At 68.1% G+C, this 115343-nt stretch carries 105 protein-coding genes, 4 tRNA genes, 1 other RNA gene and 1 pseudogene (1 of these 111 cut by a window edge); 37 read left to right on the forward strand and 74 right to left on the reverse strand.

Translation table 11 applies throughout. The features are described from left to right. Positions 1-343 (forward strand): annotated as a pseudogene (locus F614_RS14980) (porin family protein); the annotation flags it as partial. Positions 344-446: 103 nt separating this feature from the next. On the opposite strand, the gene gorA reads toward F614_RS14980, so the two are convergent. Next, positions 447-1841, reverse strand: a complete 1395-nt coding sequence (gorA, locus tag F614_RS0107750; protein ID WP_019558666.1) for a glutathione-disulfide reductase — start codon at positions 1839-1841, stop codon at positions 447-449. Positions 1842-2021: 180 nt separating this feature from the next. Continuing rightward, a complete protein-coding gene (locus tag F614_RS0107755) occupies positions 2022-2771 on the reverse strand; it encodes a glutathione peroxidase (RefSeq protein WP_019558667.1) in 750 nt (249 codons plus the stop codon). A gap of 278 nt (positions 2772-3049) precedes the next feature. Here F614_RS0107755 and ffs point away from each other — a divergent pair. The 6 genes from ffs to F614_RS0107780 all read left to right on the forward strand — a co-directional run bounded on the left by ffs (position 3050) and on the right by F614_RS0107780 (position 7263). After that, an RNA gene (gene ffs / locus F614_RS14485) (signal recognition particle sRNA small type) lies at positions 3050-3146 on the forward strand. An 85-nt stretch (positions 3147-3231) separates the two neighbouring features. After that, on the forward strand, positions 3232-5061 hold the full coding sequence (gene dnaX, locus F614_RS0107760) for a DNA polymerase III subunit gamma/tau (RefSeq protein WP_018877982.1): 1830 nt from the start codon (positions 3232-3234) through the stop codon (positions 5059-5061). A gap of 43 nt (positions 5062-5104) precedes the next feature. After that, positions 5105-5431: a YbaB/EbfC family nucleoid-associated protein gene (locus F614_RS0107765; RefSeq protein ID WP_018866552.1), complete on the forward strand. Its 327-nt coding sequence runs from the start codon at positions 5105-5107 to the stop codon at positions 5429-5431. A gap of 22 nt (positions 5432-5453) precedes the next feature. Beyond that, on the forward strand, positions 5454-6044 hold the full coding sequence (gene recR / locus F614_RS0107770) for a recombination mediator RecR (protein WP_018866553.1): 591 nt from the start codon (positions 5454-5456) through the stop codon (positions 6042-6044). Positions 6045-6081: 37 nt separating this feature from the next. Further along, positions 6082-6426, forward strand: coding sequence for a histidine triad nucleotide-binding protein (locus tag F614_RS0107775; protein ID WP_018866554.1), 345 nt, complete (start codon positions 6082-6084; stop codon positions 6424-6426). Positions 6427-6456: 30 nt separating this feature from the next. Next, positions 6457-7263, forward strand: coding sequence for a hypothetical protein (locus F614_RS0107780; RefSeq protein WP_369771868.1), 807 nt, complete (start codon positions 6457-6459; stop codon positions 7261-7263). 232 nt (positions 7264-7495) lie between these two features. Here F614_RS0107780 and rsgA read toward each other — a convergent pair whose 3' ends face one another. From rsgA to F614_RS0107795, 3 genes are read right to left on the reverse strand one after another with little or no spacing between them, the layout of a single operon-like run. Then, positions 7496-8392, reverse strand: a complete 897-nt coding sequence (rsgA, locus tag F614_RS0107785; protein ID WP_019558668.1) for a ribosome small subunit-dependent GTPase A — start codon at positions 8390-8392, stop codon at positions 7496-7498. Between the two features lie 21 nt (positions 8393-8413). Next, positions 8414-8749: a 4a-hydroxytetrahydrobiopterin dehydratase gene (locus tag F614_RS0107790; RefSeq protein ID WP_018866557.1), complete on the reverse strand. Its 336-nt coding sequence runs from the start codon at positions 8747-8749 to the stop codon at positions 8414-8416. Beyond that, complete coding sequence (locus tag F614_RS0107795) at positions 8742-9062, reverse strand: cytochrome c (protein ID WP_018866558.1); 321 nt, start codon at positions 9060-9062, stop codon at positions 8742-8744. The genes F614_RS0107790 and F614_RS0107795 overlap by 8 nt, the downstream gene beginning before the upstream one ends. Before the next feature lie 127 nt (positions 9063-9189). On the opposite strand from F614_RS0107795, the gene orn reads away from it, so the two are divergent. After that, the gene (gene orn / locus F614_RS0107800) at positions 9190-9753 is read left to right on the forward strand and encodes an oligoribonuclease (RefSeq protein WP_018866559.1); all 564 of its coding nucleotides are present in this window, start codon (positions 9190-9192) and stop codon (positions 9751-9753) included. Positions 9754-10625: 872 nt separating this feature from the next. On the opposite strand, the gene F614_RS0107805 is transcribed toward orn, so the two are convergent. Together F614_RS0107805 and F614_RS0107810 are read right to left on the reverse strand one after the other, a co-directional pair. Beyond that, entirely contained in the window at positions 10626-10889 is a 264-nt protein-coding gene (locus F614_RS0107805; RefSeq protein ID WP_018879530.1) for a hypothetical protein, read from the reverse strand. Positions 10890-10948: 59 nt separating this feature from the next. Further along, positions 10949-12037: a metal-dependent hydrolase gene (locus F614_RS0107810; protein ID WP_019558669.1), complete on the reverse strand. Its 1089-nt coding sequence runs from the start codon at positions 12035-12037 to the stop codon at positions 10949-10951. A 95-nt stretch (positions 12038-12132) separates the two neighbouring features. On the opposite strand from F614_RS0107810, the gene F614_RS13970 reads away from it, so the two are divergent. Beyond that, positions 12133-15798 carry a hydantoinase B/oxoprolinase family protein gene (locus tag F614_RS13970; protein ID WP_231378040.1) on the forward strand — a complete coding sequence of 1222 codons (3666 nt, stop codon included), beginning with the start codon at positions 12133-12135 and terminating at the stop codon, positions 15796-15798. Between the two features lie 41 nt (positions 15799-15839). Here F614_RS13970 and ruvA read toward each other — a convergent pair whose 3' ends face one another. The 7 genes from ruvA to F614_RS0107850 all read right to left on the reverse strand — a co-directional run bounded on the left by ruvA (position 15840) and on the right by F614_RS0107850 (position 21518). Further along, positions 15840-16448, reverse strand: coding sequence for a Holliday junction branch migration protein RuvA (gene ruvA, locus F614_RS0107820; protein WP_019558671.1), 609 nt, complete (start codon positions 16446-16448; stop codon positions 15840-15842). Then, complete coding sequence (gene ruvC / locus F614_RS0107825; protein ID WP_026279293.1) at positions 16445-16960, reverse strand: crossover junction endodeoxyribonuclease RuvC; 516 nt, start codon at positions 16958-16960, stop codon at positions 16445-16447. Before ruvC ends, ruvA begins: the two co-directional genes overlap by 4 nt. 21 nt (positions 16961-16981) lie before the next feature. Continuing rightward, positions 16982-17722, reverse strand: coding sequence for a YebC/PmpR family DNA-binding transcriptional regulator (locus tag F614_RS0107830; RefSeq protein ID WP_018877156.1), 741 nt, complete (start codon positions 17720-17722; stop codon positions 16982-16984). Between the two features lie 323 nt (positions 17723-18045). After that, a complete protein-coding gene (locus tag F614_RS0107835) occupies positions 18046-18675 on the reverse strand; it encodes a triacylglycerol lipase (protein ID WP_018867439.1) in 630 nt (209 codons plus the stop codon). Positions 18676-18696: 21 nt separating this feature from the next. After that, the gene (gene aspS / locus F614_RS0107840; protein ID WP_019558673.1) at positions 18697-20481 is read right to left on the reverse strand and encodes an aspartate--tRNA ligase; all 1785 of its coding nucleotides are present in this window, start codon (positions 20479-20481) and stop codon (positions 18697-18699) included. 119 nt (positions 20482-20600) lie between these two features. Further along, positions 20601-21251 carry a DUF502 domain-containing protein gene (locus F614_RS0107845; RefSeq protein ID WP_018881799.1) on the reverse strand — a complete coding sequence of 217 codons (651 nt, stop codon included), beginning with the start codon at positions 21249-21251 and terminating at the stop codon, positions 20601-20603. Positions 21252-21254: 3 nt separating this feature from the next. Then, entirely contained in the window at positions 21255-21518 is a 264-nt protein-coding gene (locus F614_RS0107850) for an FmdB family zinc ribbon protein (protein ID WP_018881800.1), read from the reverse strand. 167 nt (positions 21519-21685) lie between these two features. Here F614_RS0107850 and F614_RS0107855 point away from each other — a divergent pair, with 167 nt between their 5' ends. From F614_RS0107855 to F614_RS0107865, 3 genes are read left to right on the forward strand one after another with little or no spacing between them, the layout of a single operon-like run. Then, entirely contained in the window at positions 21686-22063 is a 378-nt protein-coding gene (locus F614_RS0107855; RefSeq protein ID WP_018140668.1) for a DsrE family protein, read from the forward strand. 10 nt (positions 22064-22073) lie between these two features. Beyond that, a complete protein-coding gene (locus tag F614_RS0107860; RefSeq protein ID WP_018867444.1) occupies positions 22074-22928 on the forward strand; it encodes an SDR family oxidoreductase in 855 nt (284 codons plus the stop codon). A gap of 19 nt (positions 22929-22947) precedes the next feature. After that, the gene (locus F614_RS0107865) at positions 22948-24324 is read left to right on the forward strand and encodes a nucleoside recognition domain-containing protein (RefSeq protein WP_018881332.1); all 1377 of its coding nucleotides are present in this window, start codon (positions 22948-22950) and stop codon (positions 24322-24324) included. A gap of 23 nt (positions 24325-24347) precedes the next feature. On the opposite strand, the gene F614_RS0107870 is transcribed toward F614_RS0107865, so the two are convergent. From F614_RS0107870 to F614_RS0107890, 5 genes are all read right to left on the reverse strand, one after another. Further along, positions 24348-28103 (reverse strand): PAS domain-containing protein, encoded by a 3756-nt coding sequence (locus tag F614_RS0107870; RefSeq protein ID WP_019558674.1) that lies wholly within the window; start codon positions 28101-28103, stop codon positions 24348-24350. Positions 28104-28131: 28 nt separating this feature from the next. Continuing rightward, positions 28132-28338 (reverse strand): hypothetical protein, encoded by a 207-nt coding sequence (locus F614_RS0107875; RefSeq protein ID WP_017941374.1) that lies wholly within the window; start codon positions 28336-28338, stop codon positions 28132-28134. 42 nt (positions 28339-28380) lie between these two features. Then, entirely contained in the window at positions 28381-28599 is a 219-nt protein-coding gene (locus F614_RS0107880; RefSeq protein ID WP_018867447.1) for a hypothetical protein, read from the reverse strand. A 266-nt stretch (positions 28600-28865) separates the two neighbouring features. Continuing rightward, positions 28866-32171 (reverse strand): efflux RND transporter permease subunit, encoded by a 3306-nt coding sequence (locus tag F614_RS0107885; RefSeq protein WP_019558675.1) that lies wholly within the window; start codon positions 32169-32171, stop codon positions 28866-28868. Then, positions 32168-33193 (reverse strand): efflux RND transporter periplasmic adaptor subunit, encoded by a 1026-nt coding sequence (locus tag F614_RS0107890; protein ID WP_018867449.1) that lies wholly within the window; start codon positions 33191-33193, stop codon positions 32168-32170. The genes F614_RS0107885 and F614_RS0107890 overlap by 4 nt, the downstream gene beginning before the upstream one ends. Before the next feature lie 577 nt (positions 33194-33770). On the opposite strand from F614_RS0107890, the gene F614_RS0107895 reads away from it, so the two are divergent. The 6 genes from F614_RS0107895 to F614_RS0107920 all read left to right on the forward strand — a co-directional run bounded on the left by F614_RS0107895 (position 33771) and on the right by F614_RS0107920 (position 39220). Beyond that, positions 33771-34112 carry a phenylpyruvate tautomerase MIF-related protein gene (locus F614_RS0107895; RefSeq protein WP_026279294.1) on the forward strand — a complete coding sequence of 114 codons (342 nt, stop codon included), beginning with the start codon at positions 33771-33773 and terminating at the stop codon, positions 34110-34112. A 34-nt stretch (positions 34113-34146) separates the two neighbouring features. Continuing rightward, positions 34147-35856, forward strand: a complete 1710-nt coding sequence (locus F614_RS0107900) for a proline--tRNA ligase (protein ID WP_019558676.1) — start codon at positions 34147-34149, stop codon at positions 35854-35856. A gap of 136 nt (positions 35857-35992) precedes the next feature. Next, positions 35993-36274 (forward strand): type II toxin-antitoxin system RelE/ParE family toxin, encoded by a 282-nt coding sequence (locus F614_RS0107905; RefSeq protein ID WP_018867452.1) that lies wholly within the window; start codon positions 35993-35995, stop codon positions 36272-36274. Positions 36275-36299: 25 nt separating this feature from the next. Next, positions 36300-36599 (forward strand): HigA family addiction module antitoxin, encoded by a 300-nt coding sequence (locus F614_RS0107910; RefSeq protein WP_018867453.1) that lies wholly within the window; start codon positions 36300-36302, stop codon positions 36597-36599. A 63-nt stretch (positions 36600-36662) separates the two neighbouring features. After that, positions 36663-38525, forward strand: a complete 1863-nt coding sequence (locus F614_RS0107915; protein WP_019558677.1) for an SLC13 family permease — start codon at positions 36663-36665, stop codon at positions 38523-38525. Positions 38526-38611: 86 nt separating this feature from the next. Beyond that, positions 38612-39220 carry an Hsp20/alpha crystallin family protein gene (locus tag F614_RS0107920; RefSeq protein WP_018867455.1) on the forward strand — a complete coding sequence of 203 codons (609 nt, stop codon included), beginning with the start codon at positions 38612-38614 and terminating at the stop codon, positions 39218-39220. A 12-nt stretch (positions 39221-39232) separates the two neighbouring features. Here the strand turns inward: F614_RS0107920 and yccX are convergent, their stop codons facing one another. Then, a complete protein-coding gene (gene yccX, locus F614_RS0107925; protein WP_018867456.1) occupies positions 39233-39523 on the reverse strand; it encodes an acylphosphatase in 291 nt (96 codons plus the stop codon). 23 nt (positions 39524-39546) lie between these two features. Here yccX and arsC point away from each other — a divergent pair, with 23 nt between their 5' ends. Genes arsC through F614_RS0107940 form a run of 3 tightly spaced genes read left to right on the forward strand, consistent with a single transcriptional unit; the run spans position 39547 to position 40864 of the window. Beyond that, entirely contained in the window at positions 39547-39903 is a 357-nt protein-coding gene (gene arsC, locus F614_RS0107930) for an arsenate reductase (glutaredoxin) (protein WP_019558678.1), read from the forward strand. Beyond that, positions 39900-40511, forward strand: a complete 612-nt coding sequence (gene wrbA, locus F614_RS0107935; protein WP_019558679.1) for an NAD(P)H:quinone oxidoreductase — start codon at positions 39900-39902, stop codon at positions 40509-40511. Before arsC ends, wrbA begins: the two co-directional genes overlap by 4 nt. Then, positions 40508-40864, forward strand: coding sequence for a DUF2069 domain-containing protein (locus F614_RS0107940; protein WP_018867459.1), 357 nt, complete (start codon positions 40508-40510; stop codon positions 40862-40864). Before wrbA ends, F614_RS0107940 begins: the two co-directional genes overlap by 4 nt. 283 nt (positions 40865-41147) lie before the next feature. Here F614_RS0107940 and hda read toward each other — a convergent pair whose 3' ends face one another. Genes hda through F614_RS0107960 form a run of 4 tightly spaced genes read right to left on the reverse strand, consistent with a single transcriptional unit; the run spans position 41148 to position 44636 of the window. Beyond that, positions 41148-41882, reverse strand: a complete 735-nt coding sequence (gene hda / locus F614_RS0107945; protein ID WP_019558680.1) for a DnaA regulatory inactivator Hda — start codon at positions 41880-41882, stop codon at positions 41148-41150. Next, on the reverse strand, positions 41879-42997 hold the full coding sequence (locus tag F614_RS0107950; RefSeq protein WP_018876914.1) for an AI-2E family transporter: 1119 nt from the start codon (positions 42995-42997) through the stop codon (positions 41879-41881). Before F614_RS0107950 ends, hda begins: the two co-directional genes overlap by 4 nt. Beyond that, positions 42994-43584, reverse strand: a complete 591-nt coding sequence (locus F614_RS0107955) for a CDP-alcohol phosphatidyltransferase family protein (protein WP_018867462.1) — start codon at positions 43582-43584, stop codon at positions 42994-42996. The genes F614_RS0107950 and F614_RS0107955 overlap by 4 nt, the downstream gene beginning before the upstream one ends. Before the next feature lie 20 nt (positions 43585-43604). Beyond that, complete coding sequence (locus tag F614_RS0107960) at positions 43605-44636, reverse strand: DUF2066 domain-containing protein (RefSeq protein ID WP_019558681.1); 1032 nt, start codon at positions 44634-44636, stop codon at positions 43605-43607. 221 nt (positions 44637-44857) lie between these two features. Between F614_RS0107960 and purM the strand changes: the two genes are divergently transcribed. The 4 genes from purM to F614_RS0107980 are packed head-to-tail and all read left to right on the forward strand — an operon-like array spanning position 44858 to position 48798. Beyond that, positions 44858-45916, forward strand: a complete 1059-nt coding sequence (purM, locus tag F614_RS0107965; RefSeq protein ID WP_019558682.1) for a phosphoribosylformylglycinamidine cyclo-ligase — start codon at positions 44858-44860, stop codon at positions 45914-45916. Next, positions 45913-46620, forward strand: coding sequence for a phosphoribosylglycinamide formyltransferase (purN, locus tag F614_RS0107970; protein ID WP_018867465.1), 708 nt, complete (start codon positions 45913-45915; stop codon positions 46618-46620). Before purM ends, purN begins: the two co-directional genes overlap by 4 nt. A gap of 31 nt (positions 46621-46651) precedes the next feature. Next, entirely contained in the window at positions 46652-47386 is a 735-nt protein-coding gene (locus F614_RS0107975; RefSeq protein ID WP_018867466.1) for a DUF3108 domain-containing protein, read from the forward strand. 5 nt (positions 47387-47391) lie between these two features. Then, complete coding sequence (locus F614_RS0107980) at positions 47392-48798, forward strand: NAD(P)/FAD-dependent oxidoreductase (RefSeq protein ID WP_018879857.1); 1407 nt, start codon at positions 47392-47394, stop codon at positions 48796-48798. A gap of 65 nt (positions 48799-48863) precedes the next feature. Here the strand turns inward: F614_RS0107980 and F614_RS0107985 are convergent, their stop codons facing one another. The 16 genes from F614_RS0107985 to F614_RS0108060 form a co-directional block, all read right to left on the reverse strand. Further along, the gene (locus tag F614_RS0107985; protein ID WP_019558683.1) at positions 48864-49847 is read right to left on the reverse strand and encodes a GGDEF domain-containing protein; all 984 of its coding nucleotides are present in this window, start codon (positions 49845-49847) and stop codon (positions 48864-48866) included. Positions 49848-49894: 47 nt separating this feature from the next. Continuing rightward, on the reverse strand, positions 49895-50359 hold the full coding sequence (locus F614_RS0107990; protein ID WP_018867469.1) for a DsrE family protein: 465 nt from the start codon (positions 50357-50359) through the stop codon (positions 49895-49897). 44 nt (positions 50360-50403) lie between these two features. After that, positions 50404-52764, reverse strand: coding sequence for a bifunctional diguanylate cyclase/phosphodiesterase (locus F614_RS0107995; RefSeq protein ID WP_196799932.1), 2361 nt, complete (start codon positions 52762-52764; stop codon positions 50404-50406). Positions 52765-52831: 67 nt separating this feature from the next. Beyond that, on the reverse strand, positions 52832-53260 hold the full coding sequence (locus F614_RS0108000; RefSeq protein WP_019558684.1) for a rhodanese-like domain-containing protein: 429 nt from the start codon (positions 53258-53260) through the stop codon (positions 52832-52834). A 232-nt stretch (positions 53261-53492) separates the two neighbouring features. Continuing rightward, complete coding sequence (locus F614_RS0108005; protein ID WP_018140642.1) at positions 53493-53696, reverse strand: cold-shock protein; 204 nt, start codon at positions 53694-53696, stop codon at positions 53493-53495. Positions 53697-54063: 367 nt separating this feature from the next. After that, positions 54064-55980, reverse strand: coding sequence for a M48 family metalloprotease (locus F614_RS0108010; RefSeq protein WP_019558685.1), 1917 nt, complete (start codon positions 55978-55980; stop codon positions 54064-54066). 474 nt (positions 55981-56454) lie between these two features. After that, positions 56455-57843 (reverse strand): metalloprotease PmbA, encoded by a 1389-nt coding sequence (gene pmbA, locus F614_RS0108015; RefSeq protein ID WP_026280355.1) that lies wholly within the window; start codon positions 57841-57843, stop codon positions 56455-56457. 108 nt (positions 57844-57951) lie between these two features. After that, entirely contained in the window at positions 57952-58215 is a 264-nt protein-coding gene (locus tag F614_RS0108020) for a hypothetical protein (protein WP_018867474.1), read from the reverse strand. Between the two features lie 51 nt (positions 58216-58266). Then, positions 58267-59709, reverse strand: a complete 1443-nt coding sequence (gene tldD, locus F614_RS0108025; protein ID WP_018867475.1) for a metalloprotease TldD — start codon at positions 59707-59709, stop codon at positions 58267-58269. Between the two features lie 134 nt (positions 59710-59843). After that, positions 59844-60674, reverse strand: a complete 831-nt coding sequence (locus F614_RS0108030; RefSeq protein ID WP_018867476.1) for a carbon-nitrogen hydrolase family protein — start codon at positions 60672-60674, stop codon at positions 59844-59846. 55 nt (positions 60675-60729) lie between these two features. Beyond that, a complete protein-coding gene (locus tag F614_RS0108035) occupies positions 60730-64656 on the reverse strand; it encodes a YhdP family protein (protein WP_038037301.1) in 3927 nt (1308 codons plus the stop codon). 148 nt (positions 64657-64804) lie between these two features. Further along, positions 64805-66343 (reverse strand): ribonuclease G, encoded by a 1539-nt coding sequence (gene rng / locus F614_RS0108040; RefSeq protein WP_018867478.1) that lies wholly within the window; start codon positions 66341-66343, stop codon positions 64805-64807. A 79-nt stretch (positions 66344-66422) separates the two neighbouring features. Then, positions 66423-67532 (reverse strand): AI-2E family transporter, encoded by a 1110-nt coding sequence (locus tag F614_RS0108045; protein WP_018877135.1) that lies wholly within the window; start codon positions 67530-67532, stop codon positions 66423-66425. After that, on the reverse strand, positions 67529-68014 hold the full coding sequence (locus tag F614_RS0108050) for a hypothetical protein (RefSeq protein ID WP_019583982.1): 486 nt from the start codon (positions 68012-68014) through the stop codon (positions 67529-67531). Before F614_RS0108050 ends, F614_RS0108045 begins: the two co-directional genes overlap by 4 nt. Then, the gene (locus F614_RS0108055) at positions 68011-68757 is read right to left on the reverse strand and encodes a type 1 glutamine amidotransferase (RefSeq protein WP_018877133.1); all 747 of its coding nucleotides are present in this window, start codon (positions 68755-68757) and stop codon (positions 68011-68013) included. Before F614_RS0108055 ends, F614_RS0108050 begins: the two co-directional genes overlap by 4 nt. Before the next feature lie 131 nt (positions 68758-68888). After that, complete coding sequence (locus F614_RS0108060) at positions 68889-69797, reverse strand: LysR family transcriptional regulator (RefSeq protein ID WP_018867482.1); 909 nt, start codon at positions 69795-69797, stop codon at positions 68889-68891. A gap of 172 nt (positions 69798-69969) precedes the next feature. Between F614_RS0108060 and F614_RS0108065 the strand changes: the two genes are divergently transcribed. The 3 genes from F614_RS0108065 (at position 69970) to rpmG (ending at position 72210) form a co-directional block, all read left to right on the forward strand. After that, positions 69970-71694, forward strand: coding sequence for a bifunctional diguanylate cyclase/phosphodiesterase (locus F614_RS0108065; RefSeq protein ID WP_019558687.1), 1725 nt, complete (start codon positions 69970-69972; stop codon positions 71692-71694). A gap of 96 nt (positions 71695-71790) precedes the next feature. Next, positions 71791-72027: a 50S ribosomal protein L28 gene (rpmB, locus tag F614_RS0108070; protein WP_017941409.1), complete on the forward strand. Its 237-nt coding sequence runs from the start codon at positions 71791-71793 to the stop codon at positions 72025-72027. 12 nt (positions 72028-72039) lie between these two features. Continuing rightward, the gene (gene rpmG, locus F614_RS0108075; RefSeq protein WP_017941410.1) at positions 72040-72210 is read left to right on the forward strand and encodes a 50S ribosomal protein L33; all 171 of its coding nucleotides are present in this window, start codon (positions 72040-72042) and stop codon (positions 72208-72210) included. A gap of 145 nt (positions 72211-72355) precedes the next feature. Here the strand turns inward: rpmG and F614_RS0108080 are convergent, their stop codons facing one another. Next, on the reverse strand, positions 72356-72586 hold the full coding sequence (locus F614_RS0108080; RefSeq protein ID WP_018867485.1) for a hypothetical protein: 231 nt from the start codon (positions 72584-72586) through the stop codon (positions 72356-72358). 84 nt (positions 72587-72670) lie between these two features. Between F614_RS0108080 and F614_RS0108085 the strand changes: the two genes are divergently transcribed. The 3 genes from F614_RS0108085 to mutM are packed head-to-tail and all read left to right on the forward strand — an operon-like array spanning position 72671 to position 75644. Then, the gene (locus F614_RS0108085; protein ID WP_018867486.1) at positions 72671-73885 is read left to right on the forward strand and encodes an EAL and HDOD domain-containing protein; all 1215 of its coding nucleotides are present in this window, start codon (positions 72671-72673) and stop codon (positions 73883-73885) included. A 3-nt stretch (positions 73886-73888) separates the two neighbouring features. Beyond that, positions 73889-74836 (forward strand): hypothetical protein, encoded by a 948-nt coding sequence (locus F614_RS0108090; protein ID WP_018867487.1) that lies wholly within the window; start codon positions 73889-73891, stop codon positions 74834-74836. Beyond that, complete coding sequence (mutM, locus tag F614_RS0108095; protein WP_019558688.1) at positions 74829-75644, forward strand: bifunctional DNA-formamidopyrimidine glycosylase/DNA-(apurinic or apyrimidinic site) lyase; 816 nt, start codon at positions 74829-74831, stop codon at positions 75642-75644. The genes F614_RS0108090 and mutM overlap by 8 nt, the downstream gene beginning before the upstream one ends. Before the next feature lie 327 nt (positions 75645-75971). Here mutM and F614_RS0108100 read toward each other — a convergent pair whose 3' ends face one another. The 4 genes from F614_RS0108100 to F614_RS0108115 are packed head-to-tail and all read right to left on the reverse strand — an operon-like array spanning position 75972 to position 82138. Next, the gene (locus tag F614_RS0108100; RefSeq protein WP_018867489.1) at positions 75972-77588 is read right to left on the reverse strand and encodes an ABC transporter ATP-binding protein; all 1617 of its coding nucleotides are present in this window, start codon (positions 77586-77588) and stop codon (positions 75972-75974) included. 2 nt (positions 77589-77590) lie between these two features. Beyond that, positions 77591-78859: an ABC transporter permease gene (locus F614_RS0108105; protein ID WP_018867490.1), complete on the reverse strand. Its 1269-nt coding sequence runs from the start codon at positions 78857-78859 to the stop codon at positions 77591-77593. After that, positions 78852-80231: an ABC transporter permease gene (locus tag F614_RS0108110; RefSeq protein WP_018878515.1), complete on the reverse strand. Its 1380-nt coding sequence runs from the start codon at positions 80229-80231 to the stop codon at positions 78852-78854. Before F614_RS0108110 ends, F614_RS0108105 begins: the two co-directional genes overlap by 8 nt. 47 nt (positions 80232-80278) lie before the next feature. After that, positions 80279-82138 (reverse strand): peptide-binding protein, encoded by a 1860-nt coding sequence (locus F614_RS0108115; protein ID WP_018878516.1) that lies wholly within the window; start codon positions 82136-82138, stop codon positions 80279-80281. A 252-nt stretch (positions 82139-82390) separates the two neighbouring features. Between F614_RS0108115 and F614_RS0108120 the strand changes: the two genes are divergently transcribed. Then, positions 82391-83194, forward strand: coding sequence for an enoyl-ACP reductase (locus F614_RS0108120; protein ID WP_018867493.1), 804 nt, complete (start codon positions 82391-82393; stop codon positions 83192-83194). 126 nt (positions 83195-83320) lie between these two features. On the opposite strand, the gene F614_RS0108125 is transcribed toward F614_RS0108120, so the two are convergent. The 22 genes from F614_RS0108125 to prmB all read right to left on the reverse strand — a co-directional run bounded on the left by F614_RS0108125 (position 83321) and on the right by prmB (position 103000). Beyond that, complete coding sequence (locus tag F614_RS0108125; protein ID WP_019558689.1) at positions 83321-85210, reverse strand: SurA N-terminal domain-containing protein; 1890 nt, start codon at positions 85208-85210, stop codon at positions 83321-83323. 404 nt (positions 85211-85614) lie between these two features. Further along, positions 85615-85691, reverse strand: a tRNA-Asp gene (locus F614_RS0108130). Between the two features lie 36 nt (positions 85692-85727). Then, a tRNA-Val gene (locus F614_RS0108135) sits at positions 85728-85803 on the reverse strand. Between the two features lie 11 nt (positions 85804-85814). Next, positions 85815-86087 carry an HU family DNA-binding protein gene (locus tag F614_RS0108140; RefSeq protein WP_017940837.1) on the reverse strand — a complete coding sequence of 91 codons (273 nt, stop codon included), beginning with the start codon at positions 86085-86087 and terminating at the stop codon, positions 85815-85817. A 260-nt stretch (positions 86088-86347) separates the two neighbouring features. Beyond that, complete coding sequence (lon, locus tag F614_RS0108145; RefSeq protein ID WP_019558690.1) at positions 86348-88813, reverse strand: endopeptidase La; 2466 nt, start codon at positions 88811-88813, stop codon at positions 86348-86350. Between the two features lie 82 nt (positions 88814-88895). Further along, positions 88896-90176 carry an ATP-dependent Clp protease ATP-binding subunit ClpX gene (gene clpX, locus F614_RS0108150; protein ID WP_018867496.1) on the reverse strand — a complete coding sequence of 427 codons (1281 nt, stop codon included), beginning with the start codon at positions 90174-90176 and terminating at the stop codon, positions 88896-88898. Positions 90177-90324: 148 nt separating this feature from the next. Further along, positions 90325-90966 (reverse strand): ATP-dependent Clp endopeptidase proteolytic subunit ClpP, encoded by a 642-nt coding sequence (gene clpP / locus F614_RS0108155; protein ID WP_018867497.1) that lies wholly within the window; start codon positions 90964-90966, stop codon positions 90325-90327. Continuing rightward, a complete protein-coding gene (gene tig / locus F614_RS0108160; protein WP_026329835.1) occupies positions 90963-92270 on the reverse strand; it encodes a trigger factor in 1308 nt (435 codons plus the stop codon). The genes clpP and tig overlap by 4 nt, the downstream gene beginning before the upstream one ends. Before the next feature lie 82 nt (positions 92271-92352). Next, positions 92353-92439 (reverse strand) — tRNA-Leu (locus F614_RS0108165). Between the two features lie 130 nt (positions 92440-92569). Then, a tRNA-Lys gene (locus F614_RS0108170) sits at positions 92570-92645 on the reverse strand. A gap of 139 nt (positions 92646-92784) precedes the next feature. Then, positions 92785-94053 (reverse strand): YeeE/YedE family protein, encoded by a 1269-nt coding sequence (locus F614_RS0108175; protein ID WP_028484713.1) that lies wholly within the window; start codon positions 94051-94053, stop codon positions 92785-92787. Between the two features lie 138 nt (positions 94054-94191). Further along, on the reverse strand, positions 94192-94878 hold the full coding sequence (queC, locus tag F614_RS0108180; RefSeq protein ID WP_018867500.1) for a 7-cyano-7-deazaguanine synthase QueC: 687 nt from the start codon (positions 94876-94878) through the stop codon (positions 94192-94194). 1 nt (position 94879) lies between these two features. Next, positions 94880-95575: a 7-carboxy-7-deazaguanine synthase QueE gene (queE, locus tag F614_RS0108185; RefSeq protein WP_018878518.1), complete on the reverse strand. Its 696-nt coding sequence runs from the start codon at positions 95573-95575 to the stop codon at positions 94880-94882. Next, positions 95572-96321 carry a tol-pal system protein YbgF gene (gene ybgF, locus F614_RS0108190; protein ID WP_019558692.1) on the reverse strand — a complete coding sequence of 250 codons (750 nt, stop codon included), beginning with the start codon at positions 96319-96321 and terminating at the stop codon, positions 95572-95574. Before ybgF ends, queE begins: the two co-directional genes overlap by 4 nt. Positions 96322-96442: 121 nt before the next feature. Next, complete coding sequence (gene pal / locus F614_RS0108195) at positions 96443-96997, reverse strand: peptidoglycan-associated lipoprotein Pal (RefSeq protein ID WP_018867503.1); 555 nt, start codon at positions 96995-96997, stop codon at positions 96443-96445. A gap of 45 nt (positions 96998-97042) precedes the next feature. Next, positions 97043-98329, reverse strand: coding sequence for a Tol-Pal system beta propeller repeat protein TolB (tolB, locus tag F614_RS0108200; RefSeq protein ID WP_038037302.1), 1287 nt, complete (start codon positions 98327-98329; stop codon positions 97043-97045). Between the two features lie 34 nt (positions 98330-98363). After that, complete coding sequence (gene tolA / locus F614_RS0108205; protein ID WP_019558694.1) at positions 98364-99377, reverse strand: cell envelope integrity protein TolA; 1014 nt, start codon at positions 99375-99377, stop codon at positions 98364-98366. Between the two features lie 10 nt (positions 99378-99387). After that, positions 99388-99840 (reverse strand): protein TolR, encoded by a 453-nt coding sequence (gene tolR / locus F614_RS0108210; RefSeq protein ID WP_019558695.1) that lies wholly within the window; start codon positions 99838-99840, stop codon positions 99388-99390. A 3-nt stretch (positions 99841-99843) separates the two neighbouring features. After that, positions 99844-100518, reverse strand: coding sequence for a protein TolQ (gene tolQ, locus F614_RS0108215; protein ID WP_018867507.1), 675 nt, complete (start codon positions 100516-100518; stop codon positions 99844-99846). A 32-nt stretch (positions 100519-100550) separates the two neighbouring features. After that, complete coding sequence (gene ybgC, locus F614_RS0108220; RefSeq protein WP_018878520.1) at positions 100551-100970, reverse strand: tol-pal system-associated acyl-CoA thioesterase; 420 nt, start codon at positions 100968-100970, stop codon at positions 100551-100553. Continuing rightward, positions 100967-102010 (reverse strand): Holliday junction branch migration DNA helicase RuvB, encoded by a 1044-nt coding sequence (gene ruvB, locus F614_RS0108225; RefSeq protein WP_018867509.1) that lies wholly within the window; start codon positions 102008-102010, stop codon positions 100967-100969. Before ruvB ends, ybgC begins: the two co-directional genes overlap by 4 nt. Before the next feature lie 96 nt (positions 102011-102106). Next, complete coding sequence (gene prmB, locus F614_RS0108230; RefSeq protein WP_018867510.1) at positions 102107-103000, reverse strand: 50S ribosomal protein L3 N(5)-glutamine methyltransferase; 894 nt, start codon at positions 102998-103000, stop codon at positions 102107-102109. An 84-nt stretch (positions 103001-103084) separates the two neighbouring features. Between prmB and asd the strand changes: the two genes are divergently transcribed. Continuing rightward, positions 103085-103939 (forward strand): archaetidylserine decarboxylase, encoded by an 855-nt coding sequence (asd, locus tag F614_RS0108235; protein ID WP_018878523.1) that lies wholly within the window; start codon positions 103085-103087, stop codon positions 103937-103939. Positions 103940-104191: 252 nt separating this feature from the next. Here asd and F614_RS0108240 read toward each other — a convergent pair whose 3' ends face one another. Beyond that, positions 104192-104944, reverse strand: coding sequence for a DUF3581 family protein (locus F614_RS0108240; protein ID WP_018867512.1), 753 nt, complete (start codon positions 104942-104944; stop codon positions 104192-104194). 43 nt (positions 104945-104987) lie between these two features. Beyond that, on the reverse strand, positions 104988-106877 hold the full coding sequence (recQ, locus tag F614_RS0108245; RefSeq protein WP_018867513.1) for a DNA helicase RecQ: 1890 nt from the start codon (positions 106875-106877) through the stop codon (positions 104988-104990). Between the two features lie 176 nt (positions 106878-107053). On the opposite strand from recQ, the gene F614_RS0108250 reads away from it, so the two are divergent. The 4 genes from F614_RS0108250 (at position 107054) to F614_RS0108265 (ending at position 111269) form a co-directional block, all read left to right on the forward strand. Next, entirely contained in the window at positions 107054-107518 is a 465-nt protein-coding gene (locus F614_RS0108250; RefSeq protein ID WP_017940857.1) for a c-type cytochrome, read from the forward strand. Between the two features lie 13 nt (positions 107519-107531). Next, entirely contained in the window at positions 107532-108530 is a 999-nt protein-coding gene (locus F614_RS0108255) for a diguanylate cyclase (RefSeq protein WP_019558696.1), read from the forward strand. A gap of 78 nt (positions 108531-108608) precedes the next feature. Then, entirely contained in the window at positions 108609-109007 is a 399-nt protein-coding gene (locus F614_RS0108260) for a hypothetical protein (protein ID WP_018877039.1), read from the forward strand. Between the two features lie 441 nt (positions 109008-109448). Continuing rightward, on the forward strand, positions 109449-111269 hold the full coding sequence (locus F614_RS0108265) for an ABC transporter ATP-binding protein/permease (RefSeq protein ID WP_019558697.1): 1821 nt from the start codon (positions 109449-109451) through the stop codon (positions 111267-111269). Between the two features lie 261 nt (positions 111270-111530). Here the strand turns inward: F614_RS0108265 and arfB are convergent, their stop codons facing one another. The 5 genes from arfB to rimI form a co-directional block, all read right to left on the reverse strand. Beyond that, the gene (arfB, locus tag F614_RS0108270; protein ID WP_018867518.1) at positions 111531-111947 is read right to left on the reverse strand and encodes an alternative ribosome rescue aminoacyl-tRNA hydrolase ArfB; all 417 of its coding nucleotides are present in this window, start codon (positions 111945-111947) and stop codon (positions 111531-111533) included. 7 nt (positions 111948-111954) lie between these two features. Next, a complete protein-coding gene (locus F614_RS0108275) occupies positions 111955-112260 on the reverse strand; it encodes a hypothetical protein (protein ID WP_018879882.1) in 306 nt (101 codons plus the stop codon). Between the two features lie 166 nt (positions 112261-112426). Further along, the gene (locus F614_RS0108280; protein WP_018867520.1) at positions 112427-114019 is read right to left on the reverse strand and encodes a peptide chain release factor 3; all 1593 of its coding nucleotides are present in this window, start codon (positions 114017-114019) and stop codon (positions 112427-112429) included. 132 nt (positions 114020-114151) lie between these two features. Then, positions 114152-114958, reverse strand: coding sequence for a tetratricopeptide repeat protein (locus F614_RS0108285; RefSeq protein WP_018867521.1), 807 nt, complete (start codon positions 114956-114958; stop codon positions 114152-114154). A 169-nt stretch (positions 114959-115127) separates the two neighbouring features. Next, positions 115128-115343 carry the final stretch of a ribosomal protein S18-alanine N-acetyltransferase gene (gene rimI, locus F614_RS0108290; protein WP_018878531.1) on the reverse strand. 264 nt of this gene lie beyond the right edge of the window, so the window shows 216 of its 480 coding nt (coding positions 265-480); its start codon lies beyond the right edge, outside the window; the stop codon is at positions 115128-115130.

The raw sequence follows: 115343 nt of genomic DNA on the forward strand, positions 1-115343 counted from the left end.
TCGGCCGCTTTTGCGCGCGCACGGCGTTGCGGTTCCCTTGTGCAGAATGACTGCACGGCAGTCACCGCGCCTTGTTCGCACGCAAAAGCGACTCGAGCGCGAACGCGTACATTATCCAGTGTTTCCCTTGGCGGGTCTCGCCAAGTGGGATGCGGATGTGCGCGGCAACCTGGGGGATGAGAGCCTCACGCTGCGTAACAACGATGGCGTGGACCCGGTCTACGGAGTGGGTGCGCAGGTGAAGCTGGATCGCTTCCTGATTCGCGCCGAGTTTGAGCGCTACGACTTCGACAGCGACTACAAGATCGACGCCTTCACCGCGTCGTTGGGCTGGCGATTCTGACAACCGACCGCGCGGGCTTCGGCAGACCGCACGCGCAAGAAAAGACGCCGCCCCGGGATGTGTTTCGGGACGGCGTTTTGCGTGAGGGAGGGCGGGGCGGGTGTCAGGCGGCCTGGGCCAGGCCTTCCTGGCGCCCGGGGCGGCCTTCCTTCAGGGTGACCAGCTCCTCGGCACTGGTGGGGTGCAGCGGGATGGTCAGGTCCAGGTCGCGCTTGGTCGCGCCCATGCGCACCGCCACGGCGAAGCCCTGAAGCATCTCGTCGACATTCGCGCCGATCATGTGGATGCCGACGACCTTTTCATCCTCCCCGGCGCAGACCAGCTTCATGGCCACCGGCGGCACCTCGCCCTCGGCGAACGCGCGGTTCAGGCCGCCGAATTGGGTCTCGTAGACGCGTACCGAGTCGCCGTGCTTCTCCACCGCCTGCGGCTCGGTCAGACCCACCATGCCCGCGGTTGGGTGGGTGAAGGTGACCGTGGGGATCTGGTCGTAGTCCACCGGTACCGGCTTCGTCTCGGGGGCATACCAGTGGGCGGCCAGGCGCCGGCCGGCGGCGATCGCCACCGGCGTCAGCGGCCCTTTGCCGATGATGTCGCCCAGGGCGTAGATTCCGTCGACATTGGTGGCCTGCCATTCGTCCACCGGGATGATGCCGCCGCGGGCGATCTCGACTCCGGCCTCTTCCAGGCCCATGTCGCTGGTGGCCGGCTTGCGGCCGACAGCCCACAGGACCTTCTCATAGGGGCCCAGCTCCTGGCCGCCCTCGAGCTGGACGGTCACGGCGCCGGGCTTGCCGCCCAGGCCGGCGACCTTCACGCCCAGGTGGCGGTCGATGCTCTGGTGCTCCATGTGCTGGTCCAGCGCCTGCGAGACCATCGGGTCGAACATCTCCAGCACGCGGTCCTCCATCGCGACCACGTCGGTCTTCACGCCCATGGAGCGCAGCATCCCGGCCATCTCCAGGCCGATGTAGCCGGCGCCGATCACGGCGATGGATTCCGGCAGCTCGGTCCATTCGAAGAAGTCGTCGGAGGTCGCGCCCAGCTCGGCACCCTCCAGCGGCGGCACGATCGGGGCGCCGCCCATCGCCAGTACGATGCGCTCGGCGGTGTATTCGGTGCCGCTGTCGCTGACCACCTGGTTTTTGCCGGTCAGGCGGGCGCGTTCCGGAATGTGGGTCACGCCTAGCTTTTCCAGATGTCCGGACCAGAACTGGTTCAGGTCCTTCAGCATGGCCTGGCGCTTGTTGGCCAGGTCGGCGTAGCGGATGCCCTTGATCTCGACGTCCACGCCGAACTCGCCGGCTTCGCGGGCGTGCGACATATGCTCCGCGGCGTACCAGGTGAGCTTCTTGGGCACACAGCCCTCGTTCACGCAGGTGCCGCCCAGCGGCTTGGGATCGAACACGGCGACGCGCGCGCCGTGCGGGGCGGCGCGTTCCGCCACGGCCAGACCGCCGCTGCCGCCGCCAATCACGATGATGTCGTAGTGTTCCATGTCGATTCCTCGAAGGGTTCGGTGAAAGTGTTACATAACGACCGCGCTACGCGCGGGCGCCAGGATCTGCCATCCGTGTCCGGACGTCCGCCCGTGCGGGCATCCGGACACGGATGGCCACCCATGTTCCGGGTGACCACCCGGGGCGGGACAGCACCCGCCCCGAGGGGCAGAGACGACTTACGCCGCCTTCTGCTCGCGGGAGATCCATTCCTGCAGATCTTCCGAGCCGCCGATGCGGTGGCCGCCCACGAACACCTGCGGGACGGTCATCGCGCCGGTGGCGGCGCGCAGGCTGCGCAGGCTGGCGTCGCGGCCCAGGATGATCTCTTCGTAATCCAGGCCGGCGCTCTCCAGCATCTCCTTGGCGCTGGCGCAGTACGGGCAGCCCGGTTTGGTGAAGACGACCACGTCTTCGGGGCAGGCCGCATCCGGGGCGACGTGGGCGAGCATGGTGTCGGCGTCGGAGACGACGAAGGGGTCGCCCGGCTCGTCCGGCTCGATGAACTGCTTCTCGATCACGCCATCGCGCACCAGCATGGAGTAGCGCCAGGAGCGCCAGCCGAAGCCGAGGTCGCTCTTGTCGACCAGCATGCCCATCTGCTCGGTGAACTCGCCGTTGCCGTCGGCGATGAAGGTCACGCGGTCGGCCTGCTGGTCGGCCTGCCAGGCCTCCATCACGAAGCCATCGTTGACCGAGATGCAGACGATCTCGTCGATGCCGTGCTCCTTGAGCACCGGCGCCAGTTCGTTGTAACGCGGCACGTGGGCCGAGGAGCAGGTCGGGGTGAAGGCCCCCGGTAGGGCGAACACGACCACGTTGCGGCCATTGAACAGGTCGGCCGAGCGCACGTCGTGCCAGTCGTTGTCCTTGCGGCAGCGGAAGGTGACTTCCGGTACGCGCTGACCTTCGCGATTTTCGAGTTCCATGAGTTGTACTCCTTCAGTTGAGTGTTGATTGCCAGAGAGAAGATTTTGATTTCGGCCGGGCCGATGCCCGACTACGGGACTCAAGATAAGGCCTGGCTAATGATTGATCCAGTGTTACTTTTCTATTTGATCGTTAGTTTTAGGCTATCGGTGTGCCGGTCGCGGTGGTTACACCGATTCCATAGCATGGCCCCAAGGTTGACGCGTTCGCCGGAAATGCGGAAGCTTGCCGCCCCGATTCGGAAACGCCGAATCGCGGACCGCGTTATGGTGGTCCGTATCAGTCCCCTCGCGACGACAGGCTGTGAACCCCGCCAGGCCCGGAAGGGAGCAACGGTAGCAGCTGCGTCGGGCGCCGGGGTGTGGCGGGTGCGGGCCACCACCCTATTTCCCTGCGGCCCGGACCCCTGCGGTGATGCCCGCACCCGGGCGTGCACATGACTCGATCGACGGGGGAGGCATGAGTCACCAGGTTCTGGCCCGCAAGTGGCGTCCCTCGCGCTTCGAGGACCTGGTCGGGCAGCCGCATGTGGTGCGCGCCCTGGCCAATGCCCTCAGCGGCGATCGGCTGCATCATGCCTACCTGTTTGCCGGGACCCGCGGGGTGGGCAAGACCACCATCGCCCGCATCCTCGCGCGCTGCCTGAATTGCGAGACCGGCGTGACCGCCACGCCCTGCGGCGAGTGCCGCTCCTGCGTCGAGATTGCCGAGGGTCGCCATCTGGACCTGATCGAGGTGGATGCCGCGTCGCGCACCCGGGTGGACGACACCCGCGAGCTGCTGGACAACGTCTCCTATGCGCCGACCACCGGGCGTTTCAAGGTGTACCTGATCGACGAGGTACACATGCTCTCCGAGAAGAGCTTCAACGCCCTGTTGAAGACGCTGGAAGAGCCGCCGGACCATGTGAAGTTCCTGCTGGCGACGACCGATCCGCAGAAGCTTCCGGTCACCGTGCTGTCGCGCTGCCTGCAGTTCAATCTGAAGCCGATGCCGCCGGCGATGATCGCCGAGCACCTGACGCGCATCCTCGCCGCCGAGGGCGTGGAGGCGGAGCCGGGCGCGCTGCTGCGCCTGGGCGAGGCGGCCGAGGGCTCGATGCGCGATGCCCTGAGCCTGACCGACCAGGCGATTGCCTATGGCGGTGAACGCCTGAGCGAATCCGATGCCTGCGACATGCTCGGGCTGCTCCCGCGCACGCGCCTGGCCGGCTTGCTGGATGCCGTGTTTGCCGGGGACGGCCCCGGCCTGCTGGCGGGACTGGCGGAGCTGGATGCCCTGGGCCCCGACTGGTCGCGGCTGCTGGATGAACTGGCCGCGCTGGTGCATCAGGTGGCCGTCCAGCAGGTGGCCGGCACGGCTCCCGGGGCGGGCGAGGAGGCGCTCGTCTGGGCCCGGGAGGCCGCCGACCGGGTCGACCCGGAGACGATCCAGCTGGCCTATCAGATCCTGGTGCACGGTGTACGCGATCTGCCCTATGCCCCGGACGCGCGCATGGGCGTGGAGATGACCCTGTTGCGGCTGCTGGCCTTCCGGCCGGAGCCGGTTCCGGGGCCTGCGGGCGAGTCCGGTGATACCCCGCCGCGTCGGCCGGCCAGTACCGACGGGACCGCGTCGGCGCCGTCCACGCGCACCGCATCCCGGGCATCGGCGGCTTCCGCCAGTCCCCCGGCAACTGCCGCCGGCCCGACCGGGGGTGCCGGCGCCGCCAGCGCGCCGCCGTCACGCCCCCGTGAACAGGTGAACGAGCCGGCACCGCCGGTACCGCAGGCCGAAGCACCGGCCGGTCACACCGCGCCGCGTCAGGCGCGCGAGGCGTCGCCTTCCACGGCCGGCCCTTACGCGCCGGAGGCGGCTGCGCCGCCCGTCGCGGCGGATGGCGCTTTCGACTGGTACCGCTTCGCCGAGGGGCTGCCCATGGGCACGGTGCGCGAACTCGCCCGGCACGCCGAGCTGCGCGAGCATGACGCGGAACGCGTGGTGATCGCGGTGGCCCCGGGCACACTGTGTACCGATCGTGCCAAGGGCCGGCTGAAGGATGCGCTGGAGAACGCCCTGGGCCACAGCCTGCGCCTGGAGATCGTCAACCAGTCCGAGCCTTCCGGGGAGACCCCCGCGGCCCGGCTTGCGGCGGCCTCGGCGGAGCGTCAGGCTAGCGCCGAGACGGCCATGCGCGAGGACCCGGTGGTCCAGGCGCTGGGCGAGGAATTTGGCGCCGAACTGGGGGCCGTGCGGATTCGCGAACCCGGCGAGGCCCCCTCGACCGGCGGCGCCACGCCAGACAAGTAACTGAACCAGAAACCGCCGCGTTGCGGGGCAGGAGATCGAACCGATGATGAAAGGTGGTATGGGCGGCCTGATGAAGCAGGCCCAGAAGATGCAGGAAGACATGCAGAAGGTGCAGGCCGAGCTGGCCGAGATGGAGATCGAGGGCCAGGCCGGTGGCGGGCTGGTCAGCGTGGTCCTGACCGGCAAGTACGCGGCGCGCCGGGTCAAGATCGACCCCAGCCTGTTCGAGGATGACCGCGACATGATCGAGGATCTGGTGGCCGCGGCCATCAACGACGCGGTGCAGAAGGTCGAGTCGACCACGCAGGAGCGCATGGGCAGCCTGACCGAGGGCATGGGCCTGCCGGCGGGCATGAAGCTGCCGTTCTGACCGGCCGGGTCGGACGCGTCTGATGGATGCGGAACTGGACGAACTGGTCCAGGCGCTGCGCTGTCTCCCCGGGGTCGGGGCGAAATCGGCACGGCGCATGGCCCTGCACCTGCTGGAGCGCGACCGCGAGGGCGCGCGGCGCCTGTCGCGGGCGGTCGACGACGCGGTCCAGCGTATCGGGCACTGTTCCGTCTGCCGCACGCTCACCGCGGCCGAAACCTGCAGTCGGTGTGCCGATCCGGAACGCGATTCGCGGGTGATCTGCGTGGTGGAAAGCCCCGGGGACGTGCTGGCGATCGAGTCGGCGACCGATTTCGGCGGGCGCTTTCATGTGCTCCTCGGGCGACTGTCCCCGCTGGACGGCATCGGCCCGGAAGAGCTGGGGCTGAACCGGCTGGAGGCGCGCCTGCAGGCCGAGGGCGTGGAAGAACTGATCCTGGCGACAAACACGTCGGTGGAGGGCGAGGTGACCGCCCATTACCTCGCGGAGATGGCGGCGCGCCACGGGGTGCGCACCACCCGGATTGCCCAGGGTATTCCCAGTGGTGGCGAACTGGAGTACATCGATGCCGGGACCCTGGCGCATGCGCTGTCGGGTCGGCGTGAATATTGATACGTGGTAATATTTTGACCGATACTGGAGGGGCGGCATGACCGATTGTGTGTTCTGCAGGATCGTGGCGGGGGAGATCCCGGCGAAGGTGGTCTTCGAGGACGACGCGGTGCTGGCCTTCGAAGACCTGAATCCGCAGGCCCCCGAACATGTGCTGGTGATCCCGAAAAAGCACATCGCCACGCTCAATGATCTGGACGCGGCCGACGCCCCGATCATCGGGCAGATGACCCGGGTGGCCGCGCAGATTGCACGCGATCGCGGATTTGCGGAAAACGGTTATCGAACCGTGATGAATTGCAACGAACACGGGGGCCAGACGGTCTACCATATACACATGCATGTCCTGGCCGGGCGTGCGCTGAGCTGGCCCCCGGGCTAGGCAAGAAGAACAACAATACGGATCACTGGTGTGACGCGACACGGACTGAACGGTGCAGCCCCGACGAACCCGCCTCAGGTGCAAGGCCTGGGGCGGGTTCGTCTGCGTGGGCCCCGTTCTTCGCTGGTCGCTGGAGTGCTGCTGGTCAGCGGGTTCGCGGTCGCAGCGGCGCCGGCCAGCGCGGACGACCGCTATTCGCTGCTCGCGTCGCCTCAGACGCAGGGGTTCGCGGGTCCGGATGCGGCGATCACCACGCTGCGCGGCGAACCGGAGACCGGTCGCGACAGCGATTCGCGCTACCGGCTGTCGGTCCGCAGTACCGGGGATGCCTCGATCCTCGAGGATACCGACAATGCCTTCGCCAGCACGCGCCAGTTCGAGGCGGTGGGCGGTTACCACCAGGAGCTGGGCGGTGGTTTTGGCTACGGCCTGAATCTGGGGCTGGGCATGGAGACCCGGCCGGACTGGAACGACCTCGGCCCCGCCAGCGAGTCCACCGCGTATTTCACCGACTTCAGCTTCGGTCCGACCTTTGCCTCCGGTCGCTTCGACAGCCAGTTCCGGGTGGGGGTGCGCCAGCCCCTGTCCAGCGAGGCCCGTGACCTGGGCTTTGGCTATGGCACGCGCTATCGCGAGACGGGCCGTACTGCCGGCTACCTGAGCCTGGACGGCCGCCTGCGCCTGCAGAACCAGTCCGAGCTCTCCCTGAGCCTGTACTACGACGACTATTCGCTGAACTCGGCGGACAACTGGCTGGCCGATCGCCTCGAGTTCGAGGGTGCAAGCCGCGAGCCGACCTCCTCCGTCATCGGCGTCGAGATGGGCCTGACCTTCTGATCCCGGCCCCCGCCGCGACACCCTCCCACTGCTAGTCCGAAAAAACACTTCAAGAGCGTTAACAGGAAGTTGGGAAGGCTGGAAGAAATGCCCGTTTTAATGCGCTGAGCGGCGCCGGGGTCGTTCGCAGGGCTTACTCGAACAAGCGGTTTTTAATCCCTTTCCCTTCCAGTCTTCCCTTCTTCCTGTAAACCGATTTTTTGGTTTTCTTGTGCGCTACGTGGTGGAACCGTTACCCGCGGGCGCGGGTCTGGGCGGGGATTTCGGCGGCGAGTTCGTGCCAGGCCTGCAGGCGCTCCGCGGGGAGTTCGCCGGCGTCGATGGCGGCGCGAACCGCACAGCCCGGTTCGGTCTGGTGGCGACAGTCGCGAAAGCGGCAGGCCACCGCCCGTTCCGCGATGTCCGGGAAGCCGCGCTCCAGGGTATCCAGGGACGGGATCTCGGGCGTGAAGTCGCGCACGCCGGGCGAGTCGATCCAGGCACCCCCGTTGGCGAGCGGGTACCACTGCGCGGTGACCGTGGTATGGCGGCCCTCGCCGGAGGCGGCGAGATCGCCGGTGGCCGGCGCTATGGCGTCGGCGATCCCGTATTGATCGAGCAGGGCGGCCACCAGCGAGGACTTTCCGACGCCGGACTGACCAACCAGGATGTTGGTGTGCCCGGCGGCGGCCGCCGCCAGTTCGTCCAGCCCATACCCCGTCCTGGCGGAGACGTGCAGCGGATCGAGATCCAGTTCGCGATAGGCGGCCAGCCACTCGGGGGGCTCGGCGGGGCCGGTGTCCTGCTTGTTCACCAGCAGGCGCGGGCGCGCGGGGAGGTTCAGGATCGCGACCAGAAAGCGGTCAATCAGGTTACGCGACGGGGCGGGTTCCGGCGCGATCACGATCCATACGCAGTCGATGTTGGCGGCAATCACCTTGCGTCGCCCGAACCCGTCCCGCCGGACCAGGACGTTGTCGCGATCGAGCTGGCGCGCAACCTGTTCTCCCGCGGCGTCCAGCTCCACGCGGTCGCCACAGGCGAGGTCGCGGAAGCGCCGGTGCAGCCGCAGGCGTCGCGGCGGCTCGTGGTCCACCGCGATGTCGGCCATCTGGTTGTGGCGGGCGAAGACCCGGGCGACCCGGCTCAAGCCGGGACTCCCGGGCGGGGGTTACTCGAACAGGGCATCGATACGCGCGGCACAGATGAAGTCGTTCTCGCTCAGGCCGCCGATGGCATGGGTCGAGAATTCCACCGCGCAGCGGTTGAAGCCGACGGCCATGTCGGGATGGTGATCCTCGACATGGGCAATCCAGGCCACGGCGTTCACGAAGGCCATGGTCTCGTGGAAGTTCTTGAACTTGAAACTGCGCTGGATGCTCTTGCCGGCCTCGTCGATGCCCCAGCCGTCATGCAGTTGCTTAAGGGCGCGCTCCGCGTCCTCCCGCGGCATCGGGTCGGTGAAGCCCTCGCAGGACTGGCAGTGCTTGCTCTTGAGATCACTCATCGAACTGGTAGTACTCCGCGTTGAGATAGGCGACCACGGCGTTGACTTCGTCGTCGAACCAGTTGGTGCCAAGGTTGACGTTGCAGTTGTTGACCTGGGCGACCAGTTCGTCGTGCGAGCCGACCATGCGGTTGTCGCGGGTGTACAGCCCGGAGCCGTCGCCCCCGACCATGTCGGCATGGCAACTGATGCAGTTGTCGCTGTGCAGGTCCTGTCCCACGCGGATGTCGTCGGCCAGGGCCGTGCTCGCGCCGCCCAGGCTCAGCGCGAGCACGGTCGCGGCGGTGGCAATGCTGGTATGGGTATGTCGCATGCTTCCCTCCTTGTGGCGGGGGTTTGGGCCCGTGGTCACGAGCCTTGCAACCATGATGATAGACTCCTGCGACAGATGAAAGGGCAGCCAGCATGCAGGCGTGGGCTGTCCGCCAAGGAGGCACAAGATGGCCGTGAATGCCGAGAACCTGGTCTGGATCGACCTCGAAATGACGGGGCTGGAGCCGCAGACCGACCGCATCCTGGAGGTGGCCACCATTGTCACCGACAAGGAACTGAACATCCTCGCCGAGGGGCCGGTCATCGCGATCTACCAGCCGGCGGAGGTCCTGGAGGCGATGGACGAGTGGAACCAGCGCACCCACGGGACCTCGGGGCTGATCGAGCGTGTGCGCAACAGTTCGTCGGAGACCCGGGATGCGGAACAGGAGACCCTGGAGTTTCTGGCGCAGTACGTGCCGAAGGGGGCCTCGCCGATGTGTGGCAATTCGATTTGCCAGGATCGGCGCTTCATGGCGCGGTTGATGCCGGAGCTGGAGCAGTACTTCCACTACCGCAATCTGGATGTCTCGACGCTGAAGGAGCTCGCGCGGCGCTGGGCGCCGGATGTGATCGCGCAGTTGCGCAAGAATGCTTCGCATCAGGCGCTGCAGGATATCCGCGACTCGATCGACGAACTCCGCCTGTATCGCGAGCGCTTTATCCAGCTGCCGCCGGCCTCGCAGCACTGATCTGCGAAGTTTGCGGGGGCTTCGTTCGGCCGCCTGCCTTGTTGTTGCTGGCCCTGGTTCGTCCTCTGGTGTTTACGGTGCCTTCGGTCCACGTACTGCCTGGCGCTGACTCGCCAGCGCGCCGCGAGGTCCTTTCTTGCTTGCCCAAGAAAGTACCCAAAGAAGGGCACCCGGATTTCGCCCGGGAACCTTGCTCCAGGGCCCTCGGGCCGGCGGCGCTGAACTCGCTACGCTGCGCTTCGCTCAGACATCCAGCGCCCCGAATTTATAGAAAACGGGCCGGCCCGAGAACCCTTCCGCAAGGGGCTCCATACGGGAGGCGAAGGTCAAGACAGAAGGCATCCCGACCCCGCGACACCACAACGGCCCTGCCGCCTGAAAGCCCCCGGCGCCCGCTACGCGGGCGCGGCACGCTATGGCCGCAGGCCGAGCGTGCCCAAGATCCCGGAACAGCTAGCCTCCAGCCAATAGCGCGAATGTGTGGACCGCCGTTGTTTTCACCTGCCTCCCCGTTGTCGTCGCGCCGAGCGGAGAGGGTTTTCGCGGGGAAAAAGGCGCTGGATGTCTGAGCGGAGCCGAAGGCGCAGCGAGTTCAGCGCCGCCCGCGAAAAGCCTCGGAGCGAGGGAAACCCCGGCCCGCGCAGCGGGCCGGGGTCGCGGCAGTCGGGCGTGTTTCTTGGTTACTTCTTTGCACGAGCAAAGAAGTCACTCGGGGCGCGCTGGCGAGTCAGCGCACGGCAGTATGCAGAGCGAAGGCACCGTAAACGCCCGATGCCGAACCACGACCAGCCAACACTAGGCAGGCGGCCAGACGAAGCCTGACGGCGACGTTGGCCAGGCCGGGATCGCCGTGAGGTCCCGCGCTTGGCGGATTAGCCGCGCGGCTTGAAGCCGGGCGGATGGCGCGCGATCCAGGCGACAAAGTCGCGGATCACCGGCTCGCTCAGCAGCGCGTCGCGCGTGTTCAGGCGCTCGGCCAGGACCTGCTCGTCGAAGTGCTTGTGAATGTGATCGTGGCAGGGACGACAGACCCAGAGAATGCGACCCTCGCGCTCCGCGCGGCTGAAGCGCCGCCGGATGCGCTTGCGCCGGTGCTGCTTGCGCGGAATCAGATGGTGGCGTGTCAGCGTATCCATCCGGCGCCCGCACAGCTCGCATCCGTGCGGTGGGCTGCCGTCGGGAGGGCCGGATCCGTTCACGGCGTCTGCTGGCGGAGGCGACAGCGCGGCGGCGGCCGGGCGATAGCATAGTCGGGCTCGGCCAGGTCCATCAGACAGGGCGCCCCCTCCGGGTCGACAATGCGCGTGGCGATGGCGCGGATCGCATCGCCACGCAAGCCGGCCTCGCGGACCTGGCGGCTGGCGACGGGCTGCCATTCGCCGTCGCGTTCCTCGGCGATCTCGAAGCCGAAGGGGAAGTAGCCGGGGGCGCCCAGGCGCAGGTCGGTGACGACCAGCCGGTCGGGTTCGTCGTCACGCTCCGCACGATGGAAACGCAGGAAGTCGCCGGCGAACCACTGCAGGCGTTGCCCGTCCTCCAGGGCCAGCGCGGCATCCTCCAAATGGGCGCCGCGCTCGAAGACCTCGAAGTCCGGCCGGATGGGCTGATCGAGGATGCCGACCCAGGCCTCCAGGAAGTGGCCGTCGTCGATGACGGTGACGCGCCACAGGAGCAGGTTGAAGGGGGTGGGCTGGATCATGCGCGGCTGGTCCTGCAGGTCCATTGCGATCAGCGTGGGCTGGATGCGATGGTCGAGCCAGGCCTTCAGCGCGAGACCGGAACCGGCGTAGGCGGTGGACAGCACGAGTCCGGCGACCAGCAGGCGTGGCGCGAAACGGTAGAACAGGGCACCGATGGCCGCGACCAGCAGCGGCAGGGTGTATAGCGGGTCGATCACGAAGATCGAGCCCGTGGACAGGGGGCCGACCGGCAGCGGCCAGAACACCTGGGTGCCGTAGGTGGTCAGCAGGTCATTCATCGAGTGTGTGGCCCAGATCAGGAAGAAGAACAGCCACCAGCGGCCAAAGCCGATCTCCCGCGTCGCCGGGACCTTCGCCAGCAGCCCCGCGACACCGGTGGCCACCAGCAGCTGTACCAGCCAGGAGTGGGTAAAGCCCCGGTGGTGGATGAACTCGGATACCGCGTCCCCGTAAGCTATGAACGCATCCAGGTCGGGCAGCAGCGCAACGCCGGCCCCCAGCACTACGGCCTTGCGCCCCAGGCGGGAGCCGAGGACGAGGCCGCCGATCACGGCACCGAGACTGGCGTGGGTAACGGGATCCATGCGTGATCATTCCTTCATTCAGAGGCTCGACGATTACCGAGCCTGCGACCGGGCCGCGGGGCGCGAGTTCGGGCGATCAAACCAGAGCGGTGGACATGACTCAAGCCACAGGGGCGAAAGACTGGCGTTTCTGGGTGGACCGGGGCGGGACGTTCACCGACCTGGTCGCGCGTGATCCGACGGGGCGTCTGCATACCCGCAAGTTGCTGTCCGATAACCCGCAGGCGTATGCCGATGCGGCGGTACAGGGGATGCGCGACCTGCTCGGCGTCGATCCTGGCGCGCCGATCCCCGAGGGGGTGATCCACGAGGTGCGCATGGGGACCACAGTGGCCACCAACGCTTTGCTCGAGCGCAAGGGGGAGCGCACTCTGCTGGTGATCACCGAGGGTCTGGAGGACGCGCTGGCGATCGGGCACCAGGCGCGGCCGGAGCTGTTCGCGCGCGCCATTCGGCTGCCGTCGCCGGTGTACGCCCGCGTGGAACCGGTGCGCGAGCGGGTGAACGCGGCCGGGGAGATCCTCCAGCCGGTGGACCTGGAGGCCCTGCGCCCGCGCCTGCAGGCGGCCCTGGACGACGGGATTCGCGCGCTGGCGATTGTGTGCATGCACGGCTATCGCTATCCGGCGCATGAACAGGCTATCGCGGCACTCGCCCGCGAGATGGGGTTCGCCGAGGTGGCTGCCAGCCACGCGACCAGCCCGCTGATCAAGCTGGTACCCCGCGGCGAGACCACGGTGGTGGATGCCTATCTGTCGCCGGTGCTGGGCCGCTATGTGGAACAGGTCAGCACGGAACTGGGCGATGTGCCCCTGCGCTTCATGCAGTCGCATGGCGGGCTGGTGGATGCGGCGCGGTTTCGCGGGCGTGACGCGATCCTTTCGGGGCCGGCCGGCGGGATCGTCGGAGCGCTGAAGACCGCCGCGCCGCTCGGCTTCGAGCGCCTGATTACTTTCGATATGGGCGGGACTTCCACGGACGTCGCGCATCTGGCCGGCGAGCTCGAACGCCGCCAGGAGAGCGAGGTGGCCGGTGCCCGCCTGCGCGTGCCGATGCTGGACATCCACACCGTCGCGGCGGGCGGCGGCTCGGTTTGTCGCTTCGACGGCATCCGCCTGCGGGTCGGGCCGGAGTCGGCCGGGGCGCAGCCGGGGCCGGCCTGCTATGGCCAGGACGGGCCGCTGACGGTGACCGACTGCAACGTTCTGCTGGGGCGCCTGCGTCCCGAGTATTTTCCGGCGGTGTTCGGCCCCGGGCGCGACCGGCCGCTGGATCCGGAACCGGTCCGCCGACAGTTCGATGCGCTGGTGGAGGCCGTCCGTTCCGCGACCGGGGAGGCGGCGACGCCGGAAGGGCTGGCCGAGGGGCTGTTGCAGATTGCGGTGGAGCACATGGCCCAGGCCATCAAGACCATCTCGGTGCAGCGCGGCCACGATGTGTCGCGCTACGCCCTGGTGTGTTTCGGCGGCGCGGGCGGGCAGCATGCCTGCCGGGTGGCGGAGCAGCTGGGCATGGAACACATCCTGTTCCATCCGCTGGGCGGGGTGCTGTCGGCCTACGGCATGGGGCTGGGCGAGCTGCGCGCCCTGCGCGAGCGCAGCCTGGAATGGCCGCTGGACGAGGCGCATGCCGAGGCGATCGGTGCGGCGCTGGAGGATCAGGCCGGCGCGGCGATCGCGGCTCTGACGGAGCAGGGCGTGGCGGCGGACGCCATGCGCATCGAGCGGCGTCTGCATCTGCGGCTGGCGGGGTCGGATACCGCGCTGGAGGTGCCGGCCGGTTCGCCCGCGGCACTGATGGAGGCCTTCGCCACGGCCTGGCGCGGGCGGTACGGGTTCGCGCCGCCGGATCGTCCGCTGGTCGTGGCGGTTGCGGCGGCCGAGGCGATCGCGACCGGGGGTGAGGCGGCGGATACGTCGATCCCGCTACAGGGGGCGCGCGAGGCGCCCGCTCCGGAGACGGATACGATCACGATGGTGGTGGCGGGCGAGCGGCGCGACGTACCGCTGTACCGGCGCGAGGACTTGAGCCCGGGGATGACCCTGGCGGGTCCCGCGCTGGTGATCGAGACCACCGCGACTCTGGTGCTGGAGCCGGGCTGGCACGGCCGGGTCGAGCACGAAGGGACGCTGCGGCTCGTGCGCGAGGGCGGAGCCGAGCGGCGCGGGCAACCGGCCGTCGAGGACCCGGATACGATCCCGCGCGATCCCGTCCTGCTGGAGGTCTTCAACCACCGCTTCATGGCGATCGCCGATCAGATGGGCTTTACGCTGCGCAACACCGCGCACTCGGTGAACATCAAGGAGCGCCTGGATTTCTCCTGCGCGCTGTTCGACGCCCACGGCCAGCTGGTGGCCAATGCCCCGCACATGCCGGTGCATCTGGGGTCGATGGGGGCCAGCGTGCGCGCGGTGGTCGCGGCCGCGGGCGACGACCTCCGCCCCGGGGATGCCTGGGTGCTGAACGACCCCTACAACGGCGGGACCCATCTTCCGGACATCACGGTGGTCACGCCGGTGTTTGTCGGGCCGGGCGGCGCGGTGACCGAGGATTCGAAGGCCGAGGTGGCGGCCCCGGCATTTTTCGTGGCCTCGCGCGGGCACCATGCGGATGTCGGCGGCATCACCCCGGGGTCGATGCCGGCGTTCTCGCACCGGCTGGAGGAGGAGGGCGTGCTGATTGCCCCGACCCGCCTGGTCCGTGACGGGCGTTTTGCCACATCGCGTATCCGGACACTGCTGGGGTCGGGTGACTGGCCGGCCCGCAACCCGGATCAGAACCTGGCGGATCTGGAGGCCCAGGTGGCGGCCAATCGCAAGGGACTGGAGGAGCTGGGCCGGCTGCTGTACGAGTATGGCGTGCCGACCGTCACGGCCTACATGCAGCACGTGCAGGACAATGCCACCGAGGCGGTCGAGCGGCTGATCCCGAGTCTGGAGGGCGGTACGTTCCAATATGCGCTGGACAACGGCGCCGAGATTCGGGTGGCCGTCACGTGTGATCCGGGGGCGCGCCGCCTGCGGATCGACTTCGCGGGGACCTCGCCGGCCCGCGAGGACAATTTCAATGCCCCGGGCTCCATCGTGCGGGCGGCGGTGCTGTACGTGCTGCGCACGTTGCTGGAAGACGAGATCCCGCTGAATGATGGCTGCCTGGCGCCGGTAGACCTGGCGATCCCGGAGGGCTGCCTGCTTAATCCGGTGCCGCCCGCCGCCGTGGTCGCCGGGAACGTCGAGACCTCGCAGGTGGTGACCGATGCGCTTTTCGGGGCCCTGGGCGTGCAGGCCGCGGCTCAGGGCACGATGAACAACCTGACCTTTGGCGATGCCGGGCGGCAGTACTACGAGACGATCGCCGGCGGTGCCGGGGCCGGTCCCGGGTACGAAGGGGCCAGCGCCGTACAGACGCACATGACCAACTCCCGCCTGACCGACCCCGAGGTGCTGGAGAGTCGCTTCCCGGTGCGGGTGGAGCGATTCGGCTATCGCCGGGGCTCCGGTGGCGGCGGACGGTACCGCGGTGGCGATGGCGTGATCCGCCGACTGGGCTTCGATGCGCCGATGGAGGTGGTGCTGCTGGCCAACCGGCGCCGCGTGCCGAAACCCAGGGTTACTTCTTTGCACGAGCAAAGAAGTCACTCGGGGCGCGCTGGCGAGTCAGCGCACGGCAGTATGCAGACCGGAACCACCGTAAACACCCGAGGCCGAACCAGGACCAGCCACCACGAGGCAGGCGGCGGACCGAAAGCACATAAACGCTGACGACCACGCTGTCCCTGCCAGGATCACCGCGGATTCGCGCGCTAGCGCTTGACGGTAGAGCGCAGCGCGAGACGCACCAGCGTCTCCACCGAGTCGGCCTGGTCACGGACCGCCGCGACCATCTTCTCGGCGCTGGCCCGCGGATAGCCGAGAGACTCCAGCGCGGCCAGGGCCTCGCCCTCCATCGCGGCAGCCGGCGTGGGCTCGCTGCCCGCCGCCGCCCCGGCGGGCGCGGCGGCAAAGCCCATCTCGGCCAGGCGCTCGCCCAGCTCCAGCACCACCCGTTCGGCGGTGCGCTTGCCGATACCCGGCACCTTGGCCAGGCCTGTCACGTCCCCACCACTGATCAGGCCCGCCAGCTCGTCGCCAGCGTAGGTCGAAAGCATGGCCAGCGCCAGTTTGGCACCGATACCGTTGACGCGGATCAGACGGCGGAACAGGTCGCGGTCGCGCTTGTTCAGGAATCCGAAGAGCTGGTGGACATCCTCGCGCACCACCAGGTGGGTCGCCAGCACGACCGTCTCGCCGGGTTCCGGCAGGGCCGCCAGCGTGGACAGCGGGACATCCACCTCGTAACCAACCCCGCCGGCGTCGATCACCACGCCGTTCACCTCGCGACTGATCAGCCGCCCCTCCAGTCGGGCGATCATGGGCGCCCCCCGATCATCGCGGCGGCCGAGCCCTGCAGGCGCGCCTCGTTCTGCCGGGTGTGGGCGTGGCAGAGCGCGACGGCCAGGGCATCAGCGGCATCGCTGCTGGCCGGTTCGGCCAGGCGTAAAAGTTGCTGCATCATGTGCTGGACCTGCTCCTTGTCCGCGCCACCGACACCGACCACGGCCAGCTTGATCGCGCGCGGGGCGTATTCGTGTACCGGCAGACCGGCCTGGGTGGCGGCGCAGATGGCCGCGCCACGGGCGTGCCCCAGCTTGATCGCGGACTGGGCATTGCGGGCGACGAACACCGACTCGATGGCCAGTACGTCGGGCTTCAGCTCGTCGATCACCTCGACTACGCCGGCGAAGATCTCGCCCAGGCGCTCGGGGAAGGCCTTCGCCTTCGGCCGGATCACGCCGTGGCCGCAGGAACGGCCACGACTGCGATCAAACTCGATGACCGCAAAGCCGGTCACGCGGGAGCCGGGGTCGATCCCGAGGATGCGCACGCCGCTCACGCCGCGGCCGGATCAGTCACCGCTGACTTCTTCGGGGAAGTCGGCGTTGGTGTAGACGTTCTGCACGTCGTCCAGATCATCCAGCATGTCCAGCAACTTCAGGACCGACTCGGCGGTCTCCGCATCCAGCGGGGCAAGGGTCTCCGGCCGCCAGGTGACCTCGGCGTTTTCCGGCTCCAGGCCGCGCTCCGTCAGTGCGGCGCGCACGTCCTGATAGGTCTCCGGCTCGGTAATCACCTCGATCGCACCGTCGTCCTCGACCTGGACGTCCTCGGCCCCGCCCTCCAGCGCGGCCTCCATCACCACCTCGTCATCCAGGCCCGGGGCGAAACGGATCACGCCCTTGTTCTGGAACAGGTAGGCGACCGAGCCGTCGGTGCCGAGGTTGCCGCCCATCTTGGAGAAAGCATGCCGCACCTCGGCAACCGTGCGGTTGCGGTTGTCAGTCATGCAGTCGACCAGGATGGCCGCACCGCCAGGCCCATAGCCCTCGTAGCGGATCTCCTCGACGTTGTCGCCATCGGTCTCGCCGGCGCCACGCTTGGCGGCCCGCTCGATGGTGTCGCGGGTCATGTTGGAACCCAGCGCCTTGTCGATCGCCAGGCGCAGGCGCGGGTTGGTCTCCGGGTCCGAGCCGCCCTGGCGGGCGGCCACGGTGATCTCGCGGATCAGCTTGGTGAAGAGTTTGCCGCGCTTGGCGTCCTGGGCGTTCTTGCGATGCTGGATATTCGCCCACTTGCTGTGGCCTGCCATTCGGTCACGACTCCTTGAGTTGGGTTCGGTTATGCCGACCCGGCATGCCGCCGGGCACCGGAATGCGCACAGTCTAATCGCTGGGGCCGCGCTAATCACGAATGCGGGCGGCATGCCCCTGCCGTAGCCCCTTCGTCATTGCGAGGCCCCGCAGGGGCGGTGAACGGCCGCAGGCCGGCTCGAAGGGCGCGCGCAGCGAGTAACCTCCGGACCGAACCCCCGACGCCCGCCCGGGCCAGCGCCGGGGCCATCCACGGAGATCGCCACGGCGCTCCGCGCCTCGCGATGACCGCGGTGGTCGGGCTTGACGGGCCCGTCCGGCGTCAGGGCAGAAACTCGCCCGCCTCCAGGAAGTGCAGGGTCTCGCGCGCCACGACGGTGTCGAACAGCATGCCCATATGCGTCACCGGCAGGGTCAGGTGACGCGAGACGTCGGGGCCCCGCGTCTCGTCCACCGCGACCAGGCCGTCATGGGGATGCGGCAGGCGCGCAATCAGCGGGCCCGGCCCGAACGGCCGGCTGCCGGCCAGCATGCCGATGTCGCGCCCGCGCAGGATCGGGCTCCCACCGAGCAGGCCGCGTTCCAGGGGCGCGCCCAGCCACCAGCGCCCGGCCCGGTTGCGCGCCAGCCGGGCCGCCACGCGGCTGCCGGCCAGGGGCGAACCCAGCATCACGATGCGGCCGGGACGCTGCACGGGCGCGACCTCGAACAGGTGGCGCACCACCACGCCGCCCAGGCTGTGGGCGACCAGGTGCACGAGGTCGCCGGGGACGTCGTCGAGAAAGGCCGCCAGCGCGCGCCCCGCCTGCTCCGGCGTCTGGCGCCGCGAGGCGTAGCGGAAGGGGTGAACCGCGTGACCGGCCGCGCGCAGGCGCCGGGCGAGCAGGGCCATCTCCAGGCCGGACATATGCCAGCCATGGACCGTAACCACACTGGTACGCATGCCGGCCATGGTGAACGACCGGCCCGTTGCCTACCCGGCCTGTTGCGTAGCGCTGGCGCGCAGGCGGATGCCCAGCTCGCGCAGCTGCTTCTCGCCGACCGGCGCCGGGGCGTCGGTCAGCAGGCAGGCGGCCGTCTGGGTCTTGGGGAAGGCCATTACGTCGCGAATAGAGTGGGCGCCGCTCATCAGCATCACCAGGCGGTCCAGGCCGAAGGCCAGGCCGCCGTGCGGCGGGGCACCGAACTCCAGCGCATCCAGCAGGAAGCCGAATTTCTCGCGGGCCTCGTCCTCGCCGATACCCAGGGCCTCGAACGCAGCCTGCTGCATCTCGGGGTTGTGGATACGGATGGAGCCACCGCCCACTTCGGTGCCGTTGAGCACCATGTCGTAGGCACGGGACAGGGCCTCGCGCGGGTTATTGCGCAGCGCGTCCGGGCTGTCCACCGCCGGGGCAGTGAACGGGTGATGCAGGGCGTACAGGCGCTTGTCCTGGTCGTCGTACTCGAACATCGGGAAGTCGACGACCCACAGCGGCTGCCAGCCCGCCTCGACCAGGTCGAGGTCGTGGCCGAGCTTCACCCGCAGCGCGCCGATCGCCTCGTTGACCACAGAGGCCTTGTCCGCACCGAAGAAGATCAGGTCGCCGGCGGCGGCCGCGGTCTTTTCCAGGATCTGCCGGGTCACGTCCTCCGGCAGGAATTTCAGGATCGGCGACTGCAGCCCGCCCTCGATATCCGCCGGGTCGTTGACCTTGATGTAGGCCAGGCCCTTCGCGCCGTAGCGGCCGACGTACTCGGTGTAGACGTCGATCTCCTTGCGCGTGAGCTTGGCTCCGCCCGGCACGCGCAGCGCGGCCACGCGGCCCTCGGGGTCGTTCGCCGGGCCGTTGAAGACCTTGAACTCCACCGCCTGCATCAGCTCGGTCAGCTCGGTGAACTCCAGCGGGATGCGCAGATCGGGCTTGTCCGAGCCGAAACGGGCCATCGCCTCGGCGTAGGCCATGCGCGGGAACGGGTCGGGCAGCTCGACACCCTGTACCTCGTGGAACAGGTGCCGGATCAGGCCCTCGGTCACGTCCATCACGTCGGCCTCGTCGACGAAGGCCATCTCCATGTCCAGCTGGGTGAACTCCGGCTGGCGATCGGCGCGCAGGTCCTCGTCGCGGAAGCAGCGGGTGATCTGGTAGTAGCGGTCCATGCCGGACATCATCAGCAGCTGCTTGAACAGCTGCGGCGACTGCGGCAGGGCAAAGAAGCTGCCCGGATGCGTGCGGCTGGGCACCAGGTAGTCGCGCGCGCCCTCCGGCGTGGCCTTGGTCAGCATCGGGGTCTCGAGGTCGAGGAAATCGCGTTCCTCGAGGAAGCGGCGCATGGCCGCGGAGACCTTTGCGCGCAGACGCAGGCGCTCCTGCATCACCGGGCGGCGCAGGTCCACGTAGCGATAGCGCAGGCGGGTGTCCTCGCCGACGTCCTCGTCGTCCAGCGGGAACGGCGGGGTCTTCGCGGCGTTCAGGACCTCCAGTTCCAGACCCAGGATCTCCACCGCACCGGTGGACAGGTCCGGGTTTTCGGTCCCCTCGGGACGGCGGCGCACACGACCGGTCATGCGGATCACGTACTCGCTGCGCAGCTGCTCGGCGCGGGCGAAGACGTCCTCGCGGTCGGGGTCGAACACGACCTGCACCCGACCCGTGTGGTCGCGCAGATCGACGAAGATCACGCCCCCGTGGTCACGCCGGCGATTCACCCAGCCGCAAAGGGTCACCTCCGAGTCGAGTTCGTTCTCGGTGACACGTCCACACAGATGAGTTCGCATTGCGCTGTTCCAGCCGAAGGGCACGCCCGCCAGGGATCGGTGGTTCCTGAGAGGCCTGCACGGTTAGTCGGGAAAACGGGGCGCACGCGACGTCCGCACCCGCGAAAAGGCCGGAAATCTTACGATTTGCCCTGCCCTTGCGCAACCGGAGGCGGGGCCTCTTCAGGTCCTTTCAGGGGCGTGACGACCCCCATGGACATCACGAACTTGAGGCCGTCCTCCACCGTCATGTCGAGTTCAATCGCCTCTTCGCGCGGGACCATCAGCACGAAGCCCGAGGTCGGGTTGGGGGTCGTCGGGACGAATACGGTGATTACCTCGTGCTCGGTACGCTCCTGCACCTCGCCGGTGCCGACGCCGGTCATGAACCCGACCGACCACAGGCCGCGGCGTGGGTATTCGATCAGCATCACCTTGCGGAAGGCCTGGCCGCCATCCGCCAGTACCGTCTCGGTCACCTTCTTCACCGCCCCGTAGATCGAGTTAACCAGCGGGATGCGGTGCACGATGGACTCGCCCAGCGCGACCAGCTTGCGCCCGACGATGTTGGCCACGATCACCCCGGTGACGAACACCACGACGATCGCGACCACGATCCCCACGCCCGGGATGGAAAAGCCCAGCAGCGCCTCCGGCCGCCAGCCCGGCGGCAGGAGGAGGATGGTGAAGTCCAGCAGGTCGACCAGCAGCTTGATAATGAAGCCGGTGACGATCAGCGGCAGCCAGACCAGCAGCCCTGCAATCAGGTAGCGGCGCAGGGAGACCAGCATGGGTCAGGTGCTGGCCGCGGCCTTGCTCGTGGAGGTATCGGACTTGCCGGCGCCACCGCCCGAATCCTTCAGGTTGCGCTTGCCGTCCTTCTTGAAATCGGTCTCGTACCAGCCGCCCCCGGCCAGGCGGAAACCGGCGGCGGAGACCTGCTTGGTCAGGGCATCGGCACCGCACTCGGGGCAGGTGGTGGCGGGCGGATCGGAGATCTTCTGCAGGATCTCGGAGATCTCGCCGCAATCCTTGCACTGGTATTCATAGATGGGCATGGCTGGAATCCTCGGAACACATCCGCGAAAACACGGGTTGAGGCGTATTATGCGGCCGTTCGCCGGGAATAAAAGGCCTTCCGCACCGACAGGCGGTGTTTGCGCCGCGCGGCCGCAGCGCGGATGATTCGCCCCATACCCGAATGCACTGCCCGCAAGGACCTGCCATGGCCGAAAAGATCGTGATCATGCTGCTGAATCTGGACCTCGACCGCCCCGGCACCCTGGGCGCCCCGTTCTTCCAGGCCACCGTCGCCGCCGCGATGGATCTCGAGGTCGAGATCTACTTCGCCGCCGGCACCACCCGCCTGCTGCGACAGGGCGTGGCGGACCAGATCTACCCCGGCGAGGCGAAGGAGAAATCCGTCTACAGCTTCATGCAGGACGCCCACGAGGCCGGCTGCGCCTTCTACGCCTGCGCCGGTGCAATGGACGAGAACGGACTGACCCTGGACAACGCGGTCCCGGAACTGGACGGGATGCGCGGCGGCGGCGCCTTCATCGGCGAGGTCGTTGAGGACGGCGTCGCCACCCTCACCTACTGATCCGGCCGCCATGAGCGAACCCTCCCAGCGCGCGGTCCTGATCACCGGCTGTTCCAGCGGCATCGGGGCCTGCACCGCGGGCATGCTGCGCGAACGCGGCTACCGGGTCTTCGCCACCGCCCGGCGCAGCGAGGATGTCGCGCGGCTGAAGAAGGACGGCTTCGAGGCATTGCAGCTGGACCTGGATGACTCCGCCAGCATCCACAGCGCAGTCACCGAGATTCTGCACCGCACCGACGGCCACCTCTACGGCCTGTTCAATAACGGCGCCTATGGTCAGCCCGGCGCGGTGGAGGACCTCAATCGCGCCACCCTGCGCGCACAGCTGGAGACCAACGTGCTTGGCTGGCTGGAGCTGACGAATGCCGTGCTGCCCGCCATGCGCCGCGCCGGCGAGGGCCGCATCATCCAGAACAGCTCGGTCCTTGGGCTGGTCGCCCTGCGCCTGCGCGGCGCCTACGTGACCTCCAAGTTCGCGATCGAGGGCATGAGCGACACCCTGCGCCAGGAACTGCACGGCACGGGTATCCATGTCTCGCTGATCGAGCCGGGCCCGATCCGCAGCGAATTCCGCGCCAACGCCCTGAAGGCCTTCCGCTACCACATCCAGCGCGAGCACAGCCCTTGGCAGGAGACCTACCGTGCCGCCGAGGCCCGCATGGCGGACGCCGAGTCCGATGCGCCGTTCACACTGGGGCCCGAGGCGGTCGCGCGCTGTGTGGTGCACGCCCTGGAGGCCCGCCGGCCACGGGTGCGCTATCACGTGACCTTCCCCACCCGGTTGTTCGCCTTCCTCAAGTGGCTGCTCCCGGCGCGGGCGCTGGATGCTGTGCTGCGCGGTGTATCACGCGGAGAGAACCGCTGACCGTGGCAAACTGCGCCGCATGAACCTGATCTTTCTCGCCCTGATCGTGATCGCCGTGGCAACGGCCGCGATCCGCGAGATCCGCTCCACCGACCCGGACGAGCAGCCGATGCAGGCGCTGTCCGAGGGCGCAATCGACGCGGCCGGCTCCGCGGTGGAACTGGCGCTGGGCCTGGTCGGGGTGATGGCACTGTTCCTCGGCCTGATGAAGATCGCCGAGGCCGGCGGCTTGCTTACCGTGCTGGCCCGCCTGCTGCGGCCGCTGATGACCCGCCTGTTCCCGTCGGTCCCGCCGGAGCACCCGGCGATGGGCGCGATGATCCTGAACTTCTCCGCCAACATCCTGGGGTTGGGCAATGCCGCGACCCCGTTCGGCATCCGCGCGATGCAGGAGCTGGAGAAGCTGAACCCGCACCCGGGCACCGCCACCAATGCGATGGCCCTGTTCCTGGCGATCAACACCTCCAGCATTACATTGCTGCCCACCGGGGTCATCGCGCTGCGCGCCAGCCTTGGCTCCGAGGCCCCGGCGGCGATCCTGCCGACCACGCTGTTCGCCACGCTGTTCGCGACCATCGCCGGCATCACCAGCGCCCTGATCCTGCAGCGCTATTTCCGCAGCCCGGCGCCTACCCGATCGATCGACCCGGACGCCGCCGATCGCGACGGCGCCACGGACCTGGACGACACGGTTCGCGCGACCGAGTCCCGCAGCGCCCCGTCCGACGCCGAAGCGGGCGCGACCGAAGAACCCGCCCCGGAGCAGCAACCGATGAACATCGAGGTGCCCACCGAGGGCTACCCGGCCTGGGTCTCGCTGACGGTACTGGCCGGAGTGCTCGCGATCATCCCACTGACCATCCTCTACGGCCAGGCGATCGCCCCCTGGATCATCCCGGGGCTGGTGGTCGGCTTCCTGTCCTACGGGGTGATCCGCGGCGTGCCGGTCTACGAGGTCTTCGTCGAGGGGGCCAAAGAGGGCTTCAACGTGGCCCTGCGCATCATCCCCTACCTGGTGGCGATCCTGGTCGCGGTGGGGATGCTGCGCGAGAGCGGTGCGCTGGGCATGTTCGTCGGGCTGGTCGGGCCGCTGACCACGCCGTTCGGTCTGCCGGCCGAGGCCCTGCCGATGGCACTGCTGCGCCCGCTGTCCGGCTCCGGCGCCTACGGCATCATGGCCGGCATCATGCAGGACCCGGCCACCGGGCCGGACACCCACGTCGGCATCCTGGTCTCCACCCTGCAGGGCTCGACCGAGACCACCTTCTACGTGCTCGCGGTGTACTTCGGCGCCATCGGCATCAAGCGCGTGCGCCACACTCTGGCGGCCGCGCTGACCGCGGACGCCGTCGCCGTGGCCGCGGCGATCGCGATCGTCGCATTCCTCTTTCTTTGAGAATCGCCGACGCGCGCGGCGGCTCAGCCGCTCGCGCGACCCGCGGCACAGCGCTGCAGCGCGCCCAGCAGATCGCTCGCCCCGATCGGCTTGGTGAGCAGAGCATCAAAGCCGGCCGCCGCCACCCGCTCGCGCGTGGCCTCGGTGGCATCGGCCGTCACCGCGATCACCGGGATCGCCGCCAGCGCCGCCTCGGCGCGCAGCGCGCGCAGCACCTGAAAGCCGTCCATCACCGGCAGATTCAGATCGAGCAGGACAAGCCCCGGCGGGTCCCGCAGGGCCATGTCCAGGCCCGCCACGGCGGAGTCCGCCACCCGGCAGTCGCTCACCCCCTGCTGCCTCAGCATCTCGCGCAGCAGACGCTGATTGGCGGCATGATCCTCGATGCAGAGCACCCGGCAACCGTCCCGGATCGCAACGTCCGAGGCTGCGGCCGCGGGCGGGAGGTGCTCCTGCGCCGCGGGCAGACGGAACCAGAAGGTGCTGCCCGTACCCGGTATGCTGTCGACGCCGATCTCGCCGTCCATCAGCTCCACCAGGTTGCGGGTCACCGCAAGGCCCACCCCGCTCCCCTCGATTCCCTGCTCCTCGGCCACCAGGCGCTCGAAGGGCTGGAACAGCCGCTGGCACTGCTCCGGCGTCAGCCCCGGCCCGTCGTCTTGCACCGCGATCCGCACGCCGGAGCCCTCGTGTTCGCAGGTCACGCGCACGCGCCCGTCCGGCCGGTTGTACTTGACCGCGTTGGACAACAGGTTCAGGAGTACCTGCCTCAAACGCCGGGGGTCGGCCTGCACCATCACCGTCGGCAGGGGCTCCGCTGCGAGCACCACGCGGTGCTCGCGCGCCAGGGGCTCCAGCAGGGACAGGCATTCATCCAGTAGCGGGTCCACGGCGACTGGTTCCGGCTCCACCTGCATGCGCCCCGCCTCGATCCGCGCCAGGTCCAGGATCTCGTTGATCAGGTCCAGCAGATGGCGCCCGGCGCGCATGATTTCATCGAGATGGCCGCGCTGGTGTTCATCCAGAGCCGGATCGCGCTCCAGCAGCTGGGCAAACCCGAGAACCGCGTTCATCGGCGTGCGCAGCTCGTGGCTCATGTTGGACAGAAAATCCGACTTGGCCCGGTTGGCCGCCTCGGCCGCCTCGCGCGCACGGTGCAGCTCGGCGCGACGACGCAGCTCGTCGGTGAAGTCGCTGAAGATATTGAAGCCGTATTGCGGTTCGCCGCGATCGTCGAGGACGACCCCGATGTTGCTGACGGTGATAAACACCGCCCCATTGGCGCAGCGGTGGGGTAGCTTTCCGGCCCAGGAACCGCCTTCGGAAAGCACCCGGTCGATCTCCCGCGCCTCCTCTTCGGAGTCCTCGGGGATGATATTCATCTCGCGGAAGCTCCGGCCCAGCATCTCGCTCGACTCGTAGCCCACCATCTCGCGCGCGGCGGCATTCACGTAGACGAAGCGGCCCGCACGGTCCACTACCGCGATGCCCTGCCCGGAGGACTCGAAGATGCGCTGGAACAGGGCCAGATGTTCCTGGGCCTCGTGCAGTTCGGTGATGTCCTGCAGGCTCCCGGCGATGTGCGCGGGTCGGCCCTCTGCATCCAGGCTGACACTGGCGATGACGTGGACAAAGCGGGTCCGCCCGTCCCGGAATTGCACCCGGTGACCGAGTTCGTGGTGTCCGGCCGCATTCAGGCCCTGCAGAAAGGCCGTCACCGGCTCGCGATCCTCCGGGTGCACCAGCGCCAGGTATGCGTCGCGCCCGAAGGACGCATCCCCCGCATCCGCCTCGAAGATCTCGTGGATGACCCGCGACCATGTGATCGCCCCGCTTTGCGGGTCCATCTCCCAGTTGCCGATGCGCGCCAGGCGTTGCGATTCCAGCAGCCGGGTGGAGAGCTGTGACAACGCCAGTTCCGAGGTCTTGCGCTTGGTGATGTCCTGCATCACACCCAGCATGTACAGGACCTCGCCGTCCTGACCCCGGACCACGTCGCCGCGCTCCAGCAGCCAGTGCTCCGAGCCGTCGGGCCAGATAACGCGATGCTCCAGTTCCAGGTAGGACCCGCGACGCAGACTGCTGGCGATCGCATTGCGCACCCGGACGCGATCGTCGGGGTGCACCGCCTGCACGAAATTGGCGACCGTGGGTTCCAGCCCGCCCTCGGGATAGCCCAGAAGCGGCGGGATGCGCTCCGACCAGCCCAGCGCCTCGCGGTTCGGCGCCCATTCCCAGGTCCCCATGTTGGCGAAGATCTGGCTGGAGCGCAGGCGGTGCTCCTGATGCTTCACGTGGGTGATCTCGGTGCGGATCGACACGTACTGGTAGGGGCGCCCGTTGCTCCCGAGATACGGGACGATGGTGGTCTCCACCCAGTACAGCGAGCCGTCGCGCGAACGATTGCACATTTCGCCCTGCCAGACGCGCCCGGACGCGATGGTGGACCAGAGCTCGGCATAGAATTCCGGTGGATGCTGGCCGGACTTCAGGATGCGGTGATTGCGGCCTATCAGCTCGGACACCGCATAGCCGCTGATCCGGGAAAAGCGCTCGTTGGCGTAGACGATGTTGCCGGCCACGTCCGCGATACTGACCAGGGCATGTTCGTTGACGGCCACATGCTCGCGCTCGCGCTCGTACAGGGCATCGCGATAGGACTGGCTGACCCCGTCGATCTGGCGCATCTGGCGCGCCCGCGCGGCAATCGCGGCCTGGATACGGGCTGGCTCCACGGGCTTTAGAAACACCCCCGCCACACCGGGGTGCACCGTCATCAGGGCGTTGATCCGTCCGGGGTCCTCGGTCAGGAACAGCAGCGGGACCGCCCCCCCGTTGTCCCGAGTACGCAGCAGCGCGACAAACGATTCCGCCGGTTCGTCCAGCCCCTGCAGATCGAGGACCACCACATCGGCGCCGATCTCGCCCAGCCGGAGGCGCGCATCCTCCGGGTCGGACACCGTCGATACCTCCAGCCCGGAAGCGGCCAGGTGATGAGCGAGTTCGCTGTCCGCCTCCCCGGCGACTAGCAGCACGCGATAATCCGACTCCACGATTACGCCGCCGATCTGCATCAGCTGCTCGACCAGGGTGTCGGTTACCAGGGGGTGATCGAGGCAGCGCGTCACCCCCTGGCGCACGCATTCGAGGCGGGCGCCGGGACTCCAGGCCTGAGCGACGGCCAGCACCGGAAGCCCGCTGGCCAGCGCAGACGCCAGCCCCGGCAAGCCGCCCCCGTCCGCCGCGACCACGTCGGCACACAGCACCACTGCGGAAAGCGGCTCGTCGTCGGCCACGGCAACCTCGCCCCGGGTTACACGAAAACCCTGGTCGGCCAGCATGCGGGCCACCGCCTCGCCGACCGCGCCGCCGTCGTCGATCAGGCGGACTCGTGACTCCGCCGGACGCCCCCCCACAGGCTGCATGCGCGCCTGCGCCGCCGGCCGCGCCCGCTGCCGATAGGCCTCCACGGCCGTGGCCAGGCGGCGCACCCCCGCGACAATCAGGTCACGATCCGGTCCGGGCGGGGCCCGGCGTACGCCGGCCACGGCGGCCCGCAGGGATTCCGCCGCGCCGCGGATCAAGCCGACATCGAAGACCTGCCCCGACTGCGCCAGCGCCTGGGCCTCGCGGTACAGGGTGATCAGGCGTTCGCCATCCGCAAACGTGCCGTCGAGCTGACCGGACAGGGCCTCCAGCTCCGCGACCCGCTGCCCCAGTGACTCGAGGAATTCGCCCCGCAGGCGCGCCAGCCCCGGCGATGCCGGGGCTGGTGTCACGAGAGGCGTACGTGACGGATGCACCGAATCAGTTCGGCGGGCCGCCCGGATTGATGTCCTTGTCCTTGACGATAAAGTAGACCCCGATCGCCGCCAGGCCCATCCACATCAGCAGTGCAAACACCCCGAGGATCTCCCAGAGCGTCACGAAGAAGAACAGCATGATGGCGGCGGCGCCAAGGAAGATGTTGCCGATCACGAAATTGGACGGCCGGCGGGAATCATTGTCGGGCATGGAGCACTCCGGTACGGGTGCCAGGGACGGCACCGGGCAGGGCTATTGCTTCTTGTAGGGGGCGAAGTCGAACTGCCCGGCGGTCATGTCGTCCCACAGATCGCTCTGCAGCACGGCCAGCAGCTTGAACAGCTTGCGCAGTTCGGGGTCATCCATGAAGCGCTGGTCCTCGCTGGCCTTCAGCGTCTCGACCAGGGTGGCGCACTGTTCGCGGCTGATTCCGAGGACGTTCAGGCCCTCTTCTCCCATCTCGACATCCATCGAGCGTCTCCGGTTCGGTTAAGTGGCACCGATTGTAGCCGCATGCCGGCACACGGCGAAAACACCGGAACCCGGCCGCGTCATTGCGAGGCCCCGCCAGGGGCCGTGGCACAAAAGCGCGACGCGCGTTGAGCGGCCGCAGGCCGGCCCGAAGGGCGAGCGCAGCGGGAACCCCGCGACGAAATCCCGATGCTCGCCCCACCCAGCGTCGAGGCCGGCCACAGAGATCGCCACGGCGCTGCGCGCCTCGCGATGACGGGATCCGCTTACGCCGCCTGGGCGCGGATCAGCTCGACCCGGTTGCGCACGTACAGGTAGTACAGCACCGGGATGATCACCAGCGTCAGCAGCGTGGAGACAAACACGCCGAAGATCAGCGAGATCGCCAGGCCGGAGAAGATCGGGTCATCCAGAATAAACCCGGCGCCGACCATCGCCGCCAGCCCGGTCAGGATGATCGGCTTGGCGCGCACCGCACCCGCGTGCACCACTGCCTCGATCACCTCCACGCCACGGCGGATCTCCTCGTTGATGAAGTCCACCAGCAGGATCGAGTTGCGCACGATAATCCCGGCCAGCGCGATCATCCCGATCATCGAGGTCGCGGTGAACTTGGCGTCCATGAAGAAGGCATCCATGAAGGCATGCCCCGGCATCACCCCGATCACGGTCAGCGGGATCGGCGCCATGATGATCAGCGGCACCATGTACGAGCGGAACTGCGCGACCACCAGCAGGTAGATCAGGATCAGCCCCACCGAGTAGGCAATGCCCATGTCGCGGAAGGTCTCGTAGGTCACCTGCCACTCGCCGTCCCACTTCAGGGAGAAGTTGTACGGGTTGTCCGGCTGGCTGATGAACAGCTGCTCCAGCGGCTCGCCATAGGCCATGGGCTGATCGCGCAGGCCGAAGAACATGTCGAACATGCCGTATAGCGGGCTGTCCAGACCACCGGCCAGGTCGCCCATCACGTAGACGACCGGCAGCAGGTTCTTGTGATGGATCGAATGCTCCAGGGTCGAGTCCACCACATTGACCACCTCGGACAGCGGCACCAGCGTGCCGTCGCGCGAGCGCACCTTGAGCCCCAGCACCGGGTCCAGGCTGCCCTTCTCGGCCTGTTCGAACTCGAGCCGCACGGGCACCGCGTACTTCACGTTGGAGCCGTAGAGGTAGGTCACGTCCTCGCCGGACAGCGCGGTCTCGATCGCCTGCACCACCGCCTGCTGCGACACGCCCAGGCGCGCGGCCCGCTCGCGGTCGACCTGCAGGATCTTCTTCTGCCCCGGGTATTCCACCGAGTCGTCGATATCGGTAATGCCGTCGGTGTTCTCGAAGCGCTCGCGCACCTGGCGGGCGATCTCGATCTGACCGTCGTAGTCCGGCCCGTAGATCTCGGCCACGATCGGCGACATCACCGGCGGCCCCGGCGGCACCTCGACCACCTTCACCGCGGCACCGTGACGATCGGCGATCTCGTTGATTGCCTCGCGCACACCGAGCGCCACCGCATGGCTCTGGCGCGAGCGCTCGGAGGCATCCACCAGATTCACCTGGATGTCGCCGACGTGCGAGCCCTCACGCAGGTAGTACTGCCGCACCAGGCCGTTAAAGTTGATCGGCGCCGCGGTACCCGCGTAGGTCTGCACGTTGTGCACCTCGGGCACGGTCTTCAGATAGTCGCCCATCTCCGCCAGCACGCGGGAGGTACGTTCCAGGCTGGTGCCCTCCGGCATATCCAGCACCACCTGGAACTCCGACTTGTCGTCGAACGGCAGCATCTTCATGACCACCAGCTGGAAGTAGGCCAGCGACACCGAGCCCAGGATCAGCACCAGGGTCCCGACCCACAGCACCAGGCGGTTGGTCTTCTTGCGCCCGGAGGTCCCGAGAAACGGCAGCAGCAGGCGGTTGAAGATCTTCATCAGCCCGGCGGAGGCGCTCTCGCCTTCCGCGCCATGCCCGCCGCCGGTCGGGGCGGCATGCGCATGCTGCTCGGCCTGGCGGCGCAGCACCTTGTACGTCAGCCAGGGCGTGACCACGTAGGCCACCGCCAGCGAGATGATCATCCCCATCGAGGCGTTGATCGGGATCGGGCTCATGTAGGGCCCCATCAGCCCGGTCACGAAGGCCATCGGCAGCAGGGCCGCGATCACGGTGAAGGTCGCGAGGATGGTCGGTCCGCCGACCTCGTCCACCGCGAGCGGGATGGCCTCGAGGAATTTCCTGCCGCCCTTGGCCATGTGCCGGTGGATGTTCTCCACCACCACGATGGCATCGTCCACCAGGATCCCGATGGAGAAGATCAGCGCGAACAGCGACACGCGGTTGAGGGTGAAGCCATAGGCCCAGGAGGCGAACAGGGTGATCGCGAGCGTGATCACCACGGCCACACCGACGATGAAGGCCTCGCGCCAGCCGAGTGCGATCCAGACCAGGATCACCACCGACGCGGTCGCGAGGATCAGCTTCTGGATCAGGGTGTTCGCCTTGTCGTCCGCGGTTACGCCGTAGTTGCGGGTAATGGTCGTCTCGATACCGTCGGGGATATAGGTCCCGCGCAGTTGATCCAGGCGCTCGACCAGGGCGTCGGCGATATCCGGGGCATTGGTCCCCGGTTGCTTGGCAATCGCCACGGTGACCGCCGGGTGGCTCTCGCCCGCGCGCGCTCGATCGCCGGCGGCCGCGCCATGGGCAAAGCGCACGTGCTCGGTGGCATAGGCCGGGCCCTGCACCACCTCGGCAACGTCCTCGAGGTAGATCGGACGGCCGTCGTGCATGCCGACCACCAGACTGGCGAAAGCCTCGGGTTCGGTAATGAAGTCGCCGGCCTGGACGAGGATCTCTTCATCGTCCTGATAGAGCTGCCCGGCGTCGCGCGAGAAGTTGGAGGCCTGCAGGCTGGTGCGCAGGTCATCCACCGACAGGTTGTAGGCAGCGAGCGTCTCCGGCTTGAAGCGCACGTGCACCACGTGGTCCGGGCCGCCGACCGTGTAGATATCACGGGTACCCGGGACCCGCTTGAGCTCGGCCTCGATCCCGTGCGCCACGCGCAGCAGATCGTGCCCGCCGCGCTCGGGGTCCTCGGTCCACAGGGTCACGTTGACGATCGGCACGTCGTCGATGCCCATCGGCTTGATGATCGGCTCGCCGACCCCCAGCCCCGGCGGCAGCCAGTCCTGGTTGGAGAACACCTGGTTGTACAGGCGCACCAGCGCCGCGGTGCGGTCCTCGCCGACCTCGAACTGAATGGTGATCTGCGCCATGTTCGGGCGCGAGACGGAATAGATGTCATCGATGCCCTCGATCTCCGAGAGCACCTGCTCGGCCGGCGTGGCGACCAGTTGCGCCACCTCCTGCGCGCTCGCCCCGGGGAACGGGATGAACACATCGGCCATGGTCACGTTGATCTGCGGCTCTTCCTCGCGCGGGGTCACCAGAATCGCAAACAGCCCCAGCAGCAGCCCCAGCAGGGCCAGCAACGGGGTGATCTGGGTGGTCAGGAAGGCCTGCGCGATGCGCCCGGAGATCCCCATCCGCTCGGACGCCCCCTCCGTGGTGGCATCGCTCATGGGTTCACCTGCTGATGTTCCTTCAGCCAGATCTGCGCGTGCACCGGGTCCAGCGCCACGCGCTCGCCGGCCTCCAGACCGCCGTGGATCTCGATCAGGCCGTCATGCTGACGCCCGACCCGTACCTGACGGAACGCCACCCGGTCGTCCGCGTCCACCACATAGACGGCGATGACCTCGCTGCGATAGACCACGGCCTCGGTCGGCACCACCAGGCGCTCCACCGCGTCCACGACGAAGGCGGTCTTCACGAACATGCCGGGGAACAGGCCCAGATCCTGCTGCTCCGGCAGGTTCACGCGGATGCGAAAGGTCGAGCTGGCGGGATCGGCGTAGGGGAAGATGGTCAGGCTTTCGGCCGCCACCCGGTCTCCGTTCAGCAGGACCTCGGCACTGCGCCGCTCGCGCACGCTGTGAATCAGACGCTGCGGCACATCCACCGCCACCCGCAACTGGTCCAGGCTGATCCCGGACAGCAGCGGCGACCCCGGGCTGACCGACTCGCCGACCTCTACATGGCGCTCGGTCACGATCCCCGAATAGGGCGCATACACCTCGGTGTAGCCCAGTTGTTCACGGGCCTCCTCGACCCGGCCCTCGGCCGAGCGCAGGCGGGCACGCGCCGACTCCAGCGCGGCCTCGGCGCGATCGAACTCGGAGCGCGACACCACCCCGCGATCGAACACATCGCGAATGCGCTCGAACTCCGAACGGGCCTCGTTGAAGCGGGCGCGGGCCTCGGCCAGATCGCCCTCGGCCTGGCTTACACGGGCCTGCTGCTCGGTGTCGCTGACCCGGACCAGCAATTCATCGGCCTCGACGAAGTCGTCGACATCCACGTAGATCTCGCGGATCCGCCCGGAGGTCTGCGCCGAGATCGTGGACCGCTGCACTGCCTCGACGCGGCCATCCAGGATCCGTTCCTGGGTGATCGTCTGGCGTTCGGCGGTGGCCGTCTCGAACGGCAACTCCGCCTGGGCCGCAAACGGCAACAGCAGCAGGGCCCACAGGGTGTGGCGCATCCGGTTTCGTGTCATGAGGCGTCTGTCCTTGCTAGATGAGGTCGCCGGGGATGCGGCGCGCGCACCGGACCCGGAACCATATATTAGATTTTTCTAATTTATTATTTCCTGATGTTGAACGCAATCCGGCCGTCCGGCCCCACCGCGTTCGTCTCCCTCGCTCCGAGTATAGCCACCCTGACAAGGGTTTCACCCGCTAGGGAGACGCTGATTGAATCGCACGTCCGCGTTGGTGCCCCCTGTTTTCCGAGACAAGGCGCGTCGTGCAGCGGGTAGTGGTTCTACCCGCAAGCGGCGCAACGCAGGATCGGGGAACAGGGGGCACCAACCCCACAAGCCATTGAAAGCAGGGGCTCGGCCGCCCGTTGTTGATCAAAAACGGGCGCGAGAACGGCGTTGCGGCTCCCTTGTGCAGAGTGACTGCACGGCAGTCACCGCGCATTAAACGCACGCAAAAGCGACTCGAGCGCGGACGTGCGATTCAATCAGCGTCTCCCTAGGGCCGACGCGAGCGCTGCACCGACCCCGCGCTCCCCGTATCATGGCGACCTTTCGCCGCAACGCCCCGGAGGATGCCATGCCGCTGCTGCAAGTCGAGACCAATGCCGCCCTGCCCGACGACACCGCCACGTTGTGCCAGCGTCTGTCCGCCGCGGTCGCCGACTGGCTGGGCAAGCCCGAGGGCTACGTGATGGTCGCCTGCCGCCACAACCCGGCCATGTGCTTTGGCGGGCGCACCGATCCGCTCGCGTACTGCGAGCTGAAGAGCATCGGCCTGCCCGAGGGCCTGACCCGCGAGCTGTCGCGCAAGCTGTGCGACAGCCTGCAGGCGGAACTGGGCATCGAGCCGGCCCGCGTCTACATCGAATTCGCCGACGCCCCGCGCCACTTCTGGGGCACCAACGGCACCACGTTCTGAACCCTTTCCAGCCATCAACCACGGACTGCCCCCGATGCGCGTCTCGCAATTCCCGCTGAACACCCTGAAGGAAACCCCGGCCGACGCCGAGATCATCTCCCACCAGCTGATGCTGCGCGCCGGCTACATCCGCCGGCTGGCCTCCGGGCTGTACACCTGGCTGCCACTGGGCCTGCGGGTGCTGCGCCGGGTGGAAAACATCGTACGCGAGGAGATGAACCGCGCCGGCGCCCTGGAGGTGCTGATGCCGGCGGTGCAGCCGGCCGAGCTGTGGCAGGAGTCCGGGCGCTGGGACTTCTACGGCGCCGAACTGCTGCGCATCAAGGATCGCCATGACCGCGACTTCTGCTTCGGCCCGACGCACGAGGAGGTGATCACCGACCTGGTACGCCGCGAAGTCCGCAGCTACCGCCAGCTGCCGGTCAACTACTACCAGATCCAGACCAAATTCCGCGACGAGCGCCGCCCGCGCTTCGGCGTAATGCGCGCCCGCGAATTCCTGATGAAGGACGCCTACTCCTTCCATATCGACGCCGCCTCGCTGGGCGAGACCTACCACCAGATGCACGCGGCCTACACCCGCATCTTCGAGCGCTGCGGTCTGGACTTCCGCGCAGTGGAAGCCGACACCGGCGCCATCGGCGGCAATACCTCGCACGAGTTCCACGTGCTGGCCAGCTCCGGCGAGGACGCCATCGCGTTCTCCCCGGCCGGGTTCGCCGCCAACGTCGAACTGGCCCCCTGCCCGGCACCCGAGCCAGCCCCGGCCCCCGGCGCAGCGCTGGAGAAGATCGCCACGCCCGACGTGCACACCATCGACGATCTCGCGAAATTCCTGGACATCCCGACGGAGCGCACGGTGAAGACCCTGGTGGTCGCCGCCTCCGACGCGATCGACGCCGACCTGGTCGCCATCGTGCTGCGCGGCGACCACGAACTGAACGCGGTGAAGGCCGAGAAGCATCCCTGGGTCGCCGAGCCGCTGCGCATGGCCGAGGCCGCCGAGATCCGGGCCGCCTTCGGCGCCGACCCCGGTTCGCTGGGCCCGGTCGGCAGCCCGATCCCGGTACTCGCCGACCAGGCCATGCTGGGCATGGCCGACTTCGTGGTCGGCGCCAACGAGAACGGCCACCACCTGACCGGCGTGAACTGGGGCCGCGATCTGCCGCAGCCGGAGACCGCCGACCTGCGCAACATCCTCGAGGGCGAGCCGGCCCCGGACGGTTCCGGGGCAATCGAGATCCGCCGCGGCATCGAGGTCGGCCACATCTTCCAGCTCGGTGACAAGTACAGCCAGGCCCTGGGCGCCCGCGTGCTGGACGAGGACGGCCGCGAGCAGGTGGTGACCATGGGCTGCTACGGCATCGGTGTCTCCCGCGTGGTCGCCGCCGCGATCGAGCAGAACTCCGACGAGCGCGGCATCTGCTGGCCGACGGCGATCGCCCCCTTCGACATCGCCCTGTGCCCGATCGGCGCCAAGAAGTCCCAGCGCGTGCGCGAGGCCGCGGAGAAACTGCACGACGAGCTGGAGGCCGCCGGCTTCCAGGTCCTGCTGGACGACCGCGAACAGCGTCCCGGCGTGATGTTCGCCGACATGGAGCTGATCGGCATCCCGCACCGCCTGGTCATCGGCGAACGCGGCCTCGACGCCGGGGAACTCGAATACCAGGCGCGCATCGCCAGCGAGGCCGAACACCTCCCGATGGATGGCCTGCTCGACGCCCTGCGCCAACGCCTGCAATAAGGGCTCGGCGGTCACCGTGCCTCGCCCGCAGAAAACAGCGCCGAAGTGACGGGCGTATTCGGGACCGGTATTTCCCGGGAGAGTCCGGTTCGACAACCGTTTGCGCGCTAATAACGCAGCGCGTTAGCATTTATCCATGATCCAGAGCTACCGCGGCAAGGAAGCCGCGCGGCTGGCCCGGGGCGAGAGGGCACGCCGCCTGCCCGACGAGGTAACGCGCCGGGCACGAATGCGTCTGGCGCGCATCCACGCTGCCACCCGCCTCGAGGATCTGCGCCAGCCTCCCTCGCATCGACTGGAGGCACTGAAAGGCGACCGCGCGGGTCAATACAGCATCAGGATCAACGACCAGTGGCGCATCTGTTTCGAATGGCGAGACGGTCACGCCTACAACGTCGAGATCGTGGATTACCACTGATCCGACGACCACCAGGGAGGCAACGATGACAGCACAGGATATCGAGGCCCCGATCCATCCGGGCCAGCACCTGGCCGAATTCATCGAGGAGGCAGGCATCAGCCAGTACCGCCTGGCGCACGACATCAGCGTGCCCCCCCGCCGAATCAACGAGATCGTGCAGGGCAAGCGCGCGATCACGGCGGATACGGCGCTTCGCCTGGGCCGTTATTTCCGCACCTCGCCCGAGTTCTGGATGAACCTCCAGGATCACTTCGAGCTCGAGCAGGCCCGCCAGTCCCTGGGGCCTCGGCTTGAACAAGAAGTACATCCGCGCGTTGCCTGATTCACGCGGCCCCCTCATCGACTGCCCCGCCGCAACCGATCCCCGCAAACAGGGCCGCTTCTGATGGGGTCGGTCGCCTTTACCCTGGAGATGGGGATCGTGTTCGGCCTACTAGGGCTGACGATCCTGCTGTTCGTGACGGAGGTGATCCGGATCGACCTGGCGGCGCTGAGCGTGCTGTTCCTGCTCGGCATGGTCGCGCTGGTGCCGGGGGTGGCGCCGATCGTCGAGGGCGAGGCACTGTTTTCCGGCTTTGCCTCGAACGCGGTGATCGCGATCATCGCGGTGATGATCATCGGCAAGGGGCTGGACCGCTCCGGGGTCATGAACCGCCTCGCGGACCTGATCCTGCGCTTTGGCGGGCAGACCGAGCGCCGCGTGATGGCCACCACCTCGGGGGCCGTGGGCATCATCACCAGCTTCATGCAGAACATCGGGGCCGCCGCGTTGTTCATGCCGGTGATCAACCGCATCGGCGCGGCCGCACGTATCCCCCGCTCGCGCCTGCTGATGCCGATGGGCTTTGCCGCGATCGTCGGCGGCACCCTGACGCTGGTGGCCTCCAGCCCGCTGATCCTGCTCAACGACCTGTTGCCCGGCGAGGTCGAGGGCTTCGGGCTGTTCGACGTGACCCCGATCGGACTCGCCCTGCTGGGTACGCTCATCCTCTACTTCGCGCTGTTCGGACGCTGGGTCCTGCCGGCCCGCGATCCCCAGACCGAGGACCCGGACGAGAGCCGGGTGCAGACGACCTCGGCCTGGTTCCGCGATGTCTACGGCATGGATTTCGGGGTGCGCGAGGCACGCCTGGACGAGGACAGCTCCCTGGCCGGAATGCGCGTGGGCGACTTCGAGGCGGCCTTCGGGGTACACGTCGTGGGCGTCACCACGGGCGACGAGACCCGCATCGAACCCAACCGGGACGTGGAGCTGGAGCGCGGAGCACACCTCGCCATCCTCGGACCGGTCACCACCATCGAGACGACCTGCGACCACACCGGCACCGTGCTGAAGGACGAACTGGACGTGTTCGCCCGCGCCATGTCCGCCCGCCACGGAGGGATCGCGGAGGTGATCATCCCGCCCGGCTCCGAGCTGATCGGACAGACCGTGCGCGACAAGGGCATGCGCCGCAGCTACGGCATCTCGGTGCTGCGCATCCAGCGCGGCGATGACCTGATCGTCGACGAGGTCCCGGATACCCCGCTGAAGGCCGGCGACACCCTGGTCGTGCACACGCCCTGGGAGAACCTGCAGGCGCTGGAGGACGACCGCGACTTCGTCGTGGTCACCAGCCGCTATCCACGACGCAAGCAGGAGGCGTCAAAGACCCACCGGCCACTGGCCGCGCTCGGCTCCCTGGCGCTGGGGCTGGGGCTGGTGCTGTTCACCGACCTGCCGCTGGCACTGGCCCTGCTGGGCGGGGCCCTGGGGATGATCTTCACCGGCGTGATCACGATGGACGAGGCCTATCGCGGCATCAGCTGGAAGACCGTCTTCCTGCTCGCCTCGCTGATCCCGCTGGGGCTGGCGGTGGAGAACTCCTGCGCCGGCGAGTGGATCGCGACCAACGGCATGCAGCAACTGGAAGGGATGCCGGTCTGGGTGCTGCAGGTCGCGGTGTTCCTGCTGACCACCTTCTTCACGCTGGTGATGTCCAACGTCGGGGCGACGGTTCTGCTGGTCCCGCTGGCGGTCAGCTTCGCGAGCGTCGCCCAGGGCATGGGGATCGACGCCGACCCGCGCGTGTTCGCGCTGATCGTCGCGATCGCCGCATCCAACTCCTTCATCCTGCCCACCCACCAGGTCAATGCGCTGATCATGGATCCCGGCGGGTACCGCGTGGCCGACTACCTGCGCGCCGGCGCCGGTGTGACCCTGCTGTTCATGGTCGTCTCGCTGCTCGTCATCAACCTGCTGTTCTGAGGGAAACAGTGTTTCCCTCAGCCCGGTTCAGGGCCGGTACAGGCTACTCGGACAGACTCGGCTACAAACCCACACGGAAATCGCGCATGCCCGCAACGCTTCGTCTGTACCCGGTCCTGGCAGCCCTGGCGCTGCTGCTGGCCGCCTGCAGCCCGCGGATCTACGGGGTAAGCGAGGAACAATGGGACGCCATGGGCGAGGCCGAACGGGTCGAGGCCATCCGCGCCTGGGAATCGGTGCAGAAGGCCCGCGAGGCCCGGCTGCAGGCCGAAGCCGAGCAGGAGGCGGCACGGGCAGCCGAACGCGCCGAGCGGGTCGCGGCCATCCGCAGTGGCCAGGCCGGCCTGCCCGGAGACCTGATCCGCGTCAGTCTCAGCGGCGGCACGCTGCGGATCGGCGGTCGCGAACGCGCGCTGGAGCCAACGGCCTTTACCCTCGCCAGTGGCGAGAGCCGCAGTATCGAGGTACACGCCGAACGCTATCGCAGTGAACTCGAGGTCGCCTACGAAGACGGTCTCCTGCTGATCGACCTGCCGCGCCATTCGCGCACCGGGGCGGCCCGCCTCGCCTGGGACGGCGCCTGGATGCAGGGGGCCGAGACCCGCATCCGGTCGGAAGGTCCGCACCGGCTGCGCGACGTGCGTGCCTTCGTCCAGGTCATTCCGCCACCGGGTCGCCCGCTGCGGCGCTACTGAGGCACCGCCGAGTCAGCCCGTGGAGAACTCGCGCGGCGCCGGCTCCGGGGGTTCCAGCTCCTCGGCCTCCACCGCATCCACCCGCGCCATGCGCGGCCCGTCGGCCAGCCACTCCTCCAGCGTGTCCAGCGCCCTGCGCGGGCCCACGGCCAGCACCTCGACGCTGCCGTCCGGCTCATTACGGGCATAACCGGTCAACCCGAGCCGCCGGGCCTCGTCGCGGGTAGAGGCGCGGAAGAACACCCCCTGCACCTGACCGCTGACACGCCAGCGGCGGGCATGGTTATCATTGGCCTCCGTCATTTTTCGTCCTCCGGAGTGGATTCATGTCCGATGCCCCTACGCTGTACCACAACCCGCGCTGCAGCAAGTCGCGCGCGACCCTGGCACTGCTGCGCGAGCAGGGCGTGGAGCCGCAGATTGTCGAATATCTGAAGACGCCGCCGGATGCCGCCACCCTGCGCGCCATCGTCGACCGGCTGGGCATCGCCCCGCGCGATCTCCTGCGCACCGGCGAGGCGGAGTACCGCGAACTGGGCCTGAAGGATGCCGAGCTGGACGACGAGGCGCTGATCCAGACCATGGTGCAGCATCCGAAACTGATCGAACGCCCGATCCTGGTCATGGGTGAGCGCGCCCGCATCGGGCGTCCGCCCGAGCAGGTGCTGGAGATCCTGTCGTGAGCGCGGTCCCCGAGGTCCTGGTGCTGTACTACAGCCGCTACGGCGCGACCGCCGAGCTGGCCCGTCACGTCGCCAGCGGCGTGGAGCGGGCCGGCGCCGTCGCCCGCGTGCGCACCGTGCCGCCGGTGAGCACCAACATCACCGGCGAGGCGCCGGCGGTTCCCGCCGACGGCCCGCCCTACGCGGAGACCCGCGACCTGGAGGAATGCGCCGGGCTGGTCATGGGCTCGCCCACGCGCTTCGGCAACATGGCCGCGCCGCTGAAGCACTTCCTCGACGGCACCAGCGGCCTGTGGGCCAGCGGCGGCCTGGTCGATCGCCCGTTCGGGCTGTTCACCAGCACCGCCACCCAGCACGGCGGGCAGGAAACCACCCTGCTGACCATGGCCCTGCCCCTGATCCACCAGGGGATGCTCTGGGTCGGCGTGCCCTACACCGTACCGGAGCTGAGCACCACGACCTCCGGGGGCTCGCCCTACGGCGCCAGCCATGTCGCCGGCGGCCAGGGCGAGCACCCGGTCAGCCGCGAGGAGCAGCGCATCGCCACGGCCCTGGGCGAGAGGGTCGGGCGGATCACGCGCCGCCTGCAGAACGGGGAATCGGCATGATCCTCGCGGCGCGCGCGCTGGCGCTGGTCGCCTATCTGGCCCTGATCGGCCTGATCCTGGTCTGGACCACCTGGATCGACCGGCCGGAGATCGTGCCGGTCTCGTTGGCGCTGGTGATCCTGGTCCTGCCGCTGCTGTTCCCGCTGCGCGGGATGCTGCACGGGCGCCGCTACACCCACGCCTGGTCCAGCCTGCTGGCGCTGGCCTACGTGACCCTGGGGATCACGCTGGCCGCGGCGGCCGATGCGCGCCTGTACGGGCTGCTGATGACCGCCGCCAGCCTCGCCTGGTTCGCCGGCTGCCTGCTCTACGTCAAACTCGACGCCCGCCGCGCTCGCAAGCTTACTTCCTGATTTTCACCACGAAGCGCACGAAGACACGAAGAAGGTCAAAACCCGTTCACAGGAAGACGGGAAGGCTGGAAGAGGGCATTTTGTTTACAGGAGGTTGCGGGAAAGTCCTTTCCGGTGCGCAATGTACCCACGCTTCGGCCGGAGCGAGGCGCCCAGCCAGCATCCCCGGGCCGAGGACCGCCTCCCGGTACGCCCCATCCAGAATCTTCCGTCCTTCCCGTCTTCCTGTTAAACGCCCTTGACCTGGCCCTTCTTCGTGCCTTCGTGTGCTTCGTGATGAAGATCAGGAACGCGCGAGCTGGTCGCGGACGAAGGGGATGGTCAGTCTCCGCTGTTCGGCCAGGGCGGCCAGGTCCAGGCGGTCCAGCAGGGCCAGCAGGGCCACCAGATCACGGCGGTAGTGGCGCAGCAGGTAGTCGGCCACCGCCTCCGGCAGCTCCAGCCCGCGCAAAACGGCGCGCTGGGCGAGGATGCGCTTGAGGTCGTCTTCCTCCGGTGCCTGCATCCGGAACACCGGCCCCCAAGCCAGGCGCGAGGTCAGGTCCGGCAGGCGGCTGCCCAGCCCGTCCGGCGCATGGGTCGCCGCCAGCAGTACCCGGCAGCCGCTGTCGCGCAGGCGGTTGAGCAGCCCGAACAGGGCTTCGTCCCAGTCGCCCTTCCCGACCACCTCGTCGAGATCGTCCAGTGCCACCAGGCGGGCACGCTCCAGGCCGTCCAGCACCGCCAGCGGCGGGGCGGATGCGACCTCGCCCAGCGGCAGGTAGGCCACCGGATCGCCGCGTTCGTGGCTCTGATGGCAGGCCGCCTGCAGCAGGTGGGTCTTGCCGACGCCGGACGGCCCGTGCAGCAGGATCTGTGGCTCGCTCATGCCAACCCCGACGGCCAGCGCCTCGACGGCATCCCGGGCGAGCGGATTGCCGCCGGGATAGAAGCCGGCAAAGCGCGACGTATCCCGCAGGCGCAGGTCCAGCGGCAGCTGGCGCTGCGGGGCAGCCTCGCGACCCTGGCCGGCACTCATTCCCCGGGACCTCCCGGCTCCGAGGGCGCTTCCCCGGCATTCAGGCGCCGGTAGTGCACCAGCAGGTGGCGCACGCCGACAGCCAGCACCGCCGCCACCGGCAGCGCCAGCAGCACGCCGAAAAAGCCGAACAGCTGTCCGCCGGCCAGCACGGCAAAGATCACCGCGACCGGATGCAGCCCGGTGCGGTCGCCCACCAGCCAGGGCGTCAGCACCATGGACTCCAGCACCTGGGCCACGGCGAAGATCGCCAGCACGATCAGCAGCAGGGTCCAGCCGTCGCCCTGCACCAGCGCGGCGGCGCTGGCCAGCAGCACCCCGACGATCACGCCAACATAGGGGATAAAGCTGACCAGCCCGGCGATCAGGCCAATCGCCAGACCCATCTCGACCCCGGCCACGGTCAGGGTGACCGCATAGAACAGGCCCAGCGCCAGCATCACCAGCATCTGTCCGCGCAGAAAGGCCCCCAGCGTTTCGTCCGACTCCGCGGCGAAGGTCATCACCGCCGAACGCCAGGCCCGCGGCAGCAGGTCGCGCAATCCGTCCAGCAGGCGCGGCCAGTCGCGCAGCAGATAGAAACTCACCACCGGGATGAGCACCAGGTTCAATACCCCCAGCACCAGCGCGCCGGTGGAGCTGCCGATCCACTGCAGTACACCCCCGGCCAGCCCGCCGGCCTCGCGCCAGTGCTCGGTGACCAGCCCCTGCAGCGCACCGGCGTCCAGCGGCGGCAGGCCGTCCCCGGCCAGTTCCTCCAGCCACGGCCGCACCTGCGCATCGAACCAGCCGAGGATCTGCGGCAGCGCCAGCGTGAGTCGTTCGAACTGGGCGATGGCCAGCGGGATCAGGATCAGGATCAGCGCGGCCAGCCCGAGCATCACCAGCAGGAAGATGACCACCGTGGCCAGGGTGCGCGAACGCCCGGTGCGCACCGCCAGACGTGTCACCAGCGGATTGAACAGATAACCGATCAGCAGCGCCACGACGAAGGGGGTGAGGATTGGCGCGAGCAGGTACAGCGCCCCGCCCAGTACCAGCAATCCGACCAGGGCGGCCAGGGTCGCGGCCGAGACCGGCCCGACGCGCTCGCGCAACTCGACCCCCGTGCTCATGACGCCCTCCCGTTCGCCGCGTCCGACCCGCCCTGGCCGCGCAGGTAACGCCACGCATACAGGCCCCACTGCACGGTATAGGCCAGACCGCTGGCCAGGGTCGTGAAGGCCACGACAATAATCAGCAGCTGCACCCAGATCGGGTCCAGTGCCAGCAGACCGACCTTCACGATGGCCACCAGCACCAGCGCGATCTGCAGGAAGGTGTTCACCTTGCTGATCAGCAACGGCCGAATGGCCAGGGGCCCGACAAACACCCGGTACAACGCGGAGCCAAGGGTCAGCCAGACATCCCGCCCCACCACCAGCAACAGCAGCCAGAGGGGCAGCAGTCCGGACAGGGTCACGGCCACATAGATCCCCAGCATCAGCAGCTTGTCCGCCGCCGGATCCAGCCAGGCACCCAGCGGCGTATGCCAGCCGTAACGCCGGACCAGCCAGCCGTCCAGGGCGTCACTCAGTCCGGCGATTGCCAGCAGCACCACCGCCACCAGGTAGTGCTCCAGCGCCAGCAGCACGACAATCGGCGGGATCAGCAGGATCCGGCCGATCGTGACGGCATTGGGGATCTGGTGGCGGGGCAGCATCCGGTTCGCCGTGACAGCAATCAGCGCCGATCAAGCCAGGCATCGGCCTCGGGTGCCGCATCCGGCGCCTCGGCCCGGGCAAAGCCGGAGCCGCGCAGCAGGTCGACCAGGTCATCGCGATCAAGGCCGGTGCGCACCTGCAGCACCACGCTGTCGCCGGCCAGCGCATCCAGACGCGCCGCCTCCACCGCCTGCAGCCGCGCCAATTCCGCGCGCAGGCGCTCGAAGGCCGCAAAGCCCTGGATCCCGGCAAACCCCAGGCGCAGCCATTCCGGCTCGGCCGCGACCCGTGCCAGGGGCTCGGCCACCCGGTCCAGCGCCCGCGCCACCGCCTCGCGGGCCGCCACTGCGGGGCTGTCCCCACTGGCGGAACTGCGGTATTCACGGGTGTCGTGCACCGCGACCACCCGCGCCTCGGCCCCGCTCGCGGTCTCGCGCACGTGCAGCAGCAGAACCCCGTCGGCCTCGTATCGGCGCGCGGCCGCAACCAGCGGCTCGCTCACACCGCCCACGATATCGGAGGGCTGGGCGGACCGGCGATCCTCCAGATCGCCGAGCGGGAACAGCAACGGCATGTCCCGGGCCTCGGCCAGCTCGTCCAGCGCCGCGAGGATCCCCGGGCCGTCCACCGCATCCCCGAGCAGGTCACGCTGCCCGCCGGCATCATGTACGGCCCATACCAGCAGCGCCGGACGCTCGCCCAGCAAGGCCGGCACACCCGCGTCTCGCAGCGCGGTGCGCAGACGAAACGGGTCGAACTCCAGGCGGTAGCGGTCCTCTTCGAGCTGTTGCCGCCGCTCCAGCGCCGCGATCCAGCCCTCGTCGTCGCGGCCTTCGAGCAGTTCACCCGCCAGATCCAGCACCGGGCCCGAACGCAGCCCCGCCAGCCTTACCAGCGCCTGTTCCACCCCCTGCTCCAGGGCCCGGGCCTCGTCCTCGGCGGTGACCGTCACCACCAGCGCGTCATCGGCGGCCCCGGCCGGGGTCAGCACCAGGAAAAGGAGGCCCAGCAGGAAGGCCAGGCGGGAATGCGCTCGAGGATGCAGGGGCATGGTCATGATCGGTTGTTCGACAGGCGCCACAAAATACCACAGGCATGCGCCCCGGCATCGCCGGAGAAGGCTCGCCAGCGCCGCCCGTTCGCACCCGCCTTCTTCGCCGCGAAACGCTTCCCGGCTTTGCACCCCCGCACCCGGCTCGCTACCATGCCGGGTTCTGCGAGACCGCCGCAGCGCGCGGCCTCCACCCGCGCTCATTCAACATCGGGGAACCCATGTCCGAATCCCGTTCAGGCCTGACCTACCGCGAGGCCGGTGTCGACATCGAGGCCGGCGCCGAGCTGGTCGAACGTATCAAGCCGCATGCGGCGCGCACCCGACGCCCCGGCGTGATGGCCGGCCTGGGTGGCTTCGGGGCCCTGTTCGAACTGCCGATGGATCGCTACCGGCAGCCGGTCCTGGTATCCGGCACGGACGGCGTCGGTACCAAGCTGCGCCTGGCGCAGGAGACCGGCCGGCATGACCGCATCGGCATCGACCTGGTCGCGATGTGCGTCAACGACATCGTCGTCCAGGGGGCCGAACCGCTGTTCTTCCTTGATTACTACGCCACCGGCCACCTGGATGTGGACATCGCGGCGGACGTGGTGACCGGCATCGCCGAGGGCTGCGAACAGGCGGGCTGCGCCCTGATCGGTGGCGAGACTGCCGAGATGCCCGGGATGTACCAGGGCGAGGACTACGACGTGGCCGGCTTCGCTGTCGGCATCGCCGAGAAGGACGCCCTGATCGACGGCAGCCGAGTCGCCGCCGGGGATGTCGTCCTCGGCCTGGAGGCCAGCGGCCCCCATTCCAATGGCTACTCCCTGATCCGGCGCGTGCTGGAGCATGCCGGCACGCGCCTCGACGCACCGCTGCCAGGCGCCGACGGCATCACGCTGGGCGAGGCCCTGATGGCCCCCACCCGGATCTACGTGCGCCCGTTGCTGGAACTGCTGGAGCAGTTCCCGGTGCACGCCATGGCCCACATCACCGGCGGCGGCCTGACCGAGAACCTCCCGCGCGTGCTGCCCGACACCCTGGGCGCACGCATCGACCCCGACAGCTGGGCGCGGCCGCCGGTGTTCCACTGGCTGCAGCAGGCTGGCGACATCGCCGACGAGGAGATGCTGCGCACCTTCAACTGCGGCATCGGCATGACCGTCATCCTCCCCGAGGACCGGGTTGAGGCCGCCAGCACACAGCTCGCGCGGGCCGGCATCCGCAGCTGGCCGATCGGCGTGATCCGCGAACGCGACGAGTACCAGCCCGGCGTCACCTACGCCGCCGCATGAGCGGACCCATCGGGCAATCGGACACGACTCCGCGGCGCCTGGTCGTCCTGATCTCCGGGCGCGGCAGCAACCTCGGCGCCCTGATCGAGGCCTGCGAACAGGGCCGCATCCCCGCGCGGGTGGTCGGGGTCATCAGCAACCGGCCGGATGCCGGCGGGCTCGCGCTGGCCGAACAGCACGGCATCCCGCGGCGTGTCCTGAACCATCGCGACTACCCCTCGCGCGAGGCCTTCGACGCCGACCTGGCCGCCGCCATCGAGGACTATGCCCCGGACCTGGTCATCCTGGCCGGCTTCATGCGCATCCTGACCCCCGGTTTTGTGGACCGATTCACCGGCCGCATGCTGAACATTCATCCCTCGCTGCTGCCCAAGTATCGCGGCCTGGACACCCACGCCCGCGCCCTGGCCGATGGCGAGACCGAGCACGGCGCCAGCGTCCACTTTGTCACCCCGGAGCTGGACGGCGGACCGGTGATCATGCAGGCACGCGTGCCGGTGGCGCCCGACGATACGGCCGACACCCTGGCCGCCCGCGTGCAACGGGCCGAGCACCGGCTGTACCCCGAGGTCGTCCGGCGCGTGTGTTCAGGCGAAATTCAGTGGTGCGGGCGGATCCTGCAAGACGACGGCAGGCCGCTTGAGGCACCGCTGCAACTCGACGAGGACACCCATGAACGTTCAGGCCCCGACGACCGGCGCTAGCCGCGCGATGACCCGGCGTGCTGTTTCCATAATGCTGGCCCTGGTGCTGGCCCTGCTGGCCACCCCGGCAGCCGCGGACCGCGACCTGCGCCCGATCCCGCCGTACACCGCCAGCTACGAGGCCAGCGCCATGGGCAATACGCTCAAGGCGCGCATCACCCTCAACCACGAGGACGTGCAGACCCGCATGGCGATGGATGCCCACGTCTCCGGCTTCCTGCGCATCCTCGGGCGCTTCGAGCTGAGCCGCGAGGCCCTGATGAACAGCCGCAACGGCGACCTCCAGCTGGTGCAGTCGCGCAGCCAGCAGATCACCCCGCGCCGCGAGCGCAAGGTCGAGACGCGTTTCGACTGGGAGAGCAACCGCGCGATCGGCACCATCAATAGCGAGCGCTTCGATCTCGAGGTCCCGGAACAGACCCTGGACTTCCTCGGCTCGCTGTACCTGATGATGCAGCGCCTGGAGACCGGCGAACTGGCCGCCGCGGGGGACCGCGAGACCATCCAGGCGCTGGAACGCGACCGCCTGCGCGAATACGAGTTCGAGGTCGTCGGACGCGAGACCATGGACTCCCCGATCGGCCGCGTGGAGACCATCCGCATCGACCGCCGCAGCAAGGACAGCGACGTTGCGCTGTCCGCCTGGTTTGCGCGCGAGCTGCGCCACGTCCCGGTGCGTTTCGACTACGAGGCCGACGGCCGCGTGTTCGAGCTGAACCTCACGCAGCTGGAATGGCACGACCCGATCATTGACCTGACCGAGTAGACACCATGAGCGAGACCTTTGACCTGGCCATCATCGGCAGTGGCCCCGGGGGCTATCGTGCCGCCGTTCTGGGCGCCCTGCGCGGACTGAGCGTCGTCATCATCGAGAAGGGCGACTGGGGCGGCTGCTGCCTCAACCGCGGCTGCGTACCCAAGAAGGACTGGTACCACACCGCCCGCACCGTCGCCGCGCAGCGCCACTTCGAGGGCCGCGGCATCAGCGGCAGCCTCACGGCCGACATGGATCGCGCCTGGGACCACCAGAAGGACGTGGTCACCGAGGTGCGCAACTCCTACCTCGGCTACATGAAGCACCTGAAGATCCAGTACCGCCACGGCACTGCGAGCTTCCGCGACGCCGAGATCCTGGAGGTCGTCACCGACGACGGCACCGAGACCGTCAGCGCCCGCCACACCATCATCGCCACCGGCGCCACCGCCACCGTTCCGGCCCCGTTCACGGCCGAACCCGGGCGCGTACTGACCACCGACATGCTGTTCGACGACAAACCGCCTACGGGCGCGCGAGTCGCGATCATCGGCTCCGGCGTTGTCGCCACCGAGTTCGCCTGGATCTTCCATCATCTCGGCAAGCAGGTGACCTGGCTGTCGCGCTCCAAGCCGCTGTCCAACCAGAAGTTCAGCCCGCAGGCACTGGGCACGCTGAAGGAACAGCTGGCCGCGGACGGCATCGAGCCGGTGCGGGTCAAGGGCTACGAAAGCGTCGAGACCTCGGATGACGGCGTCACCATCACCGACAGCGAAGGCAACAGCTTCGAGGTCGACTGGGTCCTGCTCGGCACCGGACGCACCCCGCACACCGAGGGCCTGAACCTCGACGCTATCGGGGTGAAGACCGACGCCCGCGGCTTCGTGAAGCGCCGCCCCACGCTGCAGACCGATGTCGACACTATCTACGCCATCGGCGATGTCGCGAGCGAATGGCAGACCGCGAACCACGCCCTGGCGGACGCCACCATCGCGGTGGAGAACATCCAGAACGGCAATACCCGCGAACAGGACGAGCGCTTCGTGCCAATCGCGATCTACTCCGCGGTGGAGATGGCGCGTCTGGGTATGGACGAGGATGACGCCGAGGACGAGGAACTGGAACCGGCGGTCGGCTTCGCCGCCTTCGAGACCTCCCCGCGCGCGCTGGGCCAGGACGAGCCCGAGGGCTTCGTCCGCCTGATCGGCGACATGGACACCGGCGCCCTGCTGGGCGGCGAGGTCATCGGCAGTGATGCCGGCGAGCTGATCCACATCCTGTCTCTGGCCCCCGACCGCGACACCGCGCTGGCCTGGATCGCCCAGGGCCAGTGGAACCACCCGGCCCGCGCCGAGGAGTTCCTCAACGCCACCGAGACCCTCGCCTCCAAGTGGAACCTCAAGTCCGAGATCTTCGGCCTCTGAACCACCGGCCCGTGTGCGGCCGGCAGGACCGCCGCCGCGGGTGATCCGGGGGGCCGGGCCGGGCTCTACTTTGCCTTGCGGGCGCGCTTGGCCGCGAGGACCTCGGCGTCGGCGCGTTGTACGAGCATCTCGAGCTGCGTATCGGCGGCCTCGAAACCGGCGCCCCCCAGGCTCAGGGCCACGCCCGCGTCCTCCTGCACCTGAGTACGCAGGCGCTCGCCCATCTGGCGCGCGGCCGCGAGGGGCGTATCGGGGAGGAGCAGCACGAACTCATCCCCGCCATAGCGGGCAAACAGGTCATTCGCGCGCAGGGTCGTCTGCACGCTCGCCGCTACCTTTCTCAACACGGCGTCGCCCGCCGCGTGACCGTCCTGGTCGTTGATGCTCTTGAAGCCGTCGAGGTCGAACATGAGCAGGGACAAGGCGCCACCATGCCGTCGCGCGCGTTCCATCTCGCGCTCGGCCCCCGCCTGGAAATGCCGGCGGTTGCCCACCCCCGTAAGGGTATCGCTCGAGGCGAGCGCCTCCAGTTGCCGGTTCGCCTCCTGGAGCTGCTGGTTCACCGCGTTCAGGGCCCGTGTGCGCTCGTCGACCACGGCCTCGAGGTCGCGGTTGTAGCGCTCCAGGCTCGCGCGCGCCAGCCGCAGCTCGGTGACATTCTGGGAGACCCCGAACAGGTGCGTGATGGTCCCGTTCGGGTCGTGTACGGGCACCAGCAGGGTCAGCCAGTGCCCCTCGCGTTCCTGGCCACGGGCATCGTGAAAGGTTGCGTGTTCCTCGTAGCGCAGAGGGGCATCCTGGCGCAGACACTCGCGGTAGTGCGCCACCACCTCCTCCGCGACCGACCAGGGCAGGAAGTCGTGCAGGCGCTTGCCGCTGCAGTCCTGCCCAAACAGTTCCGTCATCTTCGGGTTGGCCGCCTCGACCAGGAAGTCCGGCCCCTCGACCCGGATCAGGAACATGTTCTCCGGGAAGTGCTCCCAGATCTCCACCAGCAGGCCCGCCTGCTCGATGGCTTCCAGAAATCCCGGTTGCTGGCGGTCCGTCATGCGTTCGATCCCTCTGGGTCCGGGTTGCGTGCCCGGCAGCCCCGGGCTCAGCGCATGTAACCGTAGCCGTCCTGTTGCTGCAAGCGCACGATCTCGGCATCGGCCATCGGGACCACGCTGGCGAAGCCGTGGAAGTCCTCCGGTCCATAGCCACGGCGGGCGGCGCCGGCCTGGCAGATTCGGTACTCGATGACGCCATTCAGCGTGAGCCCGCGGGCGCGGGTCATCAGGGTTTCATGTTCGGCAAAGTGTTCACGCGCGAACAGGTCCAGTGCGTCCCCGTGGATGACCAGCACGATGTGACTGTCGAACGGATCGTCACCCGTCATGCGGCTCAGGTAGGCGGCGTGATCCAGCACGTCCTCCAGGGCCTCCGGGGTACCGGCCGTCACATCATAGACGGCCTTCAGGCCCGCATAGTCCTGCTCCACCGGCGCGGCGCTTCCCCAGGGTGCCGGGGTCTCCTCCGCGTGAACCAGGGCGGCCGGAACGGCCAGGAGCCCAATCCACAATCCGGCAAGCACCCGCGACCGCCACCTGCCCTGCCGTATCCGAATCATTCCTGCTCTCCTTGGGTATCAATCGTCCCGTGATCGGCGGCGTCCGTTCCGGCCGCAACCAGGGCCTCGAAATCGGCCACCGGCATCGCGTGGTGGTACAGATAGCCCTGGAAACGATGGCAGCCGTGGCGCACCAGGAAGTCCCGCTGGGCCTCGTTCTCGACCCCCTCCGCGATCAGGCTGAGCCCCATGTTGTGGGCAATGGCGGCGATGGTCGCGACGATATTGGCGTCATCGGCGTCGTGTTCGATGTCCTGGACAAAGGAACGGTCGATCTTCAGCACGTCCAGCGGCAGGCGCTTGAGGTAGCCAAGGGACGAATAGCCGGTCCCGAAGTCATCCAGCGCCAGGGCGACGCCCCGGGCCCGCAGGGCCTCCAGGTTGGCAATCAGGGGCTGCGAGGCATCCGCCATCACGCTCTCGGTAACCTCGATATGCAGCCGCTGCGCGGCGGCCCCGGTCTCGTCCAGGATGGTGGTCACCTCCTCCATGAGCCGGGGCTGGCGCAAATGATGCGGGGACAGGTTCACCGAGATCGGCAGCGTGTCCAGAACCGGGCGCCCCTGCCAGGCCCGCAGGGTGTGGCAGGCCTGCTGCAGCGCCAGGCGCCCAACCTCGAGGATCTGGCCGGTGTGTTCGGCCACGGGGATGAATTCACCGGGCGAGATCCAGCTGCCATCGGGCTGCGGCCAGCGCATCAGGGCCTCCGCCCCGAGGATCCGCCCCTCCGGGTCGACCTGGGGCTGCAGGTGGATCACCAGTTCCTCGCCCTGCAGGGCCCGGCGCAGCTTGCGCTCGAGTTCCGCCTCGCGCAGCAGCGTGCGCTGCATGGCGGGATCATAGAAGCGCACCCCGTTGCGCCCCTGCTGCTTGGCCTGGTACATCGCGAAATCGGCCTGCTTGAGCAGCTCCTCCGGGGTGTCAAAGCCACGCGGGAACAGCGTGATACCGATGCTCCCGGACATCACGTGCTCGATATCGTCGATGCGCACCGGCTCGCGCATGGCCTTCAGCAACTCGCCCGCGATGCGCTGGGCGTCCGCGCCGGCCTGCGAGCGATCCGGGCTCAGTTCCTCCAGAAGGGCCACGAATTCGTCCCCGCCCAGACGGGCCACGATATCCTGATCGCGCAGGCGCGCGGTAAACCGCTGCGCGAGGGCCTGCAGCAGGCGGTCGCCGGCGGAATGGCCGCAGGTGTCGTTGAGCGTCTTGAAGTTGTCCAGGTCGATCAGCAGCAGTGCCGCGTGGCGCCGGGTGCGATTGACCGTGTGGATGGCGTGCTCCAGGTGCTCCAGCAGCAGCCGCCGGTTCGGCAGATCGGTGAGCGCATCACGGAAGGCCAGCCGGGCATTCTCTTCCTCGATCTCCACGATATGCCCCAGGCGGCCGGCCATGGTCCGGGTCACCTCCTGCAGGCGGGCGATCTCGGCCACGCGCGAGTCGGCTTGCAGATCGGTCTGGAAGTCCCCGTGCCCGATCCGGTCCAGCGTGTCCATGGCCCGCCGCATCGGGCGCAGGGTACGCCCCAGCCACAGGTACAGCCCGCCGGCAATCAGCACGAGCATCCCGAAGGCGGCGACGTAGGTCGTGGCATTGATCAGGTTCTGGGTCGCCACCGATTCGGTCAGATCCCGCGCGAGGACCACTGTGGCCGTCGCCTCTTCGCCATCGAACGGGACCAGCGGCAGATAGACCAACTGGGAATGCCGGCCATCTGCGTCAACGCGGCTGGCCGCCGCCTGCTGGTGCAGTCGCTCGCCCGGCGCGAGCGACATCAGGAACGGCGCGGTCAGCGCCAGCGGCCCGCGCTCGTCCAGCAGCGCGGCGCGTCCCCCGCTGGCTTCGGCCATGGACTCGAGCGCGGAGGTCGACAGGTCGCGTAACTGCACGACTGCACCGATCGGATTGCCCCCTCTATAGACCGGGATCGCCAACCCGGCATAGACCCGCTCCCCGGGTACATGATGCAGCCCCTCGTGGAAGCGCCCGTCCTCCAGCGCCGCGCGCGCCAGCGGGACGCGTTCGCCGTGGTTGTCCGCGGAGTCGTAGCGCACGTCCCCCTGGGCATCGACGACCACGATCCGGTCCGCGATACCCCCGGCGCGCAGCCGGTTGTACAGGGGGTCGGCATAGGTCCGGATGCCGGCATCGTCGCGCAGCGCTCCGATCAGCGCCTCGTTGCGGGTCACGGCCGTCGCCTCGGCGCGCATCCGCTGCCATTCGTTCGCCAGCGTCTGGCGCCAGGCGGCCGACTGGCCCTCCACGCCCAGCCGGTCCAGGCGCTGCTCGGCCTGCCCCACGGCGAGATGAGTGCCCGTGGCCAGAGTCGCGGCCAGCACCAGGAGCCCGGCGAACATGACCCCGGCCAGGATCGTCTGGAGCCGGATTCGCCGGCCGGTGGGTGCGCCTGCGGACACCACCCGATTATTCAAACGGATACCCCGAGCGAATCCACTCCGGGAAGCCGCCGGGGAAGTAGTAGAGGTTGGTAAAGCCCCATTCCAGGGCGCGGCGGGTCGCCGCCTCGGTGCGCCAGCAGTCCCGCTCGTTGCAGTACATCACCACCGGCGCGTCGACATCGCCGATGAAGTCCAGCAGGTTCTCGCGGGTAAAGCGATTCCGCTCGTCGTCCCGGTCCCGCATGATGGTCAGATTGCGCGCCTCGGGCACCCGCCCCGCCTCGTAGTCCGCACGCAACCGGGTGTCGACAAACGGCACCCCCGCGCGGAACAGCGCCCAGGCCTCGGCGGCCTCGGTGGTCTGACTGCCCGGGATCATCTCCGGCGCGCGGTAGGGCCCCTGGGCCGCCGCCTGCTGCGCGAATAACAGCAGGCACAGGACCACCAGCCCCACCCGGACGAGCGATCCGCGGCGGGGCCGGAAAAGGGCCTGGTGAAATACAGCATTCATGCGCGAACGGTAGCACGGTCCGCGTCCCGAACCACGCGAAAATGCGGCCGTTTCGGGGCAGATCCGTGCAGGCACGGCCCGCATCAGCCCTCCCCCGCGCACCCGGCCCCACACGAAAAAGCCCCGCACAAGGCGGGGCTCTTCAACAACCTGGCGCTTGCGCGCCGGGGTTGTCTTACTGCGCTTCGACGTTCGCGGCAGCCGGACCCTTCTGGCCCTGCTCGACGTCGAACGAGACGCTCTGGCCTTCGGCCAGGGACTTGAAGCCACTACCCTGGATGGCGCTGTGATGGACGAACACGTCCTTGGAGCCATCGGTCGGGGTAATAAAGCCAAAGCCTTTTTCGTCGGAGAACCACTTCACTGTACCTGTAGCCATTTCGGTTACCTCTGTTTTGTACGTACTGGATTGGGATTTCGAGGGGGGAGAGACTGGAGGGCAACCGAACGACGGTGAAGATTGATCGTGATTCTCTGCGGCCCCAACCGGGACCGGAACTGCGAATCTGAACGCCCCTTGCGGGGTGTCGCCTGGTGCTGCATGGAGCCTGTTACCGTTACCTCGCGGCCATTGTCCGCCCAAACCGCGGTGCATTGATAGTGTTTTTTCGGGTTTTCTCGGGCGCCGACCCGAAACCCCTTTGGGATCCGTGACTTGCCAGCGAATTTATTTTTCGGTTCGCACACGGGCCAGACCGTCCCCGCGGCAACCGAGCGCAAAACCCGCGATTCTGCCGGCATCGCGTTCAGACGCCGCCCTCGCCGGTCGGCTGGGATCCAGCCCAATCGTCCACGGCCAGCGGCAACGGGACATGCAGCGCGGCCGCCATCACCCGCATCAGTTCGACCTCGGCGGTCACCACCTGCCCGCCATGGCTCGCGGTGGTAACCATGGCCTGGATCAGCTGGTCCTTGTCGCGCATGCGCAGGCCATCCAGTTGCTCCAGCACACGGTCCAGCACACTGGCCCAGGCGCGGGCCCCGGAGGGACCGGTCAGGGCCTCTGGAAGCTCGACTGTCAGCGGCAGGGCGCCGGTCAGGACACCCACGCCGGCCGTCAGCGCCGCGCGCGCCGCGGCCGGATCCGCCGCGTGACCGTGATGGGCAAGCACCGCCAGCAGGAAATGCGCGCCCTCCTGGTGGTCCTCCAGGGCAGCGTGGCGCGGCCGGGACGCGGCGGCCGGGTCCTGAATGTCCCCGAGCTGCCGGTCAAGAAGACGCCCCAGCGCGTATTCGAAGACCGCCACTCGCCCGTCGGCATGGATCAGGCGATCGACCAGGGACCGCAGGCGTGCCCTGTCGTCCGCGTCCAGGCGCCGCAGGGCCGGGAATCCGAGCTCCAGCAAGGGCAGGCGCAGATCGTCCCGCAGCTCGGGTTCCGCTGTCTGCAGGCGACGCACGGCCTCCTGGAGGTCACCACCCAGCGCCTCGCCGATCACCGCCAGCTGCCGTTCGCGTACCTCCGGGTCCGGGTTCAGGAGCAGATACAGCACCACCTCGATCGCCCGCGCCTCCGAGCGCGCGGCCCAGGCCAGCGGCCCCGGGATGGCGGCCAGCAGCATCCCCGCCCCCAGGATGTGGGTCAGGGCCGGATGGCCACCCAGGGCGTCCTCCACGGCCTCCGCCCCGGGCAGACGCCCCTCGCGCTCGCGCTGCATGCCATCCACCGCGCGCTCGCGCGCCCGTTCGCGCACGCGGGCATTGAGCCGCTCGCGCAGGCCCTTGAGCTCCTCCGGATCGAATTGCGGCTGCAGGATGCGTACGCGCTCCAGCAGCGGCGGATGGGTCTCGAAGAGCTGCCCGATCGCGTCGCTGGCAAACAGCATATGGGTGATCTCCTCGGTATTGCCGTTGAGACCGGCATAGCGCGCCGCCACCTTCTTCAGGGCGCCGGCCAGGCCGTCCGGCTCGCGGGTAAACTGCACCGCGTGGGCATCCGCCAGGTATTCGCGCTGGCGCGAGATGCCCGCGCGGATCCAGCGCGCCAGCGCCAACCCCGCATAGCCGACCACGATCAGCGTGACACTGAGCACCCCGACCCCGGTATCCGCGACATCCCCCTTGTGGCGGCGGCGCCGGCGCGCCAGCCCGCCCTGGCCCAGCAGCGCCAGGACCTCGATGCCGTAGAGGATGCCGATCAGGCGCATGTTGAGGCGCATGTCGCCATTGAGGATGTGCCCGAACTCGTGCGCGACCACCCCCTTCAGCTCGGCCCGCTCCAGGCTGTCCAGGGCGCCGCGGGTGACCGCGATCACCGCGTCATTCGGGGCAAACCCGGCCGCGAAGGCGTTGATACCCAGGTCCTGTTCCAGCACGTAGACCTCGGGCACCGGCATCCCGGAGGCAATCGCCATCTCCTCGACCACATTGCGCAGCCGCTGCCACTGGGGGTCGGCGGGGTTGCCCGCGATGCGCACGCCGCCCATCTCCTGCGCGATCAGGCCGCCACCCCCGGCCCGCAGCTGCCAGGCCCGGTACAGGCTCGCGAGCACGATCAGCCCCGCCGTGATCCCCATGGTCCAGGCAATCGCCGCACCGCCGCCGCCCATGAGCCAGACCGCAATGCCCAGCACTCCGACAACCGCCAGCACCGCCAGGGCGAACAGAACCAGCAACCAGCGGGTCCTGCGCTGCACCTGGTCCTGCTGTTCGAAAAAGTTCATGGCTGTCCCTCGCCCGCGCTAGGGAGACACTGATTGAATCGCACGTCCGCGCTCGAGTCACTTTTGCGTGCGTTTAATGCGCGGTGACTGCCGTGCAGTCATTCTGCACAAGGGAGCCGCAACGCCGTGCGCGCGCCAGTTTTCGATCAACAACGGGCGGCCGAGCCCGCTCTTTCAATCACTTGTCGGGTTGGTGCCCCCTGTTCCCCGATCCTGCGTTGCGCCCCAATCCATCAGAAACGGGCGGGTAGAACCACTACCCGCTGCACGACGCGCCTTGTCTCGGAGCGCTTTGTTTCGAAAAACTGGGGGGCACCAACGCGGACGTGCGATTCAATCAGCGTCTCCCTAGGCCGCCGCCTCGCGGGGTCGGGCGGTCACGGCCATGCAGCCACACGACGAGCGTAGCAGCGTGGAGGGTACCGGGGAATGCGCCGCGCACGCCCACTGCCGGGCGCGCGCCGCGAGGGCGGCTCAGTCGCCGGCGACGGTCATCGACTCGATCAGGATGGAGCCGGTGTGGATGTTGCCGCGGCGGTCGACGTCGGTGCCCACGGCCGCCATGCGCCGGAACATGTCCTTCAGGTTGCCGGCGATGGTGATCTCCTCCACCGGGTACTGCAGCTCGCCGTTCTCGACCCAGAACCCGGCAGCCCCGCGGGAGTAGTCGCCGGTCACCATGTTCACGCCCTGCCCGATCAGCTCGGTCACCAGGAAGCCGGTACCCATCTCGGACAGCAGGGCGTCAAAGTCCTTGTCCCCCGGGGCCACGGTCACATTGCGCGCGCCACCGGCGTTGCCGGTGGTCTCCAGCCCCAGCCGACGCGCGGCGTAGCTGTCCAGGGTATAGCTCTGCAGGACGCCATCGGCGATCAGCGGCCGGTTGCGGGTGCGCACCCCCTCGCCGTCGAAGGGTGCGCTGCCCAGCGCGCGCGGGGTCAGCGGGCGTTCCTCGATCTGCATCCAGGCGGGGAACACGGTCTCGCCCACGGCATTCAACAGGAACGAACTTTCGCGGTACTGGGCCGGCCCGGAGATCGCGCGGGTGAAGCTGCCGATCAGGGTACGCGCCATCTCCGGCGCGAACAGCACCGGGCAGGTGCGGGTGGAGAGCTTGCGCCCGCCCAGCCGGCGCACGGTGCGCTCGGCCGCCTCGCGCCCGATCGCCTCGGCGGCGGTCAGGTCGCCCGCGTGGCGGGCCACGGTGTAGGCATAGTCGCGCTGCATGCCGGCCGCGTCGCGCGCCACCAAGGCGCAGGACAGCGAGTGCCGGGTGCTGCGATAGCCCCCCATGAAGCCCTGGCTGTCGCCGAGAAAGGCCATGGCGCGCCGCGTACTGACGCTGGCGCCCTCGGAGTTCTCGATCCGGTCGTCGGCCGCGAAGCCCGCGGCCTCGATCGCGCGGGCCAGTTCGGTCGCCTCAGTGGCGCTGCAGCCCCAGGGGTGGTCAAGGTCGAGGTCCTCCCAGTCGCTCGCCTTGAACGCGGGGTCCGGCATCCCGGCATACGGATCCGGCTCGGTGTAGCGGGCGATGCGGCAGGCGGCCTCGACGGTGTCGATCAGGGCCTGGTCGCTGAAGTCCGTGGTGGAGGCCGCCCCCTTGGACTGGCCGAAGTAGACGATCAGCGACAGGCTCTGGTCGCGCTCGTGCTCCAGGCTCTCGATCTCCCCCTTGCGCACACCCAGCTCCAGCCCGACGCTGTGGCTAACCACCGCCTGGGCGTCCGAGGCCCCGCGCTCGCGCGCGGCCTCCAGCGTGCGCTGGACCCGTGCCTGGAGGGATTCCGGCGAATGGGACAGGGCCTGGACCTCGCCGTCCTGGGACAGGGATTCCGGGCTCACGCGTTCGGGAGATGTACTCATGCAGGGTTCCGCTATAAAGGGACGAGTCGGGGATATCCGTCAGGGATACAGAAACAGGGAAACGGCCCCGGGCCATTCAACCCGGGACCGCGAGCGGTGCCGGGCGATCTAGTCCACCCGGGCGCCGTGCTTGTGGACCGCGCCGGCGTTACCCCAGCGCTCAAGGTCGTCGACATGCACGCCGACCCAGTACAGCATGCCGACGCTGTCGCGGGTCCAGCCGCCGACCAGGTCCTGGCCCTCGCCCAGCTCGACGTGGTGGGCAAACTGCTCGGCCTTGTCGCGCGCGCGGAACACATGCCACTGCACGATCTGGTCGTGGCCATGCCCTTCCGGCAGGGAACGTTCCTGTTCGAGGAAATCGAGATTCATCTGTTGCCTCCTTGTCGCCGTTTCGACGCCGATTCTCCGGTCCCGCAGCGCTCACGCCGCCTGGGTACCGCCCACGGTCATGCCATCGATCCGCAGCGTGGGCTGACCCACGCCAACCGGCACGCCCTGGCCCTCCTTGCCGCAGGTCCCGATACCGGAATCGAGCTTCATGTCGTTGCCGATCATCGATACCCGCGTCAGCACATCCGGGCCATTCCCGATCAGGGTCGCACCCTTGACCGGGTACGTCACCTTGCCCTTCTCCACCCGATAGGCCTCGGAGGCGGAGAACACGAACTTGCCGGAGGTGATGTCCACCTGGCCGCCGCCGAAATTGACTGCGTACAGGCCGTCGTCCACCGAGGCCAGGATCTCCTCCGGGTCGGCGTCGCCGCCGAGCATGTAGGTATTGGTCATGCGCGGCATCGGCAGCCGGGCATAGGACTCGCGGCGGCCGTTGCCGGTGGAGCGCGTGCCCATCAGGCGGGCGTTCATCTCGTCCTGCATGTAGCCGCGCAGTACGCCGTCTTCGATGAGCACGGTCTGCTGGGTGGGGTTGCCCTCGTCGTCGACGTTCAGCGAGCCGCGCCGCCCCTCCAGGGTGCCGTCATCGACGATGGTGATGCCCTTCGCCGCGACCTGCTCGCCGACGCGCCCGGAGAACGCCGAGGTGCCCTTGCGGTTGAAGTCGCCCTCCAGCCCGTGGCCGATCGCCTCGTGCAGCAGCACGCCCGGCCAGCCGGGGCCGAGCACCACCTTCATGGTCCCGGCCGGGGCCTCGCGGGCCTCCAGGTTGACCAGCGCCTGGCGCACGGCCTCGCGGGCATAGCCGGCGGCCCGGTCCGACTCGCGGAAGTACTGGTAGCCGAAGCGTCCGCCGCCGCCCGAGGTCCCGGATTCGCGACGCCCTCCCTGTTCGACGATGACCTGCACGTTCAGGCGCACCAGCGGGCGCACGTCGGTCGTCAGCTCGCCGCGGGCGTTGAGCACCAGCACGACCTCGTGCACCCCGGCCAGGGAACACATCACCTGGGTGACGCGCGAATCCTCGGCGCGGGCCACGGCATCCACCTCCTTGAGGAGGTCGATCTTGGTCTGTTCGTCCAGCGAATCCAGCGGGTTGTCGGGGGCGTACAGCGCCGGGCGCGACGGCGACCGCGAGGCCACGGCGATGCGCCCGCTCTGACCGGCGCTCGCGATGCTGCGCGCGGTCTTCGCGGCCTCCAGCATGGCCGGCATCGCGATGTCGTCGGAATAGGCGAACCCGGTCTGCTCGCCACGCACCACGCGGATGCCGACCCCGCGCTCGATATTGAAGCTGGCGGACTTCACGATGCCATCCTCCAGCGACCACCCCTCCTGGCTGGCGAACTGGAAGTAGCAGTCGCCCCCGTCGATGCCGTGACCGAAGGTGGTACCCAGAAGGGTGCTCAGCTCGCTGTCGCCGAGACCGGCGGGGTCGAGCAGGGTCTGTTGCGCAAGACGGTCGATCATGCAGTCCTCTCGGGTTCGGAGATCGGCTGCCCCGCCGCACTTGCAGGCGGGGCAGCACTTGTCGGTTCAGTATGGAGCTTGGGGCACCGCCCGCGCTTTCAAGCGCGCCGGCGTTGCGGGTTTATGTCGCCGGATCAGGTGGTCCCGGGGCACGGCAGGCGGCGATGCTCCACGGCCGGGAAGCTGTTGCGGATGCGCGCGGCCTGGGCCCGGTCCAGATCGGCCAGCAGCACGCCCGGGTTGCGCTGGAGCTGGCCGACGATCCGGCCCCACGGATCCACCAGGGCGCTGTGGCCATAGGTTTCGCGGCCGTTCACATGGAACCCGCCCTGAGCCGCCGACAGCATGTAGCACTGGTTCTCGATGGCGCGCGCCCGCAGCAGCACGTCCCAGTGCGCCTGCCCCGTCTGCGCAGTGAAGGCCGCCGGCAGGGCGACCCATTCCGCCCCCTGATCCAGCAGGGCCCGGAACAGCTCGGGGAAGCGCAGGTCGTAGCAGATCGCCAGGCCCATGCGGCCGGCCGGCGTATCCACGACCACCACCTGGTCGCCGCGCTCGAAGACCTTCGATTCGGTATAGGCCTCGCTGCTGTCCGGCAGGCGCACGTCGAACAGGTGGATCTTGTCGTAGCGCGCCACCTGCTGCCCCTGATCGTCGAACACCAGGCAGGCGGACCGCACCCGGTCGCCGCCCGCGGTCTGCAGCGGGATAGTCCCGCCGACGATCCAAAGCCCGAGGCGCCGAGCCTGCTCGGCGAGAAAGGCCTGCAGCGGACCGGCCCCGTCGGCGACCTCGGCGATGCCGAGGACATCGGTCTCCTGCATGCCCATGAAGGCGAAGTTCTCCGGCAACACCGCCAGGCGCGCGCCCTTGTCGGCCGCCTCCTGCAGCAGTCGCTTGGCCTCCAGGAGGTTCGCCTGGGGCTGGGGTCCGGAGGCCATCTGGATGGCCGCTACCTGAGTCATGTTGCTCCGCTTGTCCGTTGCGAGACCGGTCGGGGCGCCACTGCCCGCGCCGGTATCAGTCGTTGTCGGCCCCGTCGGTCTCCGCTGCCGGCTCCACCAGCACGCGTACCTGCGGGTCGTCCCAGGGGCCCGTCACCGCGTACTCGACGCGGGCCGCCTCTTCTATCTGATCCCCGATCCCCAGCACGCGTTCCGCAAGAAGCACCACAACCCCGGTCACGGGGCCGCCCACCAGGGCCCCGACGATCGGGAGCGCGGTGCGCAGGCTCGGCACGACCACGATCTCGTGATCATAGTCACGTGCCACCAGCCCGGTGCGGCCGCTCAGACGCACCTTGGCCGAGGGTCCCTCCAGGCGCAGGTCGGGCACATGCAGGTCCCCGTCGCGCAGCACGGCGTCCGCGGTCAGCTCGCTGAAGGTCAAACCCTCGGTGAACACGTCGCGGAAATCCAGCCGCAACCGCCGCGGCAGTACGTCCAGGCTGACCAGCCCCAGCAGGCGACCCGCCCCCGGCTCGACATCCGCCAGGCGCCCGTCGGACAGCGACAGCTCCACGGACCCTGTCAGCTGCGCCAGGCTCGGGGCGTACAGCGGCCCCGGCCAGACGAGCGACAGCGACCCGTCGCCGGCGCCCCCGACCAGGGCCCGCGACAGCCCCGCCGACCGCAGGGCCGCGCCCCAGTCGTCACCGGACAGGGTCGCATCCAGGCGTGTCTCCGGCAGACCCTCCCCGGACACCCGCCAGATGCCGACGGCGTCGGCGTGGAGATCGCCTTCCGGGGCACGGACCTCCAGGTCCCGGATCACCAGACCGCTGGACTGCGGCTCCAGGCCCAGTTCGATATCCGCGAAACGGTAATCGCCCAGCGCCAGGCTGTCGAGCGTCAGGTCCACCGCCGGCCAGGCCCGCGGATCCTCGAAACTCCCGGCTGTGACGGGCTGCACCTCCGCTTCGGCCTCTTCGCCAGCGCCGGTCCACTCGAGATCGTCCAGAATCAGGTGACGCAGATGCGCCTCCCAGCGATCACGCCCGCCAGCGGCCATCGGGCGCCAGCGGGCCTCGCCGGCCAGCCAGTCGGACGCCACCTCCAGATCCCAGCCCGCGTCCCCGCGCCGGCCCAGAAAGCGCAGCCCGGGCAGGTCCCGCCCGCTCCAGCGGATACGGTCGCGGATATCCAGTTCCAGGCGCGTCAGCGCCACGGCCTGCGCCGCCTCCTCGGCATCGTCGCCGGCCGCGCCCAGATCCACCGCACCGCCCCAGGGGGCCTCGCCCAGGGCCTCGAGCCACGGGTCCACCTCCAGCCGTGGCAGGCGGGCACGCACCGACACACCCGCCCCCGGCAGGGCCAGGGCGCTGGCCCGGGGAGCGCCGATCTCCAGCGCCAGGGCCTGCAGGGCAACCCCGCGCGCCGCCGTGCGGGGCTCGGCGCCGCGCACGGCCGGATCCTCGGGGGCGGCAGTCGGGGAGAGACGCAGGTGGGCCCGCAGGACCGAGCCCAGTGTCAGGTGGCCAATGCCCGCGCCGTCATGCCCCAAGGGCAGCGTCAGTTCCAGCGCGCGGGCCTCCTCCGCCGGCTTGCCGATCGGCTCCGGCCAGTCGATCGCCACACCCACCAGATCCGAGCTCAGATCCAGACGCACACCATCCACCGCCTGGCCAAGGCGCAGTTGCGCCTCCCACTGAGCCGCACCCTCCAGGTAGGGGGCCAGCTCCGGAAAATCCTCCAGCCAGGGCCCCAGGGGTTGTCTCCCGCGCGCCGTGAGCCGTGCGGTCTCGCCACCCAGGGGCCAGTCCGCCCCCAGGGTGACGGTCTCGTCATGGACACGCGCGGTCACATCCTCCGCCGCGATGCGATCGGCGGTATCGAACCGGACCTGGCCCTCGACGGCCTCCAGCACCGCGGGCCAGCCCGGGACCTCGGCGCGCGTGCCCTGGAGATCCAGCGTGCCGGCGACCCGCGTCTGGTCCATGCGCCCCTCCTGCAACGGCAGGGTCAGGGAGAGCCCCAGCCGGGTCGGGCCCGTCAGGCGCGCCTGATCGCGCAGTTCCGCCGCCTCGTCCAGCAGGTCGGCCTGACGCAGATAAGTCAGCAGATCAGCGGCATCACCATCGGCCGTGCCCTCCAGTTCGAGGACCGCGTTCTCCATATCCTCGATCCCGATCCGGGTGGCATGCACCTCGGTGTCGAGGATGCGGCCCCGCGCGTCCTCGGCGCGGAAGCCCGCGTTGTGGAACAGCAGCCGCCCGCTGACGTCCTCGGCCCTGGGCCAGCCCTCCTGGTAGTCGAGGATGCCCGCCTCGACATCCGCCCACAGGTCGAACACCCCCTCGCCGTCGGCAAACGGGAAGTCCTCTCCGCGTCCCCGGTAGGCCATGCCGCCCCCCGTGGAGACCCCGGTCACGATGCTGTCCACCAGCCACTGATAAGTGTTCTCCGGCAGGTGATACAGCGGCAGGTAGCGCGCGGTACGGTCGCCGTTGGCACGCAGGATGTCCATGGCGATATCGACCCGCGGGCCGGCCGCGTGCCCGTCCAGCCGCATCCGCATGCGCCCGCGTACCGCGGCGTCGGCATTCGCGGCATTCAGGCCCTCGCCCGCCAGATGCCAGTGCCCGGAGTCGTCACGCTCGGCGCGCAGGCGGCCACGGGCGGTGTCCAGCACCACCGGCTCGGCCAGTACCCGCGGCAGATCGATCTCCAGGTCGCGGCTGTCCAGCAGCAGTTCCACGCCGCCGCGACGCCACTGCAGGTAGCCCGCCGCTCCCTGCACCCCGAGCCCGTGCCCGGCGGCGCGCCAGCCGAGATCCCGCACATCGGCCTCGGCCCAGACCGGCTGCAGCCGGTCCGACTCGCGGCGTGCCTCGAACCGGGCCAGGTCCAGTGTTCCGCGCGGATGGAGGTCGGCGATGCGCTCGGCCAGCTCGGGCGCCGCCTGGCGCAGCAGCGTGAGCAGGGGTGCGTAGGGCTCGACGTCGACATCGCGGGCCGCCAGCTCCACCGCATCCACCACCAGCGCGCGGGGCTCGCCCTCCAGGCGGTAGGCCAGGCGCAGGTCCCCGGAACCCGGCCGCGTCCCGCTCCAGGACGACCGGTGCCGACCGTCCCGGACCCGCCAGTCGAATCGATGGCCGATGGCCGGACCGGCCGGCTCCCCGGCCAGGCTAAGAGTCGTCTCGTGATCCCCGCGCAGCCAGGCCATGCGGCCATCGTCGAGCGCACCCCACAGGCGCAGCGTCGCGGTGCCCTCGGGCGCGGGCCAGCCCAGGTAGGCCAGCCACGGCTGCCAGGCGGTCAGGTCCACCGCATCCGCTTCCAGGAAGAAACGCGCATCGCGCAGATCGGCCGCCGGCGCCTGCAACCCGAGCACGAAATGCCCACCCGCGTCCGGCGCGTCCAGGGCCCCGTCGAGAAACAGCCGCAGCGAGCCATCGTGCGCCGTGCGCAGGGCCGCCCGGTCCAGCCGCGCGGCGGACTCCAGGCCCGCGCCGCGGTCCTCCCAGATCAGCCGGATCGCCTCCGCCTCGACATCGGGCCACTGCGCCACCGGGATGGTGAGCAGCCGCCCCTCGCCCATGCCGATCTCGCGCCCGTGGAGGGAAAACCGGCCATCGGCATGGCGCACCAGGCGCAGATCCACACCCTCGACCCGCACCGCCAGTGCCGGGTGCCGGCTACGCAGGCTGGCCCCGGCGCTCAGCGATATCCCGAGGCGCTCGATGGCAACCGGCTCGCCCTCGGGCATCGCCACCCGGACCTCCCGCGCCACCAGCGCCGGGGACCAGCCGGCCCAGCCCAGTTCGATGCCCGCGGCGGAGACCTCGCGCTCCAGTTGCTCGCTGACGGTCGTCTCCACCCAGGCGTGCAGGCCGTCCCAGTGCGGCAACGCCAGGCGCAATGCCAGGATGGCGATCACCAGCGCCAGCACCAGGGCCAGCAGGACCCCCAGGGTCACGCGCACACTTTGTGAACGGATGCTCATTTTTCCCCCACCCGATCAAAACGCGGCCTGCCCGGCCGACCGGGACCCCGATCCATGCTGGGTCCGCACGCGTGCTTCACCTTGGTGTCTCTCCCTCCCCGCTGGCGACAATCGCCCGAATCCGGGCCATGTCTGAATTAGGTATAGCTCAGACGAAGACCACGTCGAACTGTTCCTGCGTGTAGAGCGTCTCCACCTGGAAGCGGATGGGGATGCCGACAAAGCTCTGCAGCTCCGCCAGCGCGGCGGATTCCTCGTCCAGCAGCAGGTCGATCACGTTCTGCGACGCCAGGACCCGCAGCTCGCGCGCGTCGTACTGGCGCACCTCGCGCAGGATCTCGCGGAACAACTCGTAGCAGACGGTCTCCGCCGATTTGAGGTAGCCGCGCCCGCCACAGACCTGGCAGGGCTCGCACATCTGGTGCTCCAGGCTCTCGCGGGTACGCTTGCGGGTCATCTCCACCAGCCCCAGCGGCGAGACGTCGCAGATCTGCGTCTTCACGTGATCCCGTTCCAGCGCCTTTTCCAGCGCTCGGATCACCTGGCGCTTGTGCTCGTCGTCCTGCATGTCGATGAAATCGATGATGATGATCCCGCCGAGATTGCGCAGGCGCAGCTGGCGCCCGATGGCCTGGGCCGCCTCCAGGTTGGTCTTGAAGATCGTCTCCTCGAGCTTGCGATGGCCGACAAAGCCGCCGGTGTTGATGTCGACCGTGGTCATCGCCTCGGTCTGGTCGAAGATCAGGTAGCCACCGGACTTCAGCTCCACCTTGCGCTCCAGGGCGCGGTGGATCTCCTCCTCGACGTTGAACAGGTCGAAGATCGGGCGCTCGCCGGGGTAATGCTCGATGTGCCCGATCAGTTCCGGCAGGTAGCGTTCGACGAAGCTGCAGACCTTCTGATAGGTCTCGCGCGAGTCGATACGGATGCGCTCGATATCCACTCCCACCATGTCGCGCAGGATGCGCTCGACCAGCGGCAGGTCGGCGTAGACCTCGGTCCCCGGCGGCGCGCTGGCGGCCTGCTCCTGCAGGCTGTCCCAGACCTTCTTCAGGAAGGCGGTATCGTTGTACAGGGCCTCGTAGTCGGCCAGCTCCGCGGCGGTGCGCACGATGAAGCCGTGCTGCGGGGCCAGCTCGTCACGCAGCTGCTCGATGGACTCGCGCAGCCGCGCGCGCACGCCCTCGTCCTCGATGCGCGTGCTCACCCCGACATTCGACTGGTTCGGCATCAGCACCAGGTTGCGCGACGGCAGCGTGATGTAGGTGGTCAGGCGCGCGCCCTTGGACCCCAGCGGGTCCTTGACCGCCTGGACCAGGACGTCCTGCCCCTCGCGCAGCAGTTCGCGGATGCCCTCGCGCGCCGGCGCCGCGCCGCCATTGGCGGTCCCGTTGCCCGCGGCGGTTGCCGGGGCATCCCCGCCCGACAGCGCATTGCCATTGAGCTCCTCGCGCTCCACCGGCGCCACGTCGGAGGCGTGCAGGAAGGCGGTGCGCTCCAGGCCGATGTCGACAAAGGCTGCGTCCATGCCCGGCAGCACGCGCACCACCCGGCCCTTGTAGATGTTGCCCACGATCCCGCGGCGACGGGTGCGTTCCAGGTGCAGCTCGGTCAGGACGCCGTTTTCCACCAGGGCCACACGGCTCTCCTGGGGCGTCACATTCATCAGGATCTCGGTTCCGGTCATGCGTTCTTCTTGTTATCGAATGGGGACCAACCAGCCGCCGGGCCCGCGGGCGGGCGCGGCGGAGGTCCGGGATTTCGGGCTACTTGGTGACGGCTTCGGCCGAACCGGCCTCGCCGTCCGTCGAGGTTTCGGGCGGCGGGTGCTGGGCTCGCGGCCAGGACTTGATCACCGCATGCACCAGGGTCGCCAGCGGGATGGCGAAGAACACCCCCCAGAGCCCCCAGATGCCGCCGAACACGAACACCGCGGCGATAATCGCCACCGGGTGCAGGTTGACCACCTCCGAGAACAGCAGCGGCACCAGCACGTTGCCGTCGAGGAACTGGATCACCCCGTAGGCGATCAGCACCCAGGCGAACTCGGAACTCAGGCCGAACTGGAAATAGGCGACCGCGGCCACCGGGATGGTCACCACCGCCGCCCCGATGTACGGGATGATCACCGAGATGCCCACCATGAACGACAGCAGCACCGCGTATTCCAGCCCGAACCAGTTGAAGGTCAGGAAGGTGACCGCCCAGACGATCACGATCTCGATGAACTTGCCGCGCACGTAGCTGGCGATCTTCAGGTTCACCTCGCGCCACACCTGGCTGGCCAGGTGGGTATCCCGGGGCATGAACCCGCGCACCCAGCCGAGGATCAGGTCACGGTCCTTCAGCATGAAGAACACCATCAGCGGGACCACGATCAGGTAGATCACCACGTCCACGATGTGCCGCGCCGAGGACAGCGAGAAGGACACCACGCGCTGCCCCAGCAGGGTCGCCTCGGCGCGGATCGCCCCCATCAGTTCGAGGACCTGTTCGTCGGTGATCAGCTGCGGGTAGCGTTCGGGCAGCTGCAGCAGCAGCTTCTGGCCCTCCGAGATCATGCCCGGCAGCTCGCGCACCAGCTGGGTCACCTGGGCCGACATCAGCGGCACCACACTGAACAGCGCCGCAACGGTCAGTGCCAGAAAGGCCAGCAGCACGCAGGTGACCGCGAGGATACGCGGGACGCGCCAGAGGACCAGCCTCCGTACCGCGCCCTCCAGCAGGTAGGCAATGATCAGCGAGGCCAGCAGCGGCGCCAGGATACGCCCGGCAAAGATGATGACCAGGAATCCCGCGAGCAGCAGAAACGCCAGGATCACCACCTGCGGATCGGTGAAATGACGCTGGTACCACTGACGCAGGATGTCGATCATCGCGACGCTCCTCCCGCCTCCGGGTCATCCCCGTCCGCGGAACGGGTCGGGTCCTGGGCCACCGCCTTCTCGTAATGGGTACGGAAGACGACCTCCAGCTCGTCGATCACCTCCACCGCCGGGCGCCCCTGCATCACGTGCTGGCCCATCAGGGCCGAGGTCTCGTTCAGCAGCTTGGAGCGATCCAGCATGTGGTAGGTGGCGGACAGGCGGCGCATGGCCTTGATCACCGACTCGCTCTCCGGCCGCGGAATGGGCTCCGGCTCGGGCACCGGCTCCGGTGCGGGGGCCGGCGATTCCTGCTCCAGAAAGCGGGCAAACTTCAGCAGGCTGGCCTGGTCCTCGGGCGACAGCCGCGCCGCGATCTCGGCGATCGCCCGTGCCGGGTCCTCGCGGCCCTTCTTGCGCGCGCCCCCCAGCACCGAGCCGAGATCGCCTCCCGACAGACCGCCATCGCTGCCCATGCCCAGTGGAGGGATCATCCCTCGTCCTCGATCTTCAGGCTGAACACCGGCATCTTGCGGCGTTCCTGCATCAGGCCCAGCGCCTTCACCAGCGCCACGATCACGTCCTCGGTCACCTTCTGCATCTCGCCCCATTCCATGCGCGCCTCGCCCAGGAGTTCGCCCATGTTCGGCGGCGGGTTGTGACGCGCCTCCATGATGATGTCCTCGAGCATCCCGGGCTTCATCTCGGGTCGAAACAGCATGCCATAGGTCAGTTCATCCGGCCGGATCGCCAGCCAGTCGCCGTCGTCGTCCACCAGTACTGGCTGCACGCCGTCCGGCAGGTCGACCCGGCCATTGACCAGTTGCAGCACCCGCCGGCCATCCAGGGCCTCGGCGAGTTCGTCGCCCTCGCCCGCCGCGGTCTTGTGCGCGGTCACGAAGCGCGCGCGATACATCGGGTCCTCGTGGGCGGTGCCACCGGCCTGCTCGGCCACCAGCAAACCGCCCATGCCGATCCCGACCACCGGGCGCTTCGAACGGCGAAAGATGTCGATCAGCGACAGCTCGTCCGGGACCTGCGGGTTCTCCTCGTGATCCGCGGTCGGCCAGGCGCCGCCCAGCAGCCACAGCCCGTCGAACTGGGCCGCGGAACCGGGCAGATCCTGCCCCACGAACGGCCGATAGTAGGAAAAGCCGATATCGCGTTTTTCCAGCTGTGACTCGATCAGTCCGAGAAACTCGGAATAGGTATGCTGCACTACGCAGTAGTTCTTCATGTCGCGTCAATCCTGATTTTGTATTCGGGTCCGAGCGAGGGAAACACGGATCGGGGCCGGGTCGCGGCGGCGTCACTCCGACCGGCGACCCAGGCGCATGACGGCGGTGCCGTTGCCCGGCACCGCGTACCTCAATCCCGGTTTTCCTCTGCCGTGCAGTATCCGCGCAGGAACTGCATCAACACCTCCAGCGTGGGCACGCGGAACTTCTGCCGCGCGTGCACCAGGGAGATCGGCCGTTCCAGCGGCGGTGACAGTGGCAGTGCCACCAGTTCGCCCAGTTCCAGCTCCTTGGCCACCACCGCCTCGGACAGCACCGAAAGCCCCATACGGGCCACTACCGCGCCCTTGATCGCCTCCGAACTGCCCAGTTCCATGCAGCCCCGCAGGCTGCTGCGGTCGTACCCGGCGCGCCCAAGGTACTCCATGATGACCTCGCGGGTCCCGGAACCCTCCTCGCGGCATATGAATGGGCGCTCGATGAAGTCCGCGACGCGGACGCTTTCGCGCGTGGCCAGTTCGTGATCCGGCGGCACGATCAGGCGCAACTGATCGACCAGGCAGGGCTGCACCTGCAGGCTGCGGTGGGTCACCGGGGCCTCGACAATGCCGAGATCCACGCTGCCCTCCTCGACCATGAGCACCACGCTCTCGGTATTGCCCACCCGCAGGCGGATGCCGATATCCGGATGCTCGCGACGGAAGGCCCCCAGCAGCGCCGGCAGCATGTATTCCGCCACCGTGGTACTGGCCCCGATCACCAGCGCCCCGCCATTCGCGCCCTTCAGCTCGCGCAGGGCGGCCTCCAGCTCGCCGTAGGTGTCGAAGATGCGTTCGGCATAGCGTTGCACGAGCCGCCCGGCATCGGTCAGTGTGACCCGATTGTGATTGCGATCGAACAACCGGGTATCCAGCTGTTCCTCCAGCTGCCGCACCTGGAAGGTCACCGCCGGCTGCGTCATGTGCAGCACCTCGGCGGCCCGGGTGAAGGACAACAAGCGCGCCACCGTTAGAAAGACCTGCAACCGCCGATCAGCCATGCCGCCCCGTCCTGGAGAATAAAGTCCGTACCATCCCCGGATGCTACCAAGCCCCCGCGACGGGCAACAGCGACCCGCCGCCCGGATGCATCGGCCCGGATTATGCCCCCGCCCGCGCGAGAAACGTCTATAAGGGAATCACGACATCATGGCGCAAGCCGAAGGAACCGGAATGGGGGCATCCCCGTACCACGCCTGGTCGCATGGGCGCTCGCAAGGCATCCACAAGCGCTGGAGGGTCGCCGGGACTGCCGCCGCCGCGCTCCTGATGGTACTGGTCACCCTGCTGGTCTATCAGACCGGCGGCACCTCCACGGCCTATCTCAACTTCATCCTGATCCCGGTGCTGCTGGGGGCGGCCCTGTTCGGCCTGTGGGGCGGGCTGGCCTTCGGGCTGCTGGCCGGCCTGCTCCTCGGGCCCTTCATGCCCCTGGACACCACCACCGGGGCGGCTCAGCCCGCCCTGAACTGGCTCACACGCACGGGCATCTACGTGGTGCTGGGCGGCTTCTCCGGCTGGCTCTTCGACACCCTGCGGCGGCATTCCGGCCGCCTGCTGGAGCAGGCCTACACCAACCCGGTAACCAACCTGCCCAACCGCGAGTCGCTGGAACAGTACGTCCAGCAGCTGATGCGCCAGGCGGAGTCCCCGCAGGCCGCCGCCACACGGGTGTTCGTGATCAGCCTGCAAATGGACAACTACCAGGACAGCATCAGCGCCCTCGGCCTGGCCGCCGAGCGCCCCCTGCTGCGCGGCATCGCCGACCGCATGCAGGGCGTGGCCGGTCCTGCCGGGGCCGATGTGTTTCATATCCACGACGACCACTTCGCGCTGATCCTGCCGCACCGCGGGCGCAAGGAGGCCCTGGCGGTGACCCAGGCCGTGATCGACGCCCTGCAGGCCCCCTTCGAGGTCTTCGACATCCCGGTGTATCTCGGGGCCCACGCGGGGATCTCGTCCTTCCCCTTCCACGAGCAGGACGAGCCAACCCGGCTGCTGACCAAGGCCTGGATGGCCATGCACCAGGCGAGCCATTCGGGCCGGCGCTACCGCAGCTATGACCGGCGCAGCGACGACCACAGCCTGCATACGGTCGAGCTCCTCGGCGAGCTCCAGGGCGCGCTGGACGACGGCCAGCTGCACCTGCACTACCAGCCCAAGCTGGACCTGGAGACCCGGCAGCTGATCGGGCTGGAAGCCCTGCTGCGCTGGGAACACCCCACGCGCGGCCGCATCTCCCCGGGCGAGTTCATACCGCAGGCGGAGCGCACCGGGCTGATCCACGAACTGACGCGCCGCGTCCTGCGCCTGGCCCTCGCAGACCTCGCCACCCTGCGCGAGCACGGCCTGGCCATGCCGGTCAGCGTGAACATCTCCGCGCGCAATTTCCTCGACCCGGCGTTCGCCGATCATCTGCTGGAACAGGTACACGCCTCCGGCCTGCCCCCCTGCGCCCTGGAACTCGAGTTCACCGAGACCGCCCTGATGGCCGATCCGGACGAGGTGATCACCGCCCTCAACCGCCTGACCGCCGCCGGGCTCGCGCTCGCCATCGACGACTTCGGCACCGGCTACTCCTCGCTGGCCTATCTCAAGCGGATGCCGGTCACCACCCTCAAGATCGATCAGGCCTTCGTGCGCCAGATGCTGGAACACGCGGTGGATGCCCAGATCACCCGTGCCAGCATCAGCCTGGCCCGCGATCTCGGGCTGAAGGTGGTGGCCGAGGGGGCCGAGGACGCCGCCACCCTGGACACCCTGCAACAATGGGGCTGCGACGCGGCCCAGGGCTTCGGCATCGCCCGGCCGATGCCGCTGGATGCGACGCTGGCCTGGGCCCGCGAATGCGGCGTGGCGCCCCGGGTCCGGGCCCACTGCGCCCCCGGGGCCAACTGAGCGCGCCGCGGCAGACCCGGTTTTCCCTTGCACCGGCCCCGGGGCTGCGCTATAGTCCGCCGTCTTTCTGGTAGACCCAAATTCCGGAGTCCCCCGATGGCCCGAGTATGTCAGGTGACCGGCAAGCGCCCGGCGACCGGTAACAACGTTTCGCACGCCCACCGCAAGACGCGGCGGCGCTTCCTGCCCAATCTGCACTCCCACCGTTTCTGGGTGGAGAGCGAGAACCGTTTCGTACGCCTGCGCGTCAGCAGCAAGGGCATGCGCATTATCGACAAGCGCGGCATCGACGCGGTCCTGGCGGACTGCCGTGCCCGCGGTGAAAAGGTCTAAGGAGGCTTCACGATGGCTGCCAAGTCCGCACGCGACAAGATCCGCCTGGTGTCCTCCGCCGGCACCGGCCACTTCTACACCACGTCCAAGAACAAGCGGAACATGCCCGAGAAGATGGAGATCAAGAAGTTCGATCCCGTCGTCCGCAAGCACGTGATGTACAAGGAAGCCAAGATCAAGTAATCGCGCCTCCCGGCACGATTGCCTGATCCCGGGCGAAAAAGGGCCCGGCCCGCTCACGCGGTGCCGGGCCCTTTTTGTGTCTGCGTGTTGTGTCTGCGTGGCCGGAAGCCCCGGATGCACCGCAACGCGTACCCGGGGCCTATCCTCAAACGGGATCCGGCTGACCACCCTTCCCGGATGCCGCGCTGCCCTCCGCGGCGGTCTCCGCCCAGCGCGTCATCACGCGCCCCCAACGATGCGCGGTCGCCGGGTCCAGTTCGATCTTGGTATAACGTTCGCCATCGCGGATAATAACCCGCAGCAACGGAACCCCCGAGTCGTGCAGGATCTGACGCAACTCCACGACTTCGCCAAATGGCGCATCAATCGAATCCATGGTGCGTGTGTTCCTCCCGAGCCGGCCTGCCGCACTTCGTCGTGGCCGCCCATCCGTGATTGATCGTGTTCACCTGACGCAAGCATGCAACCAATTTTTGTCGGCCGGCAACCCATCTTCGACGATCAGGAGAACCTGATCGGCTTCGAGCTCCTCTTTCGCGCGGGGCACATGGATACCGCCTCGGTCACCGACGGCGACCTGGCCACCTCCGATCTCCTGCGCAGCGCCTTTATCGACATCGGGCTGGAGCATCTCGTCGGCGAGCACCTGGCATTCGTCAATCTGACCCGCGGCTTCCTCGAGCACGACGTCATCACCAGCCTGCCACCGGAGCAGGTGGTGCTGGAGATCCTCGAGGATGTCGAGATCGACACCGAGGTGGTCGCCGCCGTGCGACGCCTGAAGGCCCGGGGCTTCCGCATTGCGCTCGACGACTACCAGTTCCAGGAGAGCCACGCGGAACTGGTCGAGCTGGCCGATCTCGTCAAGCTCGACGTGCTGACCCTGGGCCGCGAACGCCTGGAGCAGGAAGTCGACACCCTGCGCGGCTTCGGAGTGGAACTGCTGGCCGAGAAGGTCGAGACCGCCGAGGACTATGCGCGCTGCCGACACCTCGGGTTCAGCCTGTTCCAGGGCTTTCACCTGTCCTTCCCCCACGTGATCGAGGGGCAGCGCCTGGAGAGCCTGGAGCTCGCCCTGCTGCGCCTGCTGAAGGCCCTGCAGGCACCCGATCCCACGCCGGCCGAACTGGAGAGCCTGATCGCCGCCGAACCGGGGCTGGCGATCCAGTTGCTGCGCCTCGCCAACAGCCCGGCCTACCGGGGCCGGCGGGCCACGGACTCCCTGTACGACGCGATCCTGCGGCTGGGCCAGGGGCGAATCAAGCGCCTGGCGATGCTGATGGTCCTGCGCGGCGCCGACGGCCAGAGCCACGGTCTCGAACAGGTCATGATCCGCGCCCGCATGGGCATGCTGATGGCCCGCGCCCTGGGCCTGCCCCCGGAGGAATGCGAGCGCTATTTCACGCTCGGCATGCTGTCCGGCCTGGACCGGGTGCTGGGTGTGCCGCTGCGGCGCATCCTCGGCGAACTCCACCTGTCCACGGAGATGGAACAGGCATTGCTGGAGGGGAGCGGCCCGCTGGCGCCGCTGCTGGCGACCATTGCCGCCTTCGAGGGCCCCGCGCTGCCGCCCGACAGCGCGAATGCCCCCGTCCCCGCGCCGGTCTCCAGCCGCCTCTACCTGGAAGCCGTACGCTGGACCGAGGACCTTCTCGCATCCCTGGCGGAGCCCTAGACGATGCCCCTCACCCTGCGCAGCCAGCTGATGCCGGAAGCCGCGACAGGCCCCGACACGGGGTTGCGGATCCGGCTGCGCGAGCCCGCAGGGATCGAGGCCGCGCGCGGCACCCTCGAGATCCATCCGGGCCTGAGCCCCCTGGCACCGGATGACTATGTCGAATACTGGACCGCCCCCGGCACACCGCGCTCATCCCGCGAGGGCCCCGTGCACCTGCTGGAACACGACGATGTGCTGTTTGCGAGCTGGACCGGCCCGGACCACGGACTGCGGGAGCAGACCGAACAGGCCTATCAGTCGCTGCTGGCCGCCTGCCGCACGCGCGGCTACGAACACCTGGCGCGCATCTGGAACTTCTTCGGCGATATCCACGGCGAAGAGGACGGACTGGAACGCTACCAGGCGTTCTGTGTCGGGCGCGCCGCCGCCCTGGAGGCCCTGCAGGTCCCGCTGGCCAGCATGCCGGCCGCCACCGCGATCGGTGGCGACCGGCGCCAGCTGGTGATCTACCTGATCGCCACCCGGACACCGGCGAAACCGCTGGAGAACCCGCGCCAGGTCAGCGCCTACCACTACCCGGCGCGCTACAGCCCGAAGAGCCCGACCTTTGCCCGCGCCACACAACTGGATACGGCCGACGGCCCGCTGATCCTGCTCTCCGGCACCGCCAGCATCGTCGGCCACGAGAGCCGGCACCCGGACGACGTGGTGGCCCAGGCGCGCGAGACCCTCGCCAACCTCCAGGCCCTGCACAATACCGCCGGGCGCAAGCTGCCCCGGCCGTCCTGGTTGCGTGTCTACCTGCGCCGCCCGGAGGACCGCCCCCGGGTCGCGGCCGTGCTGGCGGAACACTACAACGCGGCCCACCCGGGTCCGATCGTGCAGTGGGTGCGCGGCGACATCTGCCGCCGCGAGCTGCTGCTGGAGATCGAGGGCGTGCATGCCTGAACTGCCCGAGGTCGAGACCACCCGACGCGGGCTGGAACCCCTGCTGGCCGGGCGCCGCATCACCGCCTTCGAGGTCCGCGAGCCACGCCTGCGCTGGCCCGTCCCCGAAGACCTGACCACGCGGCTGGCCGACGCGCAGGTCCACCGACTGGCCCGCCGGGCCAAGTATCTCCTGCTGGAGACGGATCGCGCCGGCGTGCTGCTGCACCTGGGGATGTCCGGCAGCCTGCGCCACTGCCCGCCGGAGACACCACTGCGGCGCCACGACCACGTGATCGTTCACCTCGACAACGGCTATCAGGTCCGACTGCATGACCCGCGCCGCTTCGGCTGCTGTCTGCCGCTACCAGACGACGGCACCCCGCATCCGCTCCTGGCTGAGCTCGGCCCGGAACCCCTGGACCCCGCATTCGATGGCGACACCCTCTTCCTGCGCAGCCGCGGCCGCCGTGGCCCGGTGAAGGCCTTCATCATGGACCAGGCCATCGTGGTCGGGGTCGGCAACATCTACGCCACCGAGGCCCTGTTCCTCGCCGGCATCCGGCCCGGTCGCGCGGCCGGCCGGGTCACCCGCGCGGAATACCAGCGCCTGGCCGCACACATCAAGGCCGTACTGGCCGAGGCCATCGAGCAGGGCGGGACCACCCTGCGCGACTTCCTCCGCGAGGACGGTACCCACGGCTACTTCCGCCAGTCCCTGCACGTCTACGGCCGCGCCGGGGAACCCTGCCACGTCTGCGCCGATGTACTGCGCACCCGCCGCATCGGCCAGCGCGCCAGCAGCTACTGCCCCACCTGCCAGAAATAGCCGCCCGCTGTGGCCTGGAGGCCGCGAAAGGCTTTTTTACCACAGAGGGCACGGAGGACACGGAGAAGGGCGGGTCACAGGAAGACAGGAAGCTCGCGAAGGTTTCTTCTGGTATGGAGTGTGATCGCGGTCATACCAACCCTCGAGAAGCGGAGAGCCTGGATATCACCCAGGACAAGACCGATTGCCAGCCCACTACAAACCGCCCTTGGTCTTCTCCGTGCACTCGGTCTCCTCTGTGGTGCAAAAATGCCCTTGACCTTCTTCGTGCCTTCGTGGTGAATCAAAACGACCGCACCAAGGCACATTGCCGCCGGCTCGCCCGGTTCAGAGGTAGCGCGAGACGCGGGGCACGGCGTCCAGCAGGTGGCGGGTGTACTCGGCCTTCGGGCTGGCCAGCACCTCCTCGGTGGCGCCGATCTCTTCCATGCGTCCGTCGTGCATCACCAGCATGCGATCGGAGAAGTACTCGACCACGCCCATGTCGTGGGTGATGAAGATCATCGCCAGACGCCGCTCGGCCCGCAGCCGGGCAAGGATCTGCAACACCTCGGCCTGCACCGACACGTCCAGCGCACTGGTGACCTCGTCGCAGATGATCACGTCCGGATCCAGCACCAGGGCCCGCGCGATCGCGATGCGCTGGCGCTGACCGCCGGAGAACTCGTGCGGATAGCGCCACAGGGTATCTTCCGGCAGCGCCACCTGCTGCAGGACCTGCCCGGCCAGGGCGATGCGTTCGTCCACGTCCGCCCCGATGCCGTGCACCGCCATCGGCTCGGTCAGCAGCGTCAGCACGTTCAGGCGCGGATTCAGGGACGAGGCCGGGTCCTGGAACACCACCTGCAGGTGGCGCCGCAGTCGGCGCAGGGGCTTGCGCGGCATGCGGGTCAGCGACTCGCCGCGGTAGCGGACCTCGCCACCGGTCGGTTCCACCAGGCGCAGGATGGCCCGGCCCAGGGTGGTCTTGCCACAGCCGGATTCGCCGACCACCGCCAGCACCTCGCCGTTCTCCAGCTCGAAACTGACATCGTCCACCGCGCGCACCACGTCGACCTGGCGGCGCATCAGCCCCTTGAGCACCGGGAAGTGCACCTGCAGCCCGGAGACCTGCAGCAGCGCATTGCGTCCGGCGCCCGGCACCGGCGGCAGCGGGGGCAGATTCTCCGGCAGGGCCTGGATCAGCTTGCGCGTATAAGCATCCTGCGGGTCGCGCAACAACGGCAGGCACTCGCCCTGCTCCACCAGCCGCCCCTCGCGCATCACCGCCACCCGGTCGGCCACCGAGGCCACCACCCCGAAGTCGTGGGTGATCAGCAGCACCGCCATGCCGTTCTTCTCGCGCAGGCGGTCGATCAGCTTCAGGATCTCGGCCTGGATGGTCACGTCCAGCGCGGTAGTCGGCTCGTCCGCGATCAGCAGGTCCGGCTCCGCCACCAGCGCCATCGCGATCATTACCCGCTGGCGCTGCCCGCCGGAGAGCTTGTGCGGATACTCGTCGCGGCGCTGTTCGGGGTTCGGCAGCTGCACCTCGCGCAGCACCTCCAGCGTGCGCGCGGCGCGCTGCTCCGGGCTCATCTGGGGGCGGTGCAGACGCAGCACCTCCTCGATCTGATCGCCCACGGTCAGCACCGGATTCAGCGAAGTCATCGGCTCCTGGAAGATCATCCCCACTCGGTCGCCGCGTACCTGCTGCATCGCCGGGGCTGGCAGCCCCAGCAGTTCCTGGCGTCCCTCGCGCCCGGCCAGCCAGACCTCGCCCGTGGGGCGCTCGAAGCCCTCGTCCAGCAGGCGCATGATCGCCAGCGCGGTGATCGACTTGCCGGAACCCGACTCCCCGACCAGCGCGAACAGTTCGCCACCGCGGATGGCGAAGCTCGCCTCCGCAACCAGCGGTGCCTCGCTGTCACGGTGACGGATCTGCAGGTTGCGCACCTCCAGCATGTTCAGCGCACCCCGCCGCTGGTCGCGCTGGTGGCACCGGCCGCCGGACGCGCGCCGGCATCGCGATTGGCACTGCGCGCGGCCGAGCGCGCGTGCGGGTCCACGGCGTCGCGCAGGGCCTCGCCGATCAGGTTGTAGGCGAACACCGTCAGGAAGATCGCCCCGCCGGGGAAGGCCGCCATCCACCAGTTGAAGGTGGAACTCTGTACCGCCTGGTTCAGCATCTGCCCCCAGGAGGGATCATCCACCAGACCCAGGCCGAGGAACGATAGCGTCGCCTCGGCGAGGATGGCCGAGGCGACCCCGAAACTGGCCGCCACCAGGATCGGCGCGATCCCGTTCGGCAGCATGTGCCGGAACAGGATCGACGGCAGCGACAGCCCCGACGCGATCGCCCCCTGCACGAAGTCCTGCTGGCGCAGGCGCAGGAACTCCGCGCGCACATAGCGCGCGTAGCCGGACCAGGAGGTCAGGCCGATGATCAGCATCATCAGGTACAGCGAGCGACCGAAGAAGGCGACGAAGGTCAGCAGCAGGAACAGCGTCGGGATCGCCTCGAAGATCTCCACCAGGCGCATGCCGATGATGTCCACGATCCCCGAGAAGTAGCCCATCAGCCCGCCCAGGATCACCCCGATCCCCAGCGCGATCCCGGTGGCGATGAAGCCGATGGACAGCGCGATGCGCGAGGCGTGGATCATGCGCGAGAGGACATCCGCACCGGTGTCGTCAGTGCCGAACCAGTGCACCCGATCCGGCGCCTCGCGCGGGGCCTCCAGGCCGGTATCGGCATAGTCGCGCAGGTAGTCGCGCGGCGAATACGGGATCGGGGCGCGAATCACAGTCTGGTATTCGCCCATGCGCTCGGCCTCGCGGTACTGATCGTGGATCACCAGCGACGGCGGCGAGACCGTCTGCCAGGCCACCGCGGCCAGCACCGCGCCCAGCGCGGCCCACAGCCCGAAGCGTCGCCAGGGCCGCCCGGGCAGGCGCCAGAAGACCAGCGCCAGCACCAGCAGACCGAACAGCGTCACGTCGGCTGCCGTCAGATAGCGCAGGAAGGGCATCGCCCACTCGCCGTCGGTGGTCTGCACCAGCAGCGGATGGGAGGTCGCCAGCACCGGCGCGAGGATCGCCACCAGAGTCAACAGCGCGATCCAGCCAATCCCGAGGCGCGCGCCCCAGCGCAGCAGGACCTCGCCCACCACGCGCCGCGCCCAGGAGCGGCTGCGGCGACCCCCGGTTTCCGGATGGCGGCTCGGCTCAGTCATAGTTCACCCGCGGATCGACGATGGCGTAGGCGAGGTCCGCCAGCAGGTAGCCGACCAGGGTCAGCACCCCGGAGATCAGGGTGATCGACAGCACCAGTTCGCGGTCGCGCGTCTGCACGGCCTCCACCGCCAGCTTGCCCATGCCGTCAATGGAGAAGATGGCCTCCACGATCACCGACCCGGCCAGCAGCGAGGGCAGCAGGGTGGCGGACACGGTGATCAGCGGCAGCAGGGAGTTGCGGAACACGTGGCGCCACAGCACGTCGTGCTCGGCGACCCCCTTGGCCCGCGCGGTGCGCGCATAGTCCGAGGTCAGGTTCTCCAGCACCGCCGAGCGCGACAGCTTGGCCAGGAACGCCAGCCCGCCGTAGGACAGACACAGCACCGGCAGCACCAGGTGCCAGGCCCGATCCAGCAGGAAGCCGGGCACCATGCTGCCCGGCGCCAGTCCGAGGGCCAGCGCAAGCCCCGCGCCCAGCCCCAGCGTCCCCAGATAGAAGCCGCGCAGCACCCCCCAGTCGCTGTGCGCCATCAGCCAGCCGACCGCGGCGCCGACCCCCATGGCGACCCCGGTACTGACCATCCCGGCAACGGCCAGGTCGCGGAACATCAGCCAGCCACACAGGGCCCCGAGTACGGCCCCGACCCCACCACGGATCCGCGCCGGCAGGGTTCGCGCCAGGTAGATCCCCAGGGCCGCGCCCAGAAACGGCAGGATCAGCAGCAGCGGCAGGGCCCACACCACCTCCACCGTCGGCAGGAAGGTCATATCCAGTGCCGCGCGCTGGCTGATGCCCCCGGTGGGAAACCACTGCCAGAACTGGTCGGAGGCGAAGAAGCCGATCAGCAGCACGCCCGCCAGCATGGTCGGCACCGACCACAGCGCCAGCAACACCACGCCGGATTGCGAGTCGAAGGCCTGGCCGTGCTGGGTGGCCGCGCGCACCCCCACGGCCACCGCGACGATGTAGATCAGCGGGATCGACAGCACGTTCAGCAGCAGCGTAATCGGCAACCGCTCCGCGATCAGGTCGACCACCGGGCGGCCGTAGCGAAAACTGGTCCCCAGGTTGGGCGCCTTGAAGTGCGGCCATCCGGTCAGTGAACCGTCCGCGTCCTGGGCGAAACCGATCGGCGAGATGTTGTTGAGCCAGCGCCCGAACTGCACCGGCGCCGGTTGATCCAGGCCGTAGAGGCGGTTGTAGTACTCCTCCATCGCCTTCTGCGCCTGCGGCTCCAGGCCCTGCCCCTCCACCAGGGTCAGGGCGCTGATGCCCCCGGGCGCCGCCGCCATCACCGCGAACACGACCACGGTGATGCCGAACAGGGTCGGCACCATCAGGATCATGCGGCGCAGGATATAGGTCAGCATCCCGCGCGCCGCCTGCCGATCGGTTCCACTACGTGGCCCATGGGCGACTACTGTCCGTAGCGCTGGAGTTCGAAGGGCACGTAGATCTCCAGCGGCACCGCCCCGAGGTTCAGCCCCAGCGCGGTCTGTTCCAGGTTCTGGATGCGCCGGTCGATGAAGGCCAGCGTCTGGCGCCGCATCAGGAAGGTGTAGGGCTGGTCCTCGTGCAGGATGCGCTCGGCCTCGCGCCACAGCTCCATGCGCGCCGGCTCGTCCACCTCGCCGCGGGCCGCCTCGATGATCGCGTCCAGCTCGGGGTTCTGGTAGTGGATAAAGTTATCGCCGCCGGAAACGGTCTGGCTGGAGTGGAACATCTGGTAGATATCCACCTCGACGCCACTGGTCCAGCCCAACGTGATGGCGTCGAAGTCCTGGCGACTGAGCTTTTCCAGCATCACCGACCACTCGGTCGGCTGGGGCCGCATCTCCACTCCGGCACGCGCATAGAGATCGCGCAGGAACAGAGCGATGCGGCGGGTGTCCTCATTGTCCTGGAAATACGCCAGCTCGAAGGAGAACGGCTCGCCGTCCTCGTTCACCAGCACGCCATCCCGGTTACGCTCGCGGTAGCCGGCCTCGGCGAGCAGCTCCAGGGCCCGCTCGACATCAAAGGGGATGGGTTCGAGATCCGGATTGTGCTGATCGCTGCGTGGCGAGAACGGCGAGATCGCCCGCTCGGCATACCCCAGCATGACCTCCTCGATCAGCCGGTCGACGTCGGTCAGGTAGCTCATCGCCTTGCGCACCCGCGGATCGGCGAAGCGCGTTGGCTCGCCGTTGCGCTGCTGATTCCAGGCGATATAGGAATAGCCCGCCGTCGGACTCATGTACTCGTGGGTGTCCGCGCGTTCGCGCAGCGCCTCGTCGTCACGTAGCCGGGCGTATTCACGCGGCCGCGCGCCGTAGACATCGATATCCCGGTTGCGGAAGGTGGTCAGGCGCGCGCTGTCGTTCTGGATTACGCGCCAGACCAGGCGATCCAATGGCGGCTCGATCGGGCCCCAGTAGCGCGGGTTGCGCTCCAGCTCGATGCGCCCGGCGTCCGGCGTCCAGCCGGTCGGGTCCTCCAGCCGGTAGGGGCCGGAACCGAGCAGGATGCCGCGCGACTCGTTGAAGGTCTCGGGGTCCTCCAGGTAGCGCTCGTAGAAATGCTTCGGCAGCACATCGAGCCCACCGGCCACCCGCATCGCATCGAAGTAAGGTTCCTCGAACACGAACCGTACCGTGCGTTCGTCCACGGCCTCCACCGCCTCGACCTTTTCCAGGAAGGCACGCGCCCGCGGCACCGCGATGGCGTCGGTCATCAGGAAATCGAAGGTGAACTCGACGTCCTCCGCGGTCAGTGGCTCGCCATCGGAAAACTGCGGCCCCGAACGCAGGCGGAAGGTCAACTCCGTCCCGCTGTCGTCGAATTCCCAGGACTCGGCCAGCAGCCCCTGCCATTCCAGGGTGTCCGGATCGCGAACCACCAGCGACTCCAGCACATAGTTCTGCACCTCGGAGGCATAGGCATCCGAGGACACATACGGCGTAATGGTCGCGAGCCCCGTGCCAAAGGCCTGCACCAGCCAGTCACCCTCGGCGTAGTCCTCCTGCTCCGCGGCCCGTGCCGCGCGGCGGAAGGCCGACGGGACCGCGTCCGCCCGCGGGGCCTGCTCGGCCTCCATGCCGGCGAAACGTCCCGAGGCCAGGTCCGACTCCAGCCCCTGCAGGCTGCGCCGCAGCGCCCGCAGGTCCCGAGCCTGCTCGCTCATGGTGTTCTGCATGGAGGCCATGCGCTGCCACTGGCGGTCGATCTGGACCATCACCAGCAGCAACAGGATGCCCAGCACGATCAGGGTCACGATCCAACCGAAATGACGACTCACAAGACCTCCGGGTTGTTGCGCTGGCCGCCCGCCACACTGTTTTCGGCATGACGGGCGAGCGGTCGCGGGGACCGCGGGTGCTGGCACTATAGCAAGCCACCTGCTTCGGCTCATCGGGTGCTGGCCGCACTAGCACCACATCGGTATGATCCCGGAGACAGTCGCGCCCGTCCCCGGTTCCGCAGCCGGGCGGGCGCCGTCGAGACGGCCCGCCCGGGTACGTCCGCACGGATCCGAACCAAGGAGTGTCACATGGGTTTTCTGAAGGGCAAGCGCGCACTGATCGTCGGCGTTGCCAGCAACCGTTCCATCGCCTACGGCATTGCCGCGGCCATGCATCGCGAGGGCGCCGAGCTCGCCTTCACCTACCAGAACGAACGCCTGCGCGATCGCGTCGAGAAACTGGTCGCGGACTTCGACTCCGACATCCTGGTGCCCTGCAACGTCGAGGATGACCGCGAGATCGAACAGGTCTTCGAGCACCTGGACAATTACTGGGACGGCGTCGACATCCTGGTGCACTCGGTGGCCTTCGCACCCAAGGAGCAACTGGAAGGCGACTTCCTCGACAACATGACCCGCGACGGCTTCCGCATCGCGCACGACGTCAGCTCCTACAGCCTCGCGGCCTTTGCCAAGGCCGGCCGCGCGATGATGAAGGATCGAGACGCCTCCATCCTTACCCTCAGCTATCTGGGCGCCGAACGCTCGATGCCCAACTACAACGTGATGGGTCTGGCCAAGGCGAGCCTGGAGGCGAACGTCCGTTACCTGGCCTATACGCTGGGGCCGGAGAGCACCCGGGTGAACGCGATCTCCGCCGGCCCGATCCGCACCCTCGCGGCCTCCGGGATCGGCGAGTTCAAGCGCATCCTCGACCACGTCGAGGCCAATGCCCCGCTGCGGCGCAACGTGACCACCGAACAGGTCGGAAACGCCGGCGCCTTCCTCTGCTCCGATCTCGCCTCCGGCATCACCGGCGAGATCATGTATGTCGACTCCGGCTACAACACGGTGGGCCTGGGCGCGGCCGAGATCGGCCTCGACAACAAGTAGCGTCGACGGTCCGCAACCGGGACCTTCCCGGGTTGCACGAAAAAGGCCCGGCCCGCTTGCGCGGCGCCGGGCCTTTTTTATGGGACCGGATACGCCGCGCGCATCCCCGAGGTCCCTGGTCGAGCCCTAGTCGAGCGCGTCGGGGAAGCGCTTGATGTCGGCCTGTTCTTCCAGCCAGGCGAGGTAGGCCCGGAATTCGGCGCTGCCATAGGCATTACCGATCTGGTCACGCGCCTGCTGGCGTGCAGTGGCATCGGCGACGTCCTCGCCCATACGCACCTCTTCCAGCACAGTCACGGCAAAGTCGCCGTCGCCGATCCGGGCACCGGCGATCTCCACCGCGCCCTCGCCCGGGGCCGGCAGGCGGAACAGGTGGTCCTGCAAGCCGGTGGGCAGTTCCGCGGCGCGCTCGCGGGTGACCTCGACCGAGCGACTCCAGGCCCCGTTCTCGTCCGCCTCTGAGGCCCAGTCCTCCGCCGCGGTCAGGCGCTCGATCAGGGCCTCGCCGGCTTCACGGGCGGCATCGGCCGCCGCCTGACGCTGCAGGCGCTCGCGAATCGTGTCTTCCACCTCCGCCAGCGGGCGCACCTCGGACGGCTGGTGTTCGTCGACCCGCAGGATCACCGTGGAGCCGTCCTGCAGGTCGATTGCCTCGCTGTTGTGGCCGTCTTCCAGCACCCGCGGATCAAACGCCGCATTGCGAATGGAGCGGTGCCGCGCAATGCCGTCCCCGGAGCCCCGCGAGAACCAGTCGCTGGTCTGGATCTCCAGCCCGGTCGCATCGGCCGCCGGCTCCAGGCTGTCGGGGAACTCGATCCCCAGCGCCATCATGTCGTCCAGGGCGTCGATCTGCATCTGCTCCGCCGTGCGATCGCGCAGATCCTGCTCGACCTCGTCGCGGATCTCTTCGAACGGCTGCGGCTGGGCCTCCTGGATCGCGGTCACCTCGAGGATGAACCAGCCTCGCTCGGTGCGCACCGGCTGGCTGATCAGGTCCTTCGGCAGGGTAAAGATCACGGTCTCCAGCGTGGAGCCCAGATCCCCCCGGGCGATCTCGCCCAGCTCCCCGCCACGGTCGGCGGTCAGGCTGTCCTCCGAGTATTCCTCGGCCAGCTCGGCAAAGTCCTCGCCGGCCTCCAGCCGCTCGCGCAGCTCCCGGATGCGGGCCTCGCCCTCCTCGCCCGTGTCCTGAATACGGATCTGGCGCACCTCGCGCAGCTCCGGCTGCTCGTAGCGGCTGCGGTTCACCCGGTAGTGCTCGCGCACCTGGTCCTCGGTGACCTCGACCCCGGCCTCCAGGCCCTCCGGATCCAGCCGGAGATAACTCACCCGTACGCGCTCGGTGGTGGTGAACTCATCGGGATTGGCTTCGTAGTACGCCTGAATGGCGTCCTCGTCCACCACGTCCGGACGGTCGAACTCGTCCGCGGAGAAGACCCGCCAGCTGGCCACGCGGGTCTGGTTGCGCAGACGACTGTAGTCTTCCACCAGGCTTTCCGGTACCACGCCGGTCGCCTGGATCCCCCGCTGGATCTGCGACAGCACAATGCTGCGCGCGATGTCCTGTTCGAAGTCCGCAGGACTGATGCGCTGGGCGTTCAGCAGCTGGCTGTAGCGTTCGCGGCTGAAGCGCCCCTCTTCCTGAAAGACCGGCATGCCGCGGATCTCGCGCAGCACGCTGTCACCGGCGGCCTTGAACCCGGCGGAATCCGCCGCCTGGCGCAACAGTTCCTGACGGATCAGCGTCTCCAGGGCCTGCAGGCGGATGCCCTGCTCGTCGAGCACATCATCGGGGATCTCGCCGCCGAACATGCGCGCCATCTCGTCGCGCTGGGCGCGCGCCTCCTGATGCACATCGCGCACCGCGATATCCGTGCCGTTCACCTCGGCCGCCACCAGCGGGCCGGCCCCGCCGAAGTACTCGCCCAGGCCCCACAGGGCAAAGGGAATGGTGATCAGGCCGATGATCACATAGGCGAGCCAGCCGCTCGCCCGGTCACGAATCGCTTGCAACATGATGGTCTCTGCTCACTCCGCCGTGGAGAGGAAATCGGGAATCAACCGCCGATGGTAGCAGGCGCGCCCGCGCACGTCTGCGCCTAGGTTATCCACCACGAAGCGCACGAAGGCACGAAGAAGGGCAAGGTCAAGGGCGTTTGCACCACAGAGGACACGGAGGGCACGGAGAAAGTCGATAGCGATCCGCGGGAAGGACAGAGCATCGTAGGATTGGAAGGATGAAGTTGTGTCAGGGGGGGGGAACGCCGCGTGTTGCCGCGGCCCCGAATTCCTTGCCCTTCTCCGTGTCCTTCTCCGTGTCCTTCGTGTCCTCTGTGGTGCAAACGCCCTTGACCTTCTTTTCTCCTGGATCGCAATAGCCAAAAAAGAAAAAGGCGCCACAAGGGCGCCTTTCTCGGAGATGGCGGAGCGGACGGGACTCGAACCCGCGACCCCCGGCGTGACAGGCCGGTATTCTAACCAGCTGAACTACCGCTCCGTATTCTTGCAGTGCAACCAGGGTCAGGGTTGCACTTGGTGGGTGCTGACGGGTTCGAACCGCCGACATTCGCCTTGTAAGGGCGACGCTCTACCAACTGAGCTAAGCACCCGATAAAGCGCGCTAGTTTACTCGATCCTTGAGCGCTTTACCAGCCTTGAACGAAGGCGTTTTCGAAGCGGCGATCTGGATGGTCTGACCGGTACGCGGGTTACGACCGGTGCGGGCCTCACGCTCGCGCACCAGGAAGGTACCGAAGCCGACAAGGGAGACCTGGTCACCCTTGGCGAGGGTGTCGCCAACAACACTTACCATGGCATCCACGATCCGGCCGGCCTGGGCCTTGGGGACATCGGCTTCCGCCGCGATCGCGTCGATCAGTTCGGATTTATTCATGAAGCGCTTCCTTATCTCAGTGGTGACTCAGGCTTTCTGCCGGACTGGGCCTAGCTTACACCAGCCGGAGGCCTTTTCTCCATGGCCCCGCAACTGCCCTCGGCGAGAAATCAGGTGATGCGGATGGGGTTATAGCAAGCCCCCGGAAAACGAGTCAAACGCGATCTCCTGACCGCCCCCGCACGGGTGTGATCCAGTCCACAAAAAACCGCGGAGCCCCGGTCTGCGGGTCCCCGCGGTTTCCGTCCGTTTACAGACGCTTAGTGGTGCCGAACCCGGCGACGGCCGGATTCCTTGGCCGGTTTGACGACTTCTTCGACCTTCTCCGGGGTTTCGCCCGCCTTGCCCTCCGGCATATGCGTCAGCGCCACCTCCAGGACCTCGTCGATCCAGCGCACCGGGCGAATATCGAGCTTCTGCTTGATGTTCTTCGGGATGTCGACCAGATCCTTCTCGTTTTCTTCGGGGATCAGGACCGTGCGGATCCCGCCGCGATGGGCGGCCAGCAGCTTCTCCTTCAGCCCGCCGATCGGGAGGACCTGGCCGCGCAGGGTGATCTCCCCGGTCATCGCCACATCCGCTCGCACCGGGATCCCGGTCAGTGCCGAGACGATCGCGGTGCACATGCCGATACCGGCAGATGGTCCGTCCTTGGGCGTCGCACCCTCCGGCACGTGGATATGCAGGTCCTTCTTCTCGTGGAAGTTTTCCTCCAGCCCCAGGGCCTCGGCACGCGAGCGCACCACGGTCAGCGCCGCGTGGATGGATTCCTGCATCACGTCGCCGAGCTTCCCGGTCTGCTGGGTCTTGCCCTTGCCCGGGACCACGCTGGCCTCGATAGTCAGCAGCTCGCCCCCGACCTCGGTCCAGGCCAGACCGGTCACCTGACCGATCTGATCGTTCTCCTCGGCCAGGCCAAAGCGGAACCGGCGCACGCCCAGGTACTTCTCCAGCGTCTTCGGGGTCACCGACGTGGTCCGCGCACGCTCCTTCTCGCTGGCCAGCAGGCGCTGCTTGGCCACCTTGCGGCAGACCTTGGCGATCTCGCGCTCCAGCGAGCGCACACCGGCCTCCCGGGTGTAATAGCGCACGATGTCGCGCACCGCCGCATCGGAGATCTGGATCTCGGCCGGCTTCAGGCCATTGGCCTTGATCTGCTTGTCGAGCAGGTAGTTGTGGGCGATGTTGACCTTCTCGTCCTCGGTGTAGCCGGACAGCCGGATGACCTCCATGCGATCCAGCAGCGGCCCGGGGATGTGCATGCTGTTGGCCGTGGCCACGAACATCACGTCGGACAGGTCGAAATCGACCTCCAGATAGTGGTCGCTGAACGTGTGGTTCTGCTCCGGATCCAGCACCTCGAGCATGGCCGAGGCGGGGTCGCCCCGGAAATCCATCGCCATCTTGTCGATCTCGTCGAGCAGGAACAGCGGGTTGCGCACCCCGACCTTGGCCAGGTTCTGGATGATCTTGCCCGGCAGCGAGCCGATGTAGGTGCGACGGTGGCCGCGGATCTCGGCCTCGTCACGCACCCCGCCCAGCGCCATGCGCATGAACTTGCGGTTGGTCGCACGAGCGATGGACTGACCCAGCGAGGTCTTGCCGACGCCGGGCGGGCCCACCAGGCACAGGATCGGGCCCTTCAGCTTGCGCACTCGCGACTGCACGGCGAGGTACTCGAGGATGCGTTCCTTGACCTCTTCCAGGCCGTAGTGGTCCTCGTTGAGGATCTTCTCGGCACGCGCCAGATCCTTGCTGACCCGGGTCTTCTTCTTCCACGGGACATTGACCAGCCAGTCGATGTAGCTGCGCACGACGGTGGCCTCGGCCGACATCGGCGACATCATCTTCAGCTTGTTCAGCTCGGCGGTGGCCTTCTTCTTGGCCTCCTCCGGCATCCCGGCCTTCTCGATCTTCTCGGCCAGGTCTTCCTGTTCGTTCGGCGCGTCCTCGAGGTCGCCCAGCTCCTTCTGAATGGCCTTCATCTGCTCATTCAGGTAGTACTCGCGCTGGGACTTCTCCATCTGCTGCTTCACGCGGCCGCGGATCTTCTTCTCGATCTGCAGCACGTCCATCTCGCCCTCGATCTTGGCGACCAGGTGCTCCAGGCGTTCGCGCACATTGGCGATCTCGAGGACCTGCTGCTTCTCCTCGAGCTTCAGGGACATGTGCGCGGCGATGGTATCGGCCAGGCGCGAGGTGTCGTCGATCCCGGCCAGCGAAGTCAGGATCTCCGGCGGGACCTTCTTGTTCAGCTTGATGTACTGCTCGAACTGGTTCAGCGCGGAGCGGCCGAGGACCTCGAGTTCCTTGTCCTCGGTGTCGTATTCCTCGTCGATCAGCCGGATGTCGGAGACGAAGTAGTCCTCCTCCTTCTCGGCATCACCGGTGGCGGAAACATCCATCACGCGGGCGCGCTGGGCCCCCTCCACCAGCACCTTGATGGTGCCGTCGGGCAGGCGCAGCAGTTGCAGGATGTTGCCCAGGGTACCGATATCGTGCAGATCGCCGGCTTCGGGTTCGTCGACCTCGGCGCTCTTCTGGGCGACCAGCAGGACCTGCTTGTTCTCGGCCATGGCCGAATCCAGCGCGCGGATCGACTTCTCGCGACCCACGAACAGCGGGATGACCATGTGCGGATAGACCACGACATCGCGAAGCGGCAGCACCGCGACGCGCTTGACGGGGGAGTCCACCTCGTTCTGGGAGGAGTGGGTATCGGTCATGTTGCCCCCTCAGGGCTGGACGAATGTACAGAAGGAAGTGGGGGCGGCGGCGCCCATTTCAAGGGCGCCGCAACACTTCCGCTCAGGAATCCGCGGCCGCCTGCTTCTTGGCGAACGAGTCGTTCTCGTACACCAGATACGGCTCGGCATCGCCGCGGATCACCGCCTCGTCGATCACCACCTTGCTGACGCCTTCCATGGACGGCAGCTCGTACATGGTGTCGAGCAGGATGTTCTCCATGATGGTGCGCAGGCCGCGCGCCCCGGTCTTGCGCTCCATCGCCTTGTGGGCGATCGCGGACAGGGCGTCGTCGCGGAACTCCAGTTCCACCCCTTCCATCTCGAACAGGCGGGCATACTGCTTGACCAGGGCGTTCTTCGGCTGGGTCAGGATGGTGATCAGCGCGTCCTCGTCCAGCTCGTCCAGGGTCGCCTGCACCGGCAGGCGCCCCACGAACTCGGGGATCAGCCCATAGCGCACCAAGTCGTCGGCCTCCAGCTGCTTGAGCCACTGGCCACCGGACTTGGCCGCCTCGGTGGTACGCAGCTCGGCGCCAAAGCCGATGCCGCCCTTCTCGGCGCGCTGCTGGATGACCTTCTCCAGCCCGGAGAAGGCCCCGCCGCAGATGAACAGGATGTTGCTGGTATCGACCTGCAGGAACTCCTGCTGCGGATGCTTGCGTCCGCCCTGCGGGGGGACCGAGGCGGTGGTGCCCTCGATCAGCTTCAGCAACGCCTGCTGCACACCCTCGCCCGAGACGTCACGGGTGATGGAGGGGTTGTCCGACTTGCGCGAGACCTTGTCGATCTCGTCGATGTAGACGATGCCGTTCTCGGCCTTCTCCACATCGTAGTCGCACTTCTGCAGCAGCTTCTGGATGATGTTCTCGACATCCTCGCCCACGTAACCGGCCTCGGTCAGCGTGGTCGCGTCGGCGATGGTGAACGGGACGTTCAGTACTCGCGCCAGCGTCTCGGCCAGCAGCGTCTTGCCGGAGCCGGTCGGGCCGATCAGCATGATGTTCGACTTGGACAGCTCGACATCGTCCTTGCCGGCCTTGGCCTGCAGACGCTTGTAGTGGTTGTACACCGCGACCGAGAGGATCTTCTTCGCGGAGTTCTGGCCGATCACGTAATCGTCCAGGATCGCGCGGATCTCGTGCGGGGTCGGGAGGGAATCCCGCTCGGTGTGGCCGGCCTCCTGCATCTCCTCGCGGATGATGTCATTGCACAGCTCGACGCACTCGTCGCAGATAAATACGGATGGCCCGGCGATCAGCTTGCGCACCTCGTGCTGACTCTTTCCGCAGAAAGAACAGTACAGGAGCTTGCCGTCGGCGGAGGGGGTGGTTTCGTCGCTCATCCGTTTGCCTCGGTTGCGATTTCAGTGTTCTTCAAAACATGCCCCGTTTGCCTGTGAGTTGCAAACGGGCCAAGCAGAAGTCCGGTATTGAGGCCCCGCCCCGGAGCCGGTCTCCGGGGCGCGGTTGCGATCGGCGCGGACGAGGGGATCAGTCGTCCGCGGAGTTGCGGTGGGTCAGGACGTGGTCGACCAGGCCGTATTCCTTGGCGTCGGTCGCGGTCATGAAGCGGTCGCGATCGGTGTCCTGCTCGATCTTCTCGATCGGCTGGCCGGTGTGGTGGGCCAGTACGCGGTTCAGCTCGTCACGGATCTTCAGGATCTCGCGGGCATGGATATCGATATCCGACGCCTGACCCTGAAAGCCGCCCAGCGGCTGGTGGATCATCACCCGCGAGTGCGGCAGCGTATGGCGCTTGCCGGGGGCCCCGCCCGCCAGCAGAACAGCGCCCATGCTCGCGGCCTGGCCCACGCACAGCGTGCTGACCTCGGGCTTGATGAACTGCATGGTGTCGTAGATCGCCATGCCGGCGGTGACCGCGCCACCCGGGGAGTTGATGTACAGGCTGATCTCCTTGTCCGGGTTCTCCGACTCGAGGAACAGCAGCTGAGCCACGATCACGTTGGCCATGTAGTCCTCGACCGGACCCACACAGAAGATGACCCGGTCCTTCAGCAGACGGGAATAGATGTCGTAGGCGCGCTCGCCGCGGGCGGTCTGTTCGACCACCATCGGGACCAGGTTCAGGCCCTGGGCATGCTGCGCGCCCTGGTCGGCCATGTCGTGGCTCATTCAGTCGACTCCTTGTTCGGATTCATGACGTCCTGGAAGCTGGTTTCCTTCTCGGTGACCTTGGCCTGCTCGACCACCCAGTCGACCACCTGGTCTTCCAGCACCAGCGACTCCAGGTTGCTCTTGGCCTGGGGATTGGAGCGGTAGTAGTTCTTCACCTCTTCCGGGTCCTCGTAGGTCGCGGCCATCTCCTCGAGATCGCGCTCGACGCGCTCGGCGTCTACCTCGAAGCCCTTCTGGTCGATGATCGCACGCAGGGCCAGCCCCAGGCGGACGCGGCGCTTCGCCTCGTCCTCGAACAGGCTGTCCGGCAGCGGCTGGGTCTGCTCGGCACCCCCGAAACGCTTCTCGGCTTCCTCGCGCAGACGGTTGATCTCCGACTTCACCAGGGCGTCCGGCAGGTCGAAGTCGTGCTTGTCGACCACGGCCTCCAGGACCTGCTGCTTCACCCGGCCCTTCAGGGCCTGACGCAGTTCCCGCTCCATATTGGACCGCACATCAGCGCGAAGTTTCTCCACCGAGCCGTCCTCGATGCCGAATTTCTTCGCGAACTCTTCGTCGACCTCCGGCAGCTTGGGCCCCTCCACCTGCTTGATGGTCAGGGCGAACTGCGCGGTCTGGCCCTTCAGATTCTCCGCCGGGTAATCCTCGGGGAAGGTGACGTCGATGGTCGGCTCCTCGCCGGCCTTCACGCCCTTGAGCTGCTTCTCGAAGCTCTCGATCAGGCGCCCGGCGCCGACCTCGACCTGGAAGTCCTCGGCCTTGCCGCCATCGAACTCCTCGCCGTTCAGGGTGCCGACGAAGTCCAGGGTGACACGGTCGCCCTTCTTCGCCTTGCGCTTGACCTCGGCCCACTCCTTGTTCTGCTCGCGCAGCGAGTCAATCACGCGGTCGATGTCCTCGTCCGCCACCTCGGCCTTCGGCCGCTCGATCTCGACGTCGGCGAAGTCGGCCACCTGCACCTCCGGGAACACCTGGAAGCTGGCGGTAAACTCGATGGCGTCGCCGCCCTCCAGGCTGGTCGGCTCGATGCTCGGGTTGCCGGCCGGTTCCAGACCCTCCTGCTGCACCGCCTCGCGGTAGCTCTCCTGCAGGACCTCGCTCAGCACCTCCTGGTAGACGCCGGTGCCATAGCGCTGGCGCACCACCTTCAGCGGGACCTTGCCCGGGCGAAACCCGTCCAGCTTGACCCGCTTGGCCAGGGACTTCAGGCGGTTGTCGACCTCGGTGTCGACCCGCTCGGAGGGGACCTGGATGGTCATCTTGCGTTCCAGGTTGCCGGTGGCTTCAACAGAAACTTGCATGGAGGGCCTCGTCATAGTTCGGATATCGGTCATCCCTGCCGATCGCAGTGGTAACCTTCATGGCGTTGGGAAATGCGGACTGTGGTGCGAAAGGAGAGACTCGAACTCTCACGGGTTTTACCCCACTGGGACCTAAACCCAGCGCGTCTACCAGTTCCGCCACTTTCGCGATCTTGCAGAAAACTCTCGTTTCTCGCGCTGTTACCGCGCAACAGCCGCACATTCTAGCGTGTTCCCCGCCCGCAAACACAAAGGGCCCGTATGAACGGGCCCTTGTGCCGGCGCGGGGCCGGAGAAAATGGTGGGTCGTGTAGGATTCGAACCTACGACCAATTGGTTAAAAGCCAACTGCTCTACCAACTGAGCTAACGACCCTTTTCGGTTTGGCCGTCGGCGACCCCGCGGGTCCCCCTGGCCGAGCTGCAAAACCGAAGGCCCGGGATCACCGGGCCTCCAGTGCCGCGTAGTTTACGGCGCGGCGGGGAAAACGCAAGGCGCCCCCGCCGCTACGCCATCAGATGGCTTCCAGCTTGCGCATGCCACCCGGCAGCAGCTTCATGTCCACCAGCGAGGTGATCAGCGCCTTGCCGAAGGAGGCCTCGTCTTCGTAGACCATCTTGTAGTACTGGATCTTCATGGTCAGCGCGGCCCCGAAGACGATCATGATAAAGGTCAGGAAGCCGCCCAGCGCGAGCGTGGAGATCCCGGTGATGCCCTGGCCGATGGTGCAGCCCATCGCCAGCACGCCACCGAAGCCCATCAGGATCGCGCCGATGAAGTGGTTCACGAAGTCGCGCACCGAGGCGAACCACTCGAAGCGGAACGCACGGGTAACCAGGGCCCAGAAGAAGGAGCCGAGGATCACGCCGGCCAGCGCCATCACGCCGAAGTACAGCACGGTGTTGTCAAACCCGCTCGACACGTAGCGCAGGCTCTGGCCCATCGGATTGATGAAGGTGAACGACTGGTTGGCCCACGGGGCACTCTCGGACGGGCGCTCACCCGCGTCGGCATCGGCCACGAAGTCCCAGTCGGCCACGTAGGCCTGCGGGGTGTAGGTGTCCATGCCGTCGTCGATCTGGATGTTGCTGGTCAGCCACCAGGCGCCGAGCACCATCAGGCCGATCACCAGACCACCCAGGATGTTGTCAAAGCTCTTGCGGAAGTCCGCGGCCTTGAAGATCAGGGCCAGCAGCAGCACGCCGATCACCGCGCCCAGCACCAGGCGGGCGGTCAGGCCGTTCTCTTCGCCGGCCACCAGGGTACCCAGGTCCTGGCCCGCCGGGGTGGAGATGGCCAGCGCGGTGGTCCAGTCCATGAACAGCAGGGAATAGAGGGTATCGGAGGTACCCGGCAGCGGGCGCACCATGTAGTAGGCGATGATCGCGATCACGATCAGCACCATCAGCGACTTGATGTTGCCGCCACCGACGCGCACCAGGGTCTTGTTCCCGCAGCCGGAGGCGTAGGTCATGCCGATCCCGAACAGGAAGCCGCCCAGGGCGTGCTCGACCCACTGGAACTCGCTCATGCGGTAGTTCGGGAAGGAACCGTCGGCGCTCAGCACCCCGAAGAACTCGAGGATGGCCACGCCCAGCATGGCCACGGCGATCGCCAGCAGCCAGGAGCGCATACGCCCGGTATCACCCATGTTCACCCAGTCGGAGACGGCGCCCATGGTGCAGAAGTTGGTCTTGTTCGCCACGGCCCCCATGATGAAGGCGAGGATGAACGCCCCACCGAGGAACGCCATCGCGGCAGTTGAAAAACTGGAGAATTCCATCACGTATCCTCTCGACGAAAGATTTCAGGGCAGGCCTGCACCCACGGGGTGCGCAGCATACATCGGACGCTAGACGAGATCGAGCCCGTTTTCATTCCTGCGGGAACGAACATGCAGCCGGCGGGCTGCCGGCGGGCATCACGCGGGGATATAGCGGGTCGGGTCCGGCACGCCGGCCGCAGCAAAGCCCTCGCGCCGGATGCGGCAACTGTCGCAGCGGCCGCAGGCGCGCCCCTCGGCATCGGCCTGATAGCAGCTGACCGTGTGGCGGTAGTCCACCCCGAGCTCGCTGCCCGCCCGGATGATCTCGGCCTTGGACAGGTGCATCAGCGGCGCCCGCACCTCCCAGGGCGTGCCCTCGACCCCGCTGCGGGTGGCCACCCGGGCCAGGTCGCGGAACGCGTCGATGAAGGCCGGACGGCAATCCGGATAACCGGAATAGTCCACCGCATTGGCGCCGACGTAGAGCAGCCGCGCGTCCAGGGTCTCGGCCAGCCCCAGGGCCAGGGCCAGAAACACCGTGTTGCGCGCCGGCACGTAGGTCACCGGGATGCCCTCGGTCGGCGCGGTCGGTACGTCGATCGCCGTGTCTGTCAGCGCCGAGCCACCGATGGCGCTCAGGTCCACCGCCACCACGCGGTGGTCGGTCACGCCCTGGTCCGCGGCGACCCGCCGCGCAGCCTCCAGCTCGGTCCGGTGGCGCTGTCCATAGTCAATGGACAGGGCATGGCACTCCAGGCCTTCGGCGCGCGCCATGGCCAGGCAGGTCGCCGAGTCGAGCCCGCCCGAGAGCAGCACCACGGCCTGTTCCGCGCGTTCGTTCATATCAGCGGCCCGGCTGATCGCCCCAGAGGAGCTTGTGCAGCTGAACCTGGAAGCGTACCGGCACACGTTCGGCCACGATCCAGTCAGCCAGGGTCCGCGGCTCCAGTTCGCCGAACACGGGCGAGAACAGGACCTCGACCTCCGGGTCCAGCCCCAGGCGCTCGAGCTCGGCCCGGGCCCAGTCAAAGTCTGTGCGCCCGGCCAGCACGAACTTCAGCTGGTCCCCGGCCTTCAGCCGCGGAATGTTATCGGGGAGGTTGCGTTCGGCCTCCTTCGAGCCCGGCGCCTTCCAGTCCATCACGATGGCGACCCGGGGGTCGACACCGGCGATGTCCATCGCCCCGCTGGTCTCCAGCGACACCGTGAACCCGGCGTCGCATAGTGCCTCCAGTAGCGGCAGGCAGCCCGGCTGGGCCAGGGGTTCACCACCGGTCACGCAGACATGCCGCACCCCGGTGCGCCCGACCCAGTCGAGGACCGTCGGCAACATCAGCGCCTCGCCGCCCTCGAAGGCGTATTCGCTGTCGCACCAGCGGCAGCGTAGCGGGCAACCGGTCAGGCGCACGAAGGCTGTGGGCCAGCCGACCTGCGCCGCCTCGCCCTGCAGCGAGACAAACATCTCGCTGATCCGCAGCCGCACCGACGCCGGGTCGACGACCCCCGAGCCACGGGCGTCACGCAACGGGGCGGTGGTCATTGGGCGCGATCGATCCGCTGCAGGCGTTCGCGGGCCAGGCGGTCCAGTGTCGTACCGCCATAGTCGGCACGCACTGCCTCCAGGGCCTCGCGGGCCGCATCGAAGTCCTCCAGCTCGTAGTGGGAGTACCCGATCTTCAGCAGTGCATCCCCACTCTTGTCGCTTTCGGGGAAATCCTCGCGCAGGCGCTGGAAGTCCTCGAGCGCCGCCTCGAATTCGCCGCTGGCGTACTTCGCCTCCGCCAGCCAGTACCACGCATTCGCGGTAAAGCTCCCCTCGGGGTAATCCTCGATGAACCGCTCCAGCTTGCGCATGGCGGTGGCAAAGTCGCCGGCCATCAGGTCGTCAAAGGCCTCCTGATAGGCGGCCTGCTCGTCGGCCTCCGGCAGATCCAGCTCGACCACCTCCTCGCGCGGGGCCGCATCCGGCGCCGGCCCTCCGCCCTCGACGGCGGCCACGCGCTCGTCCAGGTGGCGGAACTGGTCGCGCTGACGGGTACTGAGGCGGTTCACCTCGTGGCGCAGGGTCTCCACCTCCCCGCGCAGTTCGCGCAGGTCCCGGTTCAGCGACTCGGAGACCTGCAGCAGCTCGTTCATCGCGCTGGAGTCCAGCACGCGTTCGATACGGTCCAGGCGCCGATCCAGCTGGCGGATCTGCGACTGGGTCGCGAACACGGTGTCGTCCTGCGCCCCGGCGGCCCCCGGCATCAGAGCCAGCGGGGTCAGGACAAAGGCCGCGGCCAGCATGGCCGCCAGGAACGGCCCCGGGCGCGCCGGGTTCCGAAACAGAAATGCCCCCGAGGGGGCATCTCCGCAAGACGTACTGAACATCGATCGCATCTGGCTTCCCGGGTTTACCTACCCTGACTCAGCGCCGGGATTCGTAGACGAGCTCGACCCGGCGGTTCTTGGCCCAGGCCTCCTCGTTCTGCTGGAAGGCCACCGGCATCTCCTCACCATAACTGATGACCTCGAGCTGGTCATCCGAGGCGCCGTTCAGATTCAGCACCCGCCGCACGGACTGCGCACGGCGTTCGCCCAAGGCCAGGTTGTATTCGCGGGTGCCGCGCTCATCCGTATGCCCCTCCAGGCGCATGCGCGCGCCGGGGTTCTCCGCCAGGTAGGCCGCGTGGGCCTCCAGCATCGGCATGAATTCTGACTTCACCTCGTCACGGTCGAAGTCGAAGTAGACCAGGCGCTCGGCCAGCGGACTGTCCGGGTCGTCCAGGGCGGCGGCATCGAACTCCCGGTCGCGACCGATCCCACGGGCCTCGGCGGCCTCGCGTTCGGCCCGCTCCTGCTCGGCGGCACGTTCGCGCTCGGCGGCACGCTCGGCATCCTCGGCATCGCGGGTCGGAGTGGCACAAGCCGACAGGGCCGCGATCACCACGGCGGCAAGGGTCAGACGAAACGCGTTGTTCATGGTGTTGGTTCCTCGAAAGAAGGTGACAGTCAAAGGGTCCGAAAATCAGTTCAGGGGTGACCAGGCCGGCTCGCGCACCTCGCCTTCGCGGGCGGCCAGACGCTGGTGCACCTGGCCGTCGCGGCTGACGGAACCGAGCACGCCCCGCCCCCCGTCGGTCATGGCATACAGGATCATGCTGCCATTGGGGGCAAAGCTTGGCGACTCTGCATCGCGTCCGTCCGTGAGGCGCGTCACACGGCGGTCATCCAGATCGAGGCGGGCCAGCTGAAATCCGCCGTCACCCCCATGGACATACACCAGCGACCGCCCGTCCGGCGAGATGGTGGCGGCGGCCGCGTAGCCGCTCTCGAAGGTCAGACGCCGCGCATTCCCGCCGCCGGCTGGCTGGGCGTAGATCTGCGGGGCCCCCGCGCGGTCGGAGGTGAAATAGATCGTCTCGCCGTCCGGCGACCAGACCGGCTCGGTCTCGATCGCGCTGGAACGCGTCAGCTGCCGCAGCTCCCCGGAGGCCAGGTCCATCACATAGATATTCGGCGAGCCGTCGCGCGACAGGCTCAGCGCCAGTTGGCGACCGTCCGGGGACCAGGCCGGGGCACTGTTGATCCCGGTGAAGCTGGCGATGCGCGAGCGCTCGCCGGTCTCCACATTCTGGCGAAAGACCTCGGAACGGCGGTTCTCGAACGAGACGTAGACCAGCTCGCGGCCATCCGGGGACCAGTCCGGCGACATGATCGGATCCTCGGAGCGGAACAGAGTCCGCGGATTGGCCCCGTCGGAGTCGGCCACCTCCAGTCGGAAGGTGCGCGAGTCGTTCCGGCGCTCGACACTGACGAACGCGATACGCGCGCTGAAGGCGCCCGGGTCGCCGGTGATCTGTTCGTAGACGATGTCCGATACGCGGTGGGCGCCCCTCCGGAGCATGTCCGCCGGCACCGGGATGCGCCAGCCACCCAGGCGCTCCTCCGCCAGCACGTCGAACACGTGGAACTCCACGATCACGTTGTCCCCGTCCGGGCGCTTGGAGCCCACCACCAGGTACTCCATGCCGGCGTCGGCCCAGGGCTGCGCGATGAAGTCGGCCGGGCCCGAGGGGGCCCGCGGCAGCCCCTCGCGCTCGACGTCGAACAGACCGCTACGGGTCAGATTCGCGGCCAGGATTCGCCCCACATCCTCGTCCGGGCGGCCCTCGCCCTCCCAGGTGAACGGTGCGACCGCGACCGGAATGGCCCCGGTCACACCCTCGGTCACGGTCACTTCCAGCACCGCGTGAGCCTGCGCCGACCACAGCAGCGCCAGCCCCAGCAGCATCGCGTGAATCATTCGTTGCATGGTGTTCCTCGTGGCCCGGTTGGGAGCGGGCCGGTCAGTCGGGCTCGAAACGGATGCGTACCCCGCCGCGCACGGCATCCGCGTCGGGCGGACGCGGCAGCGAGGACAAACGGTCCATGGTCTGGCGGACCGATTCGCAGAAGGCGGACCCGCCCGAGCAGCTCTCGATATCGAAATTGATGATACGCCCGGTCTCGTTGACACGCACGAGAACAATGGCACGGTCCGACGCATCCAGACCCGAGGGCTGGCGCCAGCGCCGCTGCACCACCGACTGCACCTGGGCACGCCATTCGTTCAGCTCCTGGTCCAGCTGCGCCTGGCGCTCGGCAGCCTCGCGTTGCGCCTGTGCCTCGGCCAGACGTTCGCGCTCGCGCTCCATCGCCTCGCGCCGGCGCTGCTCTTCCAGTTCACGCTCCTGCTCGGCGCGACGCTCGGCCTCCTCCCGCTCGCGGCGTTCGGCCTCCTCGCGTTCGCGCCGCTCCGCCTCTTCCCGCGCCTGGCGCTCCGCCTCCTCGCGCTCCCGCCGCTCGGCTTCCTCGCGTTCGCGCGCCTCCTCGGCCTCACGCCGCGCCCGCTCCGCAGCCTCGCGTTCCTGGCGAATGCGCTCGCGTTCGGCCTCGGCCTCCTCGCGTGCGCGTTGGCGTTCTTCCTCCGCCTCGCGGCGCGCCTGCTCGGCCTCCTCCAGCGCCTGCTGGCGCGCGCGCTCGGCTTCCTCGCGGCGGCGCTGTTCCTCGGCCTGGCGACGTTCCTCCTCGCGCCGGGCCTGCTCCTCGGCACGGCGGCGCTCCTCTTCCGCGCGCAGCTCCTCCGCGATTCGTTCCTGTTCCGCCACCTCGCGCTGGTGCTCGACGCGGTCGAAGGTCTCGGCATCCACCGCGACCGCGTCGATCACCTCGATATCTTCCTGCACCGCGATCTCCACCGCCGCCCGGGTCGAGGTCGGCGACACCAGGCTCACGTTCAGCAGCAACGCCGCGAACAGCACCCCGTGCAGGATCAGGACGAGGAGCAGGCTGAGGGGGTGACGGCGCAGGAGCTCGAACACGGCGTGTGGCTCAGTCCTGGTTGTTACGTGGCGGTTCGGTGATCAAGCCGACACGACCGCCCCCGGCGCGCTGGAGGGCGACCATTGCATCGATCACCCGGCCGTAGTCCACGTTGCGGTCCCCGCGCACGAAGGTCTGGGTGCCCGGATTCTCGGCGAGGAACTCGCGCACGATCTCGGTCATCTCCTGCGGCGCCAGCGGCTCGTTCACGTACGGGCCCTGGTTCAGGCTCATGGCCCCGGAAGCATCCACGGTGACCACCAGTGGCTCGGCCGCGGATGGATCCTCGTCCAGGGCCTCGGCATCGGCCTCCGGCAGATCGACCTCCACCCCCTGCTGCAGCATCGGGGCGGTGATCATAAAAATGATCAGCAGGACCAACATCACGTCGATGAACGGCACGACGTTGATCTGCGACATGGGCCGCCGCAGGCGGCGGCTGTTGCGACGCGACTCGGACATGGTTCAGGCCGGCGCCCCGGCGGCGCCCTCGGCCGGCTTGCCCGCGCCCTGGCGGTTCAGCAGGGCCACGAACTCGTCGCTGAAGTTCTCCAGGCGCGAGGCCACGCGATCGACGTCCCCGGCAAAGCGGTTGTAGGCGATGACCGCCGGGATGGCCGCGAACAGGCCCAGCGCGGTAGCGATCAGCGCCTCGGCGATCCCCGGAGCGACCATGGCGAGTGTGGCCTGCTGCACCCCGGAGAGCCCGAGAAATGCATGCATGATGCCCCACACGGTCCCGAACAGGCCGATGTACGGGCTGGTGGAGCCAACCGTGGCCAGGAATTGCAGGTAGCGCTCCATCTCGTCGGTCTCGCGGGCGATGGCCACGCGCATCGCGCGATGGGCCGGCTCGCCGGCCACCATGCCGTGCTGGCGGGCACGCAGGAATTCCTTGAAGCCGGAGGAGAACACGTGCTCCATGCCGGACATCTCGGACTTGCGGCGTACGCCCTCGTACAGGTGCGAGAGGTCCGCGCCCGACCAGAACCGTTCCTCGAACTCGTCGCTGGCCCGCTGGGCCGCGTTCAGCGAGCGCGCCTTGATGATGATCACCAGCCAGGAGAGTACCGAGGCGATCACCAGGATCACCATGACCAGCTGCACGATCAGACTGGCGTCCATGATCAGCTGGTACATCGAAAAGTCGACTGTCACTTGTCCATCTCCCGTTATGCCGTTGTTCCGTCCGCCGCCCGCATCGCGCGCGCCACTTCATCGGGGATCGCCACCGGCGCCTGCCGGGCCATATCGACACAGGCAATGGCGACCTCGCCGGTTGCCAGCGCCGTCGCCTCGCGCTGCACGACCTGCGCGAACTCCACGCTGGCGCGACGCATGCGCGTGACCCGGCAGGTGACCGTCAGGGCCTCGTTGAAATGCGCGGGACGCTGCATCTCCACAGCCAGACGCCGCACGGCGAACACAATTCCATACTCGGACCGCAGCCGGTCCTGCTCGAAGCCGAGGGCACGAAGCCATTCGGTACGCGCGCGCTCCATGAATTTCAGGTAATTGGCGTGATAGACCACGCCGCCGGCGTCGGTATCCTCGTAGTACACCCGCACCGGCCACTCGAATGCTGCGGTCATGGCTGGCGCGGACCCTCCGCCGCGGGCGTCAGCAGATCGCCCTCGTCCATCCGGGTCAGGCCGAACATCGCCAGGGTACGCCGGGTCGCCTGGCGCCCGCGCGGAGTGCGCTGCAGGTAGCCCTGCTGAATCAGGAAGGGCTCGACCACATCCTCCAGCGTGCCACGGTCCTCGTTCATCGCCGTGGCCAGGCTCTCGACCCCGACCGGGCCACCGTCGAACTTCTCCACCAACACCTCCAGCAGGCGACGGTCCTGGGCATCCAGCCCGGAGGCATCGATCGCCAGCAGGTCGAGCGCCTGCGCCGCCACGTTGTGGGTCACCACGCCATCGGCCCGGACCTGGGCGAAATCCCGTACCCGCCGCAGCAGGCGGTTGGCCAGCCGCGGCGTGCCGCGGCCCCGGCGGGCGATCTCCGCGGCTCCCTCGGCCTCGATCCCCACGCCCAGCAAACCGGCCGCGCGATCCACAATATGCGCGAGATCGGTGACAGTGTAATGATCGAGACGCTGCACGATACCGAACCGGTCACGTAACGGGGCCGAAAGCAGCCCCGCGCGGGTGGTCGCGCCCACCAGCGTGAACGGCGGCAGGTCCACCTTGATCGAGCGCGCTGCCGGGCCCTCGCCGATCACGATGTCCAGCTGGCCGTCCTCCAGGGCCGGATACAGCACCTCTTCCACCACCGTCGGCAGGCGATGGATCTCGTCGACGAACAGGACATCGCGCGGCTCCAGGGCCGTCAGGATGGCGGCCAGGTCACCGGCGCGTTCCAGTACCGGACCAGAGGTCTGGCGCAGGCCCACGCCGAGTTCGTTGGCGACGATGTGCGCCAGCGTGGTCTTGCCCAGCCCGGGCGGGCCGGCGACCAGGGTGTGATCCAGGGCCTCGTCGCGCCGGCGGGCGGCCTCGATGAACAGCCCCAACTGCTCGACTACGCGGGGCTGGCCGGTGTAGTCCGCGAGCCGCTTCGGGCGCAGGCTGACCTCGGCCCGCTCTTCCTCGGACCGACTCTGCATATCCACCAGACGTGATTCCATAGCCCCGCAGTATGCATCGCCACCGGTGCCGTTTACAGGGCCGTCCGGCGGGTTTTCGGATTCGCGTGCGTTCGAGCGTTCCCGCCCGTAGCGCCCTCAGGCGCCGGGGAGATCGCGCGCGTAGACCAGGAACACCCCGTGCCCGCCGGCCTCGAACTCCAGCCAGATCAGCGGCAGCTCCGGGAAGGCCGCCTCCACCGCGGCCTGACTGTTGCCGACCTCGACGATCAGCACGCCGTCTTCCTTCAGGTGTCCACGGGCCCCAGCGAGGATCCGGCGCACGATATCCAGTCCGTCGCCGCCAGCGGCCAGCCCCAGCGCGGGTTCGTGACGGTATTCGTCCGGCAGGGCCGCCATGTCCTCGGCATCCACGTATGGGGGGTTGGACACAATCAGCTCGTAGCGATCCCCGGGTTCCAGCCCGTCGAACACGTCGGACTGCACAGCGCGCACCTGATCGCCCACCCGGTGGCGCTCGATGTTGATCCCCGCCACCGCCAGCGCATCCGTCGACACATCCGCCAGGTCCACCTGCGCCTGCGGCAGCGCCAGAGCCATTGCGATCCCGATACACCCGCCCCCGGTGCACAGATCCAGCGCGCGGGTCACGCCATCGGGGTCGACCCAGGGCTCGAAACCAGCGGCAATCAGCTCGGCCAGCGGCGAGCGCGGCACCAGCACGCGCTCGTCGACATAGAACGGCAACCCGGCGAACCAGGCCTCGCGGGTCAGATAGGCCGCGGGCTTGCGCGTGGCGACCCGCTCGCGCAGCACCGCGACCACCCGCGTGCGCTCGACCTCGCTCAGGCGCGCATCCCACCAGGACTCGGGAAGATCCAGCGGCAGATGCAGGGTGTGCAGTACCAGCCAGGCGGCCTCGTCGAAGGCGTTGTCGGTGCCATGCCCGAAGCTCAGGCCGGCGCCGCGAAACTGACTGGCGCCGAAGCGAATGAAGTCGCGCAGGCTGCGCAATCCGGTGGTCGAATCCATGCCCGGTCTTTCCGTTACGTGCGAGGGCGGTCATCATACCGTCTCGAACCCGGCCTGTACGCCACCCTTCCCGTCGGACATCACATGAGCAAGATCGACCCCTGGCTGGCGCGTCTGTCGCACCTGCTGCCCCAGCACGCCCTTTCGCGCGGCGTGCACTGGCTGGCGCGCATCGAGTCGCCGCGCCTGCAGCCCCTGCTGCGCGCCTTCGTGCGCCGCTTCGGCCTGAACCTGGACGAGGCCGCCGAGCCGGACCTCGCGGCCTATGCCAGTTTCAACGCACTGTTCACCCGCGCCCTGCGCGAGGATGCGCGGCCGCTGGAGGGGGACGCCAACACGGTGGTCAGCCCGGCCGATTCGCGCGTCAGCGCGGCCGGGCGCATCGAGGCCGGCCAGATCTTCCAGGCCAAGGGCCATCACTACACCGTGCGCGAGCTGCTGGGTGGCGAGGACGATCTGGCGGAGGCCTTCCGCCACGGACACTTCGTCACCCTGTATCTGTCACCGCGCCACTACCACCGGCTGCACATGCCGCTGACCGGCACCCTGACCCACATGATCCATGTGCCCGGGCGGCTGTTCTCGGTGGCCCCGCGCATCGTGCGCCATGTACCCCGGCTGTACGCCCGCAACGAGCGGGTCGTGGCCTGCTTCGACACGCCTGTTGGCCCGATGGCCATGGCCCTGATCGGTGCCCAGAACGTCGGTTCCATCGAGACCGTCTGGGCCGGCGAGGTCACCCCGCCGCGGGGGCGCGAGATCAGCGTAAGCGAGTATCCGGACCGCGATATCACCCTGGAACGCGGGGCCGAGATGGGCCGCTTCAACCTCGGGTCCTCGGTGGTGCTGCTGCTGCCGGACCACCCGCTGAAGCTCGCCGACCACCTGACGCCCGAGACCGAGGTCCAGGTCCGCTCCGCACTCGGCCAGTTCTACTGACTTTTTTCACCACGAAGCACACGAAGGCACGAAGAAGGGCCAGGTCAAGGGCGGTTAACAGGAAGATGGGAAGACTAGAAGTAAAAACGATCGGTTAGATGGACTCGGGGGGCGGCCGGCCATCGAGGGCTATTAACTGCATCGCCCGGATCAGCCGTATCTTGCCTATCTTCCGATCTTCTCGCCTTCCTGTCCGCTCCAAGCCCTTGACCTTCTTCGTGCCTTCGTGCGCTTCGTGGTGAATAAAAACGTTCAGGCGTGGGCGCGGGCTGCGGTCTGGTTGAAGTAGGCGGCCTTCCAGCTCTCGTAGTCGGCGACGAGTTGCTCGACGTCGGCGGCATCGAACGGGCGCAGGCCGCTCAGCACCAGGTGCTTGCTGCCGTCGGCGACTACGGACTGATCGATCACCAGCTCGTAGTCCAGGCGGATCTCGCCGCGCTTGCCGTTGACGGTCATCACCGCGTCCTTCAGGCGCGGCTCCGGCACCCCGGCGCTGGCGGCCAGCGGCTCGGGCAGGCGGAAGCCCATGCGCTCGTACATCACCAGCGGGCGCTTCGGGTTCACCATCACGCCGTGCTCCTCCATCAGCGGCACCAGCACATGCGGGAAGTTCTGCCCGGAGAAGCTCACATAACTGCGGATCAGGGATTCGATCGCGTTGGGCTCGTCGATCACCGCGCCGGAGCGCTCGACCTCGATCACGCTCTTGCCATTGTCGTCGGTAATCGCAAAGGCCTCGCCCGGGGCCTCCGGGAAGATCAGCGGCACGTTGCCCCCCACCATGCCGGTAAAGCGGAAGTGCATGTTCGCGCTGGCGCCGTAGGTATCCAGCACCAGCGCGAACAGCAAATCGCCCGGCACGCAGAAGCGCCGGTTGTCGGCATCGTGGATCGGATTGAAATCGCCGGCGAGCGTCTTGGCAAAGTCACTGCCCTGCTCCGGGGTCACGACAAGTTGACCGTCGCGATGGCGGTAGAAATCCTCAAGGAAGCTTTTGTCGGTCACGCGGTCTCCCCGAAATCGTATTGCGGCGTGGTTTTTCGCACCACTATAGCCCGAAATGCCCCTCAATGGCCTTGATAAAGGCATCGCCATAGCGCTCCAGCTTGTGCTGGCCGACCCCGGAGATCCCGGCCATCTCGTCACGGCTGCGCGGGGCGGCCGCGACCATCTCCAGCAGTGTGGCATCGCTGAAGATCACGTAGGGCGGCACCCCCTGGTCGCGCGCGAGGTCGGTGCGCAATGCGCGCAGGGCCTCCCACAGCGCGCGGTCCTCGCTGTCCATCGCCGCCACACTGCGGGCGGTGTCGCGGCGGGCCGGGCGGGCCGTGCGCGCCTCGCGTTCCGGGCGCGCCAACTCTTCGCGCAGGTGGATCGACTCCTCGCCGCGCAGCACCGGGCGACAGGCCGGGTCCAGCTTCAGCCCGCCGTAGCCCTCCTCGTCCAGGCGCAACAGGCCGCGGGCGAGCAGCTGACGCACCACGCCGCGCCACTGTGCCTTGTCCAGTTCCTTGCCGATCCCGAAGGTGCTCAGGCGGTCGTGACCCAGGCGGCTCAGGCGTTCGCTCGCGGAGCCGCGCAGCACGTCGATCACGTGCCCCGCGCCGAAGCGCTCGCCGGTGCGGTAGATGCAGGACAGGAGCTTCTGCACCGGGACACTGGCATCCCAGGTGGCCGGCGGCTGCATGCAGTTGTCGCAGGTCCCGCAGGGCTCGGGCATGCGCTCGTCGAAGTAGGCAAGCAGGGCCTGGCGCCGGCAACTGGTGATCTCGCAGAACCCGAGCATCGCCTCCAGCTTTTGCTGCTCGATGCGCTGGCGCTCGGCGCCGGCCTGCGAGCCCTCCAGCATCTGGCGCAGGGTCACGACATCCTGCAGGCCATAGACCATCCAGGCATTCGCGGGCAGGCCGTCGCGCCCGGCGCGGCCGGTCTCCTGATAGTAGCCCTCCAGGCTCTTGGGCAGGTTCAGGTGAGCCACGAAACGTACGTTCGGCTTGTCGATCCCCATGCCGAAGGCGATGGTCGCCGCCATCACCACGCCCTCCTCGCGCAGGAACCGGGTCTGGTTCTCCGCGCGGGTCGCCGCCGGCAGACCCGCGTGATAGGGCAGCGCGGTAATGCCCTGTTCCGCCAGCCACTCGGCCACCGCCTCGACCTTCTTGCGCGACAGGCAATAGACGATACCGGCCTCGCCCGCGTGTTCCTCGCGGATGAAGCGCAGCAGCCGATCGCGTGCGGAACCGCCGCGCCCCCCGTCGGCCTGGGCGATGCGGTAGCGGATGTTGGGGCGATCGAAGGAGCTGACAAAGGCACGGGCCTGCTCCAGGCGCAGCCGCTCGCGGATCTCCTGGCGGGTGGGGCCGTCCGCCGTCGCGGTCAGGGCGAGGCGCGGCACCTGCGGGAAACGTTCGGCCAGCACCGCCAGCTGACTGTACTCCGGGCGGAAGTCATGCCCCCATTGCGAGACGCAGTGGGCCTCGTCGATGGCGAACAGCGCCAGCTCGATGCCCTCCAGACGCTCCAGCATGCCCGCGGCGAACAGGCGCTCCGGCGACATGTACAGCAGATCCAGTTCGCCCGCGTGCAGCGCGGCCAGCACGGAGCGGGCCTCGTCCGCCTTCTGGCCGGAATCCAGACTGGCCGCCGCCACGCCGTTCTGGCGCAGGGCCGCCACCTGATCCTGCATCAGCGCGATCAGCGGCGAGATCACGATGCCGCACCCGGGCCGCGCCAGCGCGGGGATCTGGTAGCACAGCGACTTGCCGCCGCCGGTGGGCATCAGCACCACGGCGTCGCCACCCGCGGTCACATGCTCGACGATGGCCTGTTGCTGACCGCGAAATTCCGTGTAGCCGAAGGTCTCGCGCAGGATCTCCAGTGGCGCCGCCGCCGGAGCGCTTCCCTGCGCTTCTCCAGCTGCAAGACCCGAGGGTTCCAATGGACGTACTCCAGACGGGAAGACAAGCCACGAAGACTGCCGAATGCCCGCCACCGCTGCAAGCCACCAGCGCCACAACCGCCCCGCGCCGGCCGCAATCCCTCCCGGTGCGCAGTCGCCCGCCGTGACCCGCCGCGATAAACTCCCCACCTGAATACCAAAATCCAGGACGCCCGATGCCGACAACCGCCCGCCTCCTGCCCGCCGCCTTGCTGGCCCTGTTCGCGTTGACCGCCTGTTCCGACGCCCCGGAACCGGACACCGCCGCCGAGCCGCCTGCGCAGGCATCCAGCGAAGACTCGAGCGCGGCCTCCGGCTCGACCGCGCAGCTCGACTACAGCCTGCCGCCAGAGGACTTCGCCGCCGACCCCGAGGCCGGGCGCTCGCTGTTCCGCGCCAACTGCATGCAGTGCCACGGCGAGGACGCCCGCGGCACCGACCAGGGCCCGCCGCTGATCCACCGCATCTACGAGCCTTCGCACCACCCGGACATCACCTTCCATCGCGCCGTGGCCCTGGGCGTGCACGCGCACCACTGGGACTTTGGCGACATGCCGCCGGTGGCCGGGGTCACCGGTGAGGAGACCGCCCACATCATCGCCTGGATCCGCCAGGAACAGCGCGCCGTCGGCATCGACTGAACACAACCCGTACATGACAGATCCACGCACGGAGGCGATCCGCGGCACGGTTCACGCCTACCTGGACGCCTGGCTGCGCCAGCGCGATCTCGCGGCCCTGCTGCGCCTTCACACCCCTGGGGTCAGCGGCTTTGGCACCGGTGCCGACGAGGCCGCCTTCAACCCCGAAGAGGTCGAACGCATCGCCGGGCGCGACATCGAACAGGTACCGGAGCCCTTCGACTTCGCGATCCACCGCGAGGAGATCCGACTGCTGACGGATGACGTGGCGCTGATCATGCTGATCTTCGACATGATCCTGGATACCCGCGGGCAGCGGGTCCGACTGAACGGCCTGCGTGCCAGTCTGGTGCTGCACGCGACCGCCGACGGCTGGCGCCTGGAGCACCTGCATGGCTCCTTCCCCGCGAGCGTCCATGGAGACGACGAACCCTACCCGGTGAAGGAGCTGGAGGAGCGCGCACAGGTGCTCGAACGCCTGGTACGGGAACGCACGCACTCCCTGGAGGCCGCCCAGCAACACCTGGAACACCTCGCCACCACCGACCCGCTGACCGGATTGAACAACCGCATGAAGGCCAGCGAGGCCCTGGCCGAAGAGATCCTGAGGGCCGAGCGTCACGCGAGCCCGCTCAGCGTAATCCTGCTGGACCTTGATCACTTCAAGCCGATCAACGACACCCTGGGACACGGCCGCGGCGACGCGGTACTGACCGCGGTCGGGCAGCTGATAACGGGCCGCATCCGCGCCACCGATCGGGCCGCGCGCTGGGGTGGCGAGGAGTTCCTCATTCTCTGCCCGCAAGATGACATCGCCGCCACAGCCCGGCTGGCCGAGGACCTGCGCCACTGCCTGGAGATCCACGACTTCCAGACCGGACAGCCACTGACCGCCAGCTTCGGCGTCGCCCAGCTGGAGCCCGGCGAGAGCGCGGAATCCCTGGTGGACCGGGCCGACCGCGCCCTGTACGCGGCCAAGCACGCCGGGCGCAACCGGGTCCAGGGCGCGTGAAATCAATCCGGCCCCGGGGGCGTCCCGCCCGGTAACCGCAGGAACGCATTCACCCCGATCGGCAAAAGGAGCCTTGCCATGTGCACGAAGAGACTGACCCTCGCCACCCTTCTGGGCCTTCTGGCCCTGCCCGCTCAGGCAAACCCGGTCGACATCCTGGAGGCCCAGCTGCATGCCAGCGGCCCGAACCAGTGGCGGGTCGCCGTCACCGTGGAGCATCCCGATACCGGCTGGGATCACTATGCCGATGCCTGGCGTGTGCTGGACGCCGATGGGAACGTCCTCGGTGAACGCATCCTGCACCACCCGCATGTCAACGAGCAGCCGTTTACCCGCAGCCTGCGCCGGCTGTCGATCCCCGATGACACGCGCTTCCTGCAGATCGAGGCCCGCTGCTCGCAGGACGGCTGGAGTCACCAGCGCCTGCGGATCGACCTGGAACAGGACCGGGGCGAGGGCTTCCGCATCCACCGGTGAGATGCGCGGCCGGGCCGCACCGGGCCGGGGAGCCGCCACGGAACGCGCGCCCATGTGCGTACCCGGCGGGGACCTCCTAGGGAGACGCTGATTGAATCGCGCGTCCGCGCTCCAGTCGCTTTTGCGTGCGAACAAGGCGCGGTGACTGCCGTGCAGTCATTCTGCACAAGGGAACCGCAACGCCGTTCCCGCGCCCGTTTTTGATCAACAACGGGCGGCCGAGCCCCTGCTTTCAATGGCTTGTGGGGTTGGTGCCCCCCGATTCTGAATGAATATGGCCCGATCCTGCGTTGCGCCCCGAATCCATCCAAAACGGGCGGGTAGAACCACTACCCGCTGCACGACGCGCCTTGTCTCGGAAAACAGGGGGCACCAACGCGGACGTGCGTTTATATCAGCGTCTCCCTAAAGTAGGCAGCCTACCCAGCCCCGGACTCCCCCATGCGCGGTCACTCCAGCGTGCACGATGCGCCCGACGATGCGATCAACTGGCGCATCGTTCGCTCCCTGTTCCCCTATCTCGCGGAGTTCCGCGGCCGGCTGTTCCTGGCCCTGGGCCTGATGGGCCTGGCCAAGCTGGCGACCGTGCTGGTCCCGCTGGCGCTTAAGTACATCGTCGACCACTTCGAGGACTCCGGCACCGAGGGGCTGGTCGCGGTCCCAGTGGCGCTGGTGATCGCCTACGGCCTGCTGCGCTTCGGCAGTACCCTGTTCGGCGAACTGCGCGACGCGGTCTTTGTGCGCGTGGCCGAACGGGCCATGCGGCGCGCGGCCCTGCGGGTGTTCGAGCACCTCCACCGGCTCGAGCTGAGCTTCCACCTGGCGCGCGAGACCGGCGGCCTGGCACGCGACATCGAGCGCGGCACCAGCGGCATCAGCTTCCTGCTGCGCTTCATGGTGTTCAACATCCTGCCGACCATCATCGAGATCGCGCTGGTCGCGGTGATCCTGCTGGTGGCGGTCGGTCCGGTCTTCACCGTCACCGTGATCCTCGCGGTGGCCGCCTACATCGCCTGGTCGGTATGGATTACCGAGTGGCGTACCCGCTTCGTGCGCGAGGCCAACCAGCGCGACAACGAGTCCAACACCCGCGCGATCGACTCGCTGCTGAACTACGAAACGGTGAAGTACTTCGGCAACGAGGGCTTCGAGGCCCGGCGCTACGACGAGGGCCTGGCGACCTGGGAACAGGCGCGCACCAAGAACGTGCTGTCGCTGGTGCTGCTGAACTCCGGCCAGGCCCTGATCATCGCCGCCGCGATCACCGTGATGATGCTGCTGGCCGCCAGCCGGGTGGCCTCGGGGCAGATGTCGCTGGGCGATCTGGTGATGGTCAATGCCTACATGATCCAGCTGTTCATGCCGCTGAACTTCCTCGGCTTCGTCTACCGCGAGATCCGGCAGTCGCTGGCGAACATCGAGCGCCTGTTTGGCCTGCTGGAAAAACCGGTACAGGTCGAGGACCGGCCAGGCGCGCCGGATCTCGACGTCGCGGAGGGGCATGTGCGCTTCGAGCAGGTCGCCTTCCACTACCAGCCGGAGCGCCCGATCCTCGAGGACGTATCACTGGAAATCCCGGCCGGGCACAAGCTGGCGGTCGTCGGGCCCAGCGGGGCCGGCAAGTCCACGCTCGCTCGCCTGCTGTTCCGGTTCTTCGACGTGACGGACGGGCGCATCACTATCGACGGCCAGGATATCCGCGAGGTAACCCAGCAAAGCCTGCGCCGAGCGATCGGCGTGGTCCCGCAGGATACCGTGCTGTTCAACGCGAGCATTCGCTACAACATCGCCTATGGTGATCCGGAGGCCTCCGAGGAGGCCATCCGGCGCGCGGTGCGTCTGGCGCACCTGGACGATTTCATCCAGCGCCTGCCCGACGGCCTGGATACGGTCGTCGGCGAACGCGGCCTCAAGGTCTCCGGCGGCGAGAAGCAACGCATCGCCATCGCCCGCATGCTGCTGAAGGACCCGCCGATCCTGGTCTTCGACGAGGCCACCTCGTCCCTGGACTCGGGCTCGGAGAAGGCGATCCTGCAGGCGCTGAACGAGGTCTCGGCGCGGCGCACCACGCTGGTCATCGCACATCGCCTGTCGACCGTGAAGGATGCCGAGCAGATCGTGGTCCTCGATCAGGGACGCGTGGTCGAACGCGGCACCCACCGCGAACTCCTCGCGGCGGGCGGCGCCTACGCCCGCCTGTGGCAACACCAGCAGGAACACGAACCCGCGCCCGTCGATCCGAGCCCGAATGCCGGGGCCTGAAGCCTTTTATTCACCACGAAGCACACGAAGGCACGAAGGAATTCAAGGGCGGTTAACAGGAAGGTACGAAGACGGGAAGATGAACAGGGTGCGTCTCCGAGAGCCCCTGATGCCCGGGCGCGCGGATGTGGCCAGCCGGTGCCCGGCGTCCCAACCAGAAATCCTTCCGACCTTCCCGTCTTCCTGTCCGCTTTTATGCCATTGACCTGGCCCTTCTTCGTGCCTTCGTGTGCTTCGTGGTGAACAAAAAGCTCTTGGCAGTCAGTCGGGATCGACGCGGCCGCGCAGCGCCTTCTTGCGGCCGCGGTGGGTCTTGCCCTCCAGGCGGCGCAGCTTGGAGGCGCGCGTGGGGCGCGTCGGCTTGCGCGCCTTGATCGGGCGACCCACCTCGCGCAGCAGCTCCGCCAGGCGCTCCAGCGCATCCTCGCGGTTGGCCTCCTGAGTACGGTACTGCTGCGCCTTGAGCACGACCACGCCGTCCTTGGTGATGCGCTGGTCATGGCGGCGCAGCAGGCGCTCCTTGTAGACGTCGGGCAGGCTGGAGGCGCGGATATCGAAGCGCAGATGAATGGCCGAGGCCACCTTGTTCACGTTCTGCCCGCCGGCCCCCTGGGCACGGATCGCGGTCAGCTCGATCTCGTGCTCGGGGACGCTCACGCTGTTGGAAATGCGCAGCATCGGGGAATCAGCGGAAATCGCCGTCATGGATGCGGCCATCCGCGTCCAGTTCGGCGAAGAAGCGGCTGTTATCCGTGCGGTATTCCTGGGTCACGATGTCGCCGGGCAGCACCAGCATCACGTCGGGGTAGACGCGCTCGAACTCCTCGGGCGTCGGCCGACTCTCGAGGAAGTGCAGGAACGGGTTCATCTGCTCGACCGTACCCGGTCGCGGCTCGGGTCCATCGCCCCGGGTCTCGGTCTTGTGCACCGCGCAGCCGCCAACCACCAGCGCCACGACCACGCCAATCACAGACAAGAATCGAAACGCCATATTCTCCTCCTGCACCACACAACTGCACCGTCATTGCGAGGCGTCGAAGACACCGTGGCAATCGCCTCAAGCTGGCATGAAGCCCGGGGCCGCTGATTTCGGATGGAGTTCGCCACGTCGCTTCGCTCCTCCCGATGGCGGTTCCAGTGCACCCCGGAGCGGCGATCTACTCCGTCGGCTGGCCGTGCTCGCGGGTCGCCTCGAAGCGGATCTCCGGCCATTTTTCCATCGCCATCTGCAGGTTCACCCGAGTCGGGGCGATATAGACCAGATCGCCACCGTGATCGATCGCCAGGTTCGCCGCGGCCTTCTCCCTGAACTCCTCGAGTTTCTTCGGGTCGTCGCATTCGACCCAGCGCGCGGTCTGGACGTTCACGTTCTCGAACTGCGCCTCGACCTTGTACTCGGTACGCAGGCGCTCGGCGACCACGTCGAACTGCAGCACGCCGACCGCGCCCAGGATCAGGTCGTTGTTGGTCAGCGGGCGGTAGAGCTGGGTCGCACCCTCCTCGCACAACTCCTGCAGGCCCTTGGCGAGCTGCTTCATCTTCAGCGGGTCCTTCAGCTGCGCGCGCCGGAACAGCTCCGGGGCGAAGTTGGGCACGCCGGTAAAGGTCAGGTCCTCGCCCTGGGTGAAGGTATCCCCGATGCGGATGGTGCCGTGGTTGTGAATGCCGATGATGTCGCCCGGATAGGCAGTCTCCACATGCTCGCGGTCGGAGGCCAGGAAGGTCAGCGCATCCGGGATCTTCACGTCGCGCCCGATCCGCACGTGACGCAGCTTCGCGCCCTTGTCGAAGGTGCCGGAACAGATGCGCATGAAGGCGATGCGGTCACGGTGATTCGGATCCATGTTCGCCTGGATCTTGAACACGAAGCCGGTGAACTTCTCCTCGGTCGGCTCGACCTTGCGCGAGTGTGTCGGACGCGGCAGCGGACCCGGGGCGTATTCGACGAAATCGTCCAGCAACTCCTCGATGCCGAAGTTGTTGATCGCGGAGCCGAAGAACACCGGGGTCTGCTCGCCGCGCAGGTAGGCGTCCGCGTCGAACGCGTGCGAGGCGCCCTGCACCAGCTCGAGCTCCTCGCGCAGCTCCTGCGCCTGATCGCCCAGCACCTCGTCCAGGCGCGGATTGTCCAGGCCCTCGATGATCTCGCCGGTGGACTTCTTCCCGCCCTGCTCGGGATCGTACAGGTGCACCGCATCGCGACGGATATGGTAGACGCCACGGAAGCGCTTGCCGGAGCCGATCGGCCAGGTGACCGGGGCGCACTCGATCTTCAGTACCTCCTCGACCTCGTCGAGCAGCTCGATCGGGTCGCGGCCCTCGCGGTCCATCTTGTTGACGAAGGTCATGATCGGCGTGTCGCGCAGCCGGCAGACCTCCATCAGCTTGATGGTGCGTTCTTCCACGCCCTTGGCCGCGTCGATCACCATCAACGCGGAGTCCACCGCGGTCAGCGTGCGGTAGGTGTCCTCGGAGAAGTCCGCGTGCCCGGGGGTGTCCAGCAGGTTCACCATGCGCCCCTTGTACGGGTACTGCATCACGGACGAGGTGACCGAGATCCCGCGCGACTTCTCCATCTCCATCCAGTCGGAGGTGGCATGGCGCGACGACTTGCGCCCCTTGACCGTACCCGCGAGCTGGATCGCGCCGCCGTACAGCAGGAGCTTTTCGGTCATGGTGGTCTTGCCGGCGTCCGGGTGCGAGATGATCGCGAAGGTCCGGCGTCGGCGGGTTTCCTCGATAAAGGACATGCATTCGGGCCGCTGGGAACAGCCCGCAAGTTTAACGCGAAATCGGGGGTCCGGTTCAGCCGGATGCCCCCGAAACGCAAACGGCCCCGGAAGCCGGGGCCGTTGTGCAACCCCACACTGGCCGCTGCGGGCTCAGCGTGCGGCGGCCGCCTGGATCGCCGCGTTCTGCTCCTCCAGACGCCCGCGCGCGGTCACCAGGTCGCGGTTGTTCATGCGGGCCTCGAGCGTAGCAATGCGCTCTTCGTCCTGGGCCAGGCTGTACCAGACATGCGCCTGCACCAGGTCACGCTCGACCCCGCGGCCGTTCTGGTGCAGCCGGCCCAGCCCGATCTGGGCATGCCGGTAGCCCTGTTCCGCCGCGGCGGTGTACCAGCGGGCGGCGGCGGCCGCATCGCGCGTGGTGCCCTGGCCGTTCTCGTGCAGCAACCCGACGTAGTACTGGGCGGCGGGCAGCCCCTGATCCGCGGCCCGGGTCAGCCATTCGAGACCGGCGGCCGGGTCCTGTTCGCCATTGGCCAGGTGGCTCCCTAGCCAGTACTGGGCATCGGCATGTCCCAGTTCGGCGGCGCGGGTGTAGTGCTCGCGGCTGCGCTCGGGGTCCGCCGGGGCGCCCTTGCCGGCCGCCAGGAGATAGCCCAGGTAGTAGTGGGCCCCGGCGTGGTCGGCATCCGCTGCGCGGGCGAACCAGCGCACGGCCTGGTCGTGGTCCACTGGCGTACCCCGCCCGGAGTAGTTGGCCATACCCACGTCGAACATCGCCGCGGTATTGCCCTTCTGCGCGTTGCTTTCGCGGATCTCGTACCAGACCTCCAGCAGTTCCTGCTGGCGCTCGGCCTCGTCATAACCAAAGGACTGCTGGGCCTGAACGGCCCCGGCGGACAGCGCCAGTGGCAGGGCCAGAGGGAGCGAAACGAACAGTGCGCGCAGGGATCGGGACATGGGTTACCTCATCCGGTGTCGGGGCGAATACCGGTTTTGATCATAGTCCGGGGGGCGGGCCGTCACAACGCGGGGGTGGCAGGACGAGAACCGATGACGGCAAAACGGGCGCACATCACGCAAAGGTCACCCGGGACTGTGACCGGTTTCACGCCGCCAGCGGAACCCGTCAGGCCCCGGCCGGGGCGTTGCAGCGACGTGTCAGAACCCAGGCATCCTCGCGGCCGCTGGGTAGCGGGTAGTAGCGCGGGCGGGTGCCGACATGCTCGAAGCCCTCCGAACGGTAGAGCTGGACCGCGGCCACGTTCGACGGACGGACCTCCAGAAAGAGCGCCTCGGCCTCCTGCTCACAGGCATAGTCGAACAAGCGCCGCACCATGAACCG

Origin of the sequence: Thioalkalivibrio sp. ALE12 (genome assembly GCF_000381105.1) — a bacterium.
Lineage (GTDB): Bacteria > Pseudomonadota > Gammaproteobacteria > Ectothiorhodospirales > Ectothiorhodospiraceae > Thioalkalivibrio.

Coding starts and splice junctions, on each gene's coding strand:
- gorA (WP_019558666.1), bottom strand. CDS start 1,841: ATGGAACACTACGACATCATCGTGATTGGCGGCGGCAGCGGCGGTCTG.
- F614_RS0107755 (WP_019558667.1), bottom strand. CDS start 2,771: ATGGAACTCGAAAATCGCGAAGGTCAGCGCGTACCGGAAGTCACCTTC.
- dnaX (WP_018877982.1), top strand. CDS start 3,232: ATGAGTCACCAGGTTCTGGCCCGCAAGTGGCGTCCCTCGCGCTTCGAG.
- F614_RS0107765 (WP_018866552.1), top strand. CDS start 5,105: ATGATGAAAGGTGGTATGGGCGGCCTGATGAAGCAGGCCCAGAAGATG.
- recR (WP_018866553.1), top strand. CDS start 5,454: ATGGATGCGGAACTGGACGAACTGGTCCAGGCGCTGCGCTGTCTCCCC.
- F614_RS0107775 (WP_018866554.1), top strand. CDS start 6,082: ATGACCGATTGTGTGTTCTGCAGGATCGTGGCGGGGGAGATCCCGGCG.
- F614_RS0107790 (WP_018866557.1), bottom strand. CDS start 8,749: ATGAGTGATCTCAAGAGCAAGCACTGCCAGTCCTGCGAGGGCTTCACC.
- F614_RS0107795 (WP_018866558.1), bottom strand. CDS start 9,062: ATGCGACATACCCATACCAGCATTGCCACCGCCGCGACCGTGCTCGCG.
- orn (WP_018866559.1), top strand. CDS start 9,190: ATGGCCGTGAATGCCGAGAACCTGGTCTGGATCGACCTCGAAATGACG.
- F614_RS0107805 (WP_018879530.1), bottom strand. CDS start 10,889: ATGGATACGCTGACACGCCACCATCTGATTCCGCGCAAGCAGCACCGG.
- F614_RS0107810 (WP_019558669.1), bottom strand. CDS start 12,037: ATGGATCCCGTTACCCACGCCAGTCTCGGTGCCGTGATCGGCGGCCTC.
- F614_RS13970 (WP_231378040.1), top strand. CDS start 12,133: ATGACTCAAGCCACAGGGGCGAAAGACTGGCGTTTCTGGGTGGACCGG.
- ruvA (WP_019558671.1), bottom strand. CDS start 16,448: ATGATCGCCCGACTGGAGGGGCGGCTGATCAGTCGCGAGGTGAACGGC.
- F614_RS0107830 (WP_018877156.1), bottom strand. CDS start 17,722: ATGGCAGGCCACAGCAAGTGGGCGAATATCCAGCATCGCAAGAACGCC.
- F614_RS0107835 (WP_018867439.1), bottom strand. CDS start 18,675: ATGGCCGGCATGCGTACCAGTGTGGTTACGGTCCATGGCTGGCATATG.
- aspS (WP_019558673.1), bottom strand. CDS start 20,481: ATGCGAACTCATCTGTGTGGACGTGTCACCGAGAACGAACTCGACTCG.
- F614_RS0107845 (WP_018881799.1), bottom strand. CDS start 21,251: ATGCTGGTCTCCCTGCGCCGCTACCTGATTGCAGGGCTGCTGGTCTGG.
- F614_RS0107850 (WP_018881800.1), bottom strand. CDS start 21,518: ATGCCCATCTATGAATACCAGTGCAAGGATTGCGGCGAGATCTCCGAG.
- F614_RS0107855 (WP_018140668.1), top strand. CDS start 21,686: ATGGCCGAAAAGATCGTGATCATGCTGCTGAATCTGGACCTCGACCGC.
- F614_RS0107860 (WP_018867444.1), top strand. CDS start 22,074: ATGAGCGAACCCTCCCAGCGCGCGGTCCTGATCACCGGCTGTTCCAGC.
- F614_RS0107865 (WP_018881332.1), top strand. CDS start 22,948: ATGAACCTGATCTTTCTCGCCCTGATCGTGATCGCCGTGGCAACGGCC.
- F614_RS0107875 (WP_017941374.1), bottom strand. CDS start 28,338: ATGCCCGACAATGATTCCCGCCGGCCGTCCAATTTCGTGATCGGCAAC.
- F614_RS0107880 (WP_018867447.1), bottom strand. CDS start 28,599: ATGGATGTCGAGATGGGAGAAGAGGGCCTGAACGTCCTCGGAATCAGC.
- F614_RS0107885 (WP_019558675.1), bottom strand. CDS start 32,171: ATGAGCGATGCCACCACGGAGGGGGCGTCCGAGCGGATGGGGATCTCC.
- F614_RS0107890 (WP_018867449.1), bottom strand. CDS start 33,193: ATGCGCCACACCCTGTGGGCCCTGCTGCTGTTGCCGTTTGCGGCCCAG.
- F614_RS0107895 (WP_026279294.1), top strand. CDS start 33,771: ATGCCGCTGCTGCAAGTCGAGACCAATGCCGCCCTGCCCGACGACACC.
- F614_RS0107900 (WP_019558676.1), top strand. CDS start 34,147: ATGCGCGTCTCGCAATTCCCGCTGAACACCCTGAAGGAAACCCCGGCC.
- F614_RS0107905 (WP_018867452.1), top strand. CDS start 35,993: ATGATCCAGAGCTACCGCGGCAAGGAAGCCGCGCGGCTGGCCCGGGGC.
- F614_RS0107910 (WP_018867453.1), top strand. CDS start 36,300: ATGACAGCACAGGATATCGAGGCCCCGATCCATCCGGGCCAGCACCTG.
- F614_RS0107915 (WP_019558677.1), top strand. CDS start 36,663: ATGGGGTCGGTCGCCTTTACCCTGGAGATGGGGATCGTGTTCGGCCTA.
- F614_RS0107920 (WP_018867455.1), top strand. CDS start 38,612: ATGCCCGCAACGCTTCGTCTGTACCCGGTCCTGGCAGCCCTGGCGCTG.
- yccX (WP_018867456.1), bottom strand. CDS start 39,523: ATGACGGAGGCCAATGATAACCATGCCCGCCGCTGGCGTGTCAGCGGT.
- arsC (WP_019558678.1), top strand. CDS start 39,547: ATGTCCGATGCCCCTACGCTGTACCACAACCCGCGCTGCAGCAAGTCG.
- F614_RS0107940 (WP_018867459.1), top strand. CDS start 40,508: ATGATCCTCGCGGCGCGCGCGCTGGCGCTGGTCGCCTATCTGGCCCTG.
- hda (WP_019558680.1), bottom strand. CDS start 41,882: ATGAGTGCCGGCCAGGGTCGCGAGGCTGCCCCGCAGCGCCAGCTGCCG.
- F614_RS0107950 (WP_018876914.1), bottom strand. CDS start 42,997: ATGAGCACGGGGGTCGAGTTGCGCGAGCGCGTCGGGCCGGTCTCGGCC.
- F614_RS0107955 (WP_018867462.1), bottom strand. CDS start 43,584: ATGCTGCCCCGCCACCAGATCCCCAATGCCGTCACGATCGGCCGGATC.
- F614_RS0107960 (WP_019558681.1), bottom strand. CDS start 44,636: ATGCCCCTGCATCCTCGAGCGCATTCCCGCCTGGCCTTCCTGCTGGGC.
- purM (WP_019558682.1), top strand. CDS start 44,858: ATGTCCGAATCCCGTTCAGGCCTGACCTACCGCGAGGCCGGTGTCGAC.
- purN (WP_018867465.1), top strand. CDS start 45,913: ATGAGCGGACCCATCGGGCAATCGGACACGACTCCGCGGCGCCTGGTC.
- F614_RS0107975 (WP_018867466.1), top strand. CDS start 46,652: ATGCTGGCCCTGGTGCTGGCCCTGCTGGCCACCCCGGCAGCCGCGGAC.
- F614_RS0107980 (WP_018879857.1), top strand. CDS start 47,392: ATGAGCGAGACCTTTGACCTGGCCATCATCGGCAGTGGCCCCGGGGGC.
- F614_RS0107985 (WP_019558683.1), bottom strand. CDS start 49,847: ATGACGGACCGCCAGCAACCGGGATTTCTGGAAGCCATCGAGCAGGCG.
- F614_RS0107995 (WP_196799932.1), bottom strand. CDS start 52,764: ATGTTCGCCGGGCTCCTGGTGCTGGCCGCGACTCTGGCCACGGGCACT.
- F614_RS0108005 (WP_018140642.1), bottom strand. CDS start 53,696: ATGGCTACAGGTACAGTGAAGTGGTTCTCCGACGAAAAAGGCTTTGGC.
- F614_RS0108010 (WP_019558685.1), bottom strand. CDS start 55,980: ATGAACTTTTTCGAACAGCAGGACCAGGTGCAGCGCAGGACCCGCTGG.
- pmbA (WP_026280355.1), bottom strand. CDS start 57,843: ATGAGTACATCTCCCGAACGCGTGAGCCCGGAATCCCTGTCCCAGGAC.
- F614_RS0108020 (WP_018867474.1), bottom strand. CDS start 58,215: ATGAATCTCGATTTCCTCGAACAGGAACGTTCCCTGCCGGAAGGGCAT.
- tldD (WP_018867475.1), bottom strand. CDS start 59,709: ATGATCGACCGTCTTGCGCAACAGACCCTGCTCGACCCCGCCGGTCTC.
- F614_RS0108030 (WP_018867476.1), bottom strand. CDS start 60,674: ATGACTCAGGTAGCGGCCATCCAGATGGCCTCCGGACCCCAGCCCCAG.
- F614_RS0108035 (WP_038037301.1), bottom strand. CDS start 64,656: ATGAGCATCCGTTCACAAAGTGTGCGCGTGACCCTGGGGGTCCTGCTG.
- rng (WP_018867478.1), bottom strand. CDS start 66,343: ATGACCGGAACCGAGATCCTGATGAATGTGACGCCCCAGGAGAGCCGT.
- F614_RS0108045 (WP_018877135.1), bottom strand. CDS start 67,532: ATGATCGACATCCTGCGTCAGTGGTACCAGCGTCATTTCACCGATCCG.
- F614_RS0108050 (WP_019583982.1), bottom strand. CDS start 68,014: ATGATCCCTCCACTGGGCATGGGCAGCGATGGCGGTCTGTCGGGAGGC.
- F614_RS0108055 (WP_018877133.1), bottom strand. CDS start 68,757: ATGAAGAACTACTGCGTAGTGCAGCATACCTATTCCGAGTTTCTCGGA.
- F614_RS0108060 (WP_018867482.1), bottom strand. CDS start 69,797: ATGGCTGATCGGCGGTTGCAGGTCTTTCTAACGGTGGCGCGCTTGTTG.
- F614_RS0108065 (WP_019558687.1), top strand. CDS start 69,970: ATGGGGGCATCCCCGTACCACGCCTGGTCGCATGGGCGCTCGCAAGGC.
- rpmB (WP_017941409.1), top strand. CDS start 71,791: ATGGCCCGAGTATGTCAGGTGACCGGCAAGCGCCCGGCGACCGGTAAC.
- rpmG (WP_017941410.1), top strand. CDS start 72,040: ATGGCTGCCAAGTCCGCACGCGACAAGATCCGCCTGGTGTCCTCCGCC.
- F614_RS0108080 (WP_018867485.1), bottom strand. CDS start 72,586: ATGGATTCGATTGATGCGCCATTTGGCGAAGTCGTGGAGTTGCGTCAG.
- F614_RS0108085 (WP_018867486.1), top strand. CDS start 72,671: ATGCAACCAATTTTTGTCGGCCGGCAACCCATCTTCGACGATCAGGAG.
- F614_RS0108090 (WP_018867487.1), top strand. CDS start 73,889: ATGCCCCTCACCCTGCGCAGCCAGCTGATGCCGGAAGCCGCGACAGGC.
- mutM (WP_019558688.1), top strand. CDS start 74,829: ATGCCTGAACTGCCCGAGGTCGAGACCACCCGACGCGGGCTGGAACCC.
- F614_RS0108100 (WP_018867489.1), bottom strand. CDS start 77,588: ATGCTGGAGGTGCGCAACCTGCAGATCCGTCACCGTGACAGCGAGGCA.
- F614_RS0108105 (WP_018867490.1), bottom strand. CDS start 78,859: ATGACTGAGCCGAGCCGCCATCCGGAAACCGGGGGTCGCCGCAGCCGC.
- F614_RS0108110 (WP_018878515.1), bottom strand. CDS start 80,231: ATGCTGACCTATATCCTGCGCCGCATGATCCTGATGGTGCCGACCCTG.
- F614_RS0108120 (WP_018867493.1), top strand. CDS start 82,391: ATGGGTTTTCTGAAGGGCAAGCGCGCACTGATCGTCGGCGTTGCCAGC.
- F614_RS0108125 (WP_019558689.1), bottom strand. CDS start 85,210: ATGTTGCAAGCGATTCGTGACCGGGCGAGCGGCTGGCTCGCCTATGTG.
- F614_RS0108140 (WP_017940837.1), bottom strand. CDS start 86,087: ATGAATAAATCCGAACTGATCGACGCGATCGCGGCGGAAGCCGATGTC.
- lon (WP_019558690.1), bottom strand. CDS start 88,813: ATGACCGATACCCACTCCTCCCAGAACGAGGTGGACTCCCCCGTCAAG.
- clpX (WP_018867496.1), bottom strand. CDS start 90,176: ATGAGCGACGAAACCACCCCCTCCGCCGACGGCAAGCTCCTGTACTGT.
- clpP (WP_018867497.1), bottom strand. CDS start 90,966: ATGAGCCACGACATGGCCGACCAGGGCGCGCAGCATGCCCAGGGCCTG.
- tig (WP_026329835.1), bottom strand. CDS start 92,270: ATGCAAGTTTCTGTTGAAGCCACCGGCAACCTGGAACGCAAGATGACC.
- F614_RS0108175 (WP_028484713.1), bottom strand. CDS start 94,053: ATGGAATTCTCCAGTTTTTCAACTGCCGCGATGGCGTTCCTCGGTGGG.
- queC (WP_018867500.1), bottom strand. CDS start 94,878: ATGAACGAACGCGCGGAACAGGCCGTGGTGCTGCTCTCGGGCGGGCTC.
- queE (WP_018878518.1), bottom strand. CDS start 95,575: ATGACCACCGCCCCGTTGCGTGACGCCCGTGGCTCGGGGGTCGTCGAC.
- ybgF (WP_019558692.1), bottom strand. CDS start 96,321: ATGCTGGCCGCGGCCTTTGTCCTGACCCCGCTGGCTCTGATGCCGGGG.
- pal (WP_018867503.1), bottom strand. CDS start 96,997: ATGAACAACGCGTTTCGTCTGACCCTTGCCGCCGTGGTGATCGCGGCC.
- tolB (WP_038037302.1), bottom strand. CDS start 98,329: ATGCAACGAATGATTCACGCGATGCTGCTGGGGCTGGCGCTGCTGTGG.
- tolR (WP_019558695.1), bottom strand. CDS start 99,840: ATGTCCGAGTCGCGTCGCAACAGCCGCCGCCTGCGGCGGCCCATGTCG.
- tolQ (WP_018867507.1), bottom strand. CDS start 100,518: ATGTACCAGCTGATCATGGACGCCAGTCTGATCGTGCAGCTGGTCATG.
- ybgC (WP_018878520.1), bottom strand. CDS start 100,970: ATGACCGCAGCATTCGAGTGGCCGGTGCGGGTGTACTACGAGGATACC.
- ruvB (WP_018867509.1), bottom strand. CDS start 102,010: ATGGAATCACGTCTGGTGGATATGCAGAGTCGGTCCGAGGAAGAGCGG.
- prmB (WP_018867510.1), bottom strand. CDS start 103,000: ATGGATTCGACCACCGGATTGCGCAGCCTGCGCGACTTCATTCGCTTC.
- asd (WP_018878523.1), top strand. CDS start 103,085: ATGAGCAAGATCGACCCCTGGCTGGCGCGTCTGTCGCACCTGCTGCCC.
- F614_RS0108250 (WP_017940857.1), top strand. CDS start 107,054: ATGCCGACAACCGCCCGCCTCCTGCCCGCCGCCTTGCTGGCCCTGTTC.
- F614_RS0108255 (WP_019558696.1), top strand. CDS start 107,532: ATGACAGATCCACGCACGGAGGCGATCCGCGGCACGGTTCACGCCTAC.
- F614_RS0108260 (WP_018877039.1), top strand. CDS start 108,609: ATGTGCACGAAGAGACTGACCCTCGCCACCCTTCTGGGCCTTCTGGCC.
- F614_RS0108265 (WP_019558697.1), top strand. CDS start 109,449: ATGCGCGGTCACTCCAGCGTGCACGATGCGCCCGACGATGCGATCAAC.
- arfB (WP_018867518.1), bottom strand. CDS start 111,947: ATGCTGCGCATTTCCAACAGCGTGAGCGTCCCCGAGCACGAGATCGAG.
- F614_RS0108275 (WP_018879882.1), bottom strand. CDS start 112,260: ATGGCGTTTCGATTCTTGTCTGTGATTGGCGTGGTCGTGGCGCTGGTG.
- F614_RS0108280 (WP_018867520.1), bottom strand. CDS start 114,019: ATGTCCTTTATCGAGGAAACCCGCCGACGCCGGACCTTCGCGATCATC.
- F614_RS0108285 (WP_018867521.1), bottom strand. CDS start 114,958: ATGTCCCGATCCCTGCGCGCACTGTTCGTTTCGCTCCCTCTGGCCCTG.